The sequence below is a fragment of the Pseudomonas sp. MWU347 genome, assembly GCF_017947305.1.
In the GTDB taxonomy this organism is placed as follows: domain Bacteria; phylum Pseudomonadota; class Gammaproteobacteria; order Pseudomonadales; family Pseudomonadaceae; genus Aquipseudomonas; species Aquipseudomonas putida_A.
On the sequence record NZ_JAFGZB010000013.1, the window covers coordinates 1 to 115343 of the forward strand.

The following is a 115343-nucleotide window of genomic DNA, read 5'->3' on the forward strand; positions in this document are numbered from 1 at the left end:
CGCACCGTCAACAGATGCGCAGCATACGGCCCATCGCCTAAAACAACGCCTTCGGATGATGCCTCACAATGACAGCCCAACTTCCTGGATCCCGGCCCTTGCCCGGCTCCCGAATACGCCCTACCCCAGCGCCCCTGCTCAATCCAGGCGAGACCGTGGTGCTGTTCGACGGCGTCTGCAAGCTATGCAACGGCTGGGCGCGTTTTCTGATTCGCCACGACAACAAACAGCGAGTGCGCCTGGCGGCAGTGCAATCGCCAGAAGGTCAGGCCTTGCTGGCATGGGCCGGTCTCCCGGTGGACGAATTCGACACTATGGCGGTGATCCGCGACGAGCATTACTGGGTGCGCTCCGATGCGTTCTTCGAAGTGATTGCACAACTGCCGGCTCGTTGGTCGCCGATCACGCTTCTGCGAGTTTTCCCACGAGCACTTAGAGACTGGACCTACGACCGCGTGGCACTGAATCGCTATCGGATCTTCGGCAAGTACGACAGTTGCCTGTTACCCGATCCCGATCACGAACGACGCTTTCTCAAGTCGCCAATGTGAATGCTCAGCTACATCAACTGCAGCCACTGCCCCGGCGTCATCTTCGTCACCATCATCAAAACAATTACGAACATCCCGAGAAACCCGCAAACACCCATCCAGAACCACTGCCGATAAACAGCCCGGTAATCAGCATCAAGCCTTGCGCCACATTGCACCGCGTCCGCCGCCATCCCCAGCAAACGTTTCTGCAGCAACAGCACCGGCAACCAAAGCGAGCCCACGATAAAGAACAGGATCAGCGACATCAGCACCCATTCCGTGGTCAAGGGCAACCCGGAAAGCCTTGTCAGCCAATAACCCGTCGCGATCTGGATGAAGCCCGCCGGCGTGGTGATCCAGGCGTCATAGCGCACGACCATCTTCGCCACATGTGCAATCACTTGCGGATTGGCCGTGCGACTGGCGGCGATCAGGTACAGATAGGAACCCATGCCGAAGCCGAAGAGGAAAATCGCAGCGATGACATGCACGTACTTCACGCTCAGATAAAGCATGCTCAACGCATCCCGTCAGAGAACATCACGGACAGGCCAAGATTCTGCGGATCGTTGATCGCTGCCATGTATTCGTCGACGCTGATCTCACCAACACATGGACGAGCCCCCGGTTCGGGCAAGTAACCTCGGGCGATCTTCGCGGCCAGAGCGACGGCAGCACAACTAGGGATCTCCGGCCCCTTGTCATTCAGCGCGGTCAGTTGCGCCATCATCGACAACGGCTGGTCGTTCAAACCGACACCCTGCACGTCTATATACATTGCACTTTTGCCATCACCGAAACGCTCAAACCATGTCCCCCAGCGATGCAACCGGGCCGCCCACACCCTGTGGTCACGCACCAGCCCTTTCCTCATCCCCAGTGCAAACAGATAATTGGCCACGCCGCCGAGCTTGAGGCCAGCGCCTGCCTTGAAACTCAACGTGTGCGCACCAAACCGGCTGGCAAAGATGTCCATGTCCGGCACATCAACATTGGCCAGCGCACGAGTGCCCAGGTTCTGCAGCTTGCGCAGGGTCAGGTCTTCCCAGCCCATCACCTCATGCACTTGACCATTGCGCAGTTGGCGGATCGGTTTGCCCGCATACGCCAGTACACCCTCGATCGTCGACAACCCCGGCATTTTCGCTGACGAGGAAATGCCGTGTTCGATCGAGTCGATGCGTTTGAAGTGATGGCGCTGCTCATCGATGATCGCCGACGACAGCGTCGGCACCGAACTGCAACCACTGAGGATGACGACACCGGCCTCTCTCGCTCGGGCATCGAGTATGCCGATGCCATTGACAAACGTCCGGCAGTCCGCAAGATCGCAATAATTGACGCCCGCCTCGATGCAGCTTTCGGCCACTGCATAGGATTGCCCCTGAAACGGGCCGCCCGTGTGAATCACCAGTTGAATATTCATTGCGCGCAGAGCAGCGGTGAAACCGGCGCCCATCGCATCACCACACCAGCGCTCGCAGCTCGCCCCCAACTCAGCGACCTTGCGCTCCAGCTTCTGCGGATCGCGCCCCGAGATTGCCAGTTCGACGCCCGGCATGTCGATCAGATGCCGACAAACGATACTGCCAAAGTTTCCATACCCGCCAACCACCAACACCCTGAGTGCCATCAACGCTTCCCTGAACAATTCAACAACTGACCCGTAACCGGATTCGGCGCAGCTTCCCTGATATCACCGGGTCAGGCAAGCCTGCGTCAAAGGGCGGCGATGTAGTAACGTCAGCGCCTCGACAACGGAGGTTGATATGAGTAAACGAATCATCGTCATCGGCGCGGGAATCGTCGGCGCGTCAGTTGCGTATCATCTCGCCGCGAAAGGTGCACACGTCATAATGGTCGAGGCCGGTGAGATTGCGTCCGGTGTGACGGGCCGCTCCTTCGCCTGGATCAATACTTCGCACGGCGGACCGGATTGCATTGCGCCGTTGCGCGCAGCGGCCATCGCAGAATACCGCCGACTCGAATCCGAGCTGCCGGGGCTGAAGGTGCGCTGGACCGGTGCGCTGTCTTACGGCGATGGCCGGTTTCAAGCGCCTTCTATATATAGCGCGCAGATTCTCGAGCTTGAACCCAACCTCAAACATCCTCCAGAACGGGCGTTCTTTGCCGCCGAAGAAGGCGCGCTGGATGCCGTGCAGGCAACGCGGGCCTTGATTGCAGGTGCGCAGGCGCAAGGAGCGACTCTGCTTACCCATACGCCAGTGCTCGGTTTGCAGATTCTGGACGGTATCGTCAGCGGCGTGATCACTGCGACGGGCAAGCACGATGCCGACGTTGTCGTACTGGCAGCCGGAACCGCCACCCCGCTGTTGGTGGATCAACTGAACGTCACCCTGCCCATCGACGCCTCACCCGCAATATTCATCCGTTACAAAACCCAACCCCAACGAGTGAACACGATCATCTCCAGCCCCGAAATGGAAATCAGGCAAGACACTGACGGTACGTTGCTCGCTGCAGAAGACTACGTAGATGAGGCGCCGCAAAACAGCGCGCAAGCCATCGCACAGAGAACGGCCAAAGTCATCCAGCACGAACTGCACGGGGTGCTATCCATAGAGCCGCAAACGGCGTGCGTCGGCCTCAGACCAATGCCTGTCGATGGCATTCCAGTCATTGGCTATCTGCCGAACCTCAGCGGTGCCTATGTTTGCGTCATGCATCCGGGCGTGACATTGGCGGCAGTCGTAGGACGACTGGTGGCCGAGGAGATCGTCGGGGGAGGCTTTGCGACCGCGTTAGCGCCGTGTCGGCCAGATCGATTCCAATCAGCGTTTTGAGTAATTCACCCGCGATAAAATGCAGCGCTGGCAACGGCATGCCATCTTGTACGATGTCTTATCACAGGGTATTACTACGTCTCCTCAACAAAAATAAAACCACGGAGATCGCTACATGGACTCATTCCTGTCCGCCAAGCCTCAAAGCCTTGATCAAGCGAAAGGCAATACCCGCCGCAGTTTCCTGAAACAGTCGCTCGCTGTTTCCGCCACGCTCGCCACTGTCGGCAGCGCCGCACTGCCCCGCTTCTCCGATGCCGCCGAACCCTTGAGTCAGCGCTACCCTGATCCACTGATTCATATCCTCGACGACAGTTTCCTGGAGCTACGCGTTTTCAACGCCAGTGTTGAAAAGCTCGCCACCGGCATGCGCTGGGCCGAAGGACCGGTGTGGGTCGGTGATGGCCGCTATCTGTTGGTCAGCGACATCCCCAATAATCGCATCATGCGCTGGGACGAAATCACCGACTCCTTCACGGTGTACCGCGAACACTCAAACTTCTCCAACGGCATGTGCCGGGATCGACAAGGGCGTCTGATCGTTTGCGAAGGCTCCACCACCACTAGCGAAGGGCGCCGCATCACGCGCACCGAACACAATGGCACGATCACCGTGCTGGCCGACAGTTTCGACGGCAAGCCCTTCAACTCGCCCAACGACATTGTCTGCAAAAGTGATGGCTCGATCTGGTTCACCGACCCGCCATTCCAGACCGGCAACAACTACGAAGGCCACAAAGTCACCCCGACCCAACCCCACGCCGTGTACCGCATCGACGGTGAGAGCCAAAAAGTCACTCGGGTAATCGACGACCTTAACGGCCCCAACGGCCTGTGCTTTTCTCCCGATGAAAAGACCCTGTATGTCGTCGAAGGTCGCGCCAAGCCCAATCGCTTGATCTGGGCGATTACGGTGAAAGACGACGGCACCCTGGGTGAACGCCGCAAGCACATCGAAGGCTTGGACTATGCCGCGATTGACGGCATCAAGTGCGACGAAGCGGGCAACCTGTGGTGCGGCTGGGGCGGTAATGGTGATCCCAAGGCGGACCTGGAAAAACTCGACGGCGTGCGTGTTTTCAATTTGCAGGGCAAGGCCATCGGGCACATTTCATTGCCAGAGCGCTGCCCGAACCTGTGCTTCGGCGGGCGCGAAGGCAATCGACTGTTCATGGCCAGTAGTCACTCGATCTACTCATTGTTTGTGAATACTCGCGGGACTACGTTTGCGTTGTAAAACCGACGTTGGTCTAGCGACAGTTCCGTGAGTAGCGAAACAAGATCCTGCCGCGCATCCGAGGCTGCGCGGTGACGATCCTTGTCGCTGAATTGTCGTTCGATAGCATGCCGCCCTGTATCGACGGCGCCGCCCAAGGGAGAAGTCAGAGTGCCTGGCCCTTGGCTATGCAATACGCGTTGACGAACGTTGCCGTGTGCTGCAAAGCCTGACGTATATCCGGTTTGGCTATTCCATGCCTGTTGGCAAATTGCTCGACCGCCGCGGTGTTGAAACGAGTGGTCTGGATAAAGTCCAGGGCTTCGGGTTTTGTATTCAAAAACCACGCGACCGGAGGAATACTCAGTAGCCACTTCAGCAGTCGGAGTGAAATGTGATGTTTGGGAGACTTCAAGCCCAAAGGTTTAGCCACCTGTGCCAGGAGTTCTCGCAAGTTTGGCGTTTGATCATCAAGCGCCAGCAGTTCCTCGCCCACCATGGCAGGATCAAAAGCACAAACAGCCACCAGTTCGACCAGATAATCCACGGTGACCAGTGGCAGCCAGTGCTCGGCGGTACCGGGCACTGCAGTCAGCTTGCCCTGCACCAGGTTGCGTATCAGCGCCACCAGCGGCTGACCGTCGACGATATGCCCGGTGCGGCTGTGGCCACAGACCGTCGCAGGGTGGACAACGGTCATCTCACCCCCCTTGGCGGACATGACCTGCTGGGTCGCAAAATGCGCCTCCAGCTTGCTTGCCTCGTATCCACCGACACGTCGGTAGACGGCGGGCCAGTTCGTCAACTCCGGCTGACGAGGATCAATGCCGATGCGTTGCAGATGTTCATGATTGTTCAGCATGTAGCCGCCGATCATCACTAAACGGCTTTTTTGCTCAGCCGCCAACAGCGCCACACGCTTTGCCCCCTGCACATTCACCGCACGAGACTGCTCCATCGAAAGCCCCCATGCGAAGTGAGCGCCCAGATGGAATATGACGCTGGCGCGCCTCAGCACCTCCTGATCAGCCAAGCTCAGCCCGAGATTGTCCTGTTCCAGATCGCCAGCCACGGCAAATACCCGTGTCGCGCACCCGCCTAAACTATCAACTTGCTCGCGCAACGCAGCCAGCCGCTCCGGGCGACGCATCAATACCCGAAGGGTGTGACCTTTTGCACTCAGGTTCGCCAGCAAATGTTGACCGATGAAGCCGGTTCCCCCCGTGACAAAGCACTCCACGCTCATTTCCCTGCTCCTTGTTGAAGGTGAGAAATCAAGCGTAAAGTATCGACCCAACTCTACAGTCAAGCGGTGTTTTCATGAAAATCGGCGAACTCGAGGCTCGCAGCGGCGCCAGCCGTCATACGTTGCGTTACTACGAGCAAATCGGCCTGATCTCACCGCTGCGGCAAACCAACAACTATCGTGTCTACACCGAGCAAACCCTGCAGGATCTGGACTTTATCCAGCGCGCGCAAAGCATGGGATTTTCCTTGGGGGAAATAGGCGAGATTCTGGATGCGCAGCGCAACAAGCTGATCGACTGTGCTGACGGCGCGAAGCTGATTGAAAAGAAGATGGCCGAAATCAAACAGAAAATTGCCAACCTCCAAAGCATCCATCGGTATCTGGATGTAGAGCGTGCGACCCTCGAAGCGAGTGCTGCCAGGCAACTTGAGCTTCAACAGTTGAGCGACGCTGCCAATCATTGAACCTACGGCAAATGCGTGGGGAGGCTCCTGCGCAAAGTGTGCTGTGCCTACAACATCCTGCGCCACAATGGTGTGCCGCTGGGCAAGGCGGATTATGTGCAGCACATGTTTGCGTATCTAAGGAAGTAATTGCAGCGCGAGCTTCGGGTCAATCAGGATTGACCCGGAGTTTTTGCAGAAGAAACGCCAGTGACGTCACCGCCCCGTGATAACTCTGCGTTGAACGCTGCGTATCCCATGACATGGCATCGTCCACACAGAAATCGCCAACGCATTCCATGCTCAGATCCTCATCGAGCAGTCCGAGCGGAATCCACACGTAAGGCGATTCGCGAAGCGGGTTGGGCACGGTCGAGCCGCATTGTGCGCAGAAGTCGTTTCTGTAGCCGCTGGGTTTGACCCAACTGTTAATCAAGTCCTGCCCTGCATCCCAGCGAAAGTCCCGAGCGTTGACCAGAGTGGCGAGGTTGAACCCGACACCGGTTTGCTTGCGACACAATGAGCAGTGGCAGCGATAGAAAAAGCGCGGTTCCACTGAGAGGGAAAAGCGTACTGCCGCGCAAAGACACTGCCCTGTTGTCATGGGGACCTCCTTGGAAAAACGATTGATCAGGCGCTGGCGTCAGGTTTAGAAACAAGCGCGCCGGCAGAACCTCAGGTTACAGACAGAATTTATTGCGCCAAGTGTTAACAGAGATTTGAATGGAATCGTCTATCGAGATGGCGATCCCTCCTCTTGCGCTCAAAGCCTAAATCAGCTTTTCGACCAAAACCGTGTCCGCCTCGATAGACATATCGCCAAAATCGCCCTCGAGAGATAGAACGTTTTCAACAAAGCTGATCCCTTCCAGCTCTCCGAGGACGCGAGAATTTTGAAGGTGCAGAGCACCGAGACTGATGGGCAACTCTGCGCCATCGATATTCCACGCCGTCAGTTTGCATCGGCAGCCGTCCTTCAGGCTGACGACCATTTCGAAACAGCGATGTGCCTGATCCAACGTGAACGATAAAACGTCGCTACTTTCGAGCGCTTGTACATCCATACTGAGCTTCTTATGTTTAAAAGCGCATTCTAACGATCTGCGAGGCCCCGGCCATGACTCAGATAAAAAACCCCGAAGACGCTCCCGCCGCATTCCAGGCAGCCTGGAACGCTCACGACATGGCGGCACTCGGAGCTCTGTTCGATCCGCAAGCGACGTTCGTCAATCGTTTCGGCCACTTCGTTCGGGGCGTCGAGCAGATCGTTGCGCTGCACGCGCCCATTCACCAGACGATCTATCGTGACTCCACTCTTGAGAGTGAACTGATCGATATCGATCCTGTTGCTGACGGGGTGGCGATCATTCACTTCTGGAGTCGTTTGTCGGCCGGTGCTGCGCATCCGGCCGGAGCGCATGTGGTGGATACGCTGATTCTCGCGGTGCTGATCAGGCAGAACGAGGCTTGGCGCATCAGAGCGCTGGAAAATGTGACCCTGACCAACCCGCGCACAGGTGAAGCCACCCTGCGTGATTAGCGGTAATCCGTTTCAGCGCACCGCAAAAGGTTTTTCGCTGCATGCTGCATCCGTTTCACTCCCTGCTCCGTATATTCAACACCCTCATTCGAAGGGTCGAAGAATCAAGGAGACGCACCATGCACATGCTCATCAAACGCCTTGCTGTCGCTTGCTTCACCCTGCTCTGCCTCGGCGCTGGATCCAGTTTTGCCGCCGATACCGTGATGGTTGGCGGCGCGGCCATGTATCCGACCAAGACCATCGTCGAGAATGCAGTCAACTCCAAGGATCACACGACCCTGGTCGCTGCGGTCAAGGCCGCCGGGCTGGTGGATACGCTCAACAGCAAGGGCCCGTTCACGGTCTTCGCCCCCACCAACGAAGCCTTCGCAAAACTGCCCGCCGGCACGGTCGATACATTGGTCAAGCCTGAACACAAGGCCGATCTGACGAAGATCCTGACTTACCACGTCGTCGCCGGCACTCACACGGCTAAACAGTTGATGGACGACGCCAAAATGCACGGCGGCAAAGTGATGCTGAAAACCGTCCAGGGCGAATCGCTGACCGTGATGTTGCACGACGGCAAGCTGTGGGTGCAGGACGCCAAAGGCGGCAAGGCGGCCATTACCATCGCGGACGTCATGCAATCCAATGGCGTGATTCATGTGGTCGATACGGTGCTGATGCCGAATTGACTGGCTGAGGTTGGCGGGCTCTCGCCAGAGCGTCCGCCAACTTCACGATTGAAATGCCTTGCGACTCACGCCGAACGCTTTTCCATCCAGCGCCGATATTGCCGGGTGCGAAACGCCATGGCGATCTGCTGCAAAATCAGCGCGCGTAACGGTGACACCCCCGGATCAGGCTTTTTCGCCCGACTGAGTTTACCCAGCTGAAACTTCACCACCGCCATGTTCGCCAAGGCCGCAATGGCCTTGTTTTTCCAGGTGATCGGCGGCAATTGCGGGGCGTTGTCCTTGCCCTGCAGCCAGTCACGCGGCAGGTACGGATCGATGGCCAACGCGGTACCGATGCCGACCATGTCCACACCACTGTGCACGACGCTTTCGGCCACCGGACGACGGCGGATGCCGCCGGTGACCATCACTGGCATTTTGGCAACGGTCTGCAGGTCCCGGGCAAACTCGACGAAATAGGCCTCGCGAGCCAGAGTTCGACCATCGCGCGCCTCACCTTGCATGGCCGGAACTTCGTAGCTGCCACCGGACAGTTCCACCAGATCCACGCCCAGATCGTTGAGCAGCTCAACGACCTTTTTCGCGTCGTCAGCGGTGAATCCGCCGCGCTGGAAATCGGCGGAATTGAGTTTGACCGCTACGGCAAACTCTGCAGAAACCACTGCCCTGACTGCCTTGACGATCTCGACCAACAACCGCGCACGGTTCTGCAGAGAGCCGCCCCACTCGTCCATCCGTTGATTGGTCAGAGGCGAGAGAAACTGGCTCAACAGATAGCCGTGGGCGGCGTGGATTTCCACGCCGGTGAACCCCGCCTGTTCACCCAGGCGTGCGGTATTCGCAAAACGCTGGATGACGTCCTTGATCACACTGGCGATCATGGCGTGGGGCGTGGCGAAACGCTTGGACAGTTTGCCCAGGTCCAGCGGTACCGCTGATGGCGCCCAGGTTTTCTGCCCGAGGTTGGACTGCATCTGGCGCCCCGGATGATTGATCTGCAACCAGAACTGCGCACCGGCAGAACGGCCGATTCGCGCCCAGCGCTTGAACTTGTCGAGTTGCTGATCATCCTGCAGCACCACGCCGCCCGGCCCGGTCATGGCGCGGCCGTCGACCATCACGTTGCCGGTGATGATCAGCCCGGCACCACCGTCGGCCCATGCCTGATACAAACGCATCAGTTCTGCAGAGGGCGCCTGCTCGGCGTCTGCCATGTTTTCCTCCATGGCGGCTTTGGCGATGCGGTTCTTGATGGTCGAACCGTTGGGTAAGGTCAGGGGGTCGAACACATTCATGGGGCAGTCCTCAACTGGAGATGAGGCCACCATAAGATTGAAGTCAACTTTAAGGTCAATAGCCTTTTTAGCTGATTCGCGCTTTAACGCGCCACATCGCGACACTCTGCAGCGCCCACCACACCTTGTTCGCGCAGTCGATTTATCAGCATTTGCGCATTGTCCGCGCACGCCACTCCCACGGGCTTGCCTTCAATGCCCTGGATGACGAGCTGAAGTTGTTCCTTGTTCTGCGCCAGCCGTTGCTGCAGCACCTCGATTTCTTCGACCTTTTGCTTCAAGCCACTGAGCAACTGGTCATGCTGCCAGCCACTCGCGTTCATCGGCATCAACTGACGGATTTCCTCCAGGGAGAAACCTGCCGCCTGCGCGCCGGTGATGATATGCAACACCCACTGTGTGTCGGGGGCGTAATCGCGATAACCATTGGCTTTGCGCGCGACTGAAGTGATCAACCCGCTCGCTTCGTAGAAGCGGATACGCGATGGCGCCAGTCCGCTGATTTTTGCCAGTTCACCAATTCTCATGTCCGACTCCGCAGCACGTTAACCTTGAAGCTGACTTTAAACCTGAAGGAGTGCAACAGCCAACACGGCAAATCACGCCAGCAACTCAGTCATCCACTGCACCTGCCGCGCAACCTCTTCCAGCCTCTCCTCGGGCACAGCCTGGCGCGCCTGTTTGAAACTGTTCAGGGTTTTCTGTTTCTGCCTTAAAGAACGCTGCCATTTAGCGAGGAATGCCGGGCTGCGTGCTTGCATCAGCAACGGGCCGAAGTACAACTGTTCGGCGCTATAACTCAGTGGTGCGCCGCGCTCGGCGACGATGATTTCGTAGAAGAAACGGTTTTCCTGCAGCACTTCCTCATCAAGAATGCGGTAGCCGTTGTCCATCAGCCATTGGCGCAGGGGTTGCTCGCCGCCGTTGGGTTGCAGGATCAGCCGTTCGTGCCCGCGCAGGTGCGCCTTGCCGCTGTCGAGGATGTCGCGAATCGTCTCGCCGCCCATGCCGCAGAGGCTGATCGCGGTGATTCCGTCATCAGGCTCGATCGCCGCCAGGCCACTGGCCAGACGCACGCTGATGTGCTGCTGCAGATCGTTGTCGCGCACCGTGCGCACCGCGGCATGGAACGGCGTCAGCGCCACCTCGCCGGCCACCGCCGCAACGATGGCGCCACGTCGCATCAGGGCCACCGGCAGATAGCCGTGATCCGAGCCGATATCCGCCAAGCGCGCGCCGGCCGGTACATGCGCCGCCACCCGCTCCAGACGCATGGACAATGTGTGTTCGTTCAACTGCCGCCCTCTTCCCCAGCCATCGCCGGCGCTGCTGGCCGGACAAGGGGCGCGACTCTAGCGGGCAATGGTGGGTATTTCAAATCCGGACGGGCGCGGTCTTGTTTCGGATTCGGCCTGTCACTGCACAGTCGAGGCATCCACTATCTTCTTTGCAACCGGTCTACTAACCTGCGCGCAGCCGTATCTCAAAACAACAAATGCACTCATGGAAGATCAACCTTGAAAACAGCTCTCGGCGCCCTGCTTCTGCTTGGCCTGTCCACCAGCGCACTCGCGGACTCGCACCCCATCGGCTTCCACCGCACAACCCTGGCGGATCCGCAGCGGCCGCTGGAAATGGTCGTCTGGTACCCGGCGACAACCCATGCAACCGCGCAAGTGATTGACGACAGTCCGGTGTTCGTCAGTGCCTCTGCGGTGCGCGATGCGCCGCCGACCGCCGGCGAGCATCCGCTGGTGGTGCTGTCCCATGGTTACCGGGGCAACTGGAGCAATCAGATGTGGCTGGCAAGTGCGCTGGCCGATCAGGGTTACATCGTCGCGGCAGTCAACCATCCCGGCAGCACCACCCACGACCGCAGTCCGCAAGCGGCGGCGCAGCTGTGGCAGCGGCCGGTCGATCTGCGGCGGGCCATCGAAGCCGTTGTGGCGCAGCCGGGAAAATTTGGCGCGGTGGCGCCGCAGCGGATTGCCGTCGTCGGGCATTCGCTCGGTGGCTGGACGGCTCTGGAAATCGCCGGTGCACGCTTTGACCCCGAGCGTTTTGCCGAGGACTGCAAGGCCCATGCGCAGCTCGCCAGTTGCAACGTCTATAAGCAAATGAACCCCGCCAGCACCGCGCAAGGCAAAGCCGACCTGGCGGCCGACCGGCGTTACAAACCAGTCAGCGCCATCGTTTCGCTGGACCTGGGCCTGTCACGCGGCATGACCGACGCAAGCCTCGCGGCGTTGCCAGTACCGACGCTGGTGATCGCCGCCGGCGCACCTTCCGAAGACCTGCCGGCGCAACTGGAATCCGCCGATCTGGCCAAACGCCTGCCACCGGCTACCACACGTTATGTCGAGATCAACGACGCCACTCACTTCAGCTTCACGTCGATCTGCAAACCGGGCGCGATCGAGATGCTCGAGGAAGACGCACCGGGCGATGGCGTCATTTGCCAGGATCGCGACAATGCGCGCCCGCGTAAAGTGATCCAGCAGCAGGTGGTAGCGCTGATCAGCGATTTTCTGGCGGCGTCGAAGCCATGACCCCGGCCGCGGCAACCCCTTTGCGAAATGGCTGATGACGGACACCGGTGAGCCGTTTGATCCTGCATCGCTGCAACAGACTCGCCAAATCGCTCCGAGCCGGTTTTAATGCGCGCTGGATGGGCATATGCCCGGCTCCCCTTCTCCGAGTAGAAACATGAACCGCCAAAAGAAACTGCAGCAGTTGTTCAAGGAAAAGGCCAAAAAGGCCAGCGCCAAACTCGCGCCGAAAAAGCCCAAGTACATCAGCAAGGCCGACCGCGCGAAACTGGCGGCCGAAGCGGCGGCCGAACCGGTTGAAACCCGTGAGAGTTGATTCGCTGCTTCAGGCGTCGATTAAACGCGCTTTACAGATACGCCTCGATGTTCGCGATCGCCCGATCGATGTAGAGCTCTTTCTCGCCAACGGGCGTCACATAATGAAACGCGTTGCGGGTGGCCTCCACACCGGCCAGACGGGCGATGAACCAGGCCGCCATATATTGTGAGGACAGGCAACCGCCAGCGGTGGCGACATTGCCCTTGGCCATGAACGGCTGATTGAGCACCGCCACACCGGCCTCCTCCACCCAGGGCTTGGTGATCAGATCGGTACAGGCTGGGACGTCATTGAGCAGGCCGAGCTTTGCCAGGATCAGCGTGCCCGAGCACTGGGCGCCCAAGAGCTGGCGCTGCGGATCGAGCCGTAGCCGCGCCATCAGCTCGGTATCCGCCACGATATCCCGGGTCAGACTTCCGCTGCCCACCAACACCGCGTCCGCGTCGCTCGCCTCCTCCAATGACACCTGAGCCTCGATTACCAGGCCATTCATCGAGCGCACTTTTTCCGTCGGGCTGGCGATCGACACGCGCCAATCGGGCTGTTTGACGCGGTTGAGAATGCTGAACGCGATGAGCGAATCCAGTTCGTTGAAGCCTTCAAAGGTCAGGATGGCGATGTGCATGGTGAGTCTCTAAATGGGCGATGACTCATCGTAAAATCTGGCGCTTATCACAATCAAAAAATTGTCATGGGTACATTGCGGGCGACATCGACGGGCATTTGATACACCGGCTACGCGCCACGGAAAGGACGGCTGAACAACCGCGTCGTCTCGCCCTATACCTTCTCAGGCGACCACGCCTGCATGCCTGCCAGGAAAGATCGGGCTGTAGCTTTCAGCCAGTGGCTGTAGGAAAGTGGCGAACATCGAATGATGAAAAGGCCAACACCTCATGAAGCCGCTGGATCTGACGCGTTTCGACCTCAATCTTCTGGTGGTTCTTGAGGCGCTTTGGGCGCAAAGGCACGTCGGTCGTGCGGCGCAGCACCTGCATCTGTCGCAGTCGGCCACCAGCCATGCCCTATCGCGTTTGCGCACGGCGTTTGATGATCAGTTGTTCATTCGCAACCCTCGCGGCATGGCACCGACGCCGCTGGCCATCGAGCTGATGCCCAGAGTGGCGGCGGTGCTCGAATCGGTGCGGCTGGTCGCCAGCCCACGGGGGCCGTTCGATCCAGCGCGTCTGCAGGCGACACTGCTGATAGCGGCCACCGATCACGCCGTGCTGACCGTCATCGCCCCGGCGCTGGCGAAAATTCAGGTTGCGGCGCCGGAGGTGGTGCTGAAACTCGGGCCGGTGGATGGCGAGTCGGCGATGCGCCAACTGGACGCCGGCGAGATCGACCTGGTGTTGGGTTCGGGTTCGTTTGCGCAAGTGCCGCAACGCTTTGATTGCCAGCTCGCGCACAAGGAGCGATTCGTCGGCATCGCCCGCAAAGGGCACCCGGCATTGGTCAAGCGCGGCAAACATTTGCATATGGAACTGGATGACTTTACGCGTCTGCCGCACGTTCTGATTTCGCCCCGTGGCGACGCGCGGGGCGCTGTCGATGACGCGCTGGAACAGCTCGGTCGCAGCCGCAAGGTCAGCGTCACCTGCCCGAGTTTTCTCGCAGTGCCATTCATGGTTGGCGCATCGGAATCGATTGCCGTGGTCGCCGAACGTGTCGCCTTGCAGATGCAGGAAACCGCACAACTGAGCCTGTTCGAATTGCCCCTGACGCTGCCCACCTGGGAGGTCTTCGTCGTCCGCGCACGCGGGCGCGCCAACGAGCCGGCGGTTGAATGGATCACCAGAATGCTGATCGGCGACTGATGATCGACCTCGTGCATCGAGAGGCTGCACCAATGCCATTGGATCGCGCGCCTCGGTGCTCCTAGAGTGCGGACATCCGTTCAACATCCCTGGAATTCTCATGCAAACCGAGCCCACCCTGGTCATGGTCCCTTGCTTCGCCGGTGCGCCGTGGCAGCTCAACCAACTCAGCCACTTGCAGCACCGCGCCATGCGTACGTTGCGCTTACCGGACGACGTCGCTGATCTGGAAACGCTCGCCAACTTCATCGTTGATCAAGTGAAAGATCTCGAATGCTACGTGCTGGTGGGCGACTCCTACGGCGCGGTCGCCTCGATCGCGGTTGCAACGCGCCAGCCAAAAGGCCTCAAGGGCCTGGTGCTGTCCGGCGGTTTCGCCAAAAACCCGATCACCTCGCCCCTGCTGAAAACGCTGGCCGCACTGGCGCCGTTCTTCCCCGGACCGCTTTATCGACAGACCACCCTGCGCTTCCACGCCGCGCAACTGGCTTCGTCGTTCGACAAGGAAGGTGAAATCCCTTGGTCAGCCGCCAACAGCCGCGCCTTCTTCATCAAGCAAACCCCACACAAGGCCTACGTCAACCGCGTACGCTCGATCGAGAAAGTCGACTACACCGCCCTGCTGGCAAAGATCGACGTGCCGACGCTGATCCTTACGCCCGAGGAAGACAGGCTGATCGGCAAAGAGGCTGCAGGGATTCTGCTGAATGGCATAAAAGGCGCGCAGGAAGTCGTCATGCCGAGGACCGGGCATATGTTCAGGTTTTCGCATCCGGGGGCATATTCGCTGGAGGTCAGGAAGTTTCTGCAGCGGGTGGCGCTTTGAGTGTACTTGGGGCAGTCAGATGCTGCGGGCCATATCATTCCGAATTGCCGTTTATTGTTGCAGCCGCTAGCCTCAGCAAAAGTCAAAAGCACAAATCAGAGACCCGCATGACGCTACGCCCCGCCACCGATAGCGACCAGCCAACCCTCTTCGACTTGCATCGAGCAGTCTTCCGCGAACACATCGAAAAAATATGGGGCTGGGATGAGAGTTGGCAACGGGCAAATTTCGCGGTGGAATTCGCATGCACAGCCACTTCGGTTAGTGAACAAGACGGCCGGCTTGTTGGCTATGTGCAAATACTGGAAAAGGAAGACCGAATCCATGTTCAGAACATCGCTATTTCGCCCGAATACCAAGGCAAGGGCATTGGCTCGCAGATTCTGAAGAACCTCCAACTGGAAGCCGCTGCCCGCAAGGTGCCGTTGCAGTTGGGCGCTTTTCGCACGAACACTCTGGCGCAGAAGCTCTATGAACGACTGGGTTTTCGCAGGACTGGGGCGACGGACACGCATATCGAAATGTCGTGGACAGGCCATGACAGCCAGCAGCCGTGATCCGGATCCAACCGCATAACAGACCTTCCCCGATTCAACCTATCCGGGTTCGAGCACTCATGCCTGCCTGACATCACCTTCATGTCAGCCTGGCAACCGACCCTGTCGGCAATACCCCGTCCTTCTCAAGCGCAGTCAGTTTCGCGACAACTCGGGCACGCTCGCTTTCCGATGTTTCCCGGTCAGTAATCGAGTAAGTCTGGCCATAGACCCATGCACGCAACTGCTCAAGCACGGAAGGTTCAGCAGGTGTGCGAGACAGCTGCTGCAACAGATACCCGGCTTGTGTCCATTTGGGCATCAGTTCAAGCAGTGCCTGACGTCGAGAGGCGGACAGCGCTGGCCAGAGGGTCTCGAGCTGAGCGCTGAATGCTGACTCGATGACTTTCCATGGCTGCGGGCGCAGGCCGCGTACCCCGGCCTCGAACACCGGGCGTGACGGGTCCGCGATCGCCGCGATCAGTAAATCAGGCCTGTTCTCTCCTTCGAGGCTCAGGACCAGTGCCCGAACCTCGCCACTGTTTTGGCTGAGGGCAGCGTTCATCCACCCTTGCGGGATCGCCATGCCAAGCGACTGCGCCAACCCGAGTACGCCAAGCCAACGGGCTTTGGTAGCGGGAATCTCGCCTGCCAGTTGCGCTTGAAGTACCTGCAACGGGTCGACGCCATACTTTCTGGCGGCCCAGAGTGCAGTCGATCTTGCTGCAGACGATGGGTCGGTCAGAAAGTCTTCGATCAGTCGTGTGCGATCCGTTTGCAACTCAATGGCTTGCAGAAACGACAGGCGCCTGAGAATGCTGCTGTTGCTGGCGAGTCCATAGGCGATGGCCTTCTGCGCCGATTCCAGAGGCAGCGCCATTGCCCTGCCGAGCGCAGCTCGCCGCACACTGAAATCTGCATGATGAAGGCTCGCGACAAGAAACGCCTCCAGCTCATCTGCGCGCTTTGTCTGAGCGAGTACCCTGAAAAACAACCGCGTACAGGCGCCACGGCTGGTTTCGAAGGCAGCTGTGGTTTGCGCGAGGCATTCGGGTGTTGCCAGCAGCGCTTCAAGCTTTTGGATAGTAACGCCGTGGTCTTCGCGTCGGCGCTGCTCAAGGGCAAGGATGGCGGGAGTCTTGGCGATCAGCCAAGGGCCATACTCGGGGGTCAGGTAGTCTGCGAAAGCGTCTCTGGCCGCCGCACGTACCTGCGGCACCCAGTCGTTGAGCCGCACGATAATGGACGCCAGCCGCTCGGTCGATTGCGATGAGCGGATTTGCCGTAGACCGGCCTCCCTGTGGAATCCATCCCAGGACATGACCAGCCACTTCCAGTCACGCACTGGCAATACTTCAGGTGGATCTACTGGATCTACTGGATCTACTGAGCGTTCGGTTTTTGCAGTGGTGGATGTTTTTCCGGTGAGTCTTTGCAACAAAACTTTCCACATGGAGCTGACTATCCCTGACGTCCGAACATTGGCGTGAGCCATAGCATGCCTGTCACCGTCGCTTTTTTAAATGCAGGGTTCTCTCACAACCTATCTTTCAACCACAGCGAAACACGCAAGCCACACCGCCCCACTTCATCGACAAAACTCAAACCCACCCGAATCCCCGTCCGTTCGGCGATCGCCCTGACAATCGACAGCCCCAACCCGGACCCGGCCTCGCCGGTGCCCAGGCTGCGGTAAAACGGATCGAACACCAGCGCCTGTTCTTCGGCGCGGATGCCCGGCCCCGAGTCCTTGATTTCGATGCGCGCGCCCTGCTCCGTCCGTTCGACGCTGAGGTCGACTCGTCCGCCCGCCGGGGTATAGCGGATGGCGTTATCCACCAGGTTCTTGATCAGGATGATCAGATCCAGTTCGCTGATGACGACCTGCACATCCTCGACGCTCTCCACGCCGATATCGATGTCTTTGTTCTCTGCCAGTGGCAGCAGGTCTTCCAGCACTCGGCGGAACACTGCATGCACCGACACGGCGGCCTCGGCGCGTTGCGCGATTGATTGTGCGGCGGCCAGAGCGAGCAATTGCTCGATCAGCTTGCGACTGCGCTCGATCCCCTGAGCCAGCGGCAGAAAGTTCTGCCGGGTGTCAGCCGACATGGGCGTAGCGGCCAATCGCTCAGCCTGCAGCGACAGCGCCGTCATCGGCGAGCGCAGTTCATGGGCGGCATCGGCGATAAACCGTCGTTGCGCCTCCATCGCCTGCGCAACGCGGCGCAGCAATCGATTGATCGCCACGACGAAGGGCCGGATTTCGCTCGGCAAGTGCTGTTCATCAATCGCATGCAGCGCCTGTTGGTCGCGCTGATCGATTTCCGCCGAGAGCGTCGCGATCGGGCGAAACAGCTTGCGCACCAGATCCCCCACCACCAACAGCAGCACCGGAAACAGAATCAGAAATGGCAGCAGGCTGCGCCAGGCGCTTTCCCGGGCTTCCTTGTCGCGCACATCGGCTTCCTGCGCGACCGCAATGCGTTCGCCTGCCGAGGTGGTTCTGACCAGCACACGATAGTGTTCACCGGCGATATTCAGCGTCGCCAGACCATCGGCCAGGGTCAGGGGAAAGGGCAACGGAATGCTCGCGTCATCAGTGCCGACGGCTTTGCTGCTGTCGGCCAGGTATTGCACGGTGATCCGCGAGTCTTCGTCATCGCCAACGACCTGCCCGGCAGCGGGATAACCCAGGGTCATGTGCTGCCGATCGAACAGCAGCGCCACCTGACGCAGGCTTTCGTCCTGCATTTCGTGCGCTTCGTCGAGTGCCGAGAAGAACGCGAATGCACCGGCGAGCAAGGCGACAATGAGAATCGCCAGAGACAGCGTGATGGAAAGCCGTGACTGCACCGAGTCGCTCAAACGCCTTTTGAAACCATCCATCCCATCCCCCTGACATTCCTGATGACATGGTTGCCCAGTTTGCGCCGCAGCGAATGGATCAAAAACTCCACCGCGTTGCTTTCCACTTCATTGCCCCAGCCGTAAATCCGGTCCTCAAGCTCGCTGCGCGAGAGAATCGCCCCCGGACGAATCAACAGCGCCTGCAACAGCGCAAACTCGCGGCTGGAAAGCTGCACATCGGCGACTTGCGCGGTGGAGGCCTGTTTCGAAATCAGGTTCAGCGACACCTCGCCGTTATCCAGCAACGATTGGGCGTTACCGCCGCGACGGCGCAATACCGCTCGCATGCGTGCCAGCAACTCGGCCATGGCGAACGGTTTGAGCAGGAAGTCATCCGCGCCGCCATCGAGGCCACGCAGCCGGTCATCGAGGCCATCGCGGGCGGTGATAATCAGCAGCGGCACGGGGTTGTTGCGCGCGCGAATGGCATCCAGCACATCGAGCCCGTCCTTGCCGGGCAGGCCGAGGTCGAGCAACACCAGATCGTAGGTCTGGGTGTCCAGCGCCGCCAGCGCGGTGAGGCCGTTTTTCACCCAGTCGGTGGCGTAGCTGGCCTCCTTGAGCGCCGCCTCGATGGCTTCGCCAATCATCAGGTCATCTTCGACCAGCAGAATCCGCATGCAGCGCTCCGACAGAAAAAGGCGCGACGGTCATTGCCATCGCGCCTGTATTGAAGCACTTGAACCGACGTTTGTCCGCCGCCGGTTCAGCGCTGCGATCACTGCTTGCCGTTCATCGAATCGAAGGCCTTGAGCAGATCATCCATGGCCGCCTTGCAGTCAGCCTGCTTCGGCGAGCTGGCGCGCAGGGCATCCAGCGCGCGGTCAATGGCCTTGTCCAGTACATGCCAGTCGGCAGCGGCACGCGGCTTGATGCCGGCTTCGGCAGAGTCCCAGGAGGTCTCCAGATCCTTGATCCGGGTCTTGGCGCCGAGCAGGTCGTTTTTCTCGACCAGCGTGCTGACGTCAGCGGCGATGTTGCGGAACTCGCTCAGGTCACCCAGCTTCGAGCCCGATTGCGGCGGCGCGCTCAAAGAGCTGGTCGGCGTGCCGGCAGCGGGCTTGTCGGCGGGTTTCGAGCAGCCGGCGAGGCTACCGAGCAGTACCAGAGACGAGATGATCGCGACGTGGCGAAAAGCCGTTTTGAAGGCGTGCATATTGATTCCTTGATGGGTATCCAAACGTTTATTGAGTGAGGGTTTTGCGATTGCCAAGGCTGATCTGCGCGACCGCCACCAGCAGCACGATGACGCTGAGGAAGATCGCACTGGTCCAGGCGGCGCCCATGCCCAGGCCACCGTAGGTCTTGGCCTGAGTCAGCAAGTCACCGAGAGAGGCGCCGAACGGACGGGTGAGGATGTAGGCGATCCAGAAGGTCAGCACCACGTTGGCCCCCATCCGCCAGGCCAACAGCGTCGCCGCGATCAGCGCGCCGAATATCACTGCACCGACGGTGAAGCCCAACCCAAACGCTTCGGTTGCCAGGTCCCCGGCGGCAGTGCCCAGGGCAAAGGTGCAGAGCACAGTGGACCAGTAAAAAAGCTCGCGCCGCGGCGTGTTGATTTCGCGGATCGACAGGTTGTTCTCCATCGTGAACCAGATCAGGAAGTTAACGGCCAGCAACACCGAGAACACCGCGGTGCTGACGTACAGGCTGATGTCGAGCATGTCGGTCATGATGTCGGTGATCTGCGTGCCGACGATGCTCACCAGCACCACGGTCAACCAGTAGATCCAGGGCGTATACGCGGTTTTACGCATTTGAAAGAACAGCGCGCACCCGAGTAGCAGCGCCATGCCGATGCTGGTCCAGCCAGCACCGAAACCGGCATCCACGGCGAGAAAGTCGGCGCCGGTTTCACCCACGGTCGTCGAGAGAATCTTGATCACCCAGAAGGCCAGTGTCACTTCGGGGACTTTGTTAAGCCATCCGGCTTTTGCGGGATTCATGTGTGGATCGCCTCTCCTGTCCAGCGCTGAACTTGCGCTGGGGGGGGAAGATACGAGCCAATACTTAGCTGAGACTGAGGGCGTACACGGCACGGGGCCGGCTACTGGCCCGCCCTGCTCGCCTGAAATTTTCCGCCGTGCCCGGTTCGATCACCTAACCTCATAGCTTGTGTGATCAACGAGAACCGGCCCCTCTCATGCGCAACACATTGAACTCATTGTTTTTTGTCGCGCTGCTCCTGCTCGCTCCGGGCGGTTCGGCGTTGTGGGCGGCGGATTTGCCGGCGCCCTCGGCGACCGCTGCGGCGCCGCTGGTGGAAGTCTCGCAGAGTGATCTGCAAGCCCTGCAACTGCGCCTCGATGGGCTGAAGCAGCAGATTTCCGCCGCCAACAACTACAACCAGCTCGAAGGCCCGCAAGACCGGGTACAGACGTTCATTCTGGACATCGATCGGTTGTCGGCTTCTCTGTTGCCGCAGCAGGCACAACTGGCGGTGCAACTGGGGGTGCTCGGCGCGGCGCCGGATACGCAGATTGCCGCCGAACAGGCGGAAATCGCCGCGCAACGGGCGCAGCTCAGCGAGCAGAAAAACAAGGTCGACGCCACGCTCAAAAGCCTTGCCGCGCTCAAACAAAGCGCCGCCGAGCTGATCACGCAAATCGCCGGCATTCGCCGCACACTGCTCGAAAGCGAACTGACGCTGCGCACCGACAGCATTCTGAGTCCGGCCTTCTGGTCGCCATTGGTGTCGCCAGAGCCGGATGACCGCCAGCGACTGAATTTTTTCATCAATCAGGTGAACCTCACCTGGGCCACGGTCTGGGCACCGGGGCAACGTTTTTTCACCTGCGTGCTGGTGCTGCTGGCGCTGGCTTTCTGGACGCTCGGCCGCCGACTCGCCGAGCGCGGCCTGACCTGGTTGTGCATCCACCGCATGCCGGAGGGGCGCCTGCGCCGCAGCGCGCTGGCGTTCGCTTCGGCGCTGGCGACCCTTGGCACCACGGCCATCGCCCTGCATCTGCTGTTCTACGCCTGCACCCGCCACGAACCACTGACGCCCATGCTGCAGACTTTTTCCGAGGAGTTTGAAAAAGCCGTTTACGCCTGCGTCCTGATCACCGCGTTGAGCCGCGCGCTGCTGTCGACTCAGCATCCTTCATGGCGGCTGCCGGCGATGGCCGACTCGGTGGCGCTGGCGTTGCGGCCCTATCCAAGGATTCTCGCTGCCACTCTGCTGGTGCTGGTAACGCTGGTGCAGGTCAGCAACGCCACCGGCATGAGCAGCCAGATCGTGATCGCCCAGCGCGGCGTAATTGCCATCGTGGTGATCGTGATTCTGGTGCCGCTGCTGTTGCGCGTCGGCAGAGTGCGCAAGGCGTTGCTCACCGCCAATGAACCGGAGGCCGGCAGCACGTTTGCCGGGGCGATCTACAGCATTGCCACGGTGTGCATGTGCGTGTCGGCGCTGGCCTTGCTCACCGGCTACGTGTCGCTGGCCCGCTTCGTCACCTATGAATTGGTCTGGGCCTATATCGTGCTGGCCGGGTTCTATTTGCTGGTGCAGGTGGTCAAGGATGCCTGCGAATACCTGTTCTCGCCGCGCTACTCCGCCGGCAAGACCATCAAGCAGACCCTGGGCATGGGCGACCGGCGGCTGGAGCAGATTTCGATTGTGCTGTCCGGTGCCAGCCGTGCCGGGCTGCTGTTGCTGGCGGTGATCACCCTGTTCGTCGGCGGCATCGGCACCACGTTCGGACAATTGACCACCAATGTCATGGGCATTCTCGGCGGCGCCGGGTTGCGCAAGCTGAACATCGTCCCGGCGCATCTGATCAATGCGGTACTGGCGCTGCTGATCGGCATCTACCTGATCCGCGCTTTGCGCCGCTGGCTCGACAACGAATTCCTGCCCAAGACCGACATGGATCCGGGCATGTGCGCGTCGTTGAGCACGCTGTTTTCCAACATCGGTTATGCCACGGTCATCCTCCTGACGCTGTCGTCGCTGGGCGTGCGCTGGACCAATCTGGCGTGGATCGTCAGTGCGCTCTCGGTGGGGATCGGTTTCGGCTTGCAGGAGATCGTCAAGAACTTCGTCTCCGGGCTGATCCTGCTCACCGAACGCCCGGTGAAGGTCGGCGACCTGATCAGCATCAGCGGCGTCGAGGGCGACATCCGCCGGATCAACGTGCGCGCCACGGAAATCCAGCTCAGCGACCGCTCCATCGTGATCGTGCCCAACTCTCAACTGATCTCGCAGAACCTGCGCAACGTCACCCTCGGCGGCAGCGCCCAGGGAGTGGCAAGCCTGGAGCTGATGTTCCCGCTGGACATCGACCCCGAACAGGTCAAGGAATTGCTGCTGAACACCTACCACGAAAACGAAAACATCCTCGACAAACCGGCGTCGTACGTGCGCTTCAGCAAACTCTCGCCCGATGGCATCACCTTGACGGTGACCGGCTACGTCGGCAGCCCACGGATTGTCGGCGGGACCAAGAGTGATCTGCTGTTCGAGATTCTCAAGCGGTTGGGGGATGCGGGGATTGCGCTGGCGAAACCAGCCTCCGCCCCATAACAGCCCCCCCCTGTGGGAGCGGGCTCTGCGTTAAACACGGAATGTATGCCTGTCATTAATCCATTGTGGGAGCGGGCTTGCTCGCGAAGACGCCGGCACAGGCAAAACCTCCGGCGACTGACACTCCGCTTTCGCAAGCAAGCCCGCTTCCACAGGGGCTCTGCGCTAAACACAGAATGCATGCCTGCCATTTATCCATTGTGGGAGCGGGCTTGCTCGCGAAGACGCCGGCACAGGCAAAATTTCCGGCGACTGATACTCCGCCTTCGCGAGCAGGCTCGCTCCCACAAGGGGTTCTGCGCTAAACACGGAATGCATGCTTGTCATTAATCCATTGTGGGAGCGGGCTTGCTCGCGAAGACGCCGGCACAGGGAAAATTTCCGGCGACTGATACTCCGCCTTCGCGAGCAGGCTCGCTCCCACAAGGGGTTCTGCGCTAAACACGGAATGCATGCTTGTCATTAATCCATTGTGGGAACGAGCCTGCTCGCGATGAGCCTCACGCCGGCGCCCAACGCCGATGCAGCCAGCGCGCGAACGCATCCAGGGCAAAGCCCAGTACGCCGATCAGCAGTACCATCGCCATCAGTTCCGAATACGCCAGTCGATCACGCGTATCGAGGATGAAGTAGCCCAACCCGGCGCTGACGCCGAGCATCTCGCACGGCACCAGCACGATCCACAGAATGCCGATCGACAGCCGCACTCCGGTCAGCACATGGCCGAGCACGCCGGGCAGGATCACTTTGCGCAGGGTTTCCCAGCGGGTGGCGCTGAGGCTGCGGCTGAGTTGCAGCCAGCGCGGGTCGAGCTGGCGCACGCCGGCCACGGTGTTGAGCAGGATCGGCCACACGGCGGCTAAGGTCAGCAGGAAGTAGATCGGCTGATCGCCAACGCCCAGCAGCATCACCACCACCGGCATCCACGACAGAGGCGAAATCATCCGCAGAAACTGAAACGCCGGCGTGGTCGCCGCTTCCAGATGCCGGTAGCTGCCGATCATCAAGCCCAGTGGCACGCCGATCAACAGCGCCAGCAGCAGACCGACCAGAATCCGCTTCAGGCTGACCAGCACATGCTCGTACAGCTCCGGGCGCAGCAGCAGTTCGCCGAGGCTCGCCAGGGTCGCCTCGGGTGAAAAGCGCAGCGCCAGGCTGTCGTTGCCGCCGAACACGTGTACGCCCAGCCACCACAGCAGCAACAGGCACAACAGCCCCGCCACACCCAACAAACCATGAACGGCCGAAGAAGATCGCTGACGCATCAGAGGCTGAACTCCTCGCTGCGATCAAAGCTTTCCGGTAATCCGAATGCCTTCATCCCGCCGACTGTAGCAATGGCATTACGCACGAAGCGATCGTCTACCAGATCCCGAGCGGTTTGCTGCGGATCGAGGTTGGCAAGGAAACCCTTGTCGCCCTCGATCAGCGTGTCCTTCAGACGTTTGACCAGTTCTTCGGTGTAGCTGGGGAACGGGTACGGCTGAAAATCGATGCGCTGCTCGTCCCAATGGCTGTGCTGGATCGCGCCGCTGGCCAGATACTGCTCGCGGTCGCTAGTGGCCGGCGACAGCACCCGGTCGAGCACCGGTTGCGCGTGCGGCGTGTAGCGATTTTCGCCGTCCTTGGACAGCAGTTTCGCCGCCTCGGCGCGGTTGTCGCGGGTCCAGACCTGCGCCTTGACGATCGCGTTGACCACTTTCTGCGACCACTCGGGGCGGTTGTTCAGATCCTGCTCGTGCATGAACACCACGCAGCAGGCGTGATTGCGCCAGACGTCGCCGGTAAAGCGCTGTACTCGGCCGACCTTGAGTTCCTCGGCCAGCGCATTGAACGGCTCGGCGACGATGTAGCCGGCAATGCGTTTGCTCGCCAGGGCTGGCGGCATGTCCGACGGCGGCAGCACCAGCAGATTGACTCGTTCGGCGCCAGCGCGGCGCTCGCCGATTTGCTCACCGGCACCAGACCGTGGTCGCGGAACAACTGCTGCACCACCACGTTATGGATCGAATACCAGAACGGAATCGCCACTGATTGCCCACCGAGTTGTTTGACCTCGGTGATGCCCGGCGCCACGGTCAGGCCCGAGCCGCCGACGTGGTTCCACGCCACGACCTTGGCCGGCACCTTGCTGCCGTAACGCGCCCACACGGTCATCGGCGACAACAGGTGAATCACGTTGACCTGCCCGGAAATGAACGCCTCGATCACCTGCGCCCAACTGCGCAGCAGCACCGGGCGCTCGGCCTGAATGCCTTCGGCCTCGAACAGGCCGTTGTTGTGCGCGACCAGCAACGGCGTGGCGTCGGTGATCGGCAGATAACCGATGCGCATCGGCGCGTTCGGCTCGGACGCGGCGCGGGCGTTCAGGCTGTTGAGCAACGGCAACGCGCCGCCAGCGGTCAGCAGCGCGCTGAGTTTGAGGAAGTCACGACGTGTGTGAGTGAAGTCGTCCAGGCACATGGTCAATCTCCGACGTAGCGGGCACAGGTTGAGTGAGGGGGTTGCGGCTTGCCCGCCGAAGGGTTTTGAGGATGTCGATGCGCAGCGCGCCCAGTTCCTCGACCAGCTCGGCACGCGGCTGAGGCAGGTCGATGCGCCACTCGCCGAGGATGTGCGCCGGGCTGTTACCCAGTAGCAGAATCCGCTCGGAAAGCAGCAGGGCTTCGTCGATGTCGTGGGTAATCAACACGGCTGCGGTGTGGTGCTCGGCAATCAGTTGCAGGAGCAACTGCTGCATGTCGGCGCGGGTGATTTCATCCAGCGCGCCGAACGGTTCATCGAGCAACAGCACCTGCGGCTGCCGTGCCAGACAGCGGGCCAACGCGGTGCGTTGGGCCATGCCGCCGGACAACTGCATCGGGTGCTGCAACCGCGCGTGTTCGAGGCCGACCGCAGCGATGGCGTGGTCGATCCGCGCCTTGCGCTGCTCGGCCGTGAGGTGCGGCTGGCGGGCGAAGTCGAGACCGAAGGCGACGTTCTTTTCCAAAGTCAGCCACGGCAGCAGGCTCGGGTCCTGAAACGCCACCGCCACTCGTGGATGCGCACCGGTCAGCGGCTCGCCAAGCAGGCTCACCCGACCCTGTTGCGGTGCCTGCAAACCCGCCAGCACTCGCAGCAGACTGGATTTGCCGACACCGCTGGGGCCGAGAATCGTCACCACTTCGCCGGGTTGCAATTGCAGGTCGAAGTGCTCCAGCACGGTGTGCCAGCCCTGCTCTCGCGGGTAGCCGAGGCTGATGCCCTGCGCCTCCAGCACCGGCGCCGTCATGCCGTCGCTTCCCGTTTCTGCCGCTGCAATTCGGCGCGCAATTGCACCAGGCTCGGAGTGACGATCGGCACGAACGCCGACTCGCGCCAGCGCCGGGCGAAACCGCTGCCGTGCTCGGTCAGATAAGCCTTGCCGCCGCTGGATTGCAGTTCCAGTTGCACGGCGTTGGCAGCGGATTCGGCCAGCGCGATGCGGATCTGGAACAAGGCGCCCGGCTGGGTCAGGAAACGTCCGTCGTGCAGACCCTGCTTGAGCGCATCGACGCTCTGCGCCAGTTGCTCGCGTTGTTCCTGCAACGGCTCCAGCAGAATCGAACGGCCGTCCTGCAAATGTCCTTCGACCTCGGCCAGCGCCCGTCGCGCCAGACCAATCGCCATGCCGCACTGCAAGCCGAGGAACGCCGGGCGCACCGCTGGCAGAAACTTGCGCGCATCTTCATGCAGCAGCCATTCGCGTCCGACCGCCACTTGCGCGAAATCGATCGCAGCCGTGTTGCTCGATTGCAGCCCCATCAGTTGCAGATCGGCGGAACGTTTTACGCCGGCAGCGTCATCGGCGATCGCCAGCACGAACGGTGAACCACCTTCCTCGTGCTCGATCGCCGCCGCCACCACGAAACCGCTTTGGCGCAGATTGGTCACCCAATGCAGGCGCCCGTTCAGGGTCCAGCCGTCTGCGGTGTTGGCGGCACGCACTTGCAGTGCCTCGATGCCCGACAGGTATTTCATCGCGTTAGACAAACCGGTGGCGCCGGCCAGTTCGCCGCTGAGCAACGCCGGCAGCAGTTTTTCCCTCAGCGCAGTGTTGGGGCTGTGCAGCAGGTATTCGATAAAGGCCCGTTGGCCCCAGAACACAAACGCCGCCGCCAATGAATGGCTGGCGACGGCAGCCAGGGTTTCCACAGCATCACTGACGTGGCCACCGCTGCCGCCCAGCGCCGGGCTGATGCCGACCCGTAGCACCCCGGCCTGCGCCAGTTGCGTCAGCACCTGTTGCGGATCGCCGTCGCCCGCATCCAGGGCCTGGGCGTTGTGTTCCAGCCATTGCATCAATGCCGGATTGAGCATGTCGTTTCTCTCCTTGTACGCAGCCGCATCAACCATAGACGATGCGGCCTGAAGCGCTGGCCGATTACGCGCGATACGGCGCCAGCTCGGGGTTGAGCGGCGTGTCGGCGAACACGTTGGCGAAGTTGCACAGGGTCGCCAGGCTGATGCCGAGGATCACTTCCAGCGCATTGCCTTCGGTGTAGCCGGCAGCCTTGAACTGGTTGAAGGTCTGGTCGCTGACCTTGCCCCGGGTGGCAATCACTTCGCGGGCAAACGCGGCCAGGGTTTCCAGTTTTTCCACGGGCACGGTGGCTTTCTCACGCAGCGCACTGACCACTTCCGGCGGCAGTTTTGCCTTATTCAGCGCGACGGCGGTATGACCTGCGACACAGAAATCGCAACCATGGTTGGTCGCCGCAATCAGTTGCACCACTTCGCGCTCGGCGAGGCTGAGTTCGGACTTGCCATTGAGCGCCGATACCGTAACGTAGGTTTCCAGCGCGGCCGGGGCATTGGCCAGCACGGCCAGCAGGTTCGGAATGAATCCGGAGTTTTTCTGCGCATTTTCCAGAAACGGTTTGGCGGCTTCGGGAGCGCTTTGCACGGTGTGTAGAGTAAGGCGCGACATGGAGTGGACTCCTGCTGTTGAGTGTCCGGCCAGTCTGTTGGTTATAAAAATTTCGATCCATATTCTAAAGTAGCGATTACTTGCTCCTGAGTGTTTCCATTAGATGATTTCGTCCAGCCCACTGGTTGATTGGTTATTAGAAAGCCTCGAACTCGATGCGAGCCTGTTTCACATCGGCCGCTATTGCGGTGGCTGGCATGCAAGTACGCACGGACTGGCGCGCGCCAGTTTTCACTTGATCGTGCAGGGGCGTTGCTGGCTGCACATTGACGGGCAGGAGCAGCCAATTCCGCTGAACACCGGAGATGCGGTGTTTCTGCTGCGCGATCTGAACTACCGCCTCTCCAGCGCCGAAGAGCCGGCCCTCGCCCAAACGCTGCCGCGCAGGGCCATGACCGCGCTCGACAGTCAGGCACAGGATGGCGTCGGGCTGGTCTGCGGGTTCTTTCATTTCAAGTCCGGGCTGTCGTCGCTGATCATCGAAGGCCTGCCGGACTGGATCATCCTGCGCGCGGGCGACCCTTCTTCGAGCGCGGCGCGAGCCTTGTTCGAGTTGATCCTGCAAGAGTGCGAACGCTTGCCGGCGCCCTCCTCGGCGCTGCTCGAACGCTTGAGTCATCTGCTGTTTTTGTATGTGTTGCGCCAACAGATGGCCGACAACCAGAGCCTCGGCGGCCTCGTGGCTTTGGCGCGCAATCCGCAGTTCGCGCCGTTGCTGGACCAGTTGATCGAACAACCGCAATTGCCGTGGTCGCTGGAGAGCATGGCGGCGAGTATCGGCCTGTCGCGCTCGGCGTTTTTCAAACGCTTCAACGAACTGGCCGGGCAATCGCCGGGGCAGGTATTGCTGGCGTTGCGCATTCGGCATGCCTGCCAGTTGCTGCGGGCCAATCACACGGTGGAACAGGTGTGCGCGGCGGTGGGCTATCAGTCGATCGCCGCATTTACACGAGCGTTTGCCAAGTCGGTGGGGGTGCAACCGGGGGCTTATCGCAAGCAGCATGAGGGGCGCTGAGCGGCCTATTTGCAGATGGCGTTTCCCAGCGTCGATCAGCACACCACACAACCTGTGGGAGCCGGGCTTGCCCGCGAAGGCGGCGGTACATCCAGCACCTTCATTGCCTGACACACCGCTTTCGCTGGCAAGCCAGCTCCCACATTGGATCTGTGCTGATCACCAACCGTGAGCACACCACACAACCTGTGGGAGCCGGGCTTGCCCGAGATGGTGGCGGTACATCCCGCATCTTCATTGCCTGACACACCGCTTTCGCTGGCAAGCCAGCTCCCACAGGGGAGATGTTTCGATCAGCGGATTTGTGTACACCACAAAACCTGTGGGAGCCGGGCTTGCCCGCGAAGGCGGCGGTACATTGAGCATCCAGGACTCGTTGGTTTCTTATTCCATTAATCAACCAAAAAACCACTTTTTAATCTTTTATGGCTATTAACCCCGCCCCTTATAATTGCGCGTCTGCACTAACTCATAAAAAGGGATATTCCATGCAAAGACGCCTGTTACTGGCTGCACTGTTTGTCGCTGTCGCCGGGTGCGCCAATCCTCCTGCTGTTTCGGTGCACACCAAAGACCCCACCAGTTCAACCCTGCAAGGCGACGCCACGCGTCCGGCACAGGCACAGTGGATTCGCACCGAGCTGTACTTCTCGGTGGGCACCGTGGATGGCAAGGAAGGCGCGGTCAGCCCGGCGCGCTGGCGCGAGTTTCTCGACAAGGAAGTGACGTCGCGGTTTTCCGACGGTTTCACCGTGTTCGATGCCTATGGGCAGTGGCGCGATCATGGGGCGAAGGAGCCGGAGCGGCTGAGTACCAAAGTGATCGTGATCCTGCACGAGAACAATCCGCAGAACGCCGGCAACATCGAGGCAATTCGACTGGCGTACAAACGCATTACCGGGGACTTGTCGGTACTGCGTCTGTCGCAACCGGCCGACGTATCGTTCTAATCGTTCATCTGTCCGAGAGCTTGCCGAGGCGTCGACGCCAGGCGGCTCAATCCCGCCAGCAGCAGCGCGCCCACCAGTAACACGCCAATCCCCAGAAACGCGCCCCACCCCACCACCGTCACGCTCGAATAGAGCATGTACAGGCACAGCCCGAAAAACAGCAGCGGCACCAGCGGATACCACGGCACCCTCACCGGCCTAGGCACCTCAGGGAAACGCCGGCGCAGGATGATCAACGCCAAGCTGCTGAAGCTCAGAAACAACCAGTACACCGGGGTCAGGTACTCGACCATGGTGTTGAAGCCGCTCTGGGTGAAACTGCCGAACAGCACCAGCAACAATGCCACCGCGCCCTCCGCCAGCAAGGCCTTGCGCGGCACGCCGTCGCGTTCGTGCCACTCGCCGAAACGACGCAACTGCGGCACATCGCGAGCAGCGGCATAGGTGGTGCGGGCGCCGACCAGCAAGGTCGAGTTGATGGTAGCGATGGCCGCGATGCCGACCATCAGCAGAATCAGCAGCACCCCCGGCGCACCGAATGCACGGTTCAACAGTTCCACGGCCGGTGCGTTGCTCGCTGCCAGTCCAGCGAAACCCAGACCTCGAACGAACGCCCAGTTCAGCGCCAGATAAATCGCCATCAGCACCGTCAGCGCACCGAGCATGGCGATAAAGATTCCGCGTCGCCCATCGCGCACTTCCGCCGACAAGGTCGCCGCATCGCTCCAGCCGCCGAACGCCAGAAAAACGAAAATCATCGCTGCCGAAAACCCGGCCATACCGGTGTTTTCCGGCACAACCGAAACGCTCGCTGGCGCTGCTTCAATCCCCTGCCACGCCAGCCACACCCCGGCGCTGGCGATGCTCAGAAAGCCCAGCGCCAACAAGCCGACCAACAACGTCTGGGTGATGAAACCGATGTGCTTGCCGGTCAGATTGAGCAGCACCAACGCGGCGATCACCCCGCCAGCAAACAGCCCCGAGCCGTATCGACCGAGCGGCACCACGGCATTGACGTAATCAGCAAACATGAACGCCGACAAGGCGATCCAACCGGTGTGCATCACCGAAAAGCGCGACCAGGCGAACAGGAAACCCATGCGCTCGCCATAGGCCGTGCGCAGAAAGTGATAGTCGCCGCCAGGATGTGGAAATGCCGTGGCCATTTCGGCAAAGCACAACGCCCCGGCCACCGACGCCAGGCCGCCGAGCACCCAGACCCAGTAGAACCAGGCAGGCCCGACGTTCAGCGCCACGTTCGGCGCGGTCTTGAGGATGTCGGTGGTGATCACCATGCCCAGCGTGATCAGCAACGCCTGCAGCACCGGCAGATGGCGCTTGGGGCCGTTGGAGTGATTCATGGAGAGTTCCGCAAAAAGTCCGCCATCCGTGGCGGATCGGCTCAGAAGCCGTAGGTGGCGCTGGCGTAGTAGTACGCGCCGTTGGTGCCGATCGGCGACAGCACGTCATACGGCAGGTTGCCGCCGTAATTGATCGCCGAGCCGGAGCGCTCCGGGTAGTTGTCGGTGAGGTTGTTGCCGCCCAGGGCGACGCTGAATTTCGGGGTGAATTTGTAGGTCACCTCGGCATCCAGTTGCCACACCGCGCCATAGGTCTGCTCCGGTTGCGAGTCGCCGAAATCGAACACCCGGGTGGTCTCGCCCTGACGGGTCAGACGCCCGAGCAGGCCCCAGTGTTCGCTGGCCCAGTTGGCGGAAAACACGAAACGATCCTTGGGCGCAGCGTCGGTCAGGGTGTTGGTTTCTTCGACACCGACCAGTGCATCGTTGCCGATACCTAACGCCGTCAGTTGCGAGGGTGTGCCTTTGGTGTTGGTGACTTTGGTGTGGTTGTAGGTGTACGCGGTGGTCAGGCCCAGTTGCCCTTCGTACAGCGGCTGATGGTAGTTGAGCACCAGTTCGGCGCCATGGGTGCTGGTGTCGGCGGCGTTGGTGAAGAAGTTCACATCATGCACCCCGGCCACGCCGAAGTTGTCGTTGATGTATTGCTCCATGGCGTCGCTGCCGATGCGCTGCGACAGGGTGATGCGGTCCTTGACGTCGATGCGGAACACATCGAGCGAGGCATCGAAGCGTTCGTTGAGCTGGAAGGTCAGGCCGAGACTGAAGTTCTTCGAGGTTTCCGGATCGAGCTTCTCGACCCCCAGCGCGCGGGCGATCGGGTCGTTGACCGAGAGCACACGAATATCGGTGAGCGTGCCGCCTTCGCCGAAGTTGCTGGTGGTGTTCTGGAAACCGCTCTGCGCCAGCGATGGCGCGCGGAAGTTGTTCGACACCGCACCGCGCAGCGCCCACTGCTCGGTCAGTTTGTAGCGACCACTGAGCTTGCCGGTGAGTTTGCTGCCGGCATCGTCGTAATGTTCCCAGCGGGTGGCGGCGTCGACGAAGAAGCGCTCGGTGAGATCGCCCGACAACTCGGCGTAGGTCGCGAACACGTTGCGGTCCAGGTCCGACTCTTCGCTGGGGCGCAGACCGTTGGCGCCATCAGCGCCGGAACCAATGTAGGAGGCCTCGTCACCGGCGTAGGTCAGGTAGTTTTCGTAGCGATATTCGCCGCCCAGCGCCAGCACGAACGAGCGTCCGCCCAAGCGCAGCTCGCGGCTGAAATCGAGGTTGGTGGTGGTCTGGCGCAGCTCGTAATCGCCGGTGTCGAATTTCGTCGGCGAGTCCTCGCCGAGGCTGACGTTAAGGGTGCGGCGGGTGGATCCGTCGAAGCGGTTACGGCCATGGGTAAGGCTGCTGTCGAAGTCCCAGTCTTCGCCGATCATGCCTTTGAAACCGGCGGTGGCAGAGACGTCCTTGTTGTCGCCCAGCGACTGCGGCAGGTAGCCGTTGGGATAGAACTGCGGCTGCTCGTAGGGGTAGCGATAGAATTCGGCGCCGGTGGTGTGGCGCTGGTTGTAGGTGCCGAAGCTGTAGGCCTTGCCGCCGGCCAGCGGCAGCTCGCTGTTGAACCACAGGTTGACGTCCCGCGCCAGGCCGTCGCCCATCACGTAGTTGCGCTGGTCCGGGGTATCGGCAAAACCGTCGAAACCGGCGCGGTTGGTCGGGTTGCGATTTTTGTACTCGGTGCCGCCACGAATGAACCCGCCCTCTTCGCCCAGGCGCGTGCCGATCTTGGCCGTGGTCACGCTGTTCTGGCCGTCGGTGGTGGTTCTGCCGATGGCGTCCTGATGGGTGTGAAACGCGCCGTAGCTGGTGGACACTTCACCGCCCTCGGGCGCGTCGTCGAGGATGATGTTGATCACCCCGGCAATCGCATCGGAACCGTACTGCGCACCGGCGCCGTCGCGTAGCACTTCGATGCGTTTGATCGCGCTGATGGGGATCGAGTTGAAGTCCACCGGCGCCGTACCGCGACCGATTTTCGACGAGTCGTTGACCACCGCTGAAGTGTGACGACGCTTGCCGTTGACCAGCACCAGCACCTGATCCGGGCTCATGCCGCGCAGCTGTGCGGCGCGCACGTGGTCGGCACCACCGGAGTTGGACTGACGCGGCATGCTGAACGATGGCAGCAAGGTTTGCAGCGCCTGGCCCAGCTCACCGTCGGCCGCGCCGGTGGACTTGAGATCGGCGGCAGTCAATATGTCAACCGGCACCGGAGAATCGAGCACCGTGCGAGCAGTGCCACGGGTGCCAGTGACCAGCACGGTACCCAGCCGTGTGTCATCGTTAACGCGCGTGGAAGTGTCTTCGGCTTGCGCCGGAACTTGCCAGATCGCACCGACCACCGCGATGGCCAGTAATGAACGGGAACGGTGATACATGTGACAGCTCCTTTATCGCAGCTAATACCCGGCCGTTGCCGACAATAAAGGGTCGGCAATCAATGCGCGGCAATGTCTGCTGTAGTTGTAGAAATCAGGAAGGCGGTGAAGGCTTTTTAGCGTGATTAGTCAGTGAAGCGCAGGATCCCCAAAGTCAGTTGTTTCCCCTTGAACACCGATGCTAGACGGGCCAAAGGCCTGCCGTAAAAGAACCAATAACACTTAGGTTAGATCGGGCTGAATAGTTGTTTTTAGAGCAACACAAGTGTTGCTGGACAAACACTTAAACCCTAACTAACACCCACTAATTCAAGATCAGCCAAAGATCTTTTGTAGGAGTGAGCCTGCTCGCGATAGCGGTGTATCAGCCACTGAAGAAGTTGAATGTTCTACCCTCATCGCGAGCAGGCTCACTCCTACAGTTGTTATTGGAGTGAACTGACTTTTTACTCCCGGCTGAAATCCAGTGTGGGAGCGAGCTTGCTCGCGAAAGCGGTGTATCAGTCAATGCAGATGTTGGCTGCAATGGCCTCTTCGCGAGCAGGCTCACTCCTACAGGGATCGGTGAAAGATTCAGGACTTTCAGTTCGCCACAGGAATCCACTCGGCCCGCGCCACGTTGGCGGTATCACCGAACGCCGGGAGTTTCTGCGCCAGGTCGCGGACGTTTTTCACGTCCAGATCGAGCAATTGCTGACGGGTGATCAGGGTCGGTGGCACCAACACCTGATGTCCCGGATTTTCGCCGGCAATCAACATCGCCAGACTGCGCACGCTGATCGCCCCCGCCACTTGCGGATTGACCGCGGCGGTCGCCGCCCAGGCGCTGTCAGGTTCTTTCATGATCTGAATGTCGGCGGTGGAGATGTCGGCGCTGTAGATCTTCACCTTGCGCCCCAGACCGGCCTCGTCGACGGCGATTTTCGCGCCTTTGGCGAACTCGTCGAACGGCGCGAAGATCACGCTGATATCCGGATTGGCGCGCAACACCGCGCTGGCCTGATCCGCCACCGAGTTGGCAATCGGCGGGTTGAGCGTGCCGAAACGCGCCTTCTCGATGATGCCCGGATTGGCCTTTTTCACCTGACTCCAGATCTCGTCGCGGCGCTCCATCGGCGTGAAGCCGCTAATGTACACATAACCGGCATCGAACCGCGTGCCGTTGTCCTTCACCGCCTGATCCAGCGCCAGTCGCGCCAGTGCATGGTGATCCTGCTCGACCTGGGTCACCTGCGGGCTGTTCAGGTCAACGTCGAACGCCACCACCTTGATGCCTTTGGCGATCGCCCGGTCAATCGGTCCCTTGAGGGTTTCCGCCAGGCCCAGTTGCACGATGATCCCGTCTACGCCGAGGTCGATCGCCTGATCGATCATCTCGCCCTGACTCGCTGCCTGCTGCCGCGCATCGAACACCCGCAGATTGGCCCCCAGCGCCTCGGTCTGTTTCTCCACGCCGCGCAGATACGCTTCGGGAAAGTCCCCGGAAAACAGATAGCCGACCAGCGCGATCTGCACCTGCCCCTTGTCGAACGGCGCCGGAGCCCCCGGCAATGCCTTGGCCTGAGCGCTCAAAGCCAACGCCGAGAGCACCGCGCCGGTGAGGCAATGGCGTGCGAACTGCTTGATTGAACCGTGCATACATCTTCCTTGCAGCGACAAATGAACCGGCTCAGCGCGCCCGATGCGCGAGGCCGAAGGTGAACATCAGGGCCAGCACCAGCACCAGTCCCTTGACGAAATCCTGCGTGTAGTACGGCGCGTTGAGCATGGTCAGACCGTTGAGCAACGAGGCAACGAGTAGTGCGCCGACCAATGTGCCAAAGGCATTGGGCTTCTTCGCCCCGAGCACGGCAAAACCGATTAGCGCCGCGCCGAGGGCGTCGAGCACCAGTCCGTTGCCGGAGCTGACATCACCCCGACCCAGGCGCGCCGCCAACAGCAACCCGCCAAGCGAAGCGAGCAATGCCGACAGTACGTAAGCGAGCAACTTGAAGCGCTGCACTGGCGCGCCTGCCAATCGCGCTGCCTGCTCGTTGCCGCCAATCGCATAAAACAACCGGCCGATGCGCGTGCGCTCAAGAAACAGCCACACCGCCAGCGCCACCAACGCAGTGATCAACACCGGCACCGGCACCACGTCCCACAAGCGGCCGCGGCCGAGGGCGAGAAACGCCGTACTGAACGTGCCTTCGGTTTCCACGCCACTGGGCAAGGTCATGCCCACCGCAATCGAGCGTCCGCCCGTGGGAATCAGTTGCACGCCGATCACCAGAAACATGCTGCCCAGCGTCGCGAGAATGTCCGGCACCCGCAGCTTGACGATCAGCCAGCCATTGAGCAGCCCGACCAGTGCGCCACCGGCCAGACTGATCAGCACCGCCGGCACCGCGCCCCAACCGAGCACCACCATCACGTAACTGGCGATCATCAGGCTCATCGCCGCCACCGCACCAATCGACAGATCAAGCCCGCCGACCGCCATGGTCAGGGTCACGCCAAGGGCCAGCAGTGCGACGATCGACACCGACTGCAAGATGCTGAACAGATTGCCGACGCGCCAAAACGCCGGCTCCGCGACACTGAAAAACACCACGATCAGCGCCAGCAGCCACAACAGGCCGTAGCGGATCAGCGCTTGCAGCAGGCGCTCGGCGGGTGCCGTAGCGGCAGACAACAATGAACTCGAATCAGGCACTCGCTCTGCTCCTTGGCGTGGCATGAAAGGGATTTTCGCTAGCGTCGCTGCCGGCCAGCGCAGCGACCAGGGTCGCGCGTTCAAGACCGGCGCGCGGGTATTCGGCGACCACCGCGTGATCGCGCACCAACAGAATGCGGTCGGCGATTTCCAGGGTTTCATCGACATCGGCGCAGATCACCAGGGTCGCGCGGCCGCCGGCACTGTCGCGCAGCAACTGGCCGATCTCGCGACGGGCGCGCACGTCGACCCCCTGAAACGGTTCATCGAGAATCAGCACCCGCCCGTCCCCGAGCAGCCAGCGACCCAGCACAACTTTCTGTTGATTGCCGCCGGACAGCGCGCTCATCGGCACCTCGATGCCGGCGGTCTTGATCCCCAGCGCCGCGACTTGCGCCTCGACCGCTGCGGCTTCGGCGCGGTTGCGAATGAACCCGGCACGGGTGAAGCGCTGCAGAAACGGCAGCGTCAGGGTGCGGCGCAGGGATAAGTCGGGCACCAACGATTGACTGGCGCGATCCTCCGCTGCGAGAAACACACCGCTGCGAATCGCCGCCCTTGGCGAACCCGGCAGCCAGTCCATGCCGTCCAGTTGCAGGCTGCCAGCCACGGCTTTACGCAAGCCGAACAGCACTTCGGCGATCTCGCTTTTGCCAGCGCCGAGCAGCCCGGTCAGCACCACCACTTCGCCTTGGTGCAGGTCGAAATCGAAACGTCTGGATCGTGGCAAAATCTGCAAACCTCGCGCACCCAATACTTTTTGCCCCACGCTGCCGGGCGTGTAGACATGCCCGTCCAGCGCCTGCCCGAGCATGGCGTGCACCGCCTCGGGCAACTGCCGCGCGCTGAACTCTCCGGCCAGTCGCCCATCGCGCAGGACAATGGCGCGATCCGCCACCCGTTGCAGATCGGACAAGCGATGGGAGATGTAAACAATCGCCACGCCACGGCTGCGCAAGATATCGATCAGATCAAACAGACGCTGCGCCTCGGCATCCGACAACGCCGCCGTTGGCTCATCGAGAATCAGTAGACGCGGCTGCAAGGCAAAGGCCCGCGCCAGCACCACCAACTGCCGCTCGGCCTGGCCCAAGTGTTCAATCGGCTGCTCCAGCGGCAACACCAGACCCAGCCCGGCGGCGATACTCGCGGCGCGTTCCAGCAAGCGTTTGCGATTGAGCCAGAAGTCCGCGTCAGGCTTGCACAACTCATCGAGCAACAGGTTTTCCGCCACGTTCAAACCGGGCGCAATGCCCTCGTTGATCTGCTGATGCACCGCGACAATCCCGACCCGGCGTGCCGACAGCGGCGAACTGAATTGCCGGGGCTGCCCGTCGATGTAAATCTCGCCGCCATCGGCGCGCTGGCTGCCGGCGAGAATCTTCACCAGCGTCGACTTGCCGGCACCGTTGGCACCGAGCAAGGCCACCACTTCGGCGGGATGAATCTGCAGGCTGACGCCATCCAGTGCGCGGTTCGAGCCGAAGGTTTTGCTCAGTTCACGCACTTGAATCAGCGGCGCGCGGGCCACGACGACACTCATAAAATTCCTTAACGTCGATGGGCCAGCGAACGCACCAGCCGGTCGCCCAGGCTCTGTACGCCCTGCACCAGAATGACCAGCACCACCACGGTGGCGACCATCACTTCATTGTTGAAACGCTGATAGCCGTAACGGATCGCCAGATCACCGAGGCCGCCACCGCCAATCACCCCGGCCATGGATGAAAAACCGATCAGCATCACCAGCGTCAGAGTGATCCCCGCCAGCAACGCGGGCAGCGCTTCGGGCAACAGCACTTTGAAAATCACATGACGGATGTCGCCGCCCATGGCGAGGATCGCTTCGATGCGGCCCTTGTCGACTTCGTCCAGCGCGTTCTCGACGATCCGCGCAAAAAACGGAAACGCGCCGATGGTGATCGGCACTACCGCAGCGGTGCTGCCGAGGGTGGTGCCGACCACCAGTCGGGTCAGCGGAATCAGTGCAATCAACATCACCACAAACGGCAGCGAGCGCCCCAGATTGACCAGCGAACCCATCGCGGCATTGAGCCGTGGCAGCGGCCACAGTCCGTCTCGGCGACTGACAAACAGCAACACCCCGAGCGGCAAACCGATCAGCAGCGTGAACAGCCCGGCAAGCAAGACCATGTACAGGGTTTCGCCGGTGGCGTTGAACACCAGTTGCAGGATTTCATCCCAGTTGATCGCGCGGTTCATGACTGGGCCGCCCGCACGCCGTATTGCTTGAGGAAGCTGAGCCCGGGGATGTCGTGGCCCAGCGGCAGGCCGCAGGTAGGACGTAACGAAGTGCCGAGACTCGATTGCGCATCGGCGAGCAAGCGCGGCACCGGGCCGGACTCGACCAGACGCCCGTCCGCCATCAACGCCGCGTGATCGCAGATCGACTTGACCACCTCCAGCTCATGGGTGATCAGCACGATGGTCACGCCCAGTTGCCGATTGATATCGCGCAGCAGCTCAAGAATCGACGCCGTGGTTTCCGGATCCAGTGCACTGGTGGCTTCGTCCGACAGCAGATACGCAGGCTCCGCTGCCAGGGCGCGGGCAATCCCCACCCGTTGTTTTTGCCCACCGGACAACTGCGAGGGAAACGCTTGCGCCTTGTCCGTCAAACCGACCAGTTCCAGCAGTTCGCGCACCCGCACATGGCGCCACGGTTTGCCGACGTTGGCGATTTCCAGCGGCACGGCGATGTTGTCGAACACGGTGCGCGAATGCAGCAGATTGAAGCCCTGGAAGATCATGCCGATGCGCTGACGCTGGCGGCGCAGGTCGCTGGGCGACAGGGTCAGCAGGTCCACGCCGTCGATCAGGATTCGCCCGCTGTCCGGGCGTTCGAGCAGATTGAGACAACGCAACAGGGTCGACTTACCTGCCCCGCTCCGCCCGAGAATGCCGTAGATCGCGCCGTCGGGAATACTCAACGACACCTGATCCAGCGCCGGTGCCGGCGCCGCCGGGTAAGTCTTGCTCAACTGCTCGACGACGATCATGGCTTGGCATCCTCCACCGGAATCACCGAACCCTTGAAGTTATCAGTGATGTATTTCGCCACTTGCGGCGAGGTCAGGTCTTTGGCCAGTTGTGCGATGCGCGGATCGTTTTGCAGTGTCGGCGTGGTCACCAGAATGTTGGCGTACGGATTGTGCTCGGCCTTCTCCAGCCCCAGCGCATCCTGGGCCGGCACCAGTCCGGCTTCCAGCGCGTAGTTGCCGTTGATCACCGCAAGGTCGACATCGTCCAGAGCCCGAGGGATTTGCGGCGATTCGATTTCAAGGATCTTCAGCTGTTTCGGGTTCTCGGCGATGTCTTTGGGTGTGGCCTGATCGGCTGCCGGATCCTTGAAACCGGGCTTGAGTTTGATCAGCCCGTTGTCCTGTAACAGGTACAGCGCACGGCTCAGGTTGGTGACGTTGTTGGGAACCGCCACGGTGCCTTTTTCCGGCACGTCGGCGAAGCTTTTGTGCCGGCGCGAATAGATGCCCAGCGGCTCGATATGCACCGTGGCGGCCACCGCGAGTTTCTGCCCCAGCGCTTGTTCCTGGGATTTCAGATAAGGCAGATGCTGGAAGTAATTGGCATCGACATCGCCATGCACCAACAGCTCGTTGGAGTTCACGCCGTTGGGAATCTCGATGACCTTGAGCTTGAGTTGCGGATCGATTGTCTGGATGTACGCGAGAATCTGCGCGTGGGGCACCGGGTCGGCGGCCACCCGCAACGGCTCCAGTGCCTGAGCGCCGAACGAAGTCACCAGCGCGCCGAGCACGGCCAGGGTCAAACCTGCTTTTTTCAACATGTGCGGAGTCCTTGAGCGAGTGATGAATCAGGCGTTGGCGGTTTTACGAGCTGGTGCGGCGGGCATCAGCGCGTCGGCATAGAAGCGCCGGGCGACGTCGGGGTGCGAACGCAACCGTCCCTTGAGGTAGTTCCAGCCGACATCGCGAAACAACGGATTGAGCGGATCACTCGCCGGGCCACGCGCTTCGCGCAGCAGCGCGGTGGGCAACGGGTACAGCGGCACCACGGCATCGAGTTGCGCGCCGAGGAAGAAGGCGATGGACAAGCGTTCGCTGCCTGCGGGCGGCGACACCACCCGATGCACCGTGGCGCGCAGATAACCGTTGGTGGCCAGCTCCAGCAGTTCGCCGATGTTCACCACCAGGGTGTTGTCGCGGGGCAGCGCATCGATCCAGCGCCCCTCCTCGACTTCCACTTGCAACCCGGCCTGCTGGTCTTGCAGGAGAAAGCTGAGGAATCCGGAATCCTTGTGCGCGCCGACGCCTTGCTGGCTCGCGTTGGCGGCCTGGCCTGGATAGCGCATCAACTTGATGTGTTCGTTGGGCTTGTCGCCGTACAACTGATCGAACGCGTCCGCCCGCAGCGACAGCGCCTGGGCAAAGGCACGCAGCAGACGCAACGCCATGCGCGTCATCGCCTGTTGCCATTCGAGCAGCAGCGGTTTCAGTTCTGGCAGCGCCGCCGGCCATTGGTTGGGCCCCTGCAACCGAGCCCACAACGGACTGTCCGCGTCCAGCGGCAACGCTTCGCGCTCGGCGCCGAGATCGAATTGCTCACGCCAGTCGGGTTGACCACGGGTGATCTCGGAAGCGGCACGGTTGTAACCGCGAAAATGCGGCGAATTGATCATGCCGACGGCGGTCTTTTCCTGCTCGGACAAGGCGAAGAACTGCCGGGCGTGATCCTGCACCTGCTTGAGCAGGTGGCTGTCGATGCCATGGCCGGTGAGATAGAAAAAGCCGACGTCACGCGCGGCGTGACGCAGGTTTTCAAGAAATTCATAACGCTGTTGCGCGGTGCCTTCGAACAACGAAAGGTCCAGCGTCGGCAGCGTGGTGATATCGAGGGTATGCGGCATGATTCACTCCCGTGTGAACCAAACCTGAAGAGCCTTTGATCGATTCAGCGTGTGCCGTCATGGCAATCGGGGGTCTATCGGTTTGATGCGTTCGATTCGTCGTGAGACAAAACTAAACGATCTTAAAAACCACGAACAAATACCCTTTTTGCATTAGCTTAGGCCTGACGCTCAAGTTCGCTGTCATCACGCAAACGCTACTTCTCCAACGGCAGGAATCTGAGGCAGGGAAATCCCGTCCTCATGCGCAATTGCTGGATGGGTTGAACACTCTCCTGATCGCCAACCTTCTTCATCACGACTATCCCGCAATGGTATTGGTCATGGTTCAAGACAGGGATGAGACCAGGCTTGTTTTCACTCCAGAAGCCGCTTTTGACGAGGTACGTCGCGCCAGCCTGCGGTGTGAAGGCAAACGGAATCTGACACTGCGCGCCACCCACCACGTTGGTGTAATTCAGGACAAGTTCTTTGTCTACGGCGACTTTCGACTCGATGTATTCACCGTTAGAGGGCAGCGGGGTGAACCCCGCGTAGCAGGTTTTTTCGCTGAAGGTGATGGCGTCCAGTGTGGTGCCAGAGCCAAATTTCAAGCGAACAGTGGCCGAAGGCTCGTCCGCGCGAGGAAACTCATACTGCTTGCCCATGAAAAGTGAAGTGCAGCCACTGAGCACGACAGTGCCCGCCACCAGCGCGCACCCAGCCAATTTGCGAAACCCGAACATCAAGCGCTCCCTGATACCTTCGCCTCTCCCTGTGATGAGCAGGAGTCGGACCTGTTTGAATATTGCCTACGGTCTGACTCGGCTGCTTGCGCAAAAACTTAATGCCAACGTCAACCTTTCTCGACAGTCATCGAGGTGAGGGGCGCTTCAACTGATCAACGTGCCGGGTCATAAAACGGTTCGACTGCCACCCGGCTGCCGACAAAGAAACTGTCAGCCACCAGCCGCAGTGGCTGCAGATCGACGTCGCTGGCCCGATCGCCAATCAGTTGCCGGAAGTGTCGATACACCGCGGTGTACTCGCCCTCTTCCGGCACCACTTGGCGCACGCAGTCGATGCTCAGCAGCGCCCCGCCGTTGTCCAGGCGCAGCACCCCTTCGGCGCAGCGAATCTCGATGCTCCAGAGTTCGTCGTGACCGTGGTCGAAATCGAATTCCGCCTGCACGTCGAGCCGGTGCGCGTCGGACATCTTGATCGACGCGGCAATCGGCGACTGGCAGTTGTCCGGTACGCGCAGTTCGGCGGACTTCACAAACAGAGGCTGCGTCAGCAAATAGGTGACGATCGATAAGGCATTGATGCCCGGATCGAAAACGCCCAGACCACCGGGTTGCCAGATCCACGTCTGCCCGGGATGCCACTTGCGCACGTCTTCTTTCCAGTCGATCTGCACGCTTTGCAACGTGCGGCTGGCGAGCCAGTCGCGGGCGGCTTCGATACCGGGGGCGTAGCGCGAATGCCAGGCGAACAACGCACTGACACCCTGTTGCTGCGCTTGACTGACCAGGGCCAGCGCCTCACCCAGCGTCGCGCACGGCGGTTTTTCCACCAACACATGTTTGCCGGCGGCCAGCGCCTGCTGCACCAGGGCGAATCGACCTTGCGGCGGCGTACAAAACGCAATCGCATCCACCTCGGGGCCGTTCTCCAGCAACTCGCTCAACGAGTGAAAGTTCTCCACCCCGGCACAGGGTGCACCTTGCGTGGCGACCGCCACCAGACGAAATCCGGGATTGGCGTTGATCGCCGGAACATGTTGATCCTGGGCAATCTTGCCGTAGCCCACCAGACCGAGACGGATCGGTTGCATCAGTGACTCCTGTTTTTGTCTTGTTGTCGTCAGCGAGTGCGCAGATTAGCCGTAAACGTCACGGAAAACCCAGCTGAGTCTGTTAAAAAAACCGCAGACGCCAGCGCTCGGTTCATCGCGCCGGGTAGTAACGTTGATGCCGCGGCGCAAACAAAGAAAGCCTGCTTTTCAGGGCAGGCTTTCATGTTCACGACGCTGCAGTCACTTTTGCTGCGCGGTCAACGCCGAGTAACTGTTCATCAGGTTGCGGTAGTTCGGAATCCGCTGCGACAGCAGATTGCCCAGCCCTTCGATGTCGTTGCGCCAGTCGCGGTGCAGCTCACAGGCGACCGAGAACCAGTTCATCATTTGTGCGCCGGCCTGGGTCATGCGGCTCCACGCGGCTTGCTGGACGGTGGTGTTGAAGGTGCCGGAGGCGTCGGTGACGACGAATACGTCAAAGCCTTCGGCCAGTGCCGACAGCGTCGGGAACGCTACGCAGACGTCGGTCACGACACCGGCGATGATGATCTGCTTGCGGCCGGTGGCCTTGATCGCCTTGACGAAGTCTTCGTTGTCCCAGGCGTTGATCTGGCCTGGACGGGCGATGTACGGCGCGTCTGGGAACATTTCTTTCAGTTCCGGAACCAGCGGGCCGTTGGGGCCTTGTTCGAAACTGGTGGTGAGAATGGTCGGCAGGTTGAAGAATTTTGCCAGGTCGGCCAAGGCCAGGACGTTGTTCTTGAACTCGTTCGGCGAGAAGTCCTGAACCAGAGAAATCAGACCGGTCTGGTGGTCGACCAGCAGGACTACGGCGTCGTCTTTGTTGAGGCGGTTGTAGGTTGCAGTGCTCATGTTTGAATCCCTTTTCTTGGTTGTGGTGGTTGGGGTGGCGTTGAACATGGGCACAGATTACTGACACGACCGGGACCGATAAATCGGTTGAAAAGTGTTTCACTGTCAACTCATAACGGACAATCCTGGCGACACAACACGGGCTTGCCAGCCTCCGACTCAGTTCGGCTCGAGCATTGGTTTGGCGATCATCAAACTGCACGGCGCCCGGTTCAGGACCCTCTCCACCGTTGCGCCAATCAAGTTGAGGCCTTGCGGGTAGGCGGTGCCCCATAACCCTGTGGGAGCGGGCTTGCCCGCGAAGGGTTCATTCCAGGCAACATCTCAAATGGCTGACACACCGCTTTCGCGAGCAAGCCCGCTCCCACACTGGATCTCGGCAGGCCGTCATTCCTGAGTTCACCGCTCCCACAATGATCTCGACAAGCCGACATTCCTGGGTTCACCGCATAACCCTGTGGATGAAGTTATGAGCTAATAACACCTTCATTAAACCGTCTTTCAAACGTTGTACTAGGATAGGATCCACATCCTGACATTTGCGCCGACCAGGGAACATGCTCGACGCAGGTCAGGAATGGGACTGTTTCACCTGCAACTCATGGATGATGTTTATGAATTCACACCTGTTTCCCCACATCGGTAAAGTCATTGCGAGCACCGGCAGCCGGCACTTTCCGCGGATGCTGCATGACCTGATCCAGACACAACTGGCGGTGGACGCCACACACATTCGCCAGATGCGCGTCGAGCCGGTGGGCCGCCCCGCCCATCGCAACCCGCCGGAAACCGGCCAAGACTCGGCCCAGCAGGCTGAAACGGTATTCTGCGAACAGATTGCCGCACTATCGAGCGAGCCGATGGACACGCCAGACGCGGCCAGCGCCGATGCCTCGCAGCTGCACCTGACCCGGCGCAAGGACGGCTACCGCTACGTGATTTCGGTGTATCGCAACGACCAGTCGCAGCGCTTCTCGGCTCAGGAGCAGAGTTTGTTGCAGGACATATCTCCGGTGCTGTTGCCGATGGTGGAAAAACACATTCACGCCCTGCAACCCCAGCAGACCAACACAGAAGACCCGTCGCCCAGCGCTGATGGCGCGCAACAGGGCCTGGAAAACCTGCGGCTGCGCTTCAACGAGCGTTTGCAGCAACTGGGCCTGAGGCTGTCCAATCGCGAAACCGAAGTGTGCATCGGCCTGCTCGCCGGGCGTACCGCACCGGAGCTGGCCGAGCAGTTGCAACTGAAGGTCAACACGGTGGAAAGTTACCTCAAGCGCGCCGCGATCAAACTGGGGATCAGCGGCCGGCATTCGTTGATGCGCTGGATGTACTCGCCGGAGGACACGTCCACCGCCACCAGCGCGGCCTGAGTCCGCCACTGAAGAAAAAAACCGCCGCCCTCCCCGGACGGCGGTTTTTTACATTGGGGGCCTAATCCTTCGGCACGACTCTATCCAGCGCCTGATTCACCGCCAACTCCCCCAGCATCACCACCTGCGCAATGCCCAACACCGTATTGCGGCTTGGCCCTTCTAGCGTGCCGGCGAAATCACCAAGCATGACGGTGGCCGAGGCCAGGGATTCGCAGGCGTTGGCCAGCAGGGATTCGGTGTCGGTTTGCGGGTTGACCAGGAACATGCTGCTGGGGGTGTACGGCGTTGCCATGATGTTCGCGGGCGCGAGGTAATGGTCGAGGGCGCGTTCGGCGGCTTCGTGGAGCTTTCTGGAGTTGAGGGATTCGTACGGCGATAGCGGGTCTGTGATTGGTGGATTGGGTGAGGTTTCGGGCATCAGCTGGAACTCCGATCGGGGCACTTTGAAAGGATTACTCACTGTAGGAGCTGCCGCAGGCTGCGATCTTTTGATCTTGTTTTTTAAAGCAACGTCAAAAGATCGCAGCCTGCGGCAGCTCCTACACGGGACCGGTGATTAGTTCGGCACGCGGCGGCCGTCCAGTACTCGGTTGACCATCAGTTCACTGAGCATGATCACCTGATGCAGCATCAGCATCGCCCGGCGCTGTGGGTTGTCGACGGTGTCGCCGATGTCGCGGGCCATATCGCTGGCGGCGGCTAATGATTCGCAGGCTTCGACGAGCAAGGTTTCTTCGTCCACGGTGGGGTCGATGAGGAAGATTCTGTTCGCCTTGCATGACGAGGTTGAAGGGATCGAGATCTTCAGGGCGCCGGGGTTGAGGTAGAAGTTGATGGCGCGGTCGGTTGCCGCTTTTATCTTCTGCGGGTCGAGGGCTGGGTCGTACGGGATCGAGGTGTCCGGGGGGTTGGGTGTGGCTTTGAACATAAATGAAACTCCAATTTGAACAATAGGAGCCATCACCCTCGCTACCAAACGGCGGGTGGCGGCCATGCGCGGGTTGGTAGACCGGTCGAATTGGGAAACCCGGCGCTCACGAATGAGCCCCACGCATGCCCACCATACAAAGCTATTCCTCAAAAAAGGGACAGCAATGAAGGTGTCGCAATACAACTCGAGACGGGCTACCAAACCCCATCACTGTTTTGCAGTGACAGGGAAACGATATAGCCCGGCCCATAGCCGTGTAAGCCGGCGGATTCTGGCGTACGCGTAGGTAACGGCGCAAGGCGTTGTAGCCGTTATGGCGTAACGGTTCGTGTACTTTAAACGTGGTTGCGGGGTTATGTTTATGTGCGGGGTTTGCTCTGTTGTTTTGATGTTGTCTGGCAAGCCGCTTTCGCGAGCAAGCTCGCTCCCACAGTTGGAATGAGTGCATTCAGTGGGAGGGTGATCGTCTTGTAGGCCGCCATCGCTGGCAAGCCAGCTCCCACAATTTGACCGAGTGTATTCAGTTGGGGATTGGTCGACTGTGAGGCCGCTTTCGCGAGCAAGCCCGCTCCCACAGTTGGATTGCGTGCATTCAGGTGGGAGGTTGGTCGGCTGGTAGGCCGCCATCGCTGGCAAGCCAGCTCCCACAGTTGGAAAGCGAAAAACAGGGACGGGTTCATCACCCGTCCCTTTCGATGTGTGCACTTCAGGCACGAGCCCGGCCAATCAGCTTCGGCAATCAGTCCCGCGCCAGCGCCTCGATCGGATCGAGGCGCGAGGCATTACGCGCGGGGACGAAGCCGAAGACGATGCCGATCAGCGTCGAGCAGATCACTGCCGTCAGCACCGAGGCCATGGAGAACACCATCTCCCATTCCTTGATGAACAGCGAAAACAGGTGGCCGATGGCATACGACAGGGAAATGCCGATGGCCCCGCCGAGCAGGCAGACCATCACCGCCTCCACCAGAAACTGCTGACGAATGTCCGACTGGCGGGCGCCGACCGCCATGCGAATGCCGATCTCGCGGGTACGCTCGGTGACCGACACCAGCATGATGTTCATCACGCCGATGCCGCCGACCACCAGCGAAATCACCGCGATCAGCGACAGCAGCAAGGCCAGCGAGCGGCTGGTTTTCTGCACGGTCTGCATCACGCTGTCGAGGTTGTTGGTGTAGAAGTCCTTGATGCCGTGGCGTTGCAGCATCAATTGGGTGACGTGATTTTCCACCACTTTGCTCGACTGGCCGTCCTTGATCCGTACGCTGATGCTGTCGAGAAAACGTTGGCCCAGGATACGCCCGGCGGCGGTTTCATAGGGCACCCAGACGTTGAGGGTTTTGCCCGAGGCAAACAGGTTCTTGTTCTCGGCGGCCACGCCGATCACGGTGCATGGCAGGTTACCGATCAGGATCACCTGCCCCAGCGGATCGACGCCCTCGCCGAATAACCGATGCCGGGTGTTGTAGTCGATCACCACCACCTGCGCCTGACGCCGCGCGTCGCTCTCGCTGAAGGTGATGCCCGCCTCCAGTTTGATTCCGCGAACCTGGAAATACTGATCACTGACCCCGTTGATCTGCGCATCGAGGTCGATGTTGCGGTAACGCAGAAGCATGCTGCGACCGACCACCGGGGTGGCGCTGTCGACGTAATACAGCTGATTCAGCGCGGTGACGTCGGCCGGCACCAGTGTCTCGATCGACGCGGCGCGTTTGTCGCCGAAACTGCTGCCGGAATAGATGTCGATGGTGTTGCTGCCGATCGCCGAAATGTCCTTGAGCACGTAGTTTTTCGCGCCCTCGCCGATCGCCGAAATCGACACCACCGAGGTGATACCGATGACGATCCCGAGCATGGTCAGCAAGGTGCGCATGCGGTGCGAAATCAGCGCCACCCAGGCCATGTTGAAGGCCTCCTTGAACAGCCCGAGGCTGGCGACCAAACGGCGTGTCGCCGGTGGTTTGGGCGGCACCTCCTCTTCGTCCGACAGTTGCCCGGTGTCGCGCTGGTTGCGCCGGTCGCTGAGGATTTCTCCGTCGCTGACTTCGATGATGCGTTCGGCGTTGGCCGCGACTTTCGGGTCGTGGGTCACCAGAATCACCGTGTGCCCGGCCGCGTGCAGCTCCAGCAGGATGCGCATCACCTCTTTGCCGCTGGCGGTGTCGAGGGCGCCGGTGGGTTCGTCGGCGAGGATCACTTCACCGCCGTTCATCAAGGCCCGGGCGATACTCACCCGCTGCTGCTGACCACCGGAGAGCTGGCTCGGACGGTGCGTCAAGTGCCCGTCGAGACCCAGACGCGCCAGCAGGTCACGGGCGCGGGCATGGCGTTGCGGCGCCGGGATGCCAGCGTAGATTGCCGGCATCTCGACGTTGTGCATCGCGCTCAAATGCGGCAACAAGTGATAGCGCTGGAATATGAAACCGAAGTAATCGCGGCGCAGCTCGGCCAGCGCCTGATCGTCAAGGTCGCGGGTCTCTTGGCCGTTAATCTTGTAGCTGCCGGCGGTGGCGTAATCGAGGCAGCCGAGGATGTTCATCAGGGTTGATTTGCCGGAGCCGGAGGCGCCGATGATCGCCACCATTTCTCCGGCGTTGATCGTCAGGTTGATGTCCTTCAGCGCGAGAAATTCGCGGTCGCCGGCAGTGAAACTGCGGGTGATGCCAGTCAGTTGCAGCAACGCCTGCGTCATGCTCAAGCCCCCGCCACGGCGGGCAACGGATCACCGATCACCACCCGCTCGCCTTCGCTGAGGCCCTGATTGATCTGCACTTTGACGTTGTTGTTGATCCCGGTCTGCACGTTGCGCGACTGCGCCTGGCCCTTGGCGTCGAGCACCCGCACCGGAAAGCTGCCATCGGCGTTGCGTGGCCCGAGCGCAGCCACCGGCACGGTCAGCACCGATTGCGCGGTATCGAGGACGATGCGCACCTGCGCGGTCATCGAGATGCGCAAGCGATGGTCGGGATTGGGCACCTCGAACAGCGCGTTGTAAAACACTGCGGTGTTCTGTTTCGGGGTGCCGGCCGGAGGCGTTTCGAGGAAGTTCTGCGGTGCCGGCTCAGTGCCACGCAGCTTGCCGTAATAGCGTTTGTCCTCGCCGAGAATCGTGAAATACACCTGCTGCCCCGGCGCGATATGAATCACGTCCGCTTCCGACACTTGGGCCTTGATGGTCATGGTGTCCAGATCCGCCAGTTTCAGCAGGATCGGCGCCAACTGGTTAGCAATCACGGTCTGGCCTTCCTGGGTGACGATGCCGACCACGTCGCCGTCGATCGGCGCGACGATCCGCGTGTACGCGAGGTTGACCTTGGCGGTGTCGATCTGGATATGCGCGCTTTTGATCTGCGCGTCCAGCGACAGCAGATTGGCCTGCTGCACCTCGTAGTCCGATTGCGCGGTCTCGAAATCCTGACGTGATATCGACGCGTCTTCCTGCAGGTTCTGATAGCGCTCGTAGATCGCTTTGGTCTGTTTGAGCTGGGCCTGCGTGGCGCGCTTTTGCGCCTGCAGGTTTTCCTCATCGACCTGCGCCTGACGCAGGGTGTTCTGCAGCACCAGCGGATCGATCTCGGCCAGCCACTGGCCCTTCTTCACCTTGTCGCCCACCTTGACCTTGAGCGACTTCAACTGCCCCGACACCTGGGCACCGACGTCCACCTGCTTGACGCCCTCCAGCAAACCGGTGGCGAGCACGGTGTTTTCGATATCCGAGCGTTCGACCGGGGCGGTCTGGTATTTCGGCGCTTCGGCCGGTGCCTGCACCGTGTACAGCACCAACCCGGCCACCGCCGCCAACGCCAACCCCATACCGACTTTGCGCAACTTCGACTTTTCCATAAATAACCACAAGTCCGTTCAGGGATGAACCCGGCCAGCGGCCGGGTCTTGATAGAACAACCACACTCAGGACAGCACTTCGCCGACCGTCAGCGCCAGGCCGTCATGCCACCACGCGGCGAAACTGAAGACGTTGGGCGCCTTGAGAATCGTGAAGTGGTTGCCCGGCCCGTACCACACCGCCAGATCGCTGACCTGCCGCTGCCAGCCTTCAAGCACCGCCGCCTGTTCGCGCTGATTGCCCCACTCGTCCAGCGTCGGGTCATCGACCAGTACCAGCCGCACCGGCCCGGTATAGGCCAGTCGCGGTTGATAGACCGTGCGCAAGGCGCTGGCGAAGGTGCGTACCGGGCCATGCATCGCGTCCGGCGCCGCGCGCTCCGACAACACCCCGGCGCGCACCATGCCGGCGTGCAGCAGACGCAGTTGCGTGGTGTCGTCGGCGTTGGCGAAGGTCGCAGGATCGATGCCCAGCGATTTGCCACAGGACAACTGCAGGGTGTCAATCAGCCGTTGCAGCGCGGCAGTGGCCGTGTGCGGCTTGCCCGCCGTGCCGTCACCGCCCGGTGCCTCGCTGTCGATCAAGGTCAGCGAAGCCACCTCGCGCCCGGCCGCCTGCAACTGCGCCGCCATGGCATGCGCGACCCAGCCGCCGAACGAATGGCCGATCAGGTGCAGCGGCCCCTGCGGGTGGATCTGCTCGATGGCTTGCAGGTAGAACGCGGCAGCGGCTTCGACCGCGCTGTGCGGCACACTGATGCCGTCCAGCCCGCGCGGTTGCAGGCCGATGATCGGCCATTCCGGGCCGATGGCCTCAGTCAGGTGAATGAACCCGGTGACACTGTCACCCGCCCCCGGCACACAGAAAATCGGCGCATGCCCCGACTGCCCGGTCTGAATCGTCAGCAGCGGTTGATACAGCGCCGGTTCCGGCGTCACCAGGGTTTCCAGCGCCTGGGTAATGGCCTGGCCAAGCGCTTGGATGTGCGGGTGCTTCATCATGGTCCGGTGGTCGCCGGGGATGTCGATGCAGCGCAGCAAGCCAATGTCGAAGCGCTCTTCCCAGCCGCGCGTCGGGCTCGGCAATGACTGGCCTTCCATCAGTTCCTGGGCACGGAACAGGTGGATCGGCTGGCTCGCCGGGCTGACCCGGTAATGCGCCAGCGCCAGACGATGCGCCGCTTCGCGATCAAAGTAATGCCAGGCATCCACCGCACTGACCGTGGCCAGTTCCGGATCGGTCAGTTGCTGCGCCTGACAGCGCTTGAACAGCTCGGGGAAATCCAGTTGTTCGACTTGCGCTTCCAGCGCTTGCACCGCCGCCAACGCCGCCTCGCTTTCAGCACCGAGCATCAGCGAACGCCCACGGCAATGGCCGAGCAACTGACGCTTGTCGAGGCCCTCGCCGCTCCACATCGTTTTGTCCTGGGCGAGCGGGTTTGGTGCATAGCTGTCGAGCATGCCGATGAATTCCACCGGTTCATCGAGACCGAGCAATTGCTGGGCGACCTCATGCGCCAGCACCCCGCCGAACGACCAGCCCGCCAGACGATACGGCCCGTGAGGCTGTACCGAGCGGATGATCCCGACCATGCGCTGCGCCATGCACTCAAGCGTGCGCAATTGCGCTTGCCCCAGCGGCACACCGGGCAGGCCGTAAATCGGGAACTCGCCACCGATGTGCTGGGCCAGCGTCGGGAAATATACGTCCCTGCCGCTGAATTCATGCATCAGAAACAGCGGCGTACCGTGCGCCCCGGCACGCACCACGACCAGCCCGTCAGGCTGACTGACCGCCTCGCCCTGACTGAGCAGCGCGGCGGCAGACTCGATGCTCGGATGCTGGAACAGCTCGGCCAGCGACAGTGGCAGCCCGGCCCGCTGCAGCAGATTGACCAGCTTCACCGCCAGCAACGAATGCCCGCCCAGTTCAAAGAAGTTGTCATGGCGACCGACCTGTTCGACGCCGAGGACTTCACCCCATATCTGCGCCAGCGCGGTTTCGACGTCACCCTGTGGCGCCACGTATGGGCGGTTGATCACGGCGTCCGCTCCCGGCTCCGGCAGGGCTTTGCGATCAATCTTGTCGTTTGGTGTCAGCGGCAAAGCGTCGAGCAACACGAACGCGCCCGGCACCATGTATTCCGGCAGGCGCTCCAGCACATGGCTGCGCAACGTCTCAAGACTCGGTGCTTCCACGCCGGAACGCACGGTGTACCAGGCCACCAGACGCTCATCACGGACCATCACCACCGCCTCGCGAATCGCCGGATGTTCGATCAGCCGCGCCTCGATTTCCCCCGGCTCCAAGCGCAAGCCCCGCAGCTTGATCTGGAAGTCGTTGCGACCAAGGAATTCCAGCTCGCCGTGATTGTTGTAGCGCGCCAGATCTCCCGTACGGTAAAGGCGATCACCCGCCACAAACGGGCTGTCGATGAAGCGCTCGGCCTGCATCTCCGGCAGTCCGTGATAACCACGCGCCACGCCGACGCCGCCAATGTGCAACTCACCACTGACGCCTTGCGGCACCGGCTGACCGTACGCATCGAGCACGTACAGCCGAGTGTTGCTCAAGGCTGTGCCGATCGGCACCACGTTGTCCGGCACCGGCATATGCGGCTCCAGCGTCCAGCCCGTGCTGTCCACCGTGGTTTCAGTCGGGCCATAAACGTTGTGCAAACGCACCCACGGCAGGCGATCACGCACCTGTCGCGCCAGTACCGCACTGAGTTCACCACCACCGTTGAGCACATCGGTCAGGCTGGTGCATTGCTCGACACCGTCCTGCTCAATGAACTGCTGCAACAGCGCCGGAACGAATTTGACTACGGTGACCTGCTGCTCACGAATGGTCTGCACCACATAGGCCGAATCGCGGTTGCCGTTCGGCCGCGCCAGCACCAGACGCATCCCGGAACACAGCGGCCAGAAGATCTCCCACACCGAACTGTCGAAGCTGAACGGTGCTTTTTGCAGCAACGCACCGTGTTCGGTCGGCGGCGAAATCTGCGAACCCCAATGCACCATGTTGCAGGCGCTGCGGTGTTCGATCATCACGCCCTTCGGCAGCCCGGTAGAACCGGAGGTGTAGATCATGTACGCAAGGTTCGAGGCGCTGAGGCCCGGCACTGACGAATCGTGATCCGGCAGGTGCTGCCAGGTACTGCGGTCAAGGTCGATCACCGTGGCGACCGCGTCATCGAACAACCCGCGAGTAGCGGTCTGCACCAGCACCGCAGTCGGCGCGCTGTCCTTGAGCATGTAGGCCAGACGCTCCACCGGATACCCCGGGTCCAGCGGCACATAGGCACCACCGGCCTTGAGGATGCCGAGCAGACCGACCACCAGATCCAACCCGCGCTCGACGCAGATCGCCACCCGCGCATCCGGCTGCACACCGAGTTCGCGCAGGTGCTGGGCCAAGCGGTTGGCGCGCTGATTGAGCTCGCGGTAGGTCAGGTTGCCTTGCGCGGACTGCAGCGCGACAGCGTCCGGTTTGCGCCGCACCTGCGCTTCGATCAAGCCATGCAACGGCTGCTCCAGCGGACAATCAACGGCGCTGGCATTGAAATCGACCAGCAAACGCTGCTGCTCCTGCGGTGCCAGCAACGGCACTCGCGCAAGCACCGCCTGATCATCGTTGACCAGCGCCGCCAGCAGCCGCTGGAAGTAGCCGACAAAACGCTGCACCGTCGCTTCATCGAACAACGCCGTGGCATAGCGCAACGAACCGCGAATCCCGTCGTGGGAATCGCCAAGACTCAGCGACAGGTCGAACTTCACAAAATGGCTGTCGCCGGCCACCCCTTCCAGGGTCAGGTCGCCGAGGGTCAGGCTCGGACCGTCGTTGTTGTCCCAACTGAGCATGGTCTGGAACAACGCGCTGTGCGACAGGCTGCGGACAGGCTTGCTGATGTCCACCACTTGCTCGAACGGCAGATCCTGATGCGCCTGAGCGTCCAGAGTCTGCGCCTTGACCCGCGCCAGCAGCGCCTCGCCGCTCGGCTCACCCGAGGTGTCGATGCGCAGCGCCAGGGTGTTGACGAACATGCCGATCAGGCCTTCGATCTCGGCGCGAGTGCGGTTGGCCACCGGCGAGCCGATCACCACGTCGCTCTGCCCGGACAACCGACTGAGCAACATCGCCCAGGCGCTCATGATCACCATGTACGGCGTCACCGCGCGACGCTGACACAAGGCTTTCAAACCGGCGCTCAAGTGTTGATCGAGCAGCAGGTCGACGCGGCTGCCGGAAAAGTCCTGCTGTGGCGGTCGCGGACGATCAGTGGGCAGGGTCAGCAGGGCTGGCGCGCCGGCCAGGGTCTGCTGCCAGTAATCGCTCTGACGCTGCAGCACCTCGCCACTGAGCCAGCGCCGTTGCCACACCGCGTAGTCGGTATATTGCAGCGCCAGCGGCGGCAGCGGATCGTCTTCGCCACGGCTGAACGCTTGATACAACGCGGCCAGCTCACGGGTCAGCACGCCCATCGACCAGCCATCGGCGATGATGTGGTGCAGCGTCAGCAACAGCACATGATGATCATCAGCCAGACGCACCAGACGTCCGCGCAGCAGCGCATCGTGCTGCAGATTGAACGAAGCGCAGACCTGTTCCTCGATCAGGCCGCGCAAGGCGTTATCAGCCTGCGGGTGCCGGCGCAGGTCTTCTACCGGCAGCAACAGACCGGTGTCGCCCGGCAGAATCAGCACCTGCGGCTGATCGTCGATCTGGCTGAAGCGGCTGCGCAGGGTTTCGTGTCGGGCGACGATGCGTGCCAGTGCCCGTTGCAGCGCGTCTTCATCCAGTCGACCGCGCAGGCGCAAACCGACCGGGATGTTGTAGGCGCTGTTGCCGCCATCCATCTGCGCCAGGAACCACAGACGTTGCTGGGCGAAGGACAGCGGCAATAGCTGATCACGCGGCGCCGGCAAAATCTCCGGCAAGGTGCTGCGCCCCGCCCGGCTCAGTACCTCGGCGACAGCGGCCAGCTCGGGGTTGGCGAACAGCTCGGCGAGTGTCAGCTCGACGCCCAACTGCTGGCGCACCTGCGACAGCATGCGCATCGCCAGCAACGAGTGCCCGCCCAGTTCGAAGAAGTTGTCGTGACGACCGACCTGTTCGAGCTGCAACAAGCCAGCCCAGATCCGCGCCAAATGGTCTTCCAGCGCCGAGATCGGCGCCACATACACCCGGCTGAGCAGCGCTGCCTGCGTCGGTGCCGGCAGCGCCTTGCGGTCGACCTTGCCGTTGTTGTTCAACGGCAGCACATCCAGTTGCACCCACGCGGTCGGCACCATGTATTCCGGCAGTCGTGCCAGCAACTGCGCGTGCAGATCGGCGCTGTCCAGGCGGCCGGCGTGCGCGGTGTAGTACGCCACCAGACGGGTGATGTCCTGACCATCGCGGCGCGCCAGTACCACGGCTTCCTTGATCCCCTGGCAGTTGAGCAGGCGGTTTTCGATTTCACCCAGTTCGATACGGAAACCACGAATCTTCACCTGATCGTCATTGCGCCCGATGCAATCGAGCTGCCCCGGCGCCAGCCAGCGTGCGAGGTCGCCCGTGCGATACAGCAGCGCGCCCGGCTGATCGCTGAACGGATCGCGCAGGAACTTCTCGGCGGTCAGATCGGCGCGGTTCAGGTAACCCAGCGCCACGCCCTGCCCGCCGATGTACAACTCGCCGGTCACGCCCATCGGCACCGGTTGCTGATGCGCGTCGAGCACATACACCTGGGTGTTGGAGATCGGCCCGCCAATCGGCACGCTCTCGGCGTTTTCCGCCACTTCACGCACTTCGAAGGTGGTGGCGTAAGTGGTGGTTTCGGTCGGGCCGTAGCAGTGCACGATGCGCAGCGCGGGCGCCTCGGCCAGCAGTCGACGGAACGCCGCCGGATCGCCACGCTCACCACCACACAACAGAATGCGCAAGCCTTTCAGCGCCTGCGGAATCAGCTGCACATACTGGTTGAACAGCGCCGTGGTGACGAACAGCACGGTCGCCCCGGAGGCGCTCAATTCATGGCCGAACGCGTTCGGATCAAGCAAGGTCTGGTGATCGATCACCACCACACGCCCGCCGTTGAGCAGCGGTCCCCAGATGTCCATGGTGCTGGCGTCGAACGCCGGGTTGGAGGCGAACACCACGCGGTCCTGCGCATTGAAATCGGCGTAACCGTTGTTCAGCACCAGGCGGCCGATGGCGCGGTGCGGGACCATCACGCCTTTCGGCGTGCCAGTGGAACCGGAGGTGTACATGATGTACGCCAGCGACTCCGAGGACTGCGCCAGATTCGGGTTGTGCGTCGGTTGGCCGCTGAGGGTCAAGCGGTCGAGGTCGATGCGTGGCGCAGCGTAGTCGATGACTTCACTGCTGAGGGTCAGCAACGCCGCCGCGTGACAGTCCTCGACCATGAACGCCTGCCGCTCGCTCGGCGCGTTGATGTCCAGCGGCACATAGGCCGCCGCGCATTTGGCAATCGCCAGTTGCGCCACCAGCAACTCCAGCGAGCGTGGCAGCAGGATCGCCACGTGGTCGCCGGGCTGCACGCCGTGGCTGATCAAGTGATGCGCCAGACGGTTGGCCTGGGCGTTCAGCTCAAAGTAGCTCAGCGAATGCTCGCCATGCACCGCCGCCACCGCTTTGGGATGCGCCGCTGCCTGTTGCTGGAAAATCCCGTGTACGGTCAGCGTTTGCGGATACTCGCGCGCCGTGGCGTTGAAGTCGTACAGCAAGCGCTGACGCTCAGACTCGGCGAGTAATTGCACCCGCTCCAGGACTGTCAGCTCATCGCTGACCATCGCCGCCAGCAGGCGCTGCAAGTAGCCGACATAACGCTCGACGGTCGCTTGATCGAACAACGCCGTGGCGTATTCCAGCGAACCGCGAATCACCCCGTTGACCTCACCCAGGGTCAAAGTCAGGTCGAACTTGGCCACCCGGCCCGGCGCGGCCACCCCTTCGAGGCGCAGATCGCCCAGCGCCAGGTGCGGGCCGACGCTGCTGTCCCAGCTCAGCGTGCTCTGGAACAACGGGCTGTGCGCCAGACTGCGCGCCGGCCGGGCGATTTCCACCACGTGCTCGAACGGCAGATCCTGATGCGCCTGCGCCTCCAGCGTGCGCGCCTTGACCCGCGCCAGCAGCGTGGCAACGCTCGGTTCACCCGAGGTGTCGATGCGCAGCGCCAGGGTGTTGACGAACATGCCGATCAGGCCTTCGATCTCAGCGCGGGTGCGGTTGGCCACCGGCGAGCCAATCACCACGTCTGACTGCCCAGACAGACGACTCAGCAACAGCGACCAGGCACTCATCAGGGTCATGAACAGGGTCACGCCGTGACGCTGACTCAAGGCTCTTAGCCCGGCACTTAGTTGCTCATCCAGGCGTACTTCGACGCTGCTGCCGGCAAAGTCCTGTTGTGGCGGACGCGGACGGTCGGTGGGCAGGGTCAGCAAGGCCGGCGCGCCGTCGAGGGTCTGCTGCCAGTAATCGCTCTGCCGCTGCAGCACTTCACCGCTGAGCCAGCGCCGCTGCCACACGGCGTAGTCGCCGTATTGCAGCGCAAGTGGCGGCAATGGATCCGGCTGACCGTGACTGAAGGCCTGATACAGCGCCATCAGCTCACGGGTCAGCACACCCATCGACCAACCGTCGGCGACGATGTGATGCACGGTCAGCAACAGCACATGGTGCTCGTCGGCCAGACGTACCAGACGTCCGCGAATCAGTGGATCGTGCTGCAGATCGAAGGCCGTCGCGGCTTCCTGCGCGAGCAGCGCCTGCACGCTGGCTTCGGCCTGCGGGTCTTGGCGCAGGTCTTCAATCGGCAACAGCAGACCGCTATCGACCGGCGCAATCAGCACCTGCGCCTGATCGTCGATGCTGACGAAACGGCTGCGCAGGGTTGCGTGCCGCGCAACGATCTGCGCCAGTGCGCGTTGCAGCGCTTCGCCGTCGAGTTGCCCGCGCAGGCGCAGGCCAAGCGGAATGTTGTACGCCGAGTTGCCACCGTCCATTTGCGCGAGGAACCACAGGCGCTGCTGGGCGAAGGACAGCGGCAGCGCTTGATCCGGCGCGGCCGCGACGATCTCTGGCAGCGTGCTGCGCCCGGCGCGGGTCAGCACCTCGGCCACCGCGCTGAGATGCGGATCGGCAAACAACTCGCTCAGGGGCAGTTCGACGCCCAGACGCTGGCGCACCTGCGACAGCATGCGCATCGCCAGCAACGAATGACCGCCGAGTTCGAAGAAGTGGTCATGGCGGCCGATCTGTTCGACTTGCAGGGTCTCGGCCCAGATCTGCGCCAGCGCGGTTTCCAGTTCACCTTGCGGCGCAACGTATTCACGGGTGAACAACGCCGCAGCATCCGGTTCGGGCAAGGCTTTGCGATCAACCTTGCCGTTGTTGTTCAGCGGCAAGGCATCGAGCTGCACCCAGGCACTCGGCACCATGTATTCCGGCAATTGCGTCTGCAAATGCTCACGCAGGCCAGCCAGTTCCAGCGTGCCGTCGTGCGCGGTGTAGTAGGCCACCAGCCGCAGCGGTTCCTGACCATCGCGCCGGGCGAGCACCACCGCTTCGTTGATCCCCGGATAGCTCAGCAAACGATTTTCGATCTCGCCGAGTTCGATGCGGAAACCACGGATTTTCACCTGATCGTCATTGCGTCCGATGCAGTCGAGCTGCCCCGGTGCCAGCCAGCGCACGAGGTCGCCAGTCCGGTAGAGCAACGCGCCCGGTTGGTCGCTGAACGGATCGGGCAGGAATTTTTCCGCCGTCAGATCGGCACGGTTCAAGTAACCGAGGGCCACGCCCTGCCCGCCGATGTACAACTCGCCGGTCACGCCCATCGGCACCGGTTGCTGATGCGCGTCGAGCACGTACACCTGAGTGTTGGAGATCGGCCCGCCAATCGGCACGCTCTCGGCGTTTTCCGCCACTTCGTGCACTTCAAACGTGGTGGCGTAAGTGGTGGTTTCGGTCGGGCCGTAGCAATGCACGATGCGCAACTGTGGCGCCTCGGCCCGCAAGCGACGGAAGCTTGCCGGATCGCCGCGTTCACCGCCGCACAGAACCATGCGCAAGCCTTTCAGGGCCTGCGGAATCAGTTGCACGTACTGGTTGAACAGCGCGGTGGTGACAAACAGGATTGTCGCGCCGCTGGCGCTCAATTCGCGACCGAATGCGTTCGGATCCAGCAGGGTCTGGTGATCGATCACCACCACGCGTCCGCCGTTGAGCAGCGGCCCCCAGATGTCCATGGTGCTGGCGTCGAACGCCGGGTTGGACGCAAACGCCACGCGATCCTGCGGGTTGAAATCGGCGTAGCCGTTGTTCAGCACCAGACGAGCGATGCCACGGTGCGGCACCATCACCCCCTTCGGCGTACCGGTGGAACCGGAGGTGTACATGATGTACGCCAGCGTCTCCGAGGACTGCGCCAGGTTCGGGTTGTGCGCAGGCTGGTCGTTCAGCATCAGGACATCCAGATCAATGCGCTGCAGTGGATAGTCGATATTTTCGCCACGCAGGGTCAGCAACGCCACGGCGCGGCTGTCTTCGAGCATGAACGCCTGCCGCTCGCTCGGCGCGTTGATGTCCAGCGGCACATAGGCCGCTGCGCACTTGGCAACCGCCAACTGCGCGAGCAACAGCTCCCGCGAGCGCGGCAGCAGGATCGCCACCTGAGCGCCCGGCTGTACGCCTTGAGCGATCAGGTAGTGGGCCAAGCGGTTGGCCCGATCATTCAAATCGCCATAAATCGACGTTTGCCCGCCATGCACCACAGCGATGGCGTGTGGATCTGCCGCCACTTGCCTTTCGAACAATGCGTGCACGGTCAGCGCACGTGGGTATTCCCGCTCGGTGGTGTTGAACTCGACCAGCAATTGCCGGCGTTCGTCCGGCGCCAGAATCGACACTTGATCAATGCTCAGTTGCGGTGTCTGTTCCAGTGCCTGCAGCAGGATGCTCACCGCCCGTTGCAGGTACTCGCAGATGCGTGCGGGATCGATGCCGGGGGCAGCCAGTGCAGTGAAGCCGAAACCTTCGCCGAGGTCATCGACACTCACGCTCAACTGGTAATTGGTGTGCTCCTGGGTATTGAGCAACTGCATGCCTTGCCACGCGTTCGCCGCCTCCGGGGAAGGCGTGCCGGCAGTTGCGCTGTGGCGATAGTTGAACAGCGTGCTGAATAACGGCGTGCCGGCGGGCATACCACTGCAACGCTGGGCCAGCGCCAATTGCGCATGCTCATGTTGCAGCAGCGCGTTCAACTGTTGGTGGGTGGCGAGCGCGGCTTCCTGCGCCGAGCGTTGCCCGAGATCGACGCGCAGCGGCAAGGTGTTGATGAACACCCCCAGCGCGCGTTCGGCGCCCTCGCCCGCCTGCAACCGCCCCAGCAACACGGTGCCGAACACCACCGCGTCTCGCCCGGAGAGTTTTCCCAGCACCTGCGCCCAGGCCAGATGCATCAGGCTCGCGGCGCTGATCCCCAGACGCCGGGCCTTGGCCCTGACGCGCTGACTCAGATCGAGGTCGAGTACCCGTCGTGCTTCTGCGGCGTGGCCCTCGGCAATGCTCTGCTGGCCGTACGGCGCGCTCGGTTCGCTGATGTCACCGAGCATTTCGCGGAAGAACGCTTCATGCGCCTGATCACTGATTGCGCCACGGCTGTGCGCCACATAATTGCGATACGGCACCGGTTCGGCCAGACGTTGCGGCTGGCCGCTGAGGAACGCCTGCATCTCGTGTTGCAGCACCTCCAGCGCCACGTGGTCCATCACCAGGTGATGGAACAACAACAACGCCACTACCCGCTGATTGGCTGAATCCCAGGCGTGCATCACGCGCATCAGCGGCGCCTGATTGACGGCCATGCGGTACTGCGCAGCGTCGAAACGCCGGCGCAATTGCTCGAGTACATCGCCGTCCGTGCCATTCAGCTCCAGCGCTTCGCACGCCAGCGGCGCCTCACGCCAGACCACTTGCACCGGGTCTTGCAGCCCGTCCCAGAACAGCGAAGTGCGCAGGATGTCGTGGCGCTGGATTACGTTCTGCAAGGCTTGGGTGAAGCTGTTCAGGCGTTGCTCATCGGCAAACGCGAACTGCGCCTGCAACACATACGGATCGCCCTGGGCGGCGGACAGGTGATGAAAGAGGATGCCGGTCTGCAACGGCGCCAGCGGGTAAATATCCTGCACGTTGGCCACACCGCCGGGGATGCTGGCGACGATGCGGTCGATGCTCGGCTGGTCGAGCGCCACCAGTGGCAGCAGCTCGGGGGTGATGCGCGCGCAGTCCGCAGTGATCAGGTTGGCCGCGACTTCGGCTTCCGGTTCACCGCCCACGGCAGCGGCCAGCGCGGCGACGGTCGGCTGGTTGAACAGCACGCGAATGTCGGCGCTCAGGCCGGCACGGCGCATCCGCGCCACCAGATTCACCGCCAGCAGCGAGTGACCACCGAGTTCGAAGAAATGGTCGTGGCGCCCTACCCGCTCAACCTTGAGCAATTCAGCCCAGAGCTGCGCGAGCGCGGTTTCCACTTCGCCGACCGGGGCTTCGTATTCACGGGCGGTCAGCGTCGCCAGATCCGGGGCCGGCAGTGCCTTGCGGTCGAGTTTGCCGTTGGGGCTCAGCGGCAATGCATCGAGATGCACGAACACTGCAGGCACCATGTAGTCCGGCAGGTGCTCAAGCAAATGGCTGCGCAGTGTTTCGACTTCCAGCGGTGCGCCGGTGTAGTACGCGACCAGACGCTTGTCGCCCGGCACGTCTTCGCGGGCCAATACGGCGGCTTCCTGCACGCCATCGATCTGGGTCAGGCGTGCCTGAATCTCGCCGAGTTCGATGCGCAGGCCACGGATCTTCACCTGATCGTCGTTGCGGCCCAGGTATTCAATGTTGCCGTCCGGCAGGTAACGCGCGACGTCGCCGGTGCGGTACATCCGCCCATTGGCCTGGAACGGATCGGTGAGGAAGCGTTCGGCGTTCAATTGCGGGCGATTCAGATAACCACGCGCCACCTGCACGCCACCGATGTACAGCTCGCCGACCACGCCGTGCGGCACCGGTTGTTGCTGGGCATCGAGGATGTACATCCGGGTGTTGGCGATCGGTTTGCCGATCGGCGTGTTGTCTGGCGTTTGTTCCAGCGGCCCGGCACAGTTCCACGCGGTCACGTCCACCGCGGCTTCGGTCGGGCCGTAGAGGTTGTGCAATTGGCTGCCCGGCAGTTGCTGCTTGAAACGCCGCACCACGCTGCCCGGCAACGCTTCGCCGCTGCACATGACTTGCCGCAGGCTGGCGCAACGCGCGGTGTCAGCATGAGCGAGAAATACATCGAGCATCGACGGGACAAAGTGCAACGTGGTGATGTGTTCGCGTTCGATAATTTCGCTGAGGTATTGCGGATCCTTGTGCCCTTCAGGTCGGGCCATGACCAATCGGGCGCCAGTCATCAACGGCCAGAAAAACTCCCAGACCGACACGTCGAAGCTGAACGGGGTTTTCTGCAACACCGTGTCGCTGGAGGTCAGTTGATAGGCGTCCTGCATCCACAGCAAGCGGTTGACCACCCCGGCATGTTCGTTGATCACGCCTTTCGGTTGGCCGGTGGAGCCGGAGGTGTAGATCACGTAGGCGGTGTGCTGCGGGGTCAATTCAGCGAGCGAAAGGTTTTCCGTCGCCAGCGATTGCCAATGCGGCAGATCCAGATCGATCACCGGCACGCCAACGTCACCGAGCAACAAACGCGTCGAACCCTGCACCAGCACCGCCAGCGGCGCGCTGTCCTCGAGCATGTAGGCCAGTCGTTCCAGCGGATACGCCGGGTCCAGCGGCACATAACCGCTGCCGGCCTTGAGGATCGCCAGCAGCCCGACCACCATGTCCAGACCACGCTCGACGCAGAGCGCCACCCGCGCATCCGGCCCTACGCCCAACTCACGCAGGTGCCGCGCCAGTTGATTGGCTCGGGCGTTGAGTTCGGCGTAGCTCAGTTGCTGCTCACCCGCGATCACGGCGGGCGCCAGCGGCGAGCGCACCACTTGCGCCTCGAACAAGCCGTGAATGGTCTGCTCAAGGTTGTAATCGACCGCCGTGGCATTGAACTCGACCAACAAGCGCTGCTGTTCTTCCTGCGCCAGCAGCGGCGCCTGTTCCAGCAGCGCCTGATCGTTGGCGACCATCGCCTGCAACAGGCGCTGGAAATAACCGACGAAGCGCTCGACCGTGCTCTGGTCGAACAACGCCGTGGCGTATTCCAGCGATCCGCGAATGCTGCCGTTGGACTCACTGAGGCTCAGCGACAGGTCGAACTTGGCAAAGTGGCTCGGCTCGGCCACGCCTTCCAGCGTCAGTTCACCGAGGGCCAGCGCCGGGCTTTCGAGGCCATCCCAACTGAGCAAGGTCTGGAACAACGGGCTGTGCGCCAGGCTGCGCACCGGCCGGGTGATTTCCACCACTTGCTCGAACGGTAGATCCTGATGCGCCTGCGCTTGCAGGGTTTGCGCCTTGACCCGCGCCAGCAGCGCTTCGACGCTCAGCTCGCCGGAGGTGTCGATGCGCAGCGCCAGGGTGTTGACGAACATGCCGATCAGGCCTTCGATTTCGGCGCGGGTGCGGTTGGCCACCGGCGAACCGATCACCACTTCCGCCTGCCCGGACAAGCGACTGAGCAGCATCGCCCAGGCACTCATCAGCGTCATGTACAGGGTCACGCCGTGGCGCTGGCCCAAGGCTTTGAGCCCGGCGCTAAGGCGCTCGTCGAGCACGACGGCGACACTGCTGCCGGCATAGTCCTGCTGCGCCGGGCGCAGCCGATCGGTCGGCAGCATCAGCAGCGCCGGGGCGCCGGCCAGGTTCTGTTGCCAGTATTCGCTCTGGCGTTGCAGCACCTCGCCGCTGAGCCAGCGCCGCTGCCACACCGCGTAGTCGGTGTATTGCAGCGCCAGCGGCGGCAATGGATCCGGCTGACCGTGACTGAACGCCTGATACAGCGCCATCAGTTCGCGGGTCAAAACGCCCATCGACCAACCGTCAGAGATGATGTGGTGCAGGGTCAGCAACAGCACATGGTGATCATCCGCCAACCGCACCAGTCGCCCGCGAATCAACGGATCGTCCTGCAAGTCGAACGGCCCCGAAGCTTCGCCCTGAATCAGCGCCTGCAGGGTTTCGTCGGGTTGCGGGTGCTGGCGCAGGTCTTCGACCCGCAGCAGCAGACCGGTGTCCACCGGGGCAATCAGCACCTGCGCTTCGTCGTTGAATTGCGCGAAGCGGCTGCGCAGGGTTTCGTGGCGGGCGACGATCCGCGCCAGCGCGCGTTGCAGCGCCGCGTCGTCGAGACGGCCACGCAGCCGCATCGCCACGGGAATGTTGTAGGCGGTGTTGGCGCCTTCCATTTGCGCGAGGAACCACAGGCGTTGCTGGGCGAACGACAGCGGCAACGCGCCGTCACGCGGGACCGGCACGATCTGCGGTTGCGCACAGCGTCCGGCCTCGTTCAGCACTGCCGCGACAGCCGCCAGTTCGGCGTTGGCAAACAGATCGCTCAGCGCCAGCTCGACACCCAGGCGCTGGCGCACTTGCGAGACCATGCGCATCGCCAGCAACGAATGCCCGCCGAGTTCAAAAAAGTGATCCTGCCGCCCGACCCGCTCGACCTGCAGCACGTCGGCCCAAATCTGCGCCAGCGCGGTTTCCACCTCGCCTTCGGGCGCTGCGTACTCGCGGGTGAACAGCGCCGCCAGATCCGGCGCCGGCAAGGCCTTGCGGTCGACCTTGCCATTGGCGGTCAGCGGCAGCGCGGCGAGTTTGACGAACGCGGTCGGCACCATGTACTCCGGCAACCGGCTGAGCAGTTGCGCGCGCAACTCGCCCACCGGCAGCGCTTCGACCTGCGCCTGCTCGGTGAAGTAGGCCACCAGTCGCGGCTGGCCGGGTTGATCTTCGCGGGCCAGCAGCACCGCTTCCTGAATCCCCGGCAACTGGTTGAGGCAGGTTTCGATCTCGCCCAGCTCGATGCGCACGCCACGGATCTTCACCTGATCGTCGTTGCGCCCCAGGTACTCGATGTTGCCGTCTTCACGCCAGCGTGCAAGGTCGCCGGTGCGGTACATCCGCGCGTTCGGCGCGCGGCTGAACGGGTCACGCAGAAAGCGTTCGGCAGTCATGTCCGGGCGATTCAGGTAGCCACGGGCGACCCCGGCACCGCCGACGTACAGTTCACCGGCAACGCCAAGCGGCACCGGTCGCTGTTGTTCGTCGAGCAGGTACACCGTGGCATTGCTCAGCGGTTTGCCGATGTGCAGCGCGTCGCCGCTTTGCACCAAACCTGAGGTGGCGACAACTGTGGCCTCGGTCGGGCCATAGTTGTTGATCACGTCGAAATGCTGGTTGCGATTGAACTGACGCAAGCGGTCGCCGCCGATCAGCAACGTGCGCAGGGTCGGGTGTTCGAGGTTCTGGCTGAAGGCGTATTCGGCCACCGGCGTCGGCAGGAAGCTCACGTCCAGCGGCTGCGCGCACCACCACGCGAGCAAGGCATCGATGTCCTCGCCGCCGTCGTGGGTCGGCGCCAGATGCAGGGTCGCGCCCGCACACAACGCCGGCCAGACTTCCCAGGCCATCGCATCGAAGCCGAACCCGGCCAGGCTTGAGGTGTGACGCCCGGCACACAGGTCGAACGCGGTGCAGTGCCAGTCGACCAGATTGCTCAAAGTGTGATGCTCGACCATCACTCCCTTGGGCAGGCCGGTGGAACCGGAGGTGTAGATCACGTAGGCCAGGTTTTCGGTACTCAGGCCGGGAACGCGCGGATTATGGGTCACGCCCTGCGGCCAGTTGCAGCGGTCGAGTTCGAGTACCGGCACGGTCAGCGCCGGCAAACGTTCGCGCAGATTGCTTTGAGTCAGCACCGCCACCGGCGCGCTGTCGTCGAGCAGGTAGTTCAAGCGCTCCGCCGGGTGCGCCGGGTCAATCGGCACGTAACCGGCGCCGGCCTTGAGGATCGCCACCAGTCCGACCAGGGCGTCCAGCCCACGGCGGGCGACGATCGCCACGCGATCATCCGGTTTCACGCCCAGGCCGATCAGGTGATGCGCCAAGGCGTTGGCCTGGCGATTGAGTTCGGCGTAGGTCAGTTGCACGTCGGCAAACACTGCCGCCAGCGCCTCAGGCTGCTCGGCCACCTGCGCCTCGAAACGCTGCTGGATGGTCTGTGCCGTCGGGAAATCCACATGGGTGGCATTGAAGCCGAGCAGCACCTGTTCAAGCTCTGCCGCCGGCAGAATCGGCAGTTGGTTGATCGGTGTCTGCGGCGCCTGCTCCAGCCCGAGCACGAGGTTTTCCAGCGCGCAGTGCAGGTAATCGCAGATGCGCTGCGGATCGGTCTGGGTGCTGGCCAGCAGGGTCAGGCTGAAGGCATCACCGAGGTCATCGACACTCATCGTCAGCGGATAGTTGCTGCGCTCTTCGGAGTGCAACGTGGAGATACCGTCCCACGCCGCGAGAGTTTCAGCACTGGCGGCGGCCACGTTGTGGCTGTGGCGATAATTGAGCAGCGTGCTGAACAGCGGCGTCGGCGCCACCACGTGACTGCAGCGCTGAGCCAAGGCCAGCGGTGCGTGTTCGTGACGCATCAGCGTGGTCAACCGGGCGTGGGTGGCGTTGACCGCCGCGCGCACGTCCTGCCCGTCGATGTTCACCCGCAACGGCAAGGTGTTGATGAAAATCCCCAGCGCCCGGTCAATCGCTTCGGCGCCCTGCATGCGGCCCATCAGCACGGTGCCGAATACCACTTGCTGCTTGCCGGTCAGCGCGGCCAGCACTTGCGCCCAGCCGAGGTGGAACAGGCTGGCGACACTGACGCCGAGCGTCCGTGCCTGCGCCCGCAGACGCCGGCCCAATAGCGCCGCGACCGGCACGCTGAGTTCGACGATTTCGCTGCCGTCACCCTGCACGTCCTGCAGGCCGTAAGGCAGCGTCGGTTCGTCGATGTCGCTGAGCATCTCGCGGAAGAACGCCTCGTGCTCGGCCTCGCTGACGCCCAGACGCGCCTGCGCCACGTAGTTGCGAAACGGCACCGGGCGCCCGAGCAGTTCACGCTGCCCGGTGAGGCAGGCGCGCATTTCGTGGCGCACCACGTCGAGGGCCGAGTGGTCGAGCGCCATGTGATGGAACAGCAGCGTGGCGATCACCCGTTGCCCGGCTTCATCCCAGGCGTGGGCCAGACGCATCAGTGGCGCCTGGGTAACGTCGAGGCGGAAGTGCCGGGCGTCGAAACGCTCATGCAGATACGCCAGAACGTCGCTGGCGGGTTCTGGCAGCGTCACTTCTTCCACCGGCAGTTCGGCCCGGCGCCAGACCACCTGCACCGGCGCGTCCAGCCCTGCCCAATGCACAGCGGTGCGCAGAATGTCATGGCGATCGATCACGCTTTGCAGCGCTTGAGCGAACGCTTGAAAACGCTCGCGGCTGGCAAAGGCGAAATGCGATTGCATGACATACGGATCGCCGTCACCGCCACTGACGTGGTGATACAGGATGCCTTCCTGCAACGGCGCCAGCGGGTAGATGTCCTGCACGTTGGCCGCGCCGCCAGGGACTTGTGCGACGAGGTGGTCGATGGTGGTTTGATCGAGTTCGACCAGCGTCAGCATCGCCGGGGTGATGCGCGTGGTGCCCGCAACGATGCCGTTGGCCGGCACCTCGACCTGGCCATGCTTGCTGGCCGAGTACTGCCCGGCCTTGATCAGCTCGATCAGCGCCGGTTTGTGCTCGCGCAACAGCGCCAGCAACGTCGGGTCGTTCAACGCCTGCTTGTTGCCGTTGACCCGCAATTGGTCGTCCGCGACCGCCAGCTGGATATCTTTAGCCTTCAATGTGGCCAACAGTTCGATCACGTTCACAGGACGATCTCCATTCGTTCGGTAATTGCGGCGTAGCCTGCCAAGGTCGGATGTTCGAACAGCGACCTGACATCGGCTTCCATGCCTTCCTGACGCAGCCGGCCGATCAGACTGACCGCCAGCAGCGAGTGACCACCCAGTTCAAAGAAATGATCGTGGCGCCCTACCCGCTCGACGTTGAGCAACTCTGCCCAGAGCCGTGCGAGGGTGATTTCGACGTCGCCCACCGGGGCTTCGTATTCGCGCACCGGCAATGCCGCCTGATCCGGGGCCGGCAGCGCCTTGCGGTCGAGTTTTCCGTTGGGGCTGAGCGGCAATGCATCGAGGTGCACGAACAGCGCGGGCACCATGTAGTCCGGCAAGTTTTCCAGCAGATGGCTGCGCAGCGTTTCGACTTCCAGCGGTGCGCCGGTGTAGTACGCCACCAGACGCTTGTCGCCGGATGCATCTTCGCGGGCGAGCACGGCGGCTTCCTGAATGCCGTCGATCTGGGTCAGACGTGCCTGGATTTCACCGAGTTCGATGCGCAGGCCACGGATCTTCACCTGGTCGTCGTTACGGCCCAGGTATTCGATATTGCCGTCCGCCAGATAGCGGGCGACGTCGCCGGTGCGGTACATCCGCCCATTGGCCTGGAACGGATCGGTGAGGAAGCGTTCGGCGTTCAATTGCGGGCGATTCAGATAACCACGCGCCACCTGCACGCCACCGATGTACAGCTCGCCGACCACGCCGTGCGGCACCGGTTGCTGCTGGGCATCGAGGATGTACATGCGGGTGTTGGCGATCGGTTTGCCGATCGGCGTGTTGTCTGGCGTTTGTTCCAGCGGCCCGGCACAATTCCACGCGGTCACGTCCACCGCGGCTTCGGTCGGGCCGTAGAGGTTGTGCAGTTCGCTGCCCGGCAGTTGCTGTTTGAAACGCCGCACCACGCTGCCCGGCAACGCTTCGCCGCTGCACATGACTTGCCGCAGGCTGCTGCAGCGTGCGGTGTCAGCATGAGCGAGAAATACATCGAGCATCGACGGGACAAAGTGCAACGTGGTGATGTGTTCGCGTTCGATGATTTCGCTGAGGTACTGCGGATCCTTGTGCCCCTCGGGCCGGGCCATGACCAGACGTGCGCCGGTCATCAGCGGCCAGAAGAACTCCCAGACCGAGACGTCGAAGCTGAACGGGGTCTTTTGCAGCACCGTGTCAGTGGAACTCAGTTGGTAAGCGTCCTGCATCCACAGCAGACGGTTGACCACTCCGCTGTGTTCGTTGATCACGCCTTTCGGCTGGCCGGTGGATCCGGAGGTGTAGATCACGTAGGCGCTGTGCTGCGGGGTCAGTTCGGTTACCAAAAGATTGTCTGTCGGCAGCGCTTGCCAATGCGGCTGATCCAGGTCGATCACCGGCACGCCAACGTCACCGAGCAACGAGCGCGTCGTTCCCTGCACCAGCACCGCCAGCGGCGCGCTGTCCTCCAGCATGTAGGCCAGACGCTCCAGCGGATACGCCGGATCCAGCGGCACGTAACCGCCGCCAGCCTTGAGGATCGCCAGCAGCCCGACCACCATGTCCAGACTGCGTTCGACGCAGATCGCCACCCGCGCATCCGGCCCTACGCCCAATTCACGCAGGTGCCGCGCGAGTTGATTGGCCCGGGCATTGAGTTCGTCGTAGCTCAGTTGCTGCTCGCTCGCGACCACGGCGGGCGCCTGCGGCGAGCACGCCACTTGCGCCTCGAACAGGCCATGAATGGTCTGCTGAAGATCGTAATCGACGTCCGTGGCATTGAGGCCGAACAGCAACTGCTGGCGCTCGGCATCCGCCAGCACCGGCAGGCGGTTCAAGGCCTGCTGCGGTGTCTGTTCCAGCGCCTCGACCAGCCCCGCCAACGCCTGCTGCATGTAGCCACACACCCGCGCCGCGCCAATCTGCGCAGGGGTCATGGCCGTGAGGTCAAAGCCCTGACCCAGGTCATCGACGTTGAAGCTCAGCGGATAGTTGGTTCGTTCCTCGCTGGACAGATTTTCGATGCCTTGCCAGGCCAGGCGATTGGCTTGCAACTGTTCCGCGCTGACGCTGTGCCGGTAGTTGAGCATGGCGCTGAACAGTGGCGACGGCGCCGCCACCCCGCTGCAACGCTGGGCCAATGCCAGTGACGCATGTTCATGGCCGAGCAATTCGGTCAGTTGCGCGTGGGTGGCGCGCACCCCGGCACGCACCGAAACATCACCCAGATCCAGCCGCAGCGGCAGCGTGTTGATGAACATCCCCAGACCGCGATCAGCGCCGGTACCGCCCTGCATCCGCCCCAGCAGCACGGTGCCAAACACCACGCGCTCATGTCCGGAGGTCGCCGCCAATACCTGGGCGAATGCCAGATGGAACAGGCTCGCGACGCTCACGCCCATCTGCCGCGCCTGATTGCGCAAGCGCCGCGCCAAGTCGTCGGGCACGCGCTGCCGGACTTCTTCGATGTCATGGCCGTCACCGTGCACATCGAGCAGACCGAACGGCAGCGTCGGTTCGTCGATCTCGCCGAGCATCGCGCGGAAGAATGCTTCGTGCTCCTGCTCGCTGACACCCAGCCGGGTCTGCGCCACGTAATTGCGATACGGCACGGCAGGGATCTTGGCTTCGCCGTGACCAAAGAGCAGCGCCTGCAATTCTTGCTGCACCACTTCCAGCGCCGTGTGATCCATGGCGATGTGATGGAACAGCAGCATGGCGACCACCCGGTGGTTGGCCGGATCTTGCGCATACACCAGGCGAATCAGCGGCGCCTGACTGAGGTCGATGCGGAAATGCCGCGCGTCGAAACGCTCAAACAATTGCGCGAGTACGTCACCGCCGGCCGGGTCGAGTGCGACTTCCTGCACCGGCAGTTGAGCTTCGCGCCAGACCACTTGCACCGGCGTCGACAACCCTTCCCAGACCACTCCGCTGCGCAGAATGTCGTGACGTGTCATGACCTGGCGCAGCGCGGCGGCAAAGGCGTGCAAGCGTTCAAGGCTGTCGAATGCCAGGCGCGATTGCAGCAGGTATGGATCGCCCTGTTCGGCGCTCAAGTGGTGGTAAAGAATGCCTTCCTGCAACGGTGCCAGCGGATAAATGTCCTGCACGTTGGCGGCACCGCCCGGCACCGTGGCAACGATCCGCTCGATGCTCTGCTGATCCAGTTGCAGCAGGGTCAGCATGTCTGGCGTGATGTGCGTGCAACCGAGTGGAATCAGATTGACCGGCACCGCGACTTCGCGACCGCTGCCGACGGCGGCCGCCAGCGCGGCGAGGGTTGGCTGGCTGAACAGCACGCGCACGTCGGTGCTCAGGCCGAGCTGACGCATGCGCTCGATCAGGGTCACCGCCAGCAGCGAATGGCCGCCCAGTTCAAAGAAGTTGTCGTGACGACCGACCTGTTCGACTTGCAGCACCTCGGCCCAGACCTGCGCCAATGCGGTTTCCACCGGCCCTTGCGGCGCGGCGTATTCGCGGCTGAGCCAGGCGTCCTGATCCGGTTCGGGCAAGGCCTTGCGGTCGAGTTTGCCGTTGGCGGTCAGCGGCAGCGCCTCAAGCCGCACGTAAGCTGCCGGCACCAGTGCCTGTGGCAGACGCGCTTGCAGATGCGCACGCAGCTCTTCGATATCGACCGCTGCGCGCGCAGTGAACCAGGCGATCAACCGCGCCTCGCGTACCAGCACCACCGAGTCCTGCACCGCTGGATGGCTGGACAGCGCAGCTTCGATTTCCCCCAGTTCCACCCGCACGCCGCGCAGTTTGACCTGATCGTCGTTACGCCCCAGGTACTCGATATTGCCGTCGGCCAGCCAGCGCGCGAGGTCACCGGTGCGGTACATGCGCGCCTGCGGTTCGTCACTGAACGGGTCGTCGAGGAAGCGTTCGGCGGTCAGCTCGGGACGGTTCAGATAACCACGGGCCACACCCGCGCCACCGACGTACAGCTCGCCCGCCACGCCAACCGGCACCGGGCGTTGCTGTTCATCGAGCAGGTAGATCCTGGCGTTGCTCATCGGCCGGCCGATATGCAGCAGCTGTCCGGCATTGATTTGCCCGGAGGTCGCGACCACCGTGGCTTCGGTCGGGCCGTAGTTGTTGATCACGGCAAACGTCTGCTCACGCGAGAACTGGCGCAACTTGTCGCCACCGATCAACAGCGTGCGCAAGGTCGGGTGACCCAACTCACGACTGAAGGCGTATTCGGCAATCGGCGTCGGCAGGAAGCTCACTTGCAACGGTTGCGCGCGCCACCAGTCGAGCAGTTCATCGAGGTGTTCGTTGCTGATCGACGGCGGCGGCAGGTGCAGGGTCGCGCCGACACACAGCGCCGGCCAGACCTCCCAGGCCATCGCGTCGAAACCGCAACCGGCGACGCTCGCGGTGTGGCTGCCGGCGCGCAGGTCGAATGCCTCACAGTGCCAGTGCACAAGGTTTTCCAGGGTCGCGTGTTCGACCACCACGCCTTTCGGCTGGCCGGTCGATCCCGAAGTGTAAATCACGTAGGCCAGATGCGCCGGGGTCAGCGTCGGCAGTTGCGGATTGGTCTCCGGCAGGTGTTGCCAGAGGGCGTTGTCCAGATCGATCACCGGCACTCGGCCCAGCAACTCGCGGGTCGAGCCCTGCGCCAGCACCGCCACCGGATCGCTGTCCTGCAACAGGTAGGCGATGCGTTCGGCCGGGTACGCCGGATCGACCGGCACATAACCGGCGCCGGCCTTGAGAATCGCCAGCAGCGCCACCAGCATCTGCGGGCCGCGTTGCAGGCACACGGCAATCCGGTCGTCCGGCTGCACGCCGAGGCCGAGCAAGTGCTGGGCCAGGCGATTGGCCTGCTGATTGAGTTGCGCATAGGTCAGTTGCTGCGTGCCCTGCACCACCGCCAATGCCTGCGGCTGCTGCTCGGCCTGCGCTTGCACCAGCGCCTGAATCGTTGCGCCGCGCGGGTATGCCGCCGCCGTCGGGTTGAAACCGATCAGCAAGCGTTCGTATTCCTCGACCGAAAGAATCGGCAAGCGGTTGAGCGGACGTTGCGGCGCCTGTTCCAGCGCGTGCACCAGATGTTCCAGCGCGGTGTGCATGTAACCGCAGATCCGTTGCGCGCCGATCTGCGCCAACGCCAGCACGGACAGGGAAAAGTCTTCGCCGAGATCGTCGACGCTGAGGGTCAGCGGATAGTTGCTGCGTTCTTCGCCGCCAAGCAATTGCACGCCTTCCCAGATGCCCTGACCGTCACGCGGCTGCGCTTCGGCAGCGGTATGCCGGTAGTTGAGCAAGGCGCTGAACAGCGGCGCCCCGGACACAGCGCTGCAACGCTGGGCCAGCGCCAATGGCGCATGTTCATGGGCCAGCAGCGCGGTCAGCCGAGCGTGGGTGGTCTTGACCGCAGAGCGCACGCCTTCGCTGACATCCACCCGCAGCGGCAAGGTGTTGATGAACACGCCGAGGGTGCGATCCGCGCCTTCACCACCCTGCAAACGACCCAACAACACCGTGCCGAACACCACGTCGCGACGGTTGGCAAGCACCCCCACCACCTGCGCCCACGCCAGGTGCATCAGACTCGCCGGGCTGACACCCAACTGCCGCGCCTGCTCCCGCAGGCGCAGGGTCAATCCGGCATCGACGGCTTGCTGCGCCTCCTCGATGTCGCCGCCATCGCCTTGCACGTCGTGCAGACCAAACGGCAGGGTCGGTTCGTCGATATCGCCGAGCATGTCGCGGAAGAACGTTTCGTGTTCCTGCTCGCTGGCACCCAGACGCGCCTGCGCCACGTAGTTGCGATACGGCATCGGCGTGCCGAGGCTGTCGGCCTGATTGAACATGAACGCGCGCATTTCCTGGCCCACCACCTCCATGGCGGTGTGGTCGAGAATCAAGTGCTGGAACAGGATGATCGCCACCACCCGTTGCTGCGCCGGGTCTTCGGCATAGACGATGCGCATCAGCGGCGCCTGGCTCAGGTCGAGGCGGTTGTGCCGGGCATCGAACCGCGCGTGCAACTGTTCGAGGACGTCGCCCTGCGCCGGATCCAGCGGCACCGCTTGCACCACCAGCGGCGCCTGACGCCAGACCACTTGCTGCGGACTCGCCAGCCCTTCCCAGACCACGCTGGTGCGCAGAATGTCGTGACGCGCGATGACCTGCTGCAAGGCTTGGCTGAAGGTGCGCAAGCGCTCGACGCTGTCGAAGATCAGCCGCGATTGCAGCAGGTACGGATCGCCCTGTTCGGCGCTCAAGTGGTGGTAAAGAATGCCTTCCTGCAGCGGTGCCAGCGGATAGATGTCCTGCACGTTGGCGGCCCCGCCCGGCACGGTGGCGACGATACGCTCGATGCTGGCCTGATCGAGTTCAGTCAGGCTGAGCATGTCCGGAGTGATGCGGGTGCAGCCCGGCGGAATGCGGTTGGCCGGCACCTCGATTTCGCGACCGCTGCCCACAGCGGCGGCCAATGCGGCCAGGGTCGGCTGATTGAACAGCACGCGCACGTCAGCCGCGAGGTCGATCTGGCGCATGCGTTCGATCAGGCTCACCGCCAACAGCGAATGCCCGCCCAGTTCGAAGAAGTTATCGTGACGCCCGACTCGCTCGACTTTCAGCACGTCGATCCAGATCTGCGCCAGCGCGTTTTCCACGGCACCTTGTGGCGCTTCATATTCGCGGCTGAGCCACGCGCCGTGCTCCGGTTCCGGCAAGGCCTTGCGGTCGATCTTGCCGTTGGCGGTCAGCGGCAATGCGTCCAGCCGCACGTAAGCCGCCGGCAGCAGCGCATCCGGCAAGCGTGCCTGTAAATGCGTGTGCAACTGCTGAATATCGACCGCCGTGCGCTCGGTGAACCACGCAATCAGCCGCCCATCGCGAACCAGCACCACCGCTTCCTGCAGCGCAACGTGACTGCCGAGCGCGGCTTCGATTTCACCGAGCTCGATACGCACGCCACGCAGTTTGACCTGATCATCGTTGCGCCCCAGGTACTCGATGTTGCCGTCGGCCAGCCAACGCGCCTGATCGCCGGTGCGGTACATGCGCGCCTGCGGCTCGTCGCTGAACGGATCGAAGAGGAATTGCGCAGCGCTCAGCTCCGGGCGATTCAGATAACCCCGCGCCACGCCTGCCCCGCCGACATACAACTCGCCCGCCACGCCCACCGGCACCGGACGCTGCTCGGCGTCCAGCACATAGATTTTGGCGTTGGCAATCGGCCGGCCGATATGCAGCGGCTGATCCAGTTCGACCGGCCCCGAGGTGGCGACCACCGTGGCTTCGGTCGGGCCATAGTTGTTGATCACTGCGAAGGTTTGCTGGCGACTGAACTGACGCAGTCGGTCGCCACCGATCAGCAACGTACGCAAGGTCGGGTGCTGCAATTGCCGGCTGAACGCGTATTCGGCCACCGGCGTCGGCAAGAAGCTGACCTGCAACGGCTGCGCGCACCACCAGTCGAGCAACTCGTCGAGGTGCTCGTTGCGGATCGACGGCGGCGGCAGGTGCAAAGTGGCGCCGACACACAGCGCTGGCCAGACTTCCCAGGCCATCGCATCGAAACCGAAGCCGGCGACGCTCGCGGTCTGGCTGCCGGCCTGCAAGTCGAAGGCTTCAGCGTGCCAGTGCACGAGGTTTTCCAGGGTGGCATGTTCGACCATCACCCCTTTCGGTTGGCCGGTGGAGCCGGAGGTGTAGATCACGTACGCCAGATGCTTCGGGGTTAATGCCGGCACCTGCGGATTGGCATCCGACAGGTGCTGCCAGAGGTCGCGGTCCAGATCGATGACCGGCACGCCACCGAGCAGATCGCGAGTCGATGCCTGCGCCACGACCGCCACCGGGGCGCAGTCCTGCAACAGGTAGGCGATGCGTTCCGGTGGATACGCCGGATCAACCGGCACATAACCGGCGCCGGCCTTGAGGATCGCCAGCAGCGCGACCAGCATGTCCGGGCTGCGCCGGGCGCACAGGGCGACCCGGTCATCGGGCTGCACGCCAAGGCCAATCAGGTGATGTGCCAGGCGATTGGCCCGCTGATTGAGTTCGCCATAGCGCAACTGCTGCGCACCTTGCACCGCCGCCAAAGCCTCGGGGTGCGCGGCGGCCTGGGCCTCGACCAAACGCTGCACGGTTTGCGCCGGCGGGTAGTCGCGACCGGTGATGTTAAAGCCGACCAGGACCCGCTGGCGTTCGCTCGGCGACAGCACCGATATCTGCCGCAGCGACGTTGCTGGCGAGTGCTCCAGAGCGGTCAGCAAGTTGTGCAGCGCGGTTTGCAGGTAATCGCAGACCCGCGCGCCATCCACTTGCGGCACCGCCTGCACGCTCAGGCGGAAACCGGTGCCGAGGTCGTCGACGCTGACCACCAGCGGATAGTTGCTGCGCTCGCGCGAGCTGAGAATCTCGATCCCGTCCCAGGCCACGCCTGTCGGTTCCGCCGCGCTGTGGCGATAGTTGAGCAAGCTGCTGAACAGCGGCAGCGACGCGGCAACACCGCTGCAACGCTGGGCCAGCGACAGCGAGGCCTGCTCATGCGCCAGCAATTGCGCCAGACGCTCATGAGTAGCGCGCACGCCTTGCTCTACCGAGGTAGCGCCAACACTGACCCGCAACGGCAAGGTGTTGATGAACATGCCGAGTGCGCGATCGGCGCCCTCGCCGCCCTGCATGCGCCCGAGCAGCACGGTGCCGAACACCACCTCTTCGCGCCCCGAAACCTGCGCCAGCACCTGGCCCCAGGCCTGGTGCACCAGACTGGCCGCGCTGATGCCGAGGCGGCGCGCCTGCTCGCGCAACCGCTCGGCCACGCCGGCGTCCAGCGCCTGCTCACTGTCAATGATCGTGCTGCCATCGCCATGCACATCCTGCACACCGAAGGCCACGGTCGGCTCGTCGATGTCGCCGAGCATGTCGCGGAAGAACGCTTCATGCGCCTCGGCATTGGCCTGTTGCTGCGCCTGCGCCACGTAGTTGCGGTACTGCACCGGCATCGGCAAATCGGCGCCGCTCGGGTACAGGCTGTCGTTCATTTCCGCCAGCAACACTTCCAGTGCGGTGTGGTCGAGGACGATATGGTGCAGCAACAGGATGCCGACCCAGCGCTGTTGTTCACGGTCTTCGGTGTAGGCCAGACGCATCAGCGGCGCCCGGCGCAGGTCGAGGCGGTAGTGCCGTGGATCGAACCGCGCCTGCATCTGCTCCAGCACATCGCCCTCCAGCAAGTCGGCATCGACCCGTTCCAGCGCCAGCGGCGCCTCGCGCCAGACCACTTGCACCGGCTCTTCAAGGCTTTCCCAGACCACGCTGGTGCGCAGAATGTCGTGGCGCTCGATCACCGCATTCAACGCACGGACGAAGGCCTTGATCTGCGCCAGACCGGCGAAGGCGAATTGCGCCTGCAGCACGTAGGGATCACCGGCGCTGGTCGCCAGATGGTGGTAGAGAATCCCCGCCTGCAACGGCGCCAGGCCGTAAATATCCTGCACATTGCCGACGCCGCCGGGCACGCTGGCGACCACGCGGTCGATGGCCGCCTGATCCAGCGTGGCCAGCGGCAACATGTCCGGGGTGATGCGCGTGCAATCGGCAGCAATCAGATTTTCTGGCACCCGCAGGGCGTGACTGTGACTCAAGGTCGCCGCCAGCGCCGCAACGCTCGGCTGGCCGAACAGCACGCGCACGTCGCACTGCAAGTCGTGCTGGCGCATGCGCTCGATCAGTTTCACCGCCAACAGCGAATGGCCGCCAAGTTCGAAGAAATTGTCGTGCCGCCCGACCTGCTCGACACCGAGCAGGCTCTGCCAGATCCCGGCGATCAGGGTTTCGACTTCCCCCACTGGGGCTTCGAAACCGCGACGGGCGAACGCCTCGCTGTCCGGTTGTGGCAAGGCTTTGCGATCGAGCTTGCCGTTGCTGGTCAGCGGCAACGCATCGAGGCGCACAAACGCGCTCGGCACCATGTAGTCGGCCAGCGACAGCAGCAACTCGTCGCGCAATTGCGCAGCGCTTGGCTCAGTGCCTTCGGCGGCCAGCCAGTAGGCAACCAGACGCTGATCGCCGGGGCTGTCTTCGCGGGCGATCACCACCGCTTCGCGCACACCGGTGCAGGCTGCCAGGCGAGCTTCGATTTCACCGAGTTCGATGCGGAAACCACGGATCTTCACTTGATCGTCGTTACGCCCCAGGTACTCAAGGCTGCCATCCGCCGTCCGGCGCGCGAGGTCACCGGTCTTGTACAGACGCGCCTCGGCACGGCCGCTGAACGGGTCGGCAATAAAGCGCTCGGCAGTCAGCGTCTCGCGGTTGAGATAGCCGCGGGCAACCCCGGCGCCGCCGACGTACAACTCGCCGATCACGCCGACCGGCACCGGTTCGCGCTGCGCGTCGAGTACGTACAGTTGCAGGTCGGGGATGCCGACGCCAATTGGGCTGCGCCCGACCAGCAGCGCGTCCGCTGCCTGCAGTGGCCGATAGGTCACGTGCACCGTGGTTTCGGTGATGCCGTACATGTTCACCAGCCGCGTACCGGCATTGCCGACCCGCGCGTACCACGGTTTGAGCAGGCCCGGCTCCAGGGCTTCGCCGCCGAAAATCACTTCGCGCAACGAGTGCTGCAACGGGCTGCGGCCCTGCGCCGCGATCAACTGGCGGAAGGCGCTCGGGGTCTGATTGAGTACGGTCACGCCGCTACGGCACAGCAATGCGTAGCAGTCGTCCGGCGAGCGGCTGACGGCCTGCGGCACCAGCAACAATTGTCCGCCGAACGCCAGTGCACCCCAGATTTCCCACACCGAGAAGTCGAAAGCGAAGGAATGGAACAGCGCCCACACGTCCTGCGGGTTGAAGTTGAACCAGTCGTGGGTCGCCGAAAACAGGCGCACCACGTTGCGGTGTTCGACCATCACGCCCTTGGGCAGCCCGGTGGAACCGGAGGTGTAGATCACGTAGGCGAGGTGATTTGGGGTCAGCTCGGGAATCTGCGGATTGCTGCTGAGTTCAGCCTGCAACTGCACGCTGTCCAGATCGATGATCGGCACGCCAAGCGGGCCAACCCGGTCCAGCGTATCGGCCTGGGTCAGCACCGCCACCGGGGCGCTGTCCTCCAGGGTGTAAGCGATGCGCTCCAGTGGATACGCCGGGTCGATCGGCACGTAACCGGCGCCCGCCTTGAGGATACCGAGCAGGCCGATGAGCATTTGCGGGCCGCGCTCGACGCAGATCGCCACGCGCTGATCCGGACGAATCCCCCGCGCCAGCAGGTGATGCGCAAGCTGATTGGCGCGACGATTGAGTTCGCCGTAGCTCAGCGTCTGCTCTTCGAACAGCAGCGCTGTGGCCTCCGGGCGTGCCGCCGCGTGGGCTTCGAACTGCTGGTGAATCAGCGGGGTTTCCGGGAACTGCGGCAACGGCGAGTTGACCCCGTGCAGCAGGTATTCGCGCTCGGTCGCCGGCAGGATATTCAGGCGTTGCAGCGGTGCATCCGGGGTCGATTGCAAGGCCTGCAGCAGGCTGTGCAACGCGGTGTGCAGATAAGCGGCGATGCGTTCGGCACCCAGCGCCGCATCCGCCAGCGCGGTGATGCGCAAGTCTTCGCCGAGGTCGTCGATGTTGATCGTCAGCGGGTAGTTCGTGCGCTCGCGGGCGCCCAGCACTTGCACGCCGGGGGCCAGTTCGCTGACCTCGGCGATCTCTTCACTGCTGCTGTGGCGATAGTTGAGGATCGCGCTGAACAACGGCGTCGGCACCGCCACCGCGCTGCAACGCTGGGCCAGAGCCAGCGAGGTCTGCTCATGGCCGAGCAACGCGGTCAGGCGTCGATGGGTCGCCAGCACCCCGGCACGCACGCCGTCCTGCCCGACATCCACCCGCAGCGGCAAGGTGTTGATGAACATCCCCAGCGCCTGTTCGCCACCCTCTCCCGCCGCCATCCGCCCCAGCAGCACGGTGCCGAACACCACCGCCGTACGCCCGGACAACTGACCGAGCACCCGCGCCAGCGCCAGGTGCATCAGGCTGGCGACGCTGACGCCGAGCTGACGCGCCTGCCCGCGCAATTGCCGGCTGAAGTCGGTGTCGAGCATCAGCAAGGCTTCTTCAATGGCTTGGCCGTCGCCCTGCACATCCTGCAAACCACAGGGCAAGGTCGGCTCGTCGATGTCGGCGAGCATCTCGCGGAAAAACGCTTCGTGCACCTGCTCGTCCAGACGCAGGCGGGCCTTGGCCAGGTGATCGCGGTACGGCACCGCCGGCCCGACCTGCGCAGTCTGGCCGAGCAGATGCGCGCGGGTTTCGCGGCGCACCACATCGAGGGCGACGTGGTCCATGATCAGGTGATGGAACAGCAACAGCGCGACCACGCGACCGTTGTCCGGGTCCATGGCGTAGACCAGACGCAGCAGCGGCGCCTGCTGGATGTCGAGGCGGAAGAACCGTGGGTCGTGACGTTCCAGCAATTGCGTCAGTGCATCCGCACCCGGGTCGAGGGCGATTTCTTCGCAATACAGACGAGCCTGCCGCTGCACCACTTGCAGCGGTTCATCCAGGCGCTCCCAGACAAACGAAGTGCGCAGAATGTCGTGGCGTTCGATCATCCATTGCAGCGCCTCGGCGAAAGCCTCCAGACGTTCGCGGCTGTCGAAGGCGAATCGCGCTTGCGACACGTAGGGGTCACCGGCGGGCGCCGACAGGTGCAGATAAAGCATGCCTTCCTGCAGCGGCGCCAGCGGGTAAATGTCCTGCAGGTTGGCGGCGCCGCCGGGTACTTTGGCGACCAGGCGATCGATGGTCGGCTGATCCAGAGTCACCAGCGGCAGCATGTCCGGGGTGATGCGAAACGCCGGGCTCAGCCAGTCGCCACCGTTTTGCGCGACCAGCTCCAGCAACTGCGCCTTGTGTTCGCTGAGGCTGTCCCACAACGCATCGTCCAGCGCGTCGTCGCTGCCCAGAATGACCAGGTCTTCATCTTCCTGTTGAAGGCGGATCGCATGGGTGGAAAGAACAGCCATCAGTTCGCTGAAATGCATGGGATAACCTGCTGTAAATACGAGAAAAAGGAGCGCGCAGCCGCGAGTCCGTGCCTGCTGTGCGCAGCCTGGAAAAACTAAAACATCGGGGCTTGCGGGGCTGACATGGGAAGCGGGGACAAGCCGCCGGCTCGGCCGCCGCAATCCCCCACAGGGTTTGGTTTACACAATCAATTCCGGGCTAGAGCCGGCGCTTGCGGGTGAGGCTCGGGATGGTGGTTTGCGGGATGAACACTTGCTGCGCCTCGGGTGTGGTGCTGAGCGCCAGTGCCGCCAGCGTCGGCTGGCTGAACAGCGCCCGGGCGTCGGTGTGCAGGCCGCTCTGACGCATGCGCGCCACCAGACTCACCGCCAGCAACGAATGCCCACCGAGTTCGAAGAAGTTGTCGTGACGACCGACCTGTTCGACGCCAAGCACCTCGCTCCAGATCTGCGCCAGCGCGGTTTCGACTTCACCCTCGGGTGCCACGTATGGGCGATTGATGACTGCGTCGGCTCCCGGCTCCGGCAAGGCTTTACGATCGATCTTGTCGTTTGGCGTCAGTGGCAAAGCGTCGAGCAGCACAAACGCACCGGGCACCATGTACTCCGGCAAACGCTCCAGCACATGGCCGCGCAAGGTTTCCAACGATGGCGCGTCGATGCCGGCGCGCAAGCTGTACCAGGCCACCAGACGCTCATCACGCACCATCACCACCGCTTGGCGAATCGCCGGATGTTCGATCAACCGCGCCTCGATTTCTCCCGGCTCCAGACGCAAGCCCCGCAGCTTGATCTGGAAGTCGTTGCGGCCGAGGAATTCCAGTTCCCCATGATTGTTGTAGCGCGCCAGATCCCCCGTACGGTACAGGCGATCACCCGCAACAAACGGGCTGTCGATGAAGCGCTCAGCCTGCATCTCTGGCAGTCCGTGATAACCACGCGCCACACCGACGCCGCCGATATGCAACTCACCACTGACGCCTTGCGGCACCGGTTGACCATACGCATCAAGCACGTACAGCCGCGTGTTGCTCAAGGCTGTACCGATTGGCACCACGTTGTCCGGCACCGGCATATGCGGTTCAAGCGTCCAGCCCGTGCTGTCCACCGTGGTTTCAGTCGGCCCGTAAACGTTGTGCAAGCGCACCCACGGCAGGCGATCGCGCACTTGGCGCGCCAGCGCTGCGCTGAGTTCGCCGCCACCGTTGAGCACATCGGTCAGGCTGGTGCACTGCTCGACACCGTCCTGTTCGATGAACTGCTGCAACAGCGCCGGGACGAACTTGACCACCGTCACCTGATGCTCGCGAATGGTCTGCACCACATAGGCCGAATCGCGGTTGCCGTCCGGTCGCGCCAGTACCAGACGCATCCCGGAACACAGCGGCCAGAAGATCTCCCACACCGAACTGTCGAAGCTGAACGGCGCTTTTTGCAGCAGCGCACCGTGCTCGGTCGGCGGACTGAGCTGCGAACCCCAATGCACCATGTTGCAGGCGCTGCGATGCTCGATCATCACGCCTTTGGGCAACCCGGTGGAGCCCGAGGTGTAGATCATGTAAGCGAGGTTCGAAGCACTCAGGCCCGGCACCTGAAGATTGTCTGACGGCTGCTGCTCCCAACTGCCGTGCTCCAGATTGATCAGCGTCACACCCGGTTCGCCCAGCAATTGCCGCGTGGCGCCATGCACCAGCAGTGCGACCGGCGCGCTGTCCTGCAACATGTAGTTCAGACGCTCCAGCGGATAGTCCGGGTCCAGCGGCACATAAGCACCACCGGCCTTGAGGATGCCGAGCAAACCAACGATCAGATCCAGTCCGCGCTCGACGCAGATTGCTACGCGCGAGTCCGGTTGCACGCCGAGTTCACGCAGGTGATGGGCCAGACGATTGGCGCGCTGATTGAGCTCAAGGTAAGTCAGGGTTCCCTGCGCGGATTGCAGCGCGATGGCGTCCGGCTTACGCCGCACCTGTGCTTCGAACAACGCGTGCAGTGGCTGGTCCAGCGGACAATCGACCTCGGTGGCGTTGAACGTGATCAGCAAACGTTGCAACTCCTCGGCTTGCAGGATCGGCAAGCGGTTCAACAGTTGTTGCGGAGTCTGCTCCAAGGCCTGTACCAGGCCGCTCAACGCCGCTTGCATGTAACCGCAAATCCGTTGCGCGCCAATCTGCGCCACAGCCCTGCCGGTCAGGCGCAAGCCGTTGCCAAAATCATCCACGCTCATGGTCAGCGGGTAATTGGTGCGCTCCTCGTTGGCCAGGGTTTCGATGCCTTTCCAGGCATGGCTGGACGGCTCCAGCAGTTCGGACTCGTCACTGTGCCGATAATTGAGCAGAGCGCTGAACAACGGTGACGGCGAGGCGACGCCGCTGCAGCGCTGGGCCAGTGCCAGCGAAGCGTGCTCATGCCCGAGCAGCGCGGTCAGCCGCGCATGGGTGGCGCGCACCGCGTCCAGCACTCCGGCATCGACATCGATGCGCAACGGCAAGCTGTTGATGAACACGCCCAAGGCCCGGTCAGCACCCTCGCCCCCCTGCATGCGCCCCATCAGCACGGTGCCGAACACCACACGTTGCTGGCCGGACGTCGCTGCCAGCACCCGCGCCCAGGCCAGATGAATCAGGCTCGCCACGCTGACCCCGGCCTGTCGTGCTTGGGTGCGCAAACGCTGATAGACGTCAGCCGGCAGCACCTGCTGCGCTTCGTCGATGCCGCGCCCGTCGCCCTGCACTTCCTGCAGACCGAATGGCAGGGTCGGCTCGTCGATGTCCGCCAGTTGCGCGCGGAAAAACGCCTCGTGTTCCTGCTCGCTGACGCCCAGCCGCGTCTGCGCCACGTAATTGCGATACGGCACGGGCGGCGCCAGCGCCACGACCTGCCCCGACAGACTGGCCCGCATTTCGCTGCGCATCACTTCAAGAGCGATGTGATCCATGGCCAAGTGATGGAACAGCAGAATTCCCACCACCCGATCCAGCGCCGGATCACGGGCATACACCAGGCGCATCAGCGGCGCCTGGCTAACGTCGAGGCGATAACGCCGGGCGTTGAAACGCTCGTGCAACTGCTCGATGACCGGGCCGTCGGCCGGGTCCAGTTCGACCTCCTGCAACGGCAGAATTGCCGCGCGCCATACCACCTGCACCGGGGTGCTCAGGCCTTCCCAGAGCACCGCGGTGCGCAGAATGTCGTGGCGCGCCATGACTTCGCGCAGTGCCACCGCGAAAGCCTCGACGCGGTCAAGACTGTCGAACGCCAGTTGCGATTGCAGCAGGTACGGATCGCCCTGCTCAGCAGTGATGTAGTGATAGAGAATGCCTTCCTGCAGCGGTGCCAACGGATAAATATCCTGCACGTTAGCCGCGCCGCCCGGCACCGTGGCGACGATCCGTTCGATGTCCGCCTGCTGCAGTTGCACCAGCGGCAGCATTGCCGGAGTGATATGGGTGCAATCGGCGGCGATGCGGTTGGCCGGCACTTCGATTTCCCGACCGCTGCCGACCGAAGCCGCCAGCGCCGCCAGGGTCGGCTGACTGAACAGCACGCGCACGTCGCTGCTCAGATCGAGCTGACGCATGCGCTCGATCAGAATCACTGCCAGCAACGAATGCCCGCCGAGTTCGAAGAAATGGTCGTGACGCCCGACCCGCTCGACTTGCAGGACTTCGGCCCAGATCTGCGCCAGGGCGATTTCGACCTCACCCTGCGGCGCCTCGTATTCGCGGCGGATCAGATCGTCCGGCCCGGGCGCCGGCAGTGCCTTGCGATCGACCTTGCCGTTGGCGGTCAGCGGCAGCGCCGACAGACGCACATAGGCGCTCGGCAGCATGGCACTGCTCAGGCGAGTTTTCAGCTGCGCGTGCAGCTCATTGATGTCCAGCGGCGCCTGCTCGGTGAACCACGCCAGCAATTGCCCGTCGCGCACCAGCACCACCGCTTCGCGCACCGCCGAATGGCTGGCGAGTGCGCTCTCGATCTCCCCCGGCTCGATCCGGATGCCACGGATTTTCACCTGATCATCGTTGCGCCCCAGATACTCCAGATTGCCGTCGGCGCGCCACCGCGCGAGGTCGCCGGTGCGGTACAGGCGCGCGCCCGGTTCAGCACTGAACGGATCACGCAGGAAGCGCTCGGCGCTCAGCTCTGCGCGGTTCAGGTAACCGCGCGCCACCCCGGCCCCGCCGACGTACAACTCGCCCGTCACGCCCAGCGGCACCGGTTGCTGCTGCTCGTCGAGCAGATACACCGTGGCGTTGCTCACCGGTTTGCCGATGTGCAGCGCCTGCCCGGCGTCGATACGTCCCGAGGTCGCCACCACGGTGGCTTCGGTCGGGCCGTAGTTGTTGATCACTTCGAACGATGGCTGACGCGGGAACTGACGCAGGCGATCGCCACCGATCAGCAGCGTGCGCAACGTCGGGTGATCGAGCTGGCGGCTGAACGCGTATTCGGCGATCGGCGTCGGCAAGAAGCTCACGTCCAGCGGCTGCGCACGCCACCAGTCGAGCAGCGCATCGATGTCTTCGCTGCCCTCGCTGGCCGGCGCCAGGTGCAGGGTCGCGCCCACGCACAGCGCCGGCCAGACTTCCCAGGCCATCGCATCGAAACCGAAACCGGCCAGGCTCGAGGTATGGCTGCCGGCATGCAGGTCGAAGACATCAGCGTGCCAATCGACCAGATTGCACAGGGTGCGGTGCTCGACCATCACCCCCTTGGGCAGGCCGGTCGAGCCGGAGGTGTAAATCACATAAGCGAGGTTGGCCGGGGTCAGCCCCGGCACCTTCGGCGCGCCGACATGTTCGGCGGGCCAGCTCGGCTGATCCAGTTCGATCACCGGCACCGACAACGCCGGCAAATGCCCGCGCAGCGCGCGCTGGGTCAGCACCGCGATGGGCGCGCTGTCCTCCAGCAGGTAGCTCAGGCGCTCGGCTGGATGCGCCGGATCCAGCGGTACATACGCGGCGCCAGCCTTGAGGATCGCCAACAGTCCGACCAGTGTGTCGAGGCCGCGCGGGGCAATGATCGCCACCCGGTCATCCGGGCGCACACCGAGATCGAGCAGATGGTGAGCCAGCGCGTTGGCGCGTTGATTGAGCTCGGCATAGGTCAGGCCTTGCCCTTGCTCAACCGCCGCCAGCGCCTGCGGCCGAAGCGTCGCCTGCGCTTCGATACGCTGCTGAATTGTGGTCGGAGCCGGGTAGTCCACCCGCGTGGCATTCCACTGTTGCTGCAGCGCGGTTTCTTCCGGCGTGCTCAGATCGAAATCCGCCACCGCCAGATTCACCGCTTCCAGCCCCTGCTCCAGAATCAGCAGCCAGCGTTCAGCCAGTGCCTGGACTTCATCGGCGTTGAAATACGCCTCGCTATAGATCAGGTACAGCCGCGCATCGTCATTGGCCAGATTGCTCAGCAAGTGTACCGCCAGCGGTGTGGCCTCCTCGACGTTCGAGGCCTTGATGATCCGTCCCGACGCCTCGCCGTAGCGATAATCGTGAGTGCCCTGCTCGTAGGACACCGTGACCTCGAACAGCTGCGAGCGCTCCTCCCGCAGCAGGCCGAGGGCGCGGTTCATCTCACTCACGGGGAAGCGCTGATGGCGGAAATCCTTGCGCAGTTCCTCACGGATCGCTCTGACCAGTTCCGCGAACGTGCAGTGGCGACCGAAGCCCATGCGCACCGCACTGACCTGGGCGAACAGCCCAAGCGTGGATTTGAAGCGCGCGCCGGAGCGGTTGAGAATCGGCAATCCAACCACCCATTCGTCACGTTGTGCGGTGCGGCTGAAGTAGACATGCAGCGCCGCCAGCAACACATGGAACGCCGACGCGCCGAACGCTCGGGCCACCTGCTGCATGCGCTCGTGCAGCAACGCCGGCAAGGGCTGCGCGTAGACCTGCGTCTGCGCGGTCTGGCCGGCCAGACTCTGCTGATGCCGTGGCAGCAACAGCGGCTCGGGTAATTGTCGGTACTTGTCCAGCCAATAGGCGCGATCCTGCGCATAACGCGGCGACGCGTGATAGCGCGCATTGTCCTCGATGAAGTCGATGTACGACGGCGCCGCGACCGGTGTCGGTTGACCGTGTGCCAGCGCGTTGTAGATCTCGTCCAGCGACTTGAACATTTCGCCGAAGCCCCAGCCATCGACGATCAAGTGATGCGCCTGCACGGACAGCCAGTGTCGCTGGTCATCGAGGCGGATCAACAGAAAGCGCAACAGGCAGCCGCCGTCCAGCACAAAGGGTTGATCGATGCGTGCTTGCACCAATGCCCGCGCCGCCGATTCCGGGTCGCTGTGCGCCGACACATCGTCGATCGGCATCGGCACCGCTACTGACCGGGCGAACTGCTGCAAAGGCAGGCCATCGGCGCCAGCGCCCGGCAGCAGAATCGTGCGCAACGCGTCATGCCGGGCTACCAGTGCTTCCAGCGCAGCCTGCATCCGCGCCGGATCCAGCGGCCCGCTGAGGTCCAGGTAGCCGCCGATGTTGTACAGCGGCGAATCCCCGCGACTCAGCTGATCCAGCCAGATATCCAGCTGCGCAGCGGTCAGCGGATACGTCTGGAGCGATGCGGACGGCGTGGCCACCGCAGGGGCAGAAATAGGCGGCATAAGATCCTTCTCATGTGATTTTGCGCCTATTCAAGCATCGGCCCTGATGCCGACATGACACGTAAAACCCGGACAACCCCGCCCCGGGGGCTGGCCTGTCAGCGCTTGTAACCCCTGATTGGGTGGGAACCCACTAAAAGTTCGGAGAGGAAACACTGAAAATTCTGTAGGAAAAATGCCACACACCAGCGCTGCCATCGACCTGCGTTGTGACCTCAAAAAAACGCCACTGCCCCGGTTTTCAAGGTCTTGCCGTGACCAAACAGTCACGTGATGCGCAACACCTGTAGCAAACGGCGTCAGAAGCCCGGCGCCAACTTTCAGAAATGATGGCACTTTGTGTCCCTGTTTTCCCCTACAGACGTAGGACAAATCCATAGGCTTAAATCCCGCCCCAGATCAGTTTCAAGGAGAGACGATTGCGTGGGCGGCTTTTGCATAAATAGCGGACGACTCGGTGATGACTCGGAACCAGGGATGACAAGGATATGAATCTGACCGGCAGCATTCGCAACATGGAAAACCCGCATTTCTACTGGCAACTAGGGGAACTGATTGCCAGCACCGGCGACGATCATTTCGCCAGCAACCTGTTCCAGTTGGTCGACACCCTGGTGCCGGTCAATCGCGTCGATCTCAGTGAGTGGACGCTGGACGAACGTCAGGCCAGCGTGGTCGAGATCAAGGCGCTGGGCAGCGCCGGACTGCCGCAGACCTTCCCGCCACCGGACCCGTTGAAAAGTCCGGACGATCATCCGTTGTTGCAGAAGATGATCGAGATGAATGATTCCCTGCTGATTCAACTCAAAGCGTCGCTCCAGCCGCAACATCCGCAGCACAGCGTGCACCAGTGCAATCTGGTGTCCCGCACCTCTAATCGCCGCTGTGTCATCTCGTTCTACCGACCGCATACGCAACGAGTGTTTTCCTTGCCGGAGCTGTCGTTTCTTAAAAGCCTGTCCGACACGCTGTTGCCGCTGATCGAACGGCACGCGCAGCTCAGTCGGCAGATTGTCGCCAAACAGCCGCGCCTGCCCTTGGCCGATCTGGAGCAGGCGCCGTTGCAGCAGGTGTTCGACGAACGCCTGGCGCTGGGTGGCATCGTGCTGTCGGCGCGGGAAAAGGAAGTCTGCCTGGGTCTGCTGACCGGCGGTACCGTGCCGCAACTGGCCGAGAAGCTGCGGGTCAAGAGCAGTTCGGTCGAGACCTACCTCAAACGGGCGACCGCCAAACTGGGGGTCAGCGGACGGCACGGTCTGGCGCGCTGGATGGCTGGGGCATAACCGCGCGGCCGTGGTTCAACGGTGTTTGATGATGGTGTGGGGACGCAGTGCCCGGCACGTGTTTTTTCTGCATGAGAGCGTTCGATGCTGCGCATTTCCCTGCTGTCCCTCGCCGCCCTGCTGGCCGGTTGTTCGTTGATTCCCGAGTACCAGCGCCCTGCCTCACCGAGCGCGGCGCAGTATCCGCAAGGCGCGGTTTACCCGGCACCGAAACCCGCCGCAGCGCGCACTGAAGACTGGCGCACGCTGTTCAACGACCCGGCGCTGCAACAGTTGATTGAAAGCGCGCTGGTGAACAATCGCGACCTGCGGGTCGCGGCGCTGAACGTCGAGGCGTTCCAGGCGCAGTATCGGATCCAGCGCGCCGATCTGCTGCCGGCGGTATCGGCCAATGCCAGCGAGTCGCGCCAGCGCATGCCGCCCAGCGTGACCCGCAGCAAAGCCATGATCAATTCGACCTATGCGGTGAATCTGGGCGTCAGTGCCTATGAACTGGATTTTTTCGGCCGAGTGCGCAGCCTCAGCGAGCAGGCGCTGCAAACCTGGCTGGCGACCGAACAGGCGCGGCGCAGTGCCGAGCTGAGTCTGGTGGCCAACGTCGCCAATGCCTACCTGACCTGGCGCGCCGATCAAGAGTTGCTCGAACTGACGCGCCAGACCCTGGCCGCCGATCAGCAAAGTCTGCGCCTGACCACGCGCAACCGTGAGGCCGGCAAGTCTTCGGCGCTGGAACAGGCGCAGGCGCAAACCAGCGTCGACAGTTCGCGAGCCAATCTGGCGCGATACAAACGTCAGGTGGCGCAGGATCTCAACAGCCTGACACTGCTGGTTGGCGCGCCAGTCCCCGAGCAACTGCCGGCGCAACCACTGGCCAACGATCTGGTTCAGCAATTGCCGGCCGGGTTGCCGTCGGACCTCCTGCAACGGCGCCCGGACATTCTCCAGGCCGAGTACAAACTGAAAGCGGCCAACGCCAACATCGGTGCAGCGCGCGCGGCGTTTTTCCCCAGTGTCAGCCTGACCGCCAGCGCCGGCACCTCCAGCCGCGATCTGTCCGGCCTGTTCAGCGCCGGCTCCGGGGCATGGACGTTCCAGCCGCAAATCAACTTGCCGATTTTCAACGCCGGCAGCCTGCGCGCGAGTCTGGATTATTCGAAATTGCAGAAAGACGTCGCGGTCGCCGAATACGAGAAATCGATTCAAACCGCGTTTCAGGAAGTTGCCGACGGCCTGGCAGCGCGCAGCACTTATCAGCAGCAATTGCAGGCACAGCGCGATCTGGTGCAGGCCACTCAGGACTACTACAACCTGGCGCAACACCGTTACCAGAATGGCGTCGACAGCAGCCTGACGTTTCTTGATGCACAGCGTTCGCTGTTCAGTTCACAGCAGGGGCTGATCACTGATCGTCTTGCGCAGCTGGTTGCCGAGGTCAACCTGTACACCGCGCTGGGCGGCGGCTGGCAGGCCAATGAGGCCCGGGTTCAGTAGCCCCTCGTCACTTTTTCTTACACCTTTTGTCGCCCGATCCGACGCCGCGCGGCGATCCGTGGCCGGCGTCTGCCGTCAGTTTGGTATCATGCGCCGCTTTTACGGTTAACCCCCCGCCAGTCCTGCCGACTGACGGGCTGCAAAAGGCGGTATTAGATGACGGCTTTGTTGACTCGCCGCAAGGTGCTTGCGGGAATGGGCGTGCTGGGCCTGGGCCTGCTCGCCGGCTGCGACACCCGTGGCCAACTGTCGTACAAGTACGGCAAGGACCTGAGTGACAAGATCCTCGGACGCACCTTCAAGCTGAAGAACACCGACGGCGAAACCATGACGCTGTCGAGCTTTCGCGGGATGATGCCGATGATCTTCTTCGGCTTCACCCAATGCCCGGCGGTGTGCCCGACCACCCTCGCCCGCGCCGCGCAAATCAAGAAGCTGATGGGCAAGGACGGCGACCGTCTGCAGGTGATCTTCATCACCCTCGACCCGGAACGCGACACGCCGCAGATCCTCGACGCCTACGTCAAAGCCTTCGACCCGAGCTTCGTCGCACTGTACGGCACGCTGGAAGAAACCCAGGCCACCGCCAAGGAATTCGACGTGTTCTTCGAGAAGGTGCCGGCCGGCGACACCTACACCATCTCCCACACGTCCACCAGTTACGTCTACGACTCGCGCGGCCAGTTGCGCATGGGTCTGTCTGTATCGCTTTCGGCACAAGAGTGCACGGAAGATTTGCTCACCGTTATGGAGGTCTGCTGATGCACCCCGTTTTAAACAACATCAAACGCGCCGTTTTCGCCCTGTCCCTGCTGGGCCTGGCGTTTCAAGCCTCGGCTCAGACCAAGGTCGATGATGCCTGGGTGCGTGCGACCGTGCCGACCCAATCGGCCAGCGGCGCGTTCATGACCGTCACCGCGGACAGCGACAGCAAACTGCTGAGCGTGGCCTCGCCAGTGGCCAAGGATGTGCAGATCCACGAAATGTCGATGAAGAACGACGTGATGAGCATGGGCCCGGTCAAATCGGTCGACCTGCCAGCCGGCAAAGCCGTCACCTTCGACCCGAACGGCTACCACGTGATGCTGATGGGCCTGACCGGCCAGCTCAAGGAAGGCGAAAGCGTACCGCTGACCCTGACCGTGGAAAACGCCAAGGGCGAGAAAGAAACCGTCGAAGTCAAAGCCGAAGTGCGTGCGCTGACGCACATGGAAGGCCACGATCACAGCAAGATGCATTGATCTGACTTGGCGGTAATAAAAAGGGGCGGCCTGATTGATGATCAGGTCGCCCCTTTTTTATCGCGCATGTCAGCCGCGCTTGCGGGCCAGTGCATTGCGCACGCTTTCTCTCGACATCCCCGAGCGCGATGCCGCCGCAGTTTTCTCCACGGGCGCCGCCGCCAACTGCTGCTTGCGCTTCAACACCTGACTCCAGCGATAACCGAGATAACCGGCCGCCGCGAAGAATCCCAGCCAACCAGTAATCAGGTTGACCACTGTCCACAGCCCAAGGGTGATCAGTACGGTTTTCCAGGTGAACAGCTTCAGGTTGTTGTCGACGGGCACCGTTTCAACCGGTGCCTGCTGCGCCACTGGAATCTGCTGCACTCCATCCAGATCAAAGCGCAATGAGAAATCCGCCCCCGGTACCTGGACATTTATCTGATTGCCTTCAGCGGTATGCACCCGCACTTCGCCATTGACGACCGACACCGAGCTGAAACTGATCTGGGTTTCGTGATGAATCTCGCCGTTGACCAAGGTCACGACCGTTCGTTGTTCGCCATTGGGGGTGTCGCGCATGTCGATTCCTTGAGAACTCCACGTCGGACGACGTGCGAAGGGAAAATCCGTTGGGCTCGAATGCTACTGAGTGGCCATCAGGCTGTCCAGAAACAACCCGGTCGAGGTTTATGGAAAGCTTGCTTTACATAAGGAAAAATTTTAGCAAGTATGTAAAGGGTCTTTTACACAGGAAGTTGAAGAATGAACCGGTACTACCTTGAAATGGGCGCGGCGTTGATCCTCTATATGCTGGTGTTGACGGCCTCAGTGATCGCTACGCAATACCTGACGGATGCCAACATGATTCTGCGTTCAGCCGTCGCGCTGACACCGATTATCCCGGCAGGATTGATGTGCTGGAGCATCGTGCGCAACATGCGGCGCATGGACGAAATGCATCTGCGTATACAGTTCGAAGCGCTGGGATTTGCCTTCGCCGCCTCAGCGCTGCTGACCTTCAGTTACGGTTTTCTGGAAAACGTCGGCGCCCCACACATACCGTGGACTTGCGTGTGGCCTGTGATGGGCGCCATGTGGATTCTCGGCCTGCAAATCGCGCGACGTCGCTACCAATGAAAAATCGCCTCAAGGCACTCCGCGCCGAGCGCAACTGGTCGCAGGTCGATCTGGCTGAACGCCTCAAGGTGTCGCGCCAGACGATCAACGCCATCGAAAACGAGCGTTATGACCCTAGCCTGCCACTGGCGTTTCAGATTGCCCGGGCGTTCGAGTTACCGATTGAAAGCATCTTCGACGACGGTTTGGACTGATCGCCGAATTGGCTGACGGTGGGCGATGCCTCAGAGTTGTCAGCTGCCGGCATCGCCATGCACTTCTTCGATTCCAGCTGCCGTCGTGGTGTGGCTTTCATACAGTGCGGGCGACTTCCTTAAACAGCCTGAAACAATAAATCTGCCGTCGATAGCAGCGCGCCCATTCGCCGCTATCGAGCTGACACGAACGCCGGTCATGGCTTCAGGCCCTTTACCGCGCTTGCGAGAGCAGATCAGCCGCGTGTTTAAAAGGGCGATCAGACAGCCCACCCTTGGTATCATCGCGCACACTTTTATGACGGTTTGATGGCTGGAAGGTCTTTGTTTGTGAGCGTTTTATTGCGTTGGTTACGGCAGCCGCATGCCCGCCTGTTTTCCCTGATTCTGCTGGTGCTGATCGTACCGGTGTGCCTGCGCGCGGCGTTGGGCTGGTCGTCGTCGCTGGGCTATTTGTCCGACCTGGCGAGTGGCAGTTTGCTGGTGCTGTTGCTGCATCGCCGCGCGTGGTGGCTGGCGTTGCCGTTGCTGCTGTTCTGGGGGTTGCTGGCGGTGGCGACGGCGGAGTTGGTCAGCGCTGTCGGCCGGTTGCCGACCCCATCCGACCTGCATTACCTGATTGACCCGCAGTTCGTGGAGAACTCCACCGGTGGCGGCTTTGCCCATCCGGCGCTGGGCGCGGCCCTGTTGCTGGCGCTGCTGCTCTGGTTGCTGACGCGTTTCGCCAATCGCGCGCAGCCCGCTGCTGCCCTGCCCCGTGCCGTGTGGGCCGCACCGGCGCTGCTATTCGCCGCGCACTGGGGCGTGCAAAACCAGTGGCCAAGCGAGGAAGATCCGTGGCGCCTGTACAACCTGCCGCATCAGTTGCTCGCCTCGCAAGTCGCCGAGCTGCAGTTGCAGGCCGAGGAATGGCTGGACGGTGACGTCGAAGAGCCCGCGCCACAGATGGCCGGGTTGACCGATCTGGATCTCAATGGCCACAAGCTGCTGGCCGCACCGGGTCAGGCGCGCAATGTGCTGATCATCGCCCTGGAAGGCATCCCCGGCGCGTACATCCGCGCCAATCGCGAGGCCATCGGCAGTCATTATCAGGAAGACCTGATGCCCCATCTCAGCCGCTGGGCCGAGCGCGGCATGAACACCCCGGATTACGTGCTGCATACGCACCAGACCATTCGCGGCCTGTACGCCATGCTCTGTGGCGATTACGACAAGCTCAACAACGGCACGCCCAAAGGCGTGGAGATGCTCACTCAGCAGGAGCGCAATCAGGCCTGCCTGCCGGCGCAACTGCGGCAGAACGGCTTCAGCACTCATTACCTGCAAGGCGCCGGTCTGCGTTTCATGGCCAAAGACAAGATCATGCCGCACATCGGTTTCGATGCGACCCATGGTCTGGAATGGTTCACTAACGCCAATTATCTGGAGTTTCCGTGGGGCAAGGATGACAAGGCGTTCTTCGAAGGTGCGCTGGATTACGTCGGCCAACTGAAGAAGCAGAAGCAACCGTGGATGCTCACCCTGCTGACTGTCGGCACCCACCAGCCCTACTCCGCACCGGAAGACTATCTGGCGCGCTACGAGACGCCGAAACAGGCCGCCGTCGGTTATCTGGACGATGCGCTGGAGCAGTTCCTCAGCGGCCTCGAACGCCAGGGCGTGCTCAAGGACACGCTGGTGGTGATTACTTCGGACGAATCCCACGGCATCGATGGCGTGCGTCTGGCGTCGTCCTGGGGCTTCAACCTGACGCTGGCGCCGGAACACGAGCAACTGCCGCGACTGAATGCCGGGGTGTATGGGCATGTCGATCTGAGTGCGTCGATCCTCGACTATTTCGATCTGCCGGTGCCGTCGGCGCTGAGCGGCCGTTCGCTGTTTCGCGATTACGACAGCGGACGCGAAATCATGTCCTACACCAACGGTAAACTGCGCTACCACAACGGCCAGGGAATCTTTTCCGAGTGCGACATGCCGCGCCGTTGTCGCTACTACGAAAGCGCCGGTTTCATTGCCGAGCGCGCCACCTTCAAGGGTACCGAAAGCAGCCAGCAGGCCCGACAGATAGCCGCGCGGGCCATGGCGCTGGACCTGTCACTGCTGCGCACCCCGCTCAATCAGCGTTACCAGTTCGGCAGCAACAACGTCATCCCGCTACAGGCGCAGATCAAGGATGACTGGGCCGATAACCTGATCGGTGCGCAATACCTGGAAATGCCCAAGGGCTCGCACACTCGTGTGCGCCTGACCGTGCGCTCGGTGGACCCGCAGCAGGCGGCGTACATTCAGCTCAAGGCCAAGGAGTTCGAACAGGACGTGCAACTGGGCCTGCCGACCGAGATGGTCGCCACAGCCGATCAGCCGCTGGAGATGGATTTCAGCTTCGACAACCCGCAGCAACGCAAGGCTTTCTCGTTTCATTTGCTGGGTTATGGATTGGGTGCGGTCGAGGTCACGGATTTCAGTGTGATTACTGAATTGCCGGGGCAGGAAGATCCGCTGGATGCGTTGCCCGATGATGAGACTGTGCAATCGAGTTGAAATCAGGGAAGGGACGGATTGGCTGGATCCGTCCCTTTACGTTTGCTAAACAAGCTTGATATTAAAATCCCCCTCTATTTCCCCTCCATCAGGAAAATCAAAATAGATCTTTCCTGTAACGCCGACTCGCGCATGTTCCTTTTTCAAGAACGTCAGTTTTGCCCGTCCTGATTTAATAAGTTGATAATTGTCATTGTCAGCCGCGGTCCAACTCAAGTCACCTGTGTAGCACGTCACCTCATGAGGTCCGTCACCAACCAGGCTCTTTGGAACGCAGAAAGCTACATGCCCTCGATTGTTGTCATCAGCTCCAATAATCATGAAGTCATTTGCTGCTATATAAAAAGTCGCATTCTCCTTCGTCGCCGACAAGAAATTTCTTCCACCAATAGATGCACTGAACTCACCATTAGAGCCGCGACCAATCTCCTGCAGCAACGCATCAAGTTGCTCTTTTGTATTAATTGATTTGTTCATCCGAATGCATTCCAAAATAGTTTTATAGTGATGATTGGCTCTCAAAAAATCTTGAGACCGTTGCTTCCGCTGACAAAGCTAATGCGCCATTACTTCGAGCGCTACTGTCATATCTGACAGGCCGCTAGCCCAATTCGAAATAAAAAGTTCAATATTTAAAATCATTAACGGCGTTATCAAACCAGTTTTCGGCAAAGTATCAGCCAGCTATGGAATAGACCCGCGTTACCAGGGTCTCGAAAGACTGCGCCTATCACGCTCCAATAGTCGGCCTATTAGCTGACTGCCCAAGTCGGGTCTAGCCTTACTAGTCCGAAGTCGGCATGAGCCGGCCGCACAAGACCTGATAAGGACTCGAACATGGCAAACGAATCGAAATGCCCGTTCAACCACGCCGCCGGTGGTGGTACGACGAACCGTGACTGGTGGCCGAATCAACTGAACCTGAAGATCCTCAGCCAGCACTCGCCCAAGTCCGATCCGCTGGGCAAGGACTTCGACTACGCCAAAGCCTTCAAAAGCCTGGACTTCCAGGCCCTGAAACAAGACCTGCGTGCGCTGATGACCGACTCCCAGGACTGGTGGCCGGCCGACTTCGGCCACTACGGCCCGCTGTTCATCCGCATGGCCTGGCACAGCGCCGGCACCTATCGCACCGCCGATGGCCGTGGTGGCGCCGGTTCCGGGCAACAGCGTTTCGCTCCGCTCAACAGCTGGCCGGACAACGTCAGCCTCGACAAGGCCCGGCGACTGCTGTGGCCGATCAAACAGAAATACGGCCGCAATATTTCCTGGGCCGACCTGATCGTGCTCACCGGCAACGTCGCGCTGGAGTCGATGGGCTTCAAGACCTTCGGCTTCTCTGGTGGACGTCCCGATGTCTGGGAACCGGACGAAGACGTGTATTGGGGTTCGGAACGCGAATGGCTTGGCGGCGACAGTCGCTACGGCAAAGACAAGTCGGCCATGCAGGAACCGGGTGACGGTACGCTGGTGGCCGAACCGGACTTGCACGGCAAAGAGCAAAGCCGCACCGATCAGGGCGAACGTAATCTGGAAAATCCATTGGCCGCCGTGCAGATGGGCCTGATCTACGTCAACCCGGAAGGCCCTGAAGGCAATCCCGACCCGGTCGCCTCCGGTCGCGATATCCGCGAAACCTTCGGCCGCATGGCCATGAACGACGAAGAAACCGTGGCCCTGATCGCTGGCGGTCACGCCTTCGGCAAGACCCACGGCGCCGGCCCGGCCGATAATGTCGGGCCTGAGCCGGAAGCGGCCGGGCTGGAAGAACAAGGCCTCGGCTGGCGCAACGCATTCGGCACCGGCAAAGGCGCCGACACCATCACCAGCGGCCTCGAAGTCACCTGGACCACGACCCCGACTCAGTGGAGCAACAACTACCTGGAAAACCTGTTCGGTTTCGAGTGGGAACTGTTCAAAAGCCCGGCCGGTGCGCATCAGTGGAAACCAAAAAACGGCGCCGGGGCTGGCACTGTTCCCCATGCGCACGATCCGAGCAAAAAGCTCTCGCCGACCATGCTCACTTCCGACCTGGCGCTGCGTTTCGACCCGATCTACGAGCCGATCGCCCGCCGTTTCCTGGCCAATCCTGATCAATTGGCCGACGCCTTCGCCCGCGCCTGGTACAAACTGATCCACCGCGACATGGGTCCGCTGTCGCGCTACCTCGGCCCGGAACTGCCGAACGAAGAACTGCTGTGGCAAGACCCGATTCCCGATGCCACTCACCCACTGATCGACAGCAACGATGCGGCAGCGCTGAAAAGCAAAGTGCTGGCTTCCGGCCTGTCGGTGTCGCAACTGGTGTCCACCGCCTGGGCCGCGGCATCGACATTCCGTGGTTCGGACAAACGGGGGGGCGCCAACGGCGGACGTCTGCGTCTGGCCCCGCAGAAATTCTGGCAGGCCAACCAGCCGGAGCAACTGGACAAAGTGCTGAAGACCCTGGAGGGCATTCAGAACGAGTTCAACGCCGGATCATCCGGCAAGAAAGTCTCGCTGGCGGATCTGATCGTGCTGGCGGGTAACGCCGGGGTCGAGCAAGCGGCGAAAAACGCCGGGCACTCGGTTTCTGTGCCGTTCAATCCAGGACGCACCGACGCGACTCAGGAGCAAACCGACGTCGAGTCGTTTGGTTTCCTCGAACCGATTGCCGATGGTTTCCGCAACTACAGCAAGGGCAAATACACCGTGTCGGCCGAGGCGCTGCTGATCGACAAGGCGCAATTGCTCACCCTCTCCGCTCCGGAAATGACCGTACTGGTCGGTGGTCTGCGGGTATTGGGGGCGAATGTCGGGCAGAGCCGGCATGGCGTGTTCACCTCGCGCACGGAAACCCTGAGCAACGACTTCTTCACCCACCTGCTGGACATGGGTGTGGAGTGGAAGCCGACGTCGGCAGCGGCGGACGAGTTCGAAGGACGCGACCGTAAAACCGGTAGCGTGAAGTGGACGGCAACGCGGGTTGATCTGGTGTTTGGTTCCAACGCAATACTGCGTGCGCTGGCCGAGGTGTATGCGAGCTCTGACGCGAAGGAACAGTTCGTCAAAGACTTCGTGGCGGCGTGGGCCAAGGTGATGGAGCTGGATCGATTCGACCTGAAATAACAGAAAACGCAAAAACCTGTGGGAGCGGGCTTGCTCGCGAATGCGGTATACCAGTCGACATCTCCGTGTCTGACACACCGCTTTCGCGAGCAAGCCCGCTCCCACATTTCGTTATGCGTTACGCCAGGCTTTTGCTCACCACTTCATATACGTCGCTGGACAGCTGACCGGAAGCCAGAATCCGCTCCAGCTCAGCCTTCATCAACGCCTGACGGGCGCTGTCGTATTTACGCCAGCGAGTCAGTGGCGCCAGTTGCCGCGAAGCAATCTGCGGGTTGAAGCCGTTCAGCTCGATCACCAGATCCGCGAGGAAGCGGTAGCCCGAACCGTCGGCAGCGTGGAAGTTGATCAGATTCTGCCCGGCAAACGCACCGACCAGCGCACGCACCTTGTTCGGGTTCTTGATGTTGAAAGCCGGGTGCTGCATCAACGCCTTCACCCGCGCCAGACCGCCAGGCAACGTGCTGCCGGCCTGCACGCTGAACCACTGATCCATGACCAGCGGATTGTCCTTGAAGTGCTCGGCGAAAGTCGCCAGCGCTTTGGCCTTCTGTTCTTCGAACGGCGAGTTGACCAGCACCGCCAACGCGGTGAGGCGCTCGGTCATGTTGTCGCTGTTTTCGAACTGTTCCTGCGTAGCGGCCAGCACTTCGGGCTTGCCGCTGAGCATCAGGTACGACAGCGCAATGTTCTGCAGCGCGCGACGGGCAAAGTGCTCAGCCTCGGCCACGTATGGTGTCTGCTTCGACAAATCGCGGTTGGCCTGATAACGCAGCCACAGCGCTTCGAACAGGTTGTCCGCCAGTTGCTTGCGGGCAAACTCGCGAGCGGTGTGGATCGCCTCGACATCCGCCACTTCGCTGATTTCGGTCAGATACGCTTCGCTCGGCAGCGAAAGCATTTCGGCGACCATGGCCTGATCCAGCGACTCATCGGACAGCACGGTTTTCAGCGCCGAGATCAGACGCGGATCGAGCACCAGGCTCTCGCCCTTCTGCTGCTGGGCGATCAGCTCCTGCAGGACCTGCACCGACAGTTGCTGACCGGCATCCCAGCGGTTGAAGCCGTCGCTGTCGTGCTGCATCAGGAACATCAACTGGTCACGGTTGTACGGGAAGCTCAGTTTCACCGGTGCCGAGAAACCACGCAGCAACGACGGCAGCGGCTGTTCAGCGATGTCGGCGAAGGTGAAGGTCTGCTCAGCCTCGGTCACCGAGATCACGCGGGTGGTGCCTTGCGCCGACGCTTCACCGGCCAGACGCAGGGCAATCTCGTTGCCTTTGCTGTCGAGCAGACCGAGTTCGACCGGGATCACGAACGGCAGTTTTTCCACTTTGTCCGGGGTTTCCGGGCAGCTCTGGCGGAAGGTCAGGCTGTAGGTTTTCGCCGCAGCGTCGTAGGACTCGCTGACCGCCAGACGCGGCGTCCCGGCCTGGCTGTACCAGCGTTTGAACTGGGTCAGGTCGACACCGTTGGCATCTTCCATGGCCTTGACGAAGTCGTCGCAGGTCACGGCCTGGCCATCATGGCGTTCGAAGTACAGGTCACTGCCCTTGCGGAAGCCTTCGGCGCCCAGCAGGGTGTGAATCATGCCGACCACTTCCGAGCCTTTCTCGTACACGGTCAGGGTGTAGAAGTTGGAAATCTCGATGAAGCTGTCCGGGCGCACCGCGTGGGCCATCGGGCCGGCATCTTCGGCGAACTGGTGGGTACGCAGGTACGCCACGTCCTGGATGCGCTTGACCGTGGCCGAGTTCATGTCCGAGGAGAAACCGGCGTCGCGGAACACGGTGAAGCCTTCCTTGAGCGACAGCTGAAACCAGTCGCGGCAGGTCACGCGGTTGCCCGACCAGTTGTGGAAGTATTCGTGGGCGACGATCGCCTCGACCCGCTGGTGCGCGGCGTCGGTGGCGGTTTCGGCGCGGGCCAGCACGGCGCTGGAGTTGAAGATGTTGAGGCCCTTGTTCTCCATCGCGCCCATGTTGAAGTCGTTGACGGCAACGATCATGAAGATGTCCAGATCGTACTCGCGACCGTAGACCTCTTCGTCCCAGCGCATCGACTTCTTCAGGCTGTTCATCGCGTGCTGGCACTTGTCGATGTTTTCCGGCTCGACGTAAATGCGCAGTGCAACATTGCGATTGGTCATGGTGGTGAAGGTGTCTTCGACACACCACAAATCACCGGCCACCAGCGCGAACAGGTACGCCGGTTTCATGAACGGGTCTTCCCAGGTCGCCCAGTGTCGGCCGTCTTCGCCCGGGCCGGAGGCAATCGGGTTGCCGTTGGACAGCAGCACCGGATAGCTGTGCTGCTCGGCGACCACCGTGGTGGTGAACTTGCTCATCACGTCCGGGCGGTCGAGGTAATAGGTGATCTTGCGGAAGCCTTCGGCTTCGCACTGGGTACAGAACATCGTGCCGGACTTGTACAGGCCTTCCAGCGCGGTGTTGGTTTCCGGGTGGATCCTGACGCTGGTGTCGACCGTGAAGCTGGCGCTGGCCGGCTGCAGGGTCAGGGTGTTTTCGCTCAGCTGATAATCGCCGGCGCTGAGTTCCTGGTCGGCCAGTGTTACCGACAGCAGCTCCAGCTGCTGGCCGTCGAGCACCAGCGGCGGCAGGCCCGGGCCACGCTCCGGGTTGCGGCGCATCACCAGTTGCGCGTGGACCAGGCTGTGGTCCTCGAACAGCTCGAAGGTCAGGTGCGTCTCGTCGATCAGGTACTCGGGCGCCTGATAGTCCTTCAGGTAAATCATCTTCGGTTGTTCGGTGCGCATGCTGGAATCCTTATTGATGCACGGCGAGCTGATAGGCCGTGTATTTACGAATGTTGATCACGCCGGTGTCAAAAATCAGGTACTGACCCTTGATTCCCAGCAGCGTGCCTTCGGCAATCGGGTTCTTGTCCAGGTTGAAGCTGACGATTTTGGCCGGGTATTGCTCGACCGGATAGCGGATTTCGAGAGGTTCTACATCGGCAATCGTCTGAATTGCTTGTAGGCCGAATCGCTGTTGCAGGCCTTGCAAGCCCTCGGCGCAGCTTTCAAACAACTGGTCGCGCACTTGGGCCAGGTCCACCGCCGCCGCATCGCCCTTGAGCAAGGCGCGCCAGTTGGTCTTGTCGGCCACCTGGCTGCGGAACAGGTCTTCGACGAAGCCCGACTGCTGGCGCGTCGATACGCGCATGATCGGCAGCGCCTGACTCGCGCCCTGATCGAGCCAGCGGGTCGGCAACTGCGTGGCGCGGGTGATACCGACCTTGATCCCCGACGAGTTGGCCAGATACACCACATGATCAGTCATGCAGAACTTCTGACCCCACTCTGGCTCCCGGCAGGTACCGGCCTCGAAGTGACAACGCTCCGGGCTCATGATGCACAGATCGCACTGCGCCAGTTTGGTCATACACGGGTAGCAGTAACCCTGACTGAAACTGGTTTTGGTCTTGCGCCCGCAATGGGTGCAATGAATCGCCCCCAGGTACTCCAGACGCACCGTGGTGCCGATCATGGGGTTGACCGGCACCTCGACGTCATCCAGACGAAACGCGTATTGCACATTCGGCCCGTCCAGGCGCGCCGACATTTTGCTGATTGCACCGCGGCCAATCTCGATCAATGGATGGCATCCGACTTGAACAGGATATTCGGCACTTCGATCGACTTCGACGCACACTCCTGCGGGCCCATGTAACCGGTGCGCTGGTCTTCAGGCAGGTTCTGGATTTCCCAGGCGATCATCGCCTGCAGCGACAGCTCGCGCTGTTCGGCGGTGAGTTTGCCACCGTCGGACCACTTGCCGATTTCCACGGCCAGTTTCAGGCTCTCGTAGATGTCCGGGGTGATGTTTTTGATCATGTCGTTAAAAGAGGACATCAGGGTCTCCGTGCTCTTTATTCACTTAAAATTTCAGGCGGCCAGTTTACGGCGGTTATACAAACCGCCCAACAAACCGGTGAAGCATCCGATGAGTAACCCGCTGACGTGCGCGGCGTTGGCGATCTGGCCGAAACCGATCATCGAGACCAGTCCGGACATGCAAATCACCAGCCACACCAGCATCATCACCAGCACGCCACGCGGCAGGCGATACGCCGGGTTCGGCGCCAGCAACTGGAAAATCCAGCAATGGCCGAGCAAACCGTAGAGCACGCCGGACAAGCCGCCAAACAGGCTCGGGCCGCTCCAGGCAAACTGCGCGTAGTTCGACACCAGGCTGAACAGCAGGGTCAGTCCGAGCAGGTTGATGCTGCCCTGACGTGACTCGATGCGCCGCCCCAGCTCCCAGTACCACATGCCGTTCATGGCCAGGTGCAGGATGCCGAAGTGCAGCAGCATCGGCGTGAACAGGCGCCACCACTGCCCCGCCGCCAGGCTGTCGGCCAGCGGCGTGAACTGGATGTACTCGCCGACCACGCGGAAGTCGAGGAAGGTCAGCCAGCGAATGGTGTCGAGGTTGTCACCCAGATAGGTCAGGCCACCGACCAGCAGGCTCAGCAGCAGGATCAACCCGGTGGCCTTGGCGTGTTTGAGTTGCTCGGCGAAGCTCGGACGCTTGAAGGTCGGCGCCAGCGGGATGTCCAGTTGCTGATCGGGGTCGCCGGCCGGGAAGCGCTCGTACAGCGAACGCACGTCCTCGCTGATTTCCGAAGGTGCCCACAGCACCTGCTCGCCCGCCTCTTCGCTGACTCGATGCGGCACCTGCATCCGTTGCAGCAGCTTGACGAAACCGCTCAGATCCACCGCCAACGGCAGACGCAATACCGCTACCGCACTCATTGCAGCACCTCCGGCCGCTCGACATCGACCCAGACAAATTTATGCGGATCCAGACGTGTTTCCTGATCCAGACGATAGGCCACCAGTTTGCCGTAGAGCACCGCGCTGTAATCGAGACAAGCGAGGTTCGGGCGGATCGGCGCCGGTTTGCCGCTGCGCCAGTAGTGGCCGACGAACAGCAACGGCTCGTCAATGCCGTAGCGCAGCAGATTGTTTTTTTCGCTGGAGGTCAGCGGCTTCTGCGCCACCGGCTCCGGCAATGCATCCGGCTGGAAGACGATGTCGCCGTAGGTTTTCGGGTCGTCTTCCCAGAATTTGGTGCGGAAGAACGAGCGCACCAGACCGTCGCCGCTGGTCATGGTCAAGCCATCCGGCAGGCGCATGTCGGTGCCGCGCAACAAGCGGTCGAACACGGTGCAGGCGAAACTGCCGGGCACGGCCGAGGCCTGGAGAAAATGCTCGTCGATGCGCGCATCGGGAAACAGCCCGCGTAACGGTTCGATCAGGCTGGCATCCCAACAGGCGTGCACCACACGGAAGCGTCCGGCATCAACCACCAGCGGCAGTTCGTAGAACCAGTTGAGAAAGTCATGCCAGTCGCCCGGATGGTCTTCGAACTGGGTCAGGGTTTCGTGCAGCAGGCGCGCATGGCGCGGCGTGTGCTCACGGACGAACTGCTTGCCGCTGCCCGGCAGCGCCGGCGTGCTCCAGCCCAGTGCGTTGAATTCGTGGTTGCCCATGATGCACAGCGCCTGCCCGGCCTCGACCATGTCGTGGACGATGTGCAGTGCCTCGCGGATTCGCGGGCCACGGTCGATGATGTCGCCGACGAACACGGCCATGCGCGATGGATGCCGCCAGACCCCGCCCTGCTTGTGATAACCGAGACGATCAAGCAAGTGTTCGAGGGTCAGGGCGCATCCGTGCACGTCACCAATCAAGTCATAACTGCGCGCGGGATCGAGCATCAGTCGCCTCCACCACCCAACTTGCTGCCCCAGCCGAGCTTGGTCCGGCAGACTTCGTAGTAGTTGTGGTCGAGCGGATGAATCAGCCGCAGCTTCTGGGCTTTCTTGCTCACGGTGATGGTGTCGCCCGGCGCGCAGGTGAAGTGGTTCTGCCCGTCGCAGGAGACTTGCGGGTAAATCTGCATGTTTTTCGACACGACGATTTTCAGCTCACTGTTGCCATCGACCACAATTGGCCGGCTCGACAACATATGGGGGTACATCGGCACGATCACAATGGCATCGAGCTTGGGATGCATGATCGGCCCGCCAGCGGACAACGCGTACGCGGTGGAACCGGTCGGCGTAGCGACGATCAGGCCGTCGGCCTTCTGGCTGCAGACGAACTGGCCGTCGATGTACAGCTCGAACTCGATCATCCGCGTCGATTTGCCCGGGTGCAGCACCACGTCGTTCAGCGCATCACCCTGGCCAATGGCCTCTGCATGCCGGCGCACTTCGGCTTGCAGCAGGAAGCGGTTTTCCACCAGATAATGGCCGTCGAGCACCTTGGCCACTTCGACTTCCAGCTCATCGGGACGAATGTCGGTGAGGAAACCGAGGCTGCCACGGTTGATCCCCAGCACCGGAATATTGTGCTTGGCCAACGCGCGAGCGGCACCGAGCAGGCTGCCGTCACCGCCGACGACGATGACCATGTCGCAGACTTCGCCGAGCATCTTGCGTGACGAGGTCTGCAGACCGTGGCCCGGCAGGACTTCGGCGATGGTGTCTTCGAGAATCACGTGCAGGTGACGATCGAGCAGAAAGCGTTTCAGTCGGCGGACGGTATCCAGCACCTGGGAACTGCCCAGGCGACCGATGATGCCGATATTACGAAATTGCTCCATGGGACCTCTGCGGACAATCGAAAACGCGAAAAACACGATTATGGGCGAAAGCCCGCGATAGACAAAATCCTTTCAGCCTCAAGGGTGCGCGCGTGTTTAAGGCTATGCTCGCAAGATGATCCTGTTTCCCGACCTGCTTCAGTTGCCACACCAATTACGCCATCCCGAAGTGCGTGATCTGGCGTGGGTGATTCTCGCGCCGCCGATGTTGGCCGCAACGCCGTGGCCGCAGCGCCATCCGCTGGCCGGCAGCGACTGGGTCAGTGATCCGCAGCGCCTGGAGCACTGGCTGCGGCAACTTGATCGTGACAGTTATGGTTTGCTGCACTGGCTGTCGCAGGCGCGTACCCGGCGGCTGGGCCTTTATTACGAACGGTTGTGGCAGTTTGCCGTGGAGCATGCGCCGGGCATCGAACTGATTGCCGCCAACCTGCCGATCCGCCGCGAAGGCCACACCCTCGGTGAACTCGACATGCTGCTGCGCGACCGCGACGGCGTGCATCACCTGGAACTGGCGATCAAGCTCTACCTCGGCCCACAGGAAGGCGACGGCCACGACCCGGCGCAGTGGCTGGGGCCGGGTTGTCATGATCGACTGGACCGCAAACTGGCGCATCTGGCCGAACACCAACTGCCGATCTCGGCGCGCCCGGAAAGCCGTGAGGTGCTGGCGAAGCTGGATATCGAGGTGTTCAGTGCGCAGTTGTGGCTGGGCGGTTATCTGCTGTACCCGTGGCCCGGTCAGGCCGAACCACCGAAAGGCGCGCATCCGCAGCACCTGCGTGGCAGTTGGCTGCATCAGAAGGATTGGCCGGCGTTCGTCGCTCAACGTCCGGCCGGGCGCTGGCAACCCCTGCCCCGCCATGCGTGGCTCGCGCCGGCACACTACCCGGCGGATCAGACCTGGAGCGCTGAACATCTGCAGATGTGGCTGGACGACCTGGAACCGATGGCCCCGGCGCAACTGCTGGTACGCCTGACCGAGAATGCGCAGGGCGAATGGGAAGAGGCGGAGCGGTTGTTTCTGGTGGCGGATCTTTGGCCGAATGTGCCGGGGCAGGCCTGAGTTTCTGCAGTGCCTGGACCGGCCCTTTCGCGAGCAAGCCCGCTCCCACAAGGGGATGGCATTCCAATTTCTACATTTGGAATGCTGCTCAAAATGTGGGAGCGGGCTTGCTCGCGAAGGGGCCAACGCGTTCTAGATGGATAACCGCAACGCCAAAGCCGCCAAGGTAATCAACAACACCGGCACCGTCAGCACAATCCCGACCTTGAAGTAATAGCCCCAACCAATCCGGATATCCTTGCGCGCCAGCACATGCAGCCAGAGCAAGGTCGCCAGGCTGCCGATCGGGGTGATTTTCGGCCCCAAGTCGCTGCCGATCACGTTGGCGTAGATCATCGCTTCCTTGATCACACCGCTGGCCTGACTGGCATCGATCGACAACAAGCCGATCAGCACTGTCGGCAAGTTGTTCATGATCGATGACAACAACGCCGTCAGCACCCCGGTGCCCAGCGCCGCGCCCCATACGCCGTACCCGGCGAACACATCCAGCCAGCCAGCGAGATACCCGGTCAGCCCGGCATTGCGCAGGCCATACACCACCAGATACATGCCGAGGGAGAAAATCACGATCTGCCACGGCGCCTCTTTGAGCACCTTGCGCGTGGAAATCTTGTGGCCACGGGCGGCGATCCCCAGCAGCAGCGCCGCGCAGACCGCCGAGATCGCGCTGATCGGGATGCCCAGCTGTTCGAGGAAGAAGCAGCCGATCAACAGAATCACCAGCACTACCCAACCGGCATAGAACGTGGCCTTATCGTGGATCGCCGTGTGCGGCTGTTCGAGCTGTTCGGGATCGTAAGCCTTGGGGATGTCGCGACGGAAAAACCACATCAGCACGCCCAGCGTCGCGGCCACGCTGACGAAGTTGACCGGCACCATCACCGCCGCATAGCGGTTGAAGCCGATGTGAAAGAAGTCCGCCGAAACGATGTTGACCAGGTTCGACACCACCAGCGGCAGGCTCGCGGTGTCGGCGATGAAGCCGGCGCCCATGACGAACGCCAAGGTCGCCGCCGGGGAAAAGCGCAGCGCCAGCAGCATCGAAATCACGATCGGCGTGAGGATCAGCGCCGCGCCGTCATTGGCGAACAACGCCGACACCAGCGCGCCGAGCAGCACCATGAAGGCAAACAGCTTGCGCCCACTGCCCCGCCCCCAGCGTGCTACATGCAGCGCAGCCCAGGCGAAGAACCCCGCTTCGTCGAGCAACAGGCTGATGATGATCAGCGCAACGAAGGTGCCGGTGGCGTTCCAGATGATCTGCCACACCAGCGGAATATCGCTCAGGTGCACGACGCCGAAGATCAGCGCCAGCACGGCACCGAGCGTCGCGCTCCAGCCGACCCCGAGGCCTTTGGGTTGCCAGATGACAAGGGTGATGGTCAGCAGGAAGATCAGTGACGCAGCGAGCATTCGCGACAGCCTTCAATTATTCAATGAGTGGAGATCCAAACGTGGGAACGGGCTTGCTCGCGAAAGCGGTGTGTCAGATGACAACTTTGTGTCTGACACACCGCTTTCGCGAGCAAGCCCGCTCCCACAGGATCTCTGTTTTATCGCAGCTCTGACCAGATTATTTTTTGTGTTGTTCCACAAATTTCCCATACGCATTGATGAAATTCTGCAGGAACGGTTTCACCGACTCGCTCAACTTGCCCGCCTCGTCAAACGCCGAACCCGCGCCACCCAGATACGCTTCCGGCTGCTGCATGCACGGCACATCGAGAAACACGAAGGACTGGCGCAAATGCTGGTTGGCGCCAAAACCGCCAATCGCCCCCGGCGACACGCTGATCACCGCACCCGGTTTGCCGCTCCAGACGGCTTTGCCATACGGCCGTGAACCCACGTCAATCGCATTCTTCAGAGGCGCCGGCACCGAGCGGTTATATTCCGGGGTGACGAACAGCACCGCGTCGGAAGAACCGACTTCCTGGCGGAAAGTGCTGTAGGCTGCCGGCGGTGAATCGCCGTCGATGTCTTCGTTATAGAGTGGCAGGTCGCCAATCTCGACAATCTTCAGTTTGAGGTTCGCCGGTGCCAGCTCGACCAGCGCCAGCGCGACTTTGCGGTTGATCGATGCTTTGCGCAGGCTGCCGACGACTACAGCGACGTTGTAGACATTGCTCATGGAAGACTCTCGACTGTCGGTGGGAAGAGCCAGTAGTTATAGATGATTCGATGACAGTTTCACCAGCGAGCAAGGGAAATTCCTGCGCGCTGATTATTTTTTTCCTGTAGGAAAACTTACAGGGCTTGATGACGGTCTACCAAGCCGCAAATCAAGCGTTTTATCTCCAGAGGTTCTAAGCAGATGGCAGCAGTACTCGTCGGTCAGTTCCATGCAAGAGATGCGGAAGGCCGCGTTTATTCCGTGCATGAGTTCCAGGAATCCACCCCGTCGGCAGACGGTTCCACTGGCTCGGAGCCGATTTACAAACTGGCCATTGGCGATCGCGTCAACAAAGTCAGTGACACCGAGTTTCTCCTGGTTCAGTCAGGTATTACCCTGACCCGTGAGCCTGAGACAACCGTCGCGTCATAACTGGCCGTTATGAGCAGAAGTCATATGCGCAGACTTGGGGTAGGATTCAGCCACTGACCCCACCTGCTGAACATGGACTTCACGCATGCGTTTACGTCATATCGAAGTGATTCAGGCGCTCTTGCAGACCGGTCACCTGGGCACCGCCGCCGAATGGCTGCAGCTCCCGGTGACCGAGGTCGAAGAGCGTTTGCGCGAAGCCGAGAGCGAGCTGGGGTTCATGCTGTTCGCCAGCGTACGCGGCCGGCTGCAATCGACGCCTGAAGCGCGGGCGTTGCAGGTGGAAATCGCTCACGTCTATCAGGCGCTGGAGCCGGTGCAGCGTCTGGCCAGCAGCCTCAAGCAATACCTCGCCCCGCCCCTGCGCATCATCGGCACCCCGCCGCTGGCGCAACAGCTGTTGCCGCAAAGTATCGCGCTGCTGCGCCGACGCTTGCCCGACGCTCCTTGCCGCTTGCTCAGCTCTCCGACCTGCGACATCGTCCGCAGCCTGCTGCTGCGCGAAAGCGATCTGGGCCTGAGCCTGCACGATCCGGAACACCCCGACATCCACGCGCAACCGCTGGCCCACGGCAAGCTGCAACTGCTCGCGCCCCACGGCTGGCTGCAACCGAAGCAGAAATACATTTCCCTGCAGGATCTGGCTGGCCAGGCAATGGTTGGCCTCGAAGGCCACGACCCATTGAGCCCGGCGCTGGAGAACAAACTCCAGGCCCTACGCCCGGCGCCGAGCATCCAGACCCGAGTACAAACCCATCAGATGATGCGCAGCATGGTCGAGGCCGGCGAAGGCCTGGCCATCGTCGACCCATTCACCGCCCTCGGCGCGCGGACGAGCGGACTGGATGTCTGCCCGTTGTCACCGGCGGTGCCGATCAGCCTGTATGCCCTGACCTACCGACACAGCGCCACGCCGACAGCGATTCAGACCCTGCTGACGATCATCACGGAACAAGCCGAGGCGATGCTGGCGAGCTGAGCGGGTGTTCCAGCGGGTTATCGAACAGCCGGTACCAGAACAACGCAATTTCCGCGGTGTTCGGATCAATCCCGCGATAACGTAGATGGTCGATACCACCAATCTCGTAGCCACAACGCTCATACAAACGACAGGCGCCGAGGTTGTTGTTCTGCGTCTCGAGCATGATCCCCGGCAGTTTTTTCTTGCGACTCCAGAACTGCGCGACATCCAGCAGCGCCTTGGCCACACCATGCCGGCGCGCCGGTGCGTGTACCGCCAGCTCATCGATATGGGCGAAGCCATTCCAGTTGGTGCTGATCACCAGATGACCGACCGGCTCATCATCGAGATACGCCATGAAAATCGCGCTGTCGGCGGCATCGCGATAGCTGCTGAACTCTTCAGGATCAATGCCGTAGCACTTGCGATACGGCACGATCGGCGTCACCGCCCAGCGCTCGACCGGTTGGCCAATGACGGCGGCACCGTACGCGGCGACCTCGAAACTGAAGTCGCTGCCCCAGATGTACGCCGCGAAACCATCGTCGGCGACGCGCACCGACAGCCCTGGGTATTTCGGATTCATGACCGGTTGCATACTCGGAAAAGTCCTCATTCCTTGACGCAATCGACGGTGTACTGCCGTCCATTGCCCTCGTCTTCATGTTGCAGTCCATGCACATCAGCGACAAAACCGGGGAAGCTGCTATCGAACGTGCGGGCAAACTTCAGGTAGTCAATGATCGAGCGGGTTGCCTCGGTAAAGCGCTCGCCGGGCATGATCAATGGAATTCCCGGTGGATACGGCACCAGCATCACCGCCGCGATCCGTCCTTCCAGCTCATCGATCGGCACCGCCTCGACTTCGCCGCGCACCAGATGATCATAGGCATGGGCCGGCTTCATGGCGATTTCCGGCAGCACCGTGTACATGCGTTTCAGATGTTTGGCCGTGGCATTGCTGCGGTAACAGGCGTGCAGTTGATCGCACAGGTCACGCAGGCCCATGCCGCGATAGCGCGCGGTGTCTTGCTGCGCGACGCACGGCAGGCAGGTCGCGAGACTGATGTTGGCGTCGTAACTGCGCTTGAACTCCAGCAACTCGGTGAGCAGCGTGCTCCACTTGCCCTTGGTGATGCCCATCGAGAACAGCACCAGGAACGAATACAGCCCGGTCTTCTCCACCACCAGCCCGCGCTCCCAGAGGAACTTGCTGACCACCGCCGCTGGGATGCCCTTCTCGCTCAGCGCGCCACCGGCATTCAACCCGGGCATGACCAGGGTCACTTTGATCGGGTCGAGCAGCACATAGTCGTCACTGACTTCGCCGAAGCCGTGCCAGTCGGCGTCCGGCTGCAGCAGCCAGTCTTCAGTCTGCACCCGGTCGATGCCTTCGACGCCCGGCGGCTGCCAGATCGAAAACCACCAGTCATCCGCCGCAATGTGCTGGCGCAGATTGGCCAGCGCCCGGCGAAAACTCAGCGCTTCATCGAAGGTTTCCTGCAACAGCGAACGCCCGGCCGGGCCTTCCATCATGGCCGAGGCCACATCCAGCGAAGCGATGATGCTGTACTGCGGCGAAGTCGAGATGTGCATCATGAACGCTTCGTTGAAACGGTCACGGTCCAGTTGCCGCGCTCCGCCGTCCTGCACATGAATCATCGAGGCCTGGCTGAACGCGGCGAGCAGCTTGTGCGTGGAGTGAGTGGTGAACACCAGCGGGCTGTCTTCTGTGCGCGAGGTGGCCATGCCATAACGCCCGGCGAAGAACTCGTGAAACGCTGCGTAGGCGTACCACGCCTCATCGAAATGCAGCACTTCAACGCTATTGCCCAGGCTCTGCTTGATCAGCTCGGCGTTGTAGCACAGGCCGTCGTAGGTCGAGTTGGTCACCACCGCCAGTTTGACTTTCGGCGCCCGGCCTTTGGTCAGCGGGCTGGCGTCGATCTTGGCCTGGATCGACTCGCGGCTGAATTCGCTCAGCGGAATCGGGCCGATGATCCCCAGCTCATTGCGCTCCGGGCACAGGTACAGCGGGATCGCGCCGGTCATGATGATCGCGTGCAGCACCGACTTGTGGCAGTTGCGATCGACCAGCACCAGATCATCCCGACCGACCATCGAGTGCCAGACGATCTTGTTGGCGGTCGAGGTGCCATTGATCACGAAAAACGTGTGATCGGCGCCGAAGTTGCGCGCCGCACGCTCTTCGGCCTCAGCCAGCGGGCCGGTGTGATCGAGCAGCGAACCGAGTTCCGGCACCGATACCGACAAGTCCGAACGCAGGGTATTTTCGCCAAAGAACTGGTGAAACGCCTGCCCCACCGGACTCTTGTGATAAGCCACGCCACCGCCATGCCCGGGGGTGTGCCAGGAATAGTTGGAGTCGGCGGTGTGCTGCACCAGCGCCTTGAAAAACGGCGGCAGCAGACCGTCCAGATACTTGCGCGCCGCCCGCGCCACTTGCCGCGCCAGAAACGGCACAGTGTCTTCGAACAGGTAGAGAATGCCGCGCAGTTGATTGAGCTCGGCCATGGCATCGGCGGGGGCGTTTTCCAGAGTGACCTGTTCGCCCAGCGCGAAGATCGGCAGATCCGGCGCCCGCACTCGCGCCAGACCGATCAGTTCAGCCATGTTTTGGAGTAGATGCGAGTTGGTGCTGGCGTCTTCGGCAGCGATCAGCATGCACGCCAGACCATGATGGGTGGAGGCCACCAACCGCCCTTCGGTGTAGTCGATGGCCGAAACGATATTGAAACCTTCCTGCTCCAACTCCCGGGCGATGCCACGGATACGGTCACCGGCGACCGTGTCAGCCTTGATGTCGCGGTGGACGATCAACACCGGAAACTTCAAATCTTTGTACATGAGGCTCAGTGTCCCGAGGCGGCGGATCAAAGTCTGCCAATGCACTCAGGGTAGAGGGTTGCAGCGAAAGTGGCGAGGGTGGCCAGTTGGCTTCATTCAGCCTGACTCGGCTTTTGTGGCGAGGGAGCTTGCTCCCGCTGGGGCGCGAAGCGGCCCCCAGTATTCGTTCAGCATCAATAGTGCATTCAGGTTTTATGACTGCTTCGCAGCCAAGCGGGAGCAAGCTCCCTCGCCACAGAGGGGGTCAAGCTTGAGCATCAGCCTCGGCAATCTGCGTCCACAGCGCCGGCCCGCCCGCCGACTTGGCAATGATCTCCAGCCGCGCCATATGCGCCGCCAGTTCATCTTCCGTCGCCCGAATGATCCGCGCAGGCTGACGACTCGCCGGCAGACGACGGATTTCGGTGGCGGAGTTGTCCGCGCCCTCGCCCGTGCCATTGCCGTCGGAAGCGTTGCCGGCCAGCGACAGACTGGTCTGGCCACCGGTCATGGTCAGGTAGACGTCGGCGAGAATCTCCGAGTCGAGCAAGGCGCCGTGCAGTTCACGGCCAGAGTTGTCGACGCCATAACGTTTGCACAAGGCGTCGAGGCTGTTGCGCTGCCCCGGGTGACGTTCCCGGGCCATCATCAGGGTGTCGAGGATGGTGCAATGCTGGGTGATGTCAGCGCGATCGTGCTGACCCATCAAGGCAAATTCGTTGTTGATGAAGCCAACGTCGAACGCCGCGTTATGGATGATCAGCTGCGCGCCGTTGATGAACTCGAAGAACTCGTCGGCGACTTCGGCGAAGCGCGGTTTGCCGACGAGGAATTCGTTGGTGATGCCGTGAACGCCGATCGCGCCTTCGTCACTCTCGCGATCCGGTTGCAGGTAGACGTGAAAATGCCGGCCCGTCAGGCGCCGACCGATCAGTTCGACACAGCCGATTTCAATGATCCGGTGACCATCGGTCACCGGCATGCCGGTGGTTTCGGTATCGAGTACAACGGATCTGGTGGCCATCAGTGTTCAATTCTCAACGGGGTCAATCGTGCAAAAGCGGCGATGTTAACACGCTCGGCAGAGGTGTTTCAGGTAGACCGAGTCGCTTCATTCGCGAGCAAGCCCGCTCCCACAATTGATCTGCGGTGGACACAGTGCTGATGTACACAGGAGATCCAGTGTGGGAGCGGGCTTGCTCGCGAAGGCCACGACTCGGTGCAACGGAGGGAATCAGCTCTGCTTGTAACCGCGAACCTCATCCACCCCACGGTTGGCCAATTGGTCCGCCCGTTCGTTACCGTGGTGACCAATGTGCCCGCGCACCCACTTCCAGGTGACCTTGTGGCGGTTGACCTGCTCATCCAGCTCTTTCCACAGATCAGCGTTTTTCACCGGTTCTTTCGCCGCCGTCTTCCAGCCGCGTTTTTTCCAGTTGGCCATCCACTCGTTGATGCCCTTCATCACGTATTGCGAGTCGGTCACCAACAGCACTTCGCACGGCCGCTTCAAGGCTTCGAGGCCACGGATGGCGCCGAGCAGTTCCATGCGGTTGTTGGTGGTGTTGGCTTCGCCGCCCCACAGTTCCTTTTCGACGCCCTTGCACACCAGCAAGGCGCCCCAGCCGCCCGGGCCGGGGTTGCCCTTGCAGGCACCGTCGGTGAACAGTTCTACGCTATCGACGCTTTCGCTCATGCCACTCTATCCAGAAAAATGCCTGGCCCCGTCAATCGCGGATCGACGATGGCCGCGGCCGGAACAAGTCCGGCCACTATAAAAAGAAGGTTTACGGTTCGATACGACGGCGGTTGACCTTGGCCATCGGCAGCGGAATCAGCTTGCCCATCGGCTCGCGGCGCTCCTGACGCACCGGGCGCAGGCCAACCACGATCTTGCGCGCGACCAATAAATAGAAGCCACCGCCTGACAGTTGCCAGTCGCCGGCCTTGCGTTCCCAGCCGGCCAGTCGGGCCTGCCACTTGGGCGACGCGAGCGGCGGACGATAGCACCCGAAGCGGCGTTTCTCCAGCGCAAACCCCAGCAGATTGAGCCAGTCGGCGACCCGCGATGGCGAGATGCAGCGTGCCTGGCGCAAGGCGTCGTGGGCGAATACGTGGCGCAAACCCCAGGTGCTCCAGGGGTTGATGCCGATGATCAGCAGATGTCCGCCGGGGCGTACGCTGCTTGCCGCTTCGCGCAGCAAACCGTGGGGTGACAGGCAGAAATCCAGACCGTGCTGCAACACCACCACGTCGGCGGCGTGCTCGCTCAACGGCCAGGCCTGTTCCTCGCAGACGATCTCGACACCCGGCAACGGCGCGCCGAGCCGCACGTTGCGCTGCACCTGCGGCGCCGACGGCGGGGTCTGGGCCGACGGCCCGTAATGCACCAGGTAGCCGCCGAAGAACCGCCCCAACTCGTCTTCGAGC

80 protein-coding genes and 1 pseudogene (1 of these 81 running past the window's edge) are annotated in these 115343 nt (G+C 62.0%); 27 read left to right on the plus strand and 54 right to left on the minus strand.

The genetic code is table 11. The features are described 5' to 3' along the window. Positions 1-98: 98 nt before the first annotated feature. Entirely contained in the window at positions 99-551 is a 453-nt protein-coding gene (locus KCG87_RS24245) for a thiol-disulfide oxidoreductase DCC family protein (protein ID WP_098968351.1), read from the plus strand. Positions 552-559: 8 nt separating this feature from the next. Here the strand turns inward: KCG87_RS24245 and KCG87_RS24250 are convergent, their stop codons facing one another. Both KCG87_RS24250 and KCG87_RS24255 read right to left on the minus strand, forming a co-directional pair. After that, positions 560-1048, minus strand: a complete 489-nt coding sequence (locus KCG87_RS24250; protein WP_098968350.1) for a DUF2269 domain-containing protein — start codon at positions 1046-1048, stop codon at positions 560-562. 2 nt (positions 1049-1050) lie between these two features. Further along, positions 1051-2166 (minus strand): saccharopine dehydrogenase NADP-binding domain-containing protein, encoded by a 1116-nt coding sequence (locus KCG87_RS24255; protein WP_210559008.1) that lies wholly within the window; start codon positions 2164-2166, stop codon positions 1051-1053. A 136-nt stretch (positions 2167-2302) separates the two neighbouring features. Between KCG87_RS24255 and KCG87_RS24260 the strand changes: the two genes are divergently transcribed. Continuing rightward, positions 2303-3337 (plus strand): FAD-binding oxidoreductase, encoded by a 1035-nt coding sequence (locus KCG87_RS24260; protein WP_210559009.1) that lies wholly within the window; start codon positions 2303-2305, stop codon positions 3335-3337. A 115-nt stretch (positions 3338-3452) separates the two neighbouring features. After that, on the plus strand, positions 3453-4574 hold the full coding sequence (locus KCG87_RS24265; protein WP_098968347.1) for an SMP-30/gluconolactonase/LRE family protein: 1122 nt from the start codon (positions 3453-3455) through the stop codon (positions 4572-4574). Between the two features lie 145 nt (positions 4575-4719). Here KCG87_RS24265 and KCG87_RS24270 read toward each other — a convergent pair whose 3' ends face one another. Beyond that, complete coding sequence (locus KCG87_RS24270; protein ID WP_098968346.1) at positions 4720-5799, minus strand: SDR family oxidoreductase; 1080 nt, start codon at positions 5797-5799, stop codon at positions 4720-4722. A gap of 74 nt (positions 5800-5873) precedes the next feature. On the opposite strand from KCG87_RS24270, the gene KCG87_RS24275 reads away from it, so the two are divergent. Both KCG87_RS24275 and KCG87_RS24280 read left to right on the plus strand, forming a co-directional pair. After that, on the plus strand, positions 5874-6266 hold the full coding sequence (locus KCG87_RS24275; protein ID WP_041074696.1) for a MerR family transcriptional regulator: 393 nt from the start codon (positions 5874-5876) through the stop codon (positions 6264-6266). 15 nt (positions 6267-6281) lie between these two features. Further along, positions 6282-6395 (plus strand): DUF1993 family protein, encoded by a 114-nt coding sequence (locus KCG87_RS24280; protein ID WP_348983759.1) that lies wholly within the window; start codon positions 6282-6284, stop codon positions 6393-6395. Between the two features lie 19 nt (positions 6396-6414). Here the strand turns inward: KCG87_RS24280 and KCG87_RS24285 are convergent, their stop codons facing one another. Next, positions 6415-6849 (minus strand): GFA family protein, encoded by a 435-nt coding sequence (locus KCG87_RS24285; protein ID WP_210559010.1) that lies wholly within the window; start codon positions 6847-6849, stop codon positions 6415-6417. Positions 6850-7015: 166 nt separating this feature from the next. Beyond that, positions 7016-7309 carry a hypothetical protein gene (locus tag KCG87_RS24290; protein ID WP_210559011.1) on the minus strand — a complete coding sequence of 98 codons (294 nt, stop codon included), beginning with the start codon at positions 7307-7309 and terminating at the stop codon, positions 7016-7018. A 53-nt stretch (positions 7310-7362) separates the two neighbouring features. Here KCG87_RS24290 and KCG87_RS24295 point away from each other — a divergent pair, with 53 nt between their 5' ends. Further along, positions 7363-7785 (plus strand): SgcJ/EcaC family oxidoreductase, encoded by a 423-nt coding sequence (locus tag KCG87_RS24295; protein ID WP_135295575.1) that lies wholly within the window; start codon positions 7363-7365, stop codon positions 7783-7785. Between the two features lie 119 nt (positions 7786-7904). After that, complete coding sequence (locus KCG87_RS24300) at positions 7905-8465, plus strand: fasciclin domain-containing protein (RefSeq protein WP_097087837.1); 561 nt, start codon at positions 7905-7907, stop codon at positions 8463-8465. Between the two features lie 65 nt (positions 8466-8530). Here the strand turns inward: KCG87_RS24300 and KCG87_RS24305 are convergent, their stop codons facing one another. The 3 genes from KCG87_RS24305 to KCG87_RS24315 all read right to left on the minus strand — a co-directional run bounded on the left by KCG87_RS24305 (position 8531) and on the right by KCG87_RS24315 (position 11058). Continuing rightward, a complete protein-coding gene (locus KCG87_RS24305) occupies positions 8531-9763 on the minus strand; it encodes an NADH:flavin oxidoreductase/NADH oxidase family protein (protein WP_210559012.1) in 1233 nt (410 codons plus the stop codon). Between the two features lie 83 nt (positions 9764-9846). Next, entirely contained in the window at positions 9847-10290 is a 444-nt protein-coding gene (locus tag KCG87_RS24310) for a MerR family transcriptional regulator (RefSeq protein ID WP_098968341.1), read from the minus strand. 72 nt (positions 10291-10362) lie between these two features. Next, on the minus strand, positions 10363-11058 hold the full coding sequence (locus KCG87_RS24315) for a tRNA (adenine(22)-N(1))-methyltransferase TrmK (protein WP_134786153.1): 696 nt from the start codon (positions 11056-11058) through the stop codon (positions 10363-10365). Between the two features lie 222 nt (positions 11059-11280). Here KCG87_RS24315 and KCG87_RS24320 point away from each other — a divergent pair, with 222 nt between their 5' ends. Continuing rightward, the gene (locus KCG87_RS24320; protein WP_210559013.1) at positions 11281-12312 is read left to right on the plus strand and encodes an alpha/beta fold hydrolase; all 1032 of its coding nucleotides are present in this window, start codon (positions 11281-11283) and stop codon (positions 12310-12312) included. Positions 12313-12469: 157 nt separating this feature from the next. Further along, positions 12470-12628: a DUF2986 domain-containing protein gene (locus KCG87_RS24325; RefSeq protein WP_081730283.1), complete on the plus strand. Its 159-nt coding sequence runs from the start codon at positions 12470-12472 to the stop codon at positions 12626-12628. Positions 12629-12659: 31 nt separating this feature from the next. On the opposite strand, the gene KCG87_RS24330 is transcribed toward KCG87_RS24325, so the two are convergent. Then, complete coding sequence (locus KCG87_RS24330) at positions 12660-13256, minus strand: DJ-1/PfpI family protein (RefSeq protein WP_096797689.1); 597 nt, start codon at positions 13254-13256, stop codon at positions 12660-12662. Between the two features lie 271 nt (positions 13257-13527). On the opposite strand from KCG87_RS24330, the gene KCG87_RS24335 reads away from it, so the two are divergent. The 3 genes from KCG87_RS24335 to KCG87_RS24345 all read left to right on the plus strand — a co-directional run bounded on the left by KCG87_RS24335 (position 13528) and on the right by KCG87_RS24345 (position 15834). Then, positions 13528-14451 carry a LysR family transcriptional regulator gene (locus KCG87_RS24335; RefSeq protein ID WP_210559014.1) on the plus strand — a complete coding sequence of 308 codons (924 nt, stop codon included), beginning with the start codon at positions 13528-13530 and terminating at the stop codon, positions 14449-14451. Between the two features lie 100 nt (positions 14452-14551). After that, positions 14552-15277 carry an alpha/beta hydrolase gene (locus KCG87_RS24340; RefSeq protein WP_135295571.1) on the plus strand — a complete coding sequence of 242 codons (726 nt, stop codon included), beginning with the start codon at positions 14552-14554 and terminating at the stop codon, positions 15275-15277. Positions 15278-15384: 107 nt separating this feature from the next. Next, positions 15385-15834: an N-acetyltransferase gene (locus KCG87_RS24345; RefSeq protein ID WP_210559015.1), complete on the plus strand. Its 450-nt coding sequence runs from the start codon at positions 15385-15387 to the stop codon at positions 15832-15834. A 79-nt stretch (positions 15835-15913) separates the two neighbouring features. On the opposite strand, the gene KCG87_RS24350 is transcribed toward KCG87_RS24345, so the two are convergent. The 5 genes from KCG87_RS24350 to KCG87_RS24370 all read right to left on the minus strand — a co-directional run bounded on the left by KCG87_RS24350 (position 15914) and on the right by KCG87_RS24370 (position 20672). Continuing rightward, entirely contained in the window at positions 15914-17266 is a 1353-nt protein-coding gene (locus KCG87_RS24350) for a hypothetical protein (protein WP_210559016.1), read from the minus strand. An 83-nt stretch (positions 17267-17349) separates the two neighbouring features. Next, positions 17350-18702, minus strand: a complete 1353-nt coding sequence (locus KCG87_RS24355) for an ATP-binding protein (protein WP_134786147.1) — start codon at positions 18700-18702, stop codon at positions 17350-17352. Beyond that, entirely contained in the window at positions 18678-19343 is a 666-nt protein-coding gene (locus KCG87_RS24360) for a response regulator (protein WP_098968331.1), read from the minus strand. Before KCG87_RS24360 ends, KCG87_RS24355 begins: the two co-directional genes overlap by 25 nt. A gap of 98 nt (positions 19344-19441) precedes the next feature. Further along, entirely contained in the window at positions 19442-19879 is a 438-nt protein-coding gene (locus KCG87_RS24365) for a hypothetical protein (RefSeq protein WP_135295568.1), read from the minus strand. A 28-nt stretch (positions 19880-19907) separates the two neighbouring features. Continuing rightward, a complete protein-coding gene (locus tag KCG87_RS24370; protein ID WP_210559017.1) occupies positions 19908-20672 on the minus strand; it encodes a hypothetical protein in 765 nt (254 codons plus the stop codon). Between the two features lie 197 nt (positions 20673-20869). On the opposite strand from KCG87_RS24370, the gene KCG87_RS24375 reads away from it, so the two are divergent. Next, on the plus strand, positions 20870-23251 hold the full coding sequence (locus KCG87_RS24375; RefSeq protein WP_210559018.1) for a DUF3772 domain-containing protein: 2382 nt from the start codon (positions 20870-20872) through the stop codon (positions 23249-23251). Positions 23252-23751: 500 nt separating this feature from the next. On the opposite strand, the gene KCG87_RS24380 is transcribed toward KCG87_RS24375, so the two are convergent. The 5 genes and pseudogenes from KCG87_RS24380 to KCG87_RS24400 form a co-directional block, all read right to left on the minus strand. Further along, a complete protein-coding gene (locus tag KCG87_RS24380) occupies positions 23752-24516 on the minus strand; it encodes an ABC transporter permease (RefSeq protein WP_134786143.1) in 765 nt (254 codons plus the stop codon). Next, positions 24516-25714 (minus strand): annotated as a pseudogene (locus KCG87_RS24385) (ABC transporter substrate-binding protein). Before KCG87_RS24385 ends, KCG87_RS24380 begins: the two are co-directional and overlap by 1 nt. Beyond that, positions 25680-26522 (minus strand): ABC transporter ATP-binding protein, encoded by an 843-nt coding sequence (locus tag KCG87_RS24390; protein WP_210559019.1) that lies wholly within the window; start codon positions 26520-26522, stop codon positions 25680-25682. Before KCG87_RS24390 ends, KCG87_RS24385 begins: the two are co-directional and overlap by 35 nt. Further along, a complete protein-coding gene (locus tag KCG87_RS24395; protein WP_210559020.1) occupies positions 26519-27589 on the minus strand; it encodes an acyl-CoA dehydrogenase family protein in 1071 nt (356 codons plus the stop codon). The genes KCG87_RS24390 and KCG87_RS24395 overlap by 4 nt, the downstream gene beginning before the upstream one ends. Positions 27590-27653: 64 nt before the next feature. Next, positions 27654-28199, minus strand: a complete 546-nt coding sequence (locus KCG87_RS24400; protein ID WP_027614171.1) for a carboxymuconolactone decarboxylase family protein — start codon at positions 28197-28199, stop codon at positions 27654-27656. A 103-nt stretch (positions 28200-28302) separates the two neighbouring features. Here KCG87_RS24400 and KCG87_RS24405 point away from each other — a divergent pair, with 103 nt between their 5' ends. Together KCG87_RS24405 and KCG87_RS24410 are read left to right on the plus strand one after the other, a co-directional pair. Beyond that, positions 28303-29214 (plus strand): AraC family transcriptional regulator, encoded by a 912-nt coding sequence (locus KCG87_RS24405; RefSeq protein ID WP_027614170.1) that lies wholly within the window; start codon positions 28303-28305, stop codon positions 29212-29214. Between the two features lie 488 nt (positions 29215-29702). Continuing rightward, positions 29703-30164: a DUF3574 domain-containing protein gene (locus tag KCG87_RS24410; protein ID WP_210559021.1), complete on the plus strand. Its 462-nt coding sequence runs from the start codon at positions 29703-29705 to the stop codon at positions 30162-30164. On the opposite strand, the gene KCG87_RS24415 is transcribed toward KCG87_RS24410, so the two are convergent. The 12 genes from KCG87_RS24415 to ycaC form a co-directional block, all read right to left on the minus strand. Continuing rightward, entirely contained in the window at positions 30161-31525 is a 1365-nt protein-coding gene (locus tag KCG87_RS24415; protein WP_210559022.1) for an APC family permease, read from the minus strand. The genes KCG87_RS24410 and KCG87_RS24415 overlap by 4 nt on opposite strands. 41 nt (positions 31526-31566) lie before the next feature. After that, entirely contained in the window at positions 31567-33954 is a 2388-nt protein-coding gene (locus tag KCG87_RS24420; protein ID WP_210559023.1) for a TonB-dependent receptor, read from the minus strand. A gap of 582 nt (positions 33955-34536) precedes the next feature. Beyond that, on the minus strand, positions 34537-35592 hold the full coding sequence (locus KCG87_RS24425; RefSeq protein WP_210559024.1) for a substrate-binding domain-containing protein: 1056 nt from the start codon (positions 35590-35592) through the stop codon (positions 34537-34539). Positions 35593-35623: 31 nt separating this feature from the next. Then, positions 35624-36649: an ABC transporter permease gene (locus KCG87_RS24430; RefSeq protein ID WP_135295557.1), complete on the minus strand. Its 1026-nt coding sequence runs from the start codon at positions 36647-36649 to the stop codon at positions 35624-35626. Next, a complete protein-coding gene (locus KCG87_RS24435) occupies positions 36642-38192 on the minus strand; it encodes a sugar ABC transporter ATP-binding protein (RefSeq protein WP_210559025.1) in 1551 nt (516 codons plus the stop codon). Before KCG87_RS24435 ends, KCG87_RS24430 begins: the two co-directional genes overlap by 8 nt. Before the next feature lie 8 nt (positions 38193-38200). Beyond that, positions 38201-38872: a methionine ABC transporter permease gene (locus KCG87_RS24440; protein WP_210559026.1), complete on the minus strand. Its 672-nt coding sequence runs from the start codon at positions 38870-38872 to the stop codon at positions 38201-38203. After that, entirely contained in the window at positions 38869-39669 is an 801-nt protein-coding gene (locus KCG87_RS24445) for a methionine ABC transporter ATP-binding protein (protein ID WP_210559027.1), read from the minus strand. Before KCG87_RS24445 ends, KCG87_RS24440 begins: the two co-directional genes overlap by 4 nt. Continuing rightward, positions 39666-40475 (minus strand): MetQ/NlpA family ABC transporter substrate-binding protein, encoded by an 810-nt coding sequence (locus tag KCG87_RS24450; protein WP_139055991.1) that lies wholly within the window; start codon positions 40473-40475, stop codon positions 39666-39668. Before KCG87_RS24450 ends, KCG87_RS24445 begins: the two co-directional genes overlap by 4 nt. A gap of 27 nt (positions 40476-40502) precedes the next feature. Continuing rightward, complete coding sequence (locus tag KCG87_RS24455) at positions 40503-41555, minus strand: isopenicillin N synthase family oxygenase (protein ID WP_134786133.1); 1053 nt, start codon at positions 41553-41555, stop codon at positions 40503-40505. Between the two features lie 197 nt (positions 41556-41752). After that, the gene (locus KCG87_RS24460; RefSeq protein WP_134786132.1) at positions 41753-42280 is read right to left on the minus strand and encodes a hypothetical protein; all 528 of its coding nucleotides are present in this window, start codon (positions 42278-42280) and stop codon (positions 41753-41755) included. 155 nt (positions 42281-42435) lie between these two features. Continuing rightward, positions 42436-43371, minus strand: a complete 936-nt coding sequence (locus KCG87_RS24465) for a Gfo/Idh/MocA family oxidoreductase (RefSeq protein WP_210559028.1) — start codon at positions 43369-43371, stop codon at positions 42436-42438. A gap of 201 nt (positions 43372-43572) precedes the next feature. Next, entirely contained in the window at positions 43573-44205 is a 633-nt protein-coding gene (gene ycaC, locus KCG87_RS24470; protein ID WP_007966399.1) for an isochorismate family cysteine hydrolase YcaC, read from the minus strand. A gap of 614 nt (positions 44206-44819) precedes the next feature. On the opposite strand from ycaC, the gene KCG87_RS24475 reads away from it, so the two are divergent. Next, the gene (locus tag KCG87_RS24475) at positions 44820-45578 is read left to right on the plus strand and encodes a helix-turn-helix transcriptional regulator (protein ID WP_210559029.1); all 759 of its coding nucleotides are present in this window, start codon (positions 44820-44822) and stop codon (positions 45576-45578) included. A 61-nt stretch (positions 45579-45639) separates the two neighbouring features. Here KCG87_RS24475 and KCG87_RS24480 read toward each other — a convergent pair whose 3' ends face one another. The 7 genes from KCG87_RS24480 to KCG87_RS24510 all read right to left on the minus strand — a co-directional run bounded on the left by KCG87_RS24480 (position 45640) and on the right by KCG87_RS24510 (position 87876). Beyond that, positions 45640-45999 (minus strand): DUF6124 family protein, encoded by a 360-nt coding sequence (locus KCG87_RS24480; protein ID WP_210559030.1) that lies wholly within the window; start codon positions 45997-45999, stop codon positions 45640-45642. Between the two features lie 138 nt (positions 46000-46137). Further along, positions 46138-46509, minus strand: coding sequence for a hypothetical protein (locus tag KCG87_RS24485; protein ID WP_097093106.1), 372 nt, complete (start codon positions 46507-46509; stop codon positions 46138-46140). A gap of 742 nt (positions 46510-47251) precedes the next feature. Continuing rightward, positions 47252-49210, minus strand: a complete 1959-nt coding sequence (locus tag KCG87_RS24490) for a MacB family efflux pump subunit (protein ID WP_210559031.1) — start codon at positions 49208-49210, stop codon at positions 47252-47254. 2 nt (positions 49211-49212) lie between these two features. Further along, positions 49213-50361 carry a macrolide transporter subunit MacA gene (gene macA / locus KCG87_RS24495; protein ID WP_098968301.1) on the minus strand — a complete coding sequence of 383 codons (1149 nt, stop codon included), beginning with the start codon at positions 50359-50361 and terminating at the stop codon, positions 49213-49215. 66 nt (positions 50362-50427) lie between these two features. Next, positions 50428-68271 (minus strand): non-ribosomal peptide synthase/polyketide synthase, encoded by a 17844-nt coding sequence (locus KCG87_RS24500; protein ID WP_210559032.1) that lies wholly within the window; start codon positions 68269-68271, stop codon positions 50428-50430. Further along, positions 68268-81281, minus strand: a complete 13014-nt coding sequence (locus tag KCG87_RS24505) for a non-ribosomal peptide synthetase (protein WP_210559033.1) — start codon at positions 81279-81281, stop codon at positions 68268-68270. Before KCG87_RS24505 ends, KCG87_RS24500 begins: the two co-directional genes overlap by 4 nt. Positions 81282-81462: 181 nt before the next feature. After that, positions 81463-87876 carry a non-ribosomal peptide synthetase gene (locus KCG87_RS24510; protein ID WP_210559034.1) on the minus strand — a complete coding sequence of 2138 codons (6414 nt, stop codon included), beginning with the start codon at positions 87874-87876 and terminating at the stop codon, positions 81463-81465. A gap of 488 nt (positions 87877-88364) precedes the next feature. On the opposite strand from KCG87_RS24510, the gene KCG87_RS24515 reads away from it, so the two are divergent. The 4 genes from KCG87_RS24515 to KCG87_RS24530 all read left to right on the plus strand — a co-directional run bounded on the left by KCG87_RS24515 (position 88365) and on the right by KCG87_RS24530 (position 91891). Continuing rightward, positions 88365-89159, plus strand: coding sequence for a helix-turn-helix transcriptional regulator (locus KCG87_RS24515; protein ID WP_098968297.1), 795 nt, complete (start codon positions 88365-88367; stop codon positions 89157-89159). Between the two features lie 84 nt (positions 89160-89243). Next, entirely contained in the window at positions 89244-90650 is a 1407-nt protein-coding gene (gene adeC, locus KCG87_RS24520) for an AdeC/AdeK/OprM family multidrug efflux complex outer membrane factor (RefSeq protein ID WP_282597954.1), read from the plus strand. 156 nt (positions 90651-90806) lie between these two features. Then, positions 90807-91412 carry an SCO family protein gene (locus KCG87_RS24525; RefSeq protein ID WP_047599796.1) on the plus strand — a complete coding sequence of 202 codons (606 nt, stop codon included), beginning with the start codon at positions 90807-90809 and terminating at the stop codon, positions 91410-91412. Next, complete coding sequence (locus KCG87_RS24530; protein ID WP_027613130.1) at positions 91412-91891, plus strand: copper chaperone PCu(A)C; 480 nt, start codon at positions 91412-91414, stop codon at positions 91889-91891. Before KCG87_RS24525 ends, KCG87_RS24530 begins: the two co-directional genes overlap by 1 nt. Positions 91892-91960: 69 nt before the next feature. On the opposite strand, the gene KCG87_RS24535 is transcribed toward KCG87_RS24530, so the two are convergent. Continuing rightward, entirely contained in the window at positions 91961-92455 is a 495-nt protein-coding gene (locus KCG87_RS24535) for a hypothetical protein (protein WP_098968295.1), read from the minus strand. 183 nt (positions 92456-92638) lie between these two features. Here KCG87_RS24535 and KCG87_RS24540 point away from each other — a divergent pair, with 183 nt between their 5' ends. After that, positions 92639-93013, plus strand: coding sequence for a hypothetical protein (locus tag KCG87_RS24540; protein ID WP_003224193.1), 375 nt, complete (start codon positions 92639-92641; stop codon positions 93011-93013). After that, a complete protein-coding gene (locus KCG87_RS24545; protein WP_098968294.1) occupies positions 93010-93207 on the plus strand; it encodes a helix-turn-helix transcriptional regulator in 198 nt (65 codons plus the stop codon). The genes KCG87_RS24540 and KCG87_RS24545 overlap by 4 nt, the downstream gene beginning before the upstream one ends. Before the next feature lie 39 nt (positions 93208-93246). On the opposite strand, the gene KCG87_RS24550 is transcribed toward KCG87_RS24545, so the two are convergent. Beyond that, positions 93247-93408 carry a hypothetical protein gene (locus KCG87_RS24550; RefSeq protein ID WP_171061923.1) on the minus strand — a complete coding sequence of 54 codons (162 nt, stop codon included), beginning with the start codon at positions 93406-93408 and terminating at the stop codon, positions 93247-93249. A 108-nt stretch (positions 93409-93516) separates the two neighbouring features. Between KCG87_RS24550 and KCG87_RS24555 the strand changes: the two genes are divergently transcribed. Continuing rightward, entirely contained in the window at positions 93517-95748 is a 2232-nt protein-coding gene (locus KCG87_RS24555; RefSeq protein ID WP_210559035.1) for an LTA synthase family protein, read from the plus strand. A gap of 45 nt (positions 95749-95793) precedes the next feature. On the opposite strand, the gene KCG87_RS24560 is transcribed toward KCG87_RS24555, so the two are convergent. Further along, entirely contained in the window at positions 95794-96225 is a 432-nt protein-coding gene (locus tag KCG87_RS24560) for a hypothetical protein (protein WP_098968292.1), read from the minus strand. 360 nt (positions 96226-96585) lie between these two features. On the opposite strand from KCG87_RS24560, the gene katG reads away from it, so the two are divergent. Continuing rightward, a complete protein-coding gene (gene katG, locus KCG87_RS24565; protein WP_210559036.1) occupies positions 96586-98856 on the plus strand; it encodes a catalase/peroxidase HPI in 2271 nt (756 codons plus the stop codon). 118 nt (positions 98857-98974) lie between these two features. Here katG and pepN read toward each other — a convergent pair whose 3' ends face one another. Genes pepN through KCG87_RS24595 form a run of 6 tightly spaced genes read right to left on the minus strand, consistent with a single transcriptional unit; the run spans position 98975 to position 105491 of the window. Beyond that, positions 98975-101632, minus strand: a complete 2658-nt coding sequence (pepN, locus tag KCG87_RS24570) for an aminopeptidase N (protein ID WP_210559037.1) — start codon at positions 101630-101632, stop codon at positions 98975-98977. Between the two features lie 10 nt (positions 101633-101642). After that, complete coding sequence (locus KCG87_RS24575) at positions 101643-102473, minus strand: DUF2797 domain-containing protein (protein WP_027613137.1); 831 nt, start codon at positions 102471-102473, stop codon at positions 101643-101645. Next, positions 102470-102730: a DUF1315 family protein gene (locus KCG87_RS24580; protein WP_003224178.1), complete on the minus strand. Its 261-nt coding sequence runs from the start codon at positions 102728-102730 to the stop codon at positions 102470-102472. The genes KCG87_RS24575 and KCG87_RS24580 overlap by 4 nt, the downstream gene beginning before the upstream one ends. A gap of 33 nt (positions 102731-102763) precedes the next feature. Next, entirely contained in the window at positions 102764-103633 is an 870-nt protein-coding gene (locus KCG87_RS24585) for a rhomboid family intramembrane serine protease (RefSeq protein ID WP_027613138.1), read from the minus strand. After that, the gene (locus KCG87_RS24590) at positions 103630-104601 is read right to left on the minus strand and encodes a metallophosphoesterase (protein ID WP_027613139.1); all 972 of its coding nucleotides are present in this window, start codon (positions 104599-104601) and stop codon (positions 103630-103632) included. Before KCG87_RS24590 ends, KCG87_RS24585 begins: the two co-directional genes overlap by 4 nt. Further along, positions 104601-105491, minus strand: coding sequence for an NAD(+) kinase (locus tag KCG87_RS24595; protein ID WP_003224174.1), 891 nt, complete (start codon positions 105489-105491; stop codon positions 104601-104603). The genes KCG87_RS24590 and KCG87_RS24595 overlap by 1 nt, the downstream gene beginning before the upstream one ends. Positions 105492-105606: 115 nt before the next feature. Between KCG87_RS24595 and KCG87_RS24600 the strand changes: the two genes are divergently transcribed. Beyond that, on the plus strand, positions 105607-106557 hold the full coding sequence (locus KCG87_RS24600; protein ID WP_134786115.1) for a DUF1853 family protein: 951 nt from the start codon (positions 105607-105609) through the stop codon (positions 106555-106557). Positions 106558-106689: 132 nt separating this feature from the next. On the opposite strand, the gene KCG87_RS24605 is transcribed toward KCG87_RS24600, so the two are convergent. After that, the gene (locus tag KCG87_RS24605) at positions 106690-107973 is read right to left on the minus strand and encodes an arsenic transporter (RefSeq protein ID WP_098968286.1); all 1284 of its coding nucleotides are present in this window, start codon (positions 107971-107973) and stop codon (positions 106690-106692) included. A 160-nt stretch (positions 107974-108133) separates the two neighbouring features. After that, complete coding sequence (locus KCG87_RS24610) at positions 108134-108691, minus strand: NAD(P)H-dependent oxidoreductase (protein WP_210559038.1); 558 nt, start codon at positions 108689-108691, stop codon at positions 108134-108136. A gap of 183 nt (positions 108692-108874) precedes the next feature. Here KCG87_RS24610 and KCG87_RS24615 point away from each other — a divergent pair, with 183 nt between their 5' ends. Together KCG87_RS24615 and KCG87_RS24620 are read left to right on the plus strand one after the other, a co-directional pair. Next, on the plus strand, positions 108875-109105 hold the full coding sequence (locus KCG87_RS24615; protein WP_007965845.1) for a hypothetical protein: 231 nt from the start codon (positions 108875-108877) through the stop codon (positions 109103-109105). Positions 109106-109190: 85 nt separating this feature from the next. Next, complete coding sequence (locus KCG87_RS24620; RefSeq protein WP_210559039.1) at positions 109191-110084, plus strand: LysR substrate-binding domain-containing protein; 894 nt, start codon at positions 109191-109193, stop codon at positions 110082-110084. On the opposite strand, the gene KCG87_RS24625 is transcribed toward KCG87_RS24620, so the two are convergent. The 5 genes from KCG87_RS24625 to KCG87_RS24645 form a co-directional block, all read right to left on the minus strand. Further along, positions 110050-110664: a GNAT family N-acetyltransferase gene (locus tag KCG87_RS24625; RefSeq protein ID WP_096795963.1), complete on the minus strand. Its 615-nt coding sequence runs from the start codon at positions 110662-110664 to the stop codon at positions 110050-110052. The two genes, KCG87_RS24620 and KCG87_RS24625, sit on opposite strands and share 35 nt — an antisense overlap. 14 nt (positions 110665-110678) lie before the next feature. Further along, positions 110679-112934, minus strand: coding sequence for an Orn/Lys/Arg decarboxylase N-terminal domain-containing protein (locus KCG87_RS24630; RefSeq protein ID WP_103369375.1), 2256 nt, complete (start codon positions 112932-112934; stop codon positions 110679-110681). A 244-nt stretch (positions 112935-113178) separates the two neighbouring features. Then, on the minus strand, positions 113179-113937 hold the full coding sequence (gene dnaQ, locus KCG87_RS24635; protein WP_139055851.1) for a DNA polymerase III subunit epsilon: 759 nt from the start codon (positions 113935-113937) through the stop codon (positions 113179-113181). A gap of 210 nt (positions 113938-114147) precedes the next feature. Next, positions 114148-114609 carry a ribonuclease HI gene (gene rnhA, locus KCG87_RS24640; RefSeq protein ID WP_003224162.1) on the minus strand — a complete coding sequence of 154 codons (462 nt, stop codon included), beginning with the start codon at positions 114607-114609 and terminating at the stop codon, positions 114148-114150. 91 nt (positions 114610-114700) lie between these two features. Further along, a protein-coding gene (locus KCG87_RS24645) for a methyltransferase domain-containing protein (RefSeq protein WP_003224159.1) crosses the window boundary here: on the minus strand, positions 114701-115343 show its 3' portion. It continues 116 nt past the right edge of the window; only the last 643 of its 759 coding nucleotides appear in the window; the start codon falls outside the window, past its right edge — the gene reads right to left on this strand; it ends in the stop codon at positions 114701-114703.

Bases quoted from the DNA above. Each gene is read 5' to 3' on its own strand.
- KCG87_RS24340 (WP_135295571.1), top strand. From the start codon at position 14,552: ATGCAAACCGAGCCCACCCTGGTCATGGTCCCTTGCTTCGCCGGTGCG.
- KCG87_RS24560 (WP_098968292.1), bottom strand. From the start codon at position 96,225: ATGAACAAATCAATTAATACAAAAGAGCAACTTGATGCGTTGCTGCAG.
- KCG87_RS24290 (WP_210559011.1), bottom strand. From the start codon at position 7,309: ATGGATGTACAAGCGCTCGAAAGTAGCGACGTTTTATCGTTCACGTTG.
- KCG87_RS24490 (WP_210559031.1), bottom strand. From the start codon at position 49,210: ATGACGCAGGCGTTGCTGCAACTGACTGGCATCACCCGCAGTTTCACT.
- KCG87_RS24335 (WP_210559014.1), top strand. From the start codon at position 13,528: ATGAAGCCGCTGGATCTGACGCGTTTCGACCTCAATCTTCTGGTGGTT.
- KCG87_RS24485 (WP_097093106.1), bottom strand. From the start codon at position 46,509: ATGTTCAAAGCCACACCCAACCCCCCGGACACCTCGATCCCGTACGAC.
- KCG87_RS24450 (WP_139055991.1), bottom strand. From the start codon at position 40,475: ATGTTGAAAAAAGCAGGTTTGACCCTGGCCGTGCTCGGCGCGCTGGTG.
- KCG87_RS24610 (WP_210559038.1), bottom strand. From the start codon at position 108,691: ATGAGCAATGTCTACAACGTCGCTGTAGTCGTCGGCAGCCTGCGCAAA.
- KCG87_RS24605 (WP_098968286.1), bottom strand. From the start codon at position 107,973: ATGCTCGCTGCGTCACTGATCTTCCTGCTGACCATCACCCTTGTCATC.
- KCG87_RS24360 (WP_098968331.1), bottom strand. From the start codon at position 19,343: ATGCGGATTCTGCTGGTCGAAGATGACCTGATGATTGGCGAAGCCATC.
- adeC (WP_282597954.1), top strand. From the start codon at position 89,244: ATGCTGCGCATTTCCCTGCTGTCCCTCGCCGCCCTGCTGGCCGGTTGT.
- KCG87_RS24525 (WP_047599796.1), top strand. From the start codon at position 90,807: ATGACGGCTTTGTTGACTCGCCGCAAGGTGCTTGCGGGAATGGGCGTG.
- KCG87_RS24265 (WP_098968347.1), top strand. From the start codon at position 3,453: ATGGACTCATTCCTGTCCGCCAAGCCTCAAAGCCTTGATCAAGCGAAA.
- KCG87_RS24600 (WP_134786115.1), top strand. From the start codon at position 105,607: ATGATCCTGTTTCCCGACCTGCTTCAGTTGCCACACCAATTACGCCAT.
- KCG87_RS24540 (WP_003224193.1), top strand. From the start codon at position 92,639: ATGAACCGGTACTACCTTGAAATGGGCGCGGCGTTGATCCTCTATATG.
- KCG87_RS24260 (WP_210559009.1), top strand. From the start codon at position 2,303: ATGAGTAAACGAATCATCGTCATCGGCGCGGGAATCGTCGGCGCGTCA.
- KCG87_RS24375 (WP_210559018.1), top strand. From the start codon at position 20,870: ATGCGCAACACATTGAACTCATTGTTTTTTGTCGCGCTGCTCCTGCTC.
- KCG87_RS24345 (WP_210559015.1), top strand. From the start codon at position 15,385: ATGACGCTACGCCCCGCCACCGATAGCGACCAGCCAACCCTCTTCGAC.
- KCG87_RS24425 (WP_210559024.1), bottom strand. From the start codon at position 35,592: ATGCACGGTTCAATCAAGCAGTTCGCACGCCATTGCCTCACCGGCGCG.
- KCG87_RS24405 (WP_027614170.1), top strand. From the start codon at position 28,303: ATGATTTCGTCCAGCCCACTGGTTGATTGGTTATTAGAAAGCCTCGAA.
- KCG87_RS24275 (WP_041074696.1), top strand. From the start codon at position 5,874: ATGAAAATCGGCGAACTCGAGGCTCGCAGCGGCGCCAGCCGTCATACG.
- KCG87_RS24535 (WP_098968295.1), bottom strand. From the start codon at position 92,455: ATGCGCGACACCCCCAATGGCGAACAACGAACGGTCGTGACCTTGGTC.
- KCG87_RS24630 (WP_103369375.1), bottom strand. From the start codon at position 112,934: ATGTACAAAGATTTGAAGTTTCCGGTGTTGATCGTCCACCGCGACATC.
- KCG87_RS24545 (WP_098968294.1), top strand. From the start codon at position 93,010: ATGAAAAATCGCCTCAAGGCACTCCGCGCCGAGCGCAACTGGTCGCAG.
- KCG87_RS24555 (WP_210559035.1), top strand. From the start codon at position 93,517: ATGGCTGGAAGGTCTTTGTTTGTGAGCGTTTTATTGCGTTGGTTACGG.
- KCG87_RS24595 (WP_003224174.1), bottom strand. From the start codon at position 105,491: ATGGAGCAATTTCGTAATATCGGCATCATCGGTCGCCTGGGCAGTTCC.
- KCG87_RS24505 (WP_210559033.1), bottom strand. From the start codon at position 81,281: ATGCATTTCAGCGAACTGATGGCTGTTCTTTCCACCCATGCGATCCGC.
- KCG87_RS24370 (WP_210559017.1), bottom strand. From the start codon at position 20,672: ATGAATCCCGCAAAAGCCGGATGGCTTAACAAAGTCCCCGAAGTGACA.
- pepN (WP_210559037.1), bottom strand. From the start codon at position 101,632: ATGCGCACCGAACAACCGAAGATGATTTACCTGAAGGACTATCAGGCG.
- KCG87_RS24380 (WP_134786143.1), bottom strand. From the start codon at position 24,516: ATGCGTCAGCGATCTTCTTCGGCCGTTCATGGTTTGTTGGGTGTGGCG.
- KCG87_RS24620 (WP_210559039.1), top strand. From the start codon at position 109,191: ATGCGTTTACGTCATATCGAAGTGATTCAGGCGCTCTTGCAGACCGGT.
- KCG87_RS24590 (WP_027613139.1), bottom strand. From the start codon at position 104,601: ATGCTCGATCCCGCGCGCAGTTATGACTTGATTGGTGACGTGCACGGA.
- KCG87_RS24255 (WP_210559008.1), bottom strand. From the start codon at position 2,166: ATGGCACTCAGGGTGTTGGTGGTTGGCGGGTATGGAAACTTTGGCAGT.
- KCG87_RS24515 (WP_098968297.1), top strand. From the start codon at position 88,365: ATGAATCTGACCGGCAGCATTCGCAACATGGAAAACCCGCATTTCTAC.
- KCG87_RS24615 (WP_007965845.1), top strand. From the start codon at position 108,875: ATGGCAGCAGTACTCGTCGGTCAGTTCCATGCAAGAGATGCGGAAGGC.
- macA (WP_098968301.1), bottom strand. From the start codon at position 50,361: ATGGAAAAGTCGAAGTTGCGCAAAGTCGGTATGGGGTTGGCGTTGGCG.
- KCG87_RS24475 (WP_210559029.1), top strand. From the start codon at position 44,820: ATGAATTCACACCTGTTTCCCCACATCGGTAAAGTCATTGCGAGCACC.
- KCG87_RS24365 (WP_135295568.1), bottom strand. From the start codon at position 19,879: ATGCACGCCTTCAAAACGGCTTTTCGCCACGTCGCGATCATCTCGTCT.
- KCG87_RS24440 (WP_210559026.1), bottom strand. From the start codon at position 38,872: ATGAACCGCGCGATCAACTGGGATGAAATCCTGCAACTGGTGTTCAAC.
- KCG87_RS24580 (WP_003224178.1), bottom strand. From the start codon at position 102,730: ATGTCCTCTTTTAACGACATGATCAAAAACATCACCCCGGACATCTAC.
- KCG87_RS24390 (WP_210559019.1), bottom strand. From the start codon at position 26,522: ATGACGGCGCCGGTGCTGGAGGCGCAGGGCATCAGCCTCGGCTACCCG.
- KCG87_RS24460 (WP_134786132.1), bottom strand. From the start codon at position 42,280: ATGTTCGGGTTTCGCAAATTGGCTGGGTGCGCGCTGGTGGCGGGCACT.
- KCG87_RS24625 (WP_096795963.1), bottom strand. From the start codon at position 110,664: ATGCAACCGGTCATGAATCCGAAATACCCAGGGCTGTCGGTGCGCGTC.
- KCG87_RS24480 (WP_210559030.1), bottom strand. From the start codon at position 45,999: ATGCCCGAAACCTCACCCAATCCACCAATCACAGACCCGCTATCGCCG.
- dnaQ (WP_139055851.1), bottom strand. From the start codon at position 113,937: ATGGCCACCAGATCCGTTGTACTCGATACCGAAACCACCGGCATGCCG.
- KCG87_RS24305 (WP_210559012.1), bottom strand. From the start codon at position 9,763: ATGAATGTGTTCGACCCCCTGACCTTACCCAACGGTTCGACCATCAAG.
- katG (WP_210559036.1), top strand. From the start codon at position 96,586: ATGGCAAACGAATCGAAATGCCCGTTCAACCACGCCGCCGGTGGTGGT.
- KCG87_RS24550 (WP_171061923.1), bottom strand. From the start codon at position 93,408: ATGACCGGCGTTCGTGTCAGCTCGATAGCGGCGAATGGGCGCGCTGCT.
- KCG87_RS24585 (WP_027613138.1), bottom strand. From the start codon at position 103,633: ATGAGTGCGGTAGCGGTATTGCGTCTGCCGTTGGCGGTGGATCTGAGC.
- KCG87_RS24300 (WP_097087837.1), top strand. From the start codon at position 7,905: ATGCACATGCTCATCAAACGCCTTGCTGTCGCTTGCTTCACCCTGCTC.
- KCG87_RS24465 (WP_210559028.1), bottom strand. From the start codon at position 43,371: ATGCAACCGATCCGTCTCGGTCTGGTGGGCTACGGCAAGATTGCCCAG.
- KCG87_RS24410 (WP_210559021.1), top strand. From the start codon at position 29,703: ATGCAAAGACGCCTGTTACTGGCTGCACTGTTTGTCGCTGTCGCCGGG.
- KCG87_RS24455 (WP_134786133.1), bottom strand. From the start codon at position 41,555: ATGCCGCATACCCTCGATATCACCACGCTGCCGACGCTGGACCTTTCG.
- KCG87_RS24350 (WP_210559016.1), bottom strand. From the start codon at position 17,266: ATGTGGAAAGTTTTGTTGCAAAGACTCACCGGAAAAACATCCACCACT.
- KCG87_RS24510 (WP_210559034.1), bottom strand. From the start codon at position 87,876: ATGCCGCCTATTTCTGCCCCTGCGGTGGCCACGCCGTCCGCATCGCTC.
- KCG87_RS24530 (WP_027613130.1), top strand. From the start codon at position 91,412: ATGCACCCCGTTTTAAACAACATCAAACGCGCCGTTTTCGCCCTGTCC.
- KCG87_RS24330 (WP_096797689.1), bottom strand. From the start codon at position 13,256: ATGCACATCGCCATCCTGACCTTTGAAGGCTTCAACGAACTGGATTCG.
- KCG87_RS24250 (WP_098968350.1), bottom strand. From the start codon at position 1,048: ATGCTTTATCTGAGCGTGAAGTACGTGCATGTCATCGCTGCGATTTTC.
- rnhA (WP_003224162.1), bottom strand. From the start codon at position 114,609: ATGAGCGAAAGCGTCGATAGCGTAGAACTGTTCACCGACGGTGCCTGC.
- KCG87_RS24400 (WP_027614171.1), bottom strand. From the start codon at position 28,199: ATGTCGCGCCTTACTCTACACACCGTGCAAAGCGCTCCCGAAGCCGCC.
- KCG87_RS24285 (WP_210559010.1), bottom strand. From the start codon at position 6,849: ATGACAACAGGGCAGTGTCTTTGCGCGGCAGTACGCTTTTCCCTCTCA.
- KCG87_RS24325 (WP_081730283.1), top strand. From the start codon at position 12,470: ATGAACCGCCAAAAGAAACTGCAGCAGTTGTTCAAGGAAAAGGCCAAA.
- KCG87_RS24415 (WP_210559022.1), bottom strand. From the start codon at position 31,525: ATGAATCACTCCAACGGCCCCAAGCGCCATCTGCCGGTGCTGCAGGCG.
- ycaC (WP_007966399.1), bottom strand. From the start codon at position 44,205: ATGAGCACTGCAACCTACAACCGCCTCAACAAAGACGACGCCGTAGTC.
- KCG87_RS24270 (WP_098968346.1), bottom strand. From the start codon at position 5,799: ATGAGCGTGGAGTGCTTTGTCACGGGGGGAACCGGCTTCATCGGTCAA.
- KCG87_RS24355 (WP_134786147.1), bottom strand. From the start codon at position 18,702: ATGGATGGTTTCAAAAGGCGTTTGAGCGACTCGGTGCAGTCACGGCTT.
- KCG87_RS24420 (WP_210559023.1), bottom strand. From the start codon at position 33,954: ATGTATCACCGTTCCCGTTCATTACTGGCCATCGCGGTGGTCGGTGCG.
- KCG87_RS24310 (WP_098968341.1), bottom strand. From the start codon at position 10,290: ATGAGAATTGGTGAACTGGCAAAAATCAGCGGACTGGCGCCATCGCGT.
- KCG87_RS24445 (WP_210559027.1), bottom strand. From the start codon at position 39,669: ATGATCGTCGTCGAGCAGTTGAGCAAGACTTACCCGGCGGCGCCGGCA.
- KCG87_RS24295 (WP_135295575.1), top strand. From the start codon at position 7,363: ATGACTCAGATAAAAAACCCCGAAGACGCTCCCGCCGCATTCCAGGCA.
- KCG87_RS24435 (WP_210559025.1), bottom strand. From the start codon at position 38,192: ATGAGTGTCGTCGTGGCCCGCGCGCCGCTGATTCAAGTGCGTGAACTG.
- KCG87_RS24395 (WP_210559020.1), bottom strand. From the start codon at position 27,589: ATGCTCAATCCGGCATTGATGCAATGGCTGGAACACAACGCCCAGGCC.